Origin of the sequence: Luteibacter sp. 22Crub2.1 (genome assembly GCF_900167995.1) — a bacterium.
In the GTDB taxonomy this organism is placed as follows: domain Bacteria; phylum Pseudomonadota; class Gammaproteobacteria; order Xanthomonadales; family Rhodanobacteraceae; genus Luteibacter; species Luteibacter mycovicinus.
The window spans coordinates 1-85,891 of sequence record NZ_FUYT01000020.1; the positions used below are offsets into that span (position 1 = coordinate 1).

Below are 85,891 nucleotides of genomic sequence, written 5' to 3' on the forward strand. Positions count from 1 at the left end.
GGTCAGGGATGACCGGCCGTTTTCGGGGAGGCAGGGACAGCCGACTCGAAAACCCCCAGTCGGAGCCCGACCCGGCCGAAGGCCATTGAAATACGGCCGCGGTAGCGGCCCTTCCCTGAGGGGTCGCCGCAGGGGTGGCCTCGAGGGTCACCCCCGCCGGCTCTTCAACGCAACACCGCACGCCGCGACAAGGCCAACGCGATGGCGCAAGCCGAGCCGAGCCCGGCCATTGCCGCCAAGCCGGCCAGCCGACCAGCCGCCGCGGGATCGCCAGCAGGGCTGGCTCTCGCGATCGGCTGCCATCCGGAGCGCCATAAACGAAGAACCCGCCTTGCGGCGGGTTCGTTCAGAGGTCCTGGTGGTACTGGACGTAAGGCGTTCGCGAGGAGTCGGGCTCTGGACCCGCCGGACTCGCGGGGGCGTTGCCCGAGGACCAGACGTTCTGTGCACCGACCGAGAGCTCACCACGCCATGGCAGGCGGAAGGTGACGCCGAGGTCCACCGCGCTCCAGCGGCGATCCGGGTTCAGGCCATTCACGATGTTGGCTTCCGGCTGCATGGTGCGGCCGGTGATGGCGCCCGACACGGAGCCGCGGTCGACGCCGAAGCTCAGCGCTTTCTGGTCGACCGAGCCGATGCCCAGCAGATTGCCCGGCAGCAGGCGGATGCGGCCGACGCTGGCGCCGACGTCTATACCGCTGCGCGCACCGAGATCGACCCTGCCATGGGCATTGAGCTCGGTGCTGGACGAAAGGGCGCTGATGGGAAGGCCCGATGCGGTAGACAGGCCCGGCAGAACGCGCGGGAGCGCCGCGCCACCACCCGTCGGACGGCTCGAACCGACGCCCAGACCGAGGCTGTAACCCGTGCCACGGTAGGTCGCGCCGACTTCGCTGCCGACAATGCGCGGCGGCGCACCCGGCGTGTAGCAACGGTTGTCGAGCCCACCCGGCGCCGCGGCGGCGCAGGATTCGGCCGAATTCGCCCAGCCCTGCCCGCTGACACTGGCATGGGCCTGGAGCCGCGGGCCGAGATCGTACTGCAGGCCACTGGACAGGAAAGGGCCGGCATCGACCGCGTGGAGGGCCAACGGCTTGCTGGGATCGGCGCGATCGTCGGCCTGGATGGCGAGCATCCGGCCATCGGGGGCGCGCCACAGCGGCAAGGAACCCTGGCTCGTCTGCGCGTAGGCATCCGGCTGCTTGGCCAGCAGACGGGACGCCGTGGCGTCCGGACCCACCGACGCACTCTGACCTGCCGCGGCGAGCGGCATCAGAAGTAGCAACGTGAGTAAGGATCGGCGCATGTCGGGTCTGGTCGTAAGCGGCTGAAGGTTTCCTCCCCTTGCCCTCGCCTTCAGCCCGGCGAGAACGACCCGACTATACCCCGTTTTACTTTTTACTAACACCCCGGGAGGGTCGAGGTTCAGGAAAAAGATTACCTGCCGTTTAGTACGACGGGAGGAACCGGGGCGCGTGGGGCGCAACGGGTTAAGCAACCTGCGAGGGCCTTCGCACGGTTGCGTTAACACATATAGACTGGCCCGACCACGACCGGAATCTTCGTCAGGCGATGACCATAGCTCCATCCCAAAGCCCGACATCGCAAACGCCCGGCACCGGGGAGGTCGAGCCGCTGCATGACGCCGTCGAGCGCCTGCTGAGAGCGGCCGATGCCGATGGGGTCCGCGACGAGTGCGAGGCGTTCGCGCGCTGTTTGCTGCCCGATGCCCGGGTCGCATGGCTACGTGTCGACGATGCGCCGATGGCGGCCGGCACCACGCTGGACCTCGCTGTCGACCCGCAGTCCGGTCGCACGCTGGGCTTCGGCACCGACGACCGGGACGCTTCCGCCTGGACCGACATGGTGTCCTGGCTGGGCAGGCTTGCCTCGGCCCGACTGCGCCAGCTTGCGGAGACCGCCAATCTTTACGAGGCGATCTCACGCCTCGCGCAGGCCGAACGGCTGCAGCGCGCGCTCTACGCCATCGCCGAGCAGGCGGGTGCCGAGCACAACATGAAGGACATGATGAGTGCGCTGCACAGCATCGTGGGCAGCCTCATGTATGCCGAGAACTTCTTCATCGTCCTCTACGACGCGCAAAACCGGACCGTACGCTTTCCGTATTTCGTCGATACGGTCGACGACGACATGCCGGATCCCGAAGGCATCCGTCTGATCGATGCGATCGAGAATTCGCTGACCTGGCACGTACTGCAGAGCGGGCGTTCGATGATGGGCGCCAGCTCCGAACTGGAAAAGAGCCTCCCGGGTCCGCGCGTGGCCATCGGGCCGCCCAGCGACGACTGGCTCGGCGTACCGATGAAGCGCGGTGACGACGTGGTGGGTGCGCTGGTCGTGCAGAGTTATCGCGACGACACGCGCTACACCGAAAACGACCGCGAACTCCTCACCTATGTCGCGCAGCACGTGCAGACGGCGCTCGAACGGCGCCAGGCGCACGAGGAACTCGAGCGACGCGTGACCACGCGAACCGCCGCCCTGCGTGAGGCCAACCGCGTGCTGCGTCAGCAGGTCCTGCAGCGCCAGCGCGGCGAACGCCTGCAGGCGGCGCTGTTCCGTATCGCCGAGCTGGCCAATACGTCGGACAGTATCGAGAACTTCTACGCCGCCGTGCATCGCGTCATCGGCGGCCTGCTCTACGCGCGCAACTTCTACATCGCGCTGCTCTCGGAGGATCAGAACAAGCTGACCTTCCCCTACTCCGTCGACGAACTCGACGGCGTGCGCGAGCCGCGCGAACTGGGGCGTGGCCTCACCGAATTCGTGCTGCGTAACGGCAAGGCGCTGCTGGCCGATCGCGACGAGATCGACCGCCTCAATCGCGACCAGGTCCTTTCCACCAGCGGCGCGCGCTCACTGCACTGGCTGGGCGTTCCGCTGATCTGGAACGAGAAGTCGATGGGCGTGCTCGCGGTGCAGAGCTATTCGCCCGAACACACGTACAGCGCGCGCGACCAGGAATTGCTGACGTTCGTCAGCTACCACATCGCCAACGCGCTGCAGCGCAAGTACACGACCGAATCGCTGAAGCAGGCCTACGCCAGCCTCGAGCGACGCGTCACCGAGCGCACCCGTGCCCTGGCGCTGGCCAACCGTGACCTGCGCGAGCAGATCGCCGAGCGCGAACGCGTCGAACGCCGGCTGAAATACGAAACCCTGCACGACTCGCTTACCGGCCTGCCCAACCGCACGCTACTCCTGCAGCGACTCGAGCAGGCGCTCAACCATTACCGCGAGAACCCGGGCGAACTTTTTGCCGTGCTCTTCATCGACCTCGACCGCTTCAAGGTGATCAACGACTCGGTCGGTCACCTGGTCGGCGACGATCTCCTCTTTCAGGTCGGCGGGCGCGTGCGTGCCTGCCTGAAGACGCGCGACGTCGTCGCGCGCCTGGGCGGCGACGAGTTCGCCGTGCTGGTCGAGGGCATCACCGATCCGCAGGCGGCCACGCATATCGCGGAGCGCATCATCGCGCAGTTGCAGACGCCCTTCCGCCTGGGCGCGAAGGAGATCTTCACCTCCGCATCCATCGGTATCGCGCTGCCGACGCCCGAATACACGCGACCGGAAGAACTGCTGCGCGACGCCGATTCGGCCATGTATCGCGCGAAGGACGAGGGACGCCATCGCGCCGCCGTCTTCGATGATCGCCTGCGCCGTGAAGCGCTTTCGCTGCTCGAGCTCGAGGGCGACCTTCGGCGGGCGATCACCCGCAATGAATTCGTGCCGTTCTTCCAGCCGATCGTCGAACTGGCGACCTTGCGCGTCGTCGGCTACGAGGCGCTGCTGCGCTGGCGCCATCCCGAGCGCGGCTTGCTGCCGCCCGGCGAATTCCTCGCGGTTGCCGAGGACACCGGTTGTTCGGAAGCCATCGACTGGCAGATCTTCGAGCAGGTGGCGCGACAGGCCCGTGCGCTCACGCGCGACGAGGGCTTCATCAGCATCAACGTGTCGGGCAGTCATTTCCGCTCGGCCGATCTCGACCAGCGGTTGCTGGACCTGTTCGCGCAGCACGGCGTACCCGCGCGCTGCATTCGCGTCGAGGTGACCGAGCGCGCGCTGCTGGAGAATCCCGCGCAGGTCAAACGCATTCTCGAGCACCTGCGCGAGCACGGTGTCGGCATCGCGCTGGACGACTTCGGTACCGGGTACTCGTCACTGAGCTATCTGCATCAGTATCCGATCGAGACGCTGAAGATCGACCGGTCGTTTGTCATCGAGCTTCCGGCCGAAGACGATCAGGCGCATAGCACGGCAGTCGTCCGGGCCATCCAGGCGCTGGCGGACTCGCTGCGCATGCAGGTGATCGCCGAGGGCATCGAAACCGAATCGCAGATGCGGGTGCTGCAGCGTATCGGCTGCCGCTTCGGCCAGGGGTTTCTGTTCGCGCAGCCGCAGCCGGCGAGCAAGTGGCTGGGAGCGCCACTGTCGCTGGATGCCTGAGCGCGTTTTACTGCAGTGTCGAGGGAGCGGGAGGGGTCTCGGCCTGCGTGAGCAGACGCTCCGCATCCACGCGATCGAACACGTACCGCGTGGCGCAGAACTCGCAGATCACCTCGATCTCGCCGTCGCGATCCTCGAGGGTCGCCTCGACCTCGTCGCGTCCCAGCGCGCGCAGCATGCCTTCCACGCGTTCCTGTGAACACGTGCAGCCGAAGGCGAGCGGCTTGGGCTCGTACAGGCGCACGGTTTCCTCGTGGTAAAGGCGGAACAGCAGCTCCTCCGGACGCGTCGACAGCATCTCGCTGGCGCTCAGCGTGGCCGTCAGGTGACCGACACGCTCCCAGGCGTCGTCGTCCTGTTCGGCGGCGCTGTGTCCGCCCTCTCCCGCTACCGGTTGCAGGATGAGGCCAACCGCGTGCACGCCATCTGCCGCGAGAAGAATGCGCGCGGGCAGCTGCTCCGACCGCTGGAAGTAGTTTTCCAGCGCCTCGGCGAGGGACGACGTGTCGAGGTCGACCAGCCCCTGGTAGCGGCCGCGGTCGATCTGGCCGATGGTGATGGCGAGCGCGGCGTCGGGCAGCTCGCTCAGATCGAGCTTGCCGTCCGTCACCGGCATATCGCCCTCGTCGAATCGCGCCAGCCCGCGCAGGCGGCCCTTGTCGGTGCATTCCGCGAAGAGGAGGCGCAGCGCCCCCTGACTCTTGAACTCCAGGGACAGCGAGCCTTCGAATTTGACGTTGCCGGTCAGCAGCGCGGATGCCGCGACGGCCTGCCCCAGCGTGTCTCGAAGCTCCGCGGAGTAATCGACGCGGGAGGCGATGTCCTGCCAGCTGGCGCCGAGCCGCACGAGTACGCCGCGCACACCCGCCTTCTCGAGCAGGAAGCGGTGCAGCACGTCCTCGGACGCAAGGGTATCGACGATCGAATCGGTCACGGTGGCCTCCTGGTGATCCGACGGGAGATGGGGATGGGTCGGCCCGGCGACAAGCCTGCATGGGCACAGGCCCTTTATACTGCGCCATCCTCCTTCCGCGTGCCCTCATGAGCCCGACGTCCCGCTCGCTGCCCCGCCGCATCGTCCATCTCGCCGGCCTGCTCATCGTCTCGTGGGTCGCACTGTCGGTCCTGGTGGTGTTCGTGCTGCGCTTCGTGCAGCCGTGGACCAGCGCGATGATCATGGAGCGACGGGTGGCCGCGCTGGTCACCGGAGAAACCGGTTTCACCTATCGTCACCACTGGGTGCCATGGGAGCGCGTATCGCCCCAGGTGGGCCTGGCCATGGTCGCTGGCGAAGACCAGAAATTCCCCTATCACCACGGCTTCGACGTCGATGCCATCCAGGACGCGATCGATGCGGCCGACGAGGGCAAGCGCCTGCGCGGGGCCAGCACGATCAGCCAGCAGGTCGCCAAGAACCTGTTTCTGTGGAACGGCCGCAGTTTCGTGCGCAAGGGTGCCGAGGCCTATTTCACCGTGCTCATCGAGGCCTTGTGGCCGAAGCAGCGCATCCTCGAGGTGTACATGAACATCGTGGAGCTCGGTGACGGCATCTACGGCGTGGGCGCCGCGAGCGACACCTTCTTTCACACCACGCCCGATCGCCTGGGTGTGCCGCAGGCAGCCCGGCTTGCGGCCGTCCTGCCCAATCCCCGCCGCTTCCACGTCGAGGCGCCCAGCGCTTACGTCCAGCGTCGCGCGGCGTGGATCTCGCAGCAGATGAGCCAGCTCGGCGGCCCGGCCTATCTCACTCGCCCGGCCCCCGTCGCCGGTCGCGTACGCTGAGCGCCACCATGACGTATTCACTGGCCATCGTCGTCCCGGCATATAACGAAGCGCAGGTCATCGACGACTTCCACGCGCGTATCGCCGCGGTGCTCGACGGGCTCGACGCGGATGCGCGGGTGATCTACGTCGACGACGGCAGCCGCGACGAGACCTGGTCGCTGATCGAGCGCATCGCCCAGGCGGATGCGCGCGTCGTCGCCCTGCGCTTGTCGCGCAACTTCGGCAAGGAGGCCGCGATGACCGCCGGTCTCGATGCCGCGGACGCCGACGCGGTCGTCGTGATCGATGCGGACCTGCAGGATCCCCCCGAGTTGATCCCCACCCTCATCGCCCGCTGGCGCGAAGGCTTCGACGTCGTCTACGCGACCCGCGGCGAGCGCGACGGCGAGACGCGCTTCAAGAAGTTCACCTCGGCGGCGTTCTATCGCCTCATGGAGCGGGTGGCCGACACACCGCTTCCGCGCGACACGGGGGACTTCCGCCTGCTCTCGCGCCGCGCGGTCGAGGCACTGCACGGCCTGCGCGAGCGCCAGCGATTCATGAAGGGACTCTTCGCGTGGATCGGCTACCGGCAGACCTCCGTGGTGTATCACCGCGACGCGCGCCACGCCGGTACGACCAAGTGGAATTACTGGCGCCTGGGCAACCTCGCCGTCGAGGGCATCACCTCGTTCTCCACGGCACCCCTGCGTATCGCCACCTGGCTCGGGGTGTCCGCCGCGGGCCTGGCCTTTCTCTACGGCGTATGGGTGCTGCTCAAGGTATGCATCTGGGGCGACCCCGTCCGCGGCTACCCCACGCTGCTGGTCGTGATCCTGTTCCTGGGCGGCGCCCAGCTGCTGGCGCTGGGCGTTATCGGCGAGTACATCGGCCGCACCTACGCGGAATCCAAGCGACGGCCGATCTATTACGTCGAGTCGCGGCGCGGCGCGCCCTCTTCACCTGATCCTTACCCTCGCCCGCGCGCACCCGGCGTAGACTGATCTCCTCGCGGCGGCACGCCGCGCGGCAGCGGAGAGTCGAGCATGCAGCAGGTCAAGCATCTCCTGGAAGGCAAGGGCAAAGCCGTCTACGCCGTGGCGCCCGATGCCTCGGTCTACGAGGCGATCCGGCAAATGGCGGATAAGAACGTCGGCGCGCTGGTGGTCATCAAAGGCAGTGAACTGGTCGGCATCGTTTCCGAGCGCGACTATGCGCGCAAGGTCATCCTGAAGGACCGATCGTCGCGCGACACCCCGGTGGCCGAGATCATGACGGCCAGCGTCATCACGGTCGCCAGCGACGCCACGGTGGATGAATGCATGCGGCTGTGCACCGACGGGCGACTTCGCCACCTGCCCGTGCTCGACGGCACGAGGCTCGTGGGCGTCGTGTCCATCGGCGATCTGGTCAAAGCCGTGATCTCCGAACAGCGCGAGACCATCAATCAGCTCGAGAGCTACATCACGAGCTAGACCGGGTCGCGTCGTCGCGTTGCTCGGGTAGCAGGTCGGGCGATTTCGCCGCACGCCGGCCCATCTCGGCCGCCACGCAGGCGAGACCCGCGGCGGTCAGGCCGATCGCCGTGATGCCCACACCCGCGCCACGTATGGCGACGAGGCCCGACGTCACCACCAGGTCGCCGAAGCGCCAGACAGCGGTCTCGATGAAGTTCTTGCCCTTGTAGCGCACTTCGCGCGGCGTGCGGGTGTACAGCGCGTCGGACGCCGGCTTGGTCATGCCGTAGGTCATGCCGCGCGAGCCGACCAGCACGATCGCGATCACCGGCACCGTCCAGCCGAAGACATGCAGGTCGATCAGTCCGAGCACCGACAGGCCGAGCAGCAGCACCATATTGACCAGCGCCGGCAGAACCATGGCCCAGACCACGCCCAGCCCGCGCATGATCAGCGGGGTGAGCGTCAGCTGCAGCAACGCACCGAAGCAGTTGGTCCACAGATCGAGATCGGCATAGAAGGCCGTGCGTGCCGCGTTGTCGGCGAAATGTCCCTTGGTGTAATCCGCCATCAGCGTGTAGCCCATGGTGGCGATGCCGTCGCCAAGCAGCATCAGCACGAGCATGTACCGCAGGAACGGCTGCGAGAACGCCGCCTTCGCGCCTTGCAGGATCGAACCGCCGACCGGCGCGCCTTCGCTTTCATCGTTCAGGTCACGCCGTGCCGAAAGCGCGAGCAGCGCACCCAGCGCCAGCAGCAGGAACGCCGCGGAGACGACGAGCATCGCGGGCACCCCGAGGCGCTGGACGAGCAGCCGCGTCAGCAAGGGACCAAGCAGCGCGCCCGCCATGCCGCCTGCCGCGATGAACGGGAACATCAGCCGCGCCTGCTGGCTGCGGTAGACATCCGCCATGAAACTCCAGAAGAGCGACACGACGAAGAGATTGAACACACTGACCCAGACGAAGAAGATCCGCCCCAGCGCCACCGCACCGATGCGGTCCTGGGCGACGAAGGCCGGAATGAACGCGAGCATCGAGGCGGCAAAGAACACATAGCTGCTGCCGATCACCAGCTTGCGCGGAAATCGCGAGACCAGCCAGCCGAAGACCGGTGTCAGCGCCAGCATCACCACGAAGACGATCGCGTAGAACTGCGGCAACGACTGCGATCCGGCCGCTCCCGCGAGCTGATCGCGCACCGGACGGAGCACGTAGTACGACGTCATCACGAAGAAGAAGGCGATGACGGAGAGCGTGAGGGACCTCGCCTCGTCCCTGGCGAAGGGTCGACGTTCGTTCACGGTGGGTCCGGGGTCGGCGGGATGCGCGAGAAGCCTAGCATGGCTCGCCGGGAAGACCGGATCGTGAAGGGGAATCGGGTTGCCGTTTTCGTGAAGCCGCCCGTCCGTTGTAGACAGCGATGAAGTACACGACAATGACAGCGACGATGATCAGAAAAACGATCCATCCCATGACGTTTCCCTCCCTTCGGCGTGTCCGTCACGCCTCGCTTTCGCGAGAATAGCATGTCGTTTCGATCCGCCTCCCTGCTGGCCTGTGCGCTCGCCTGCGCCGCCACCGCCCCCTTCGCCCTCGCCGCTCCGACACCGCAGAAGCCGCCGCAGAAACCCCCGGTCGTTCATGTCGACCCCACGTCGGAAAAGCTGCCTGCGGAGCGCGTGAAGGAAACGATCGAGAACTACAACCGCTGGATGGACGCGGCCGAAGCCCGCGACGCCGCCCCCGCGATCGTCACCGCCGTGATCGTCGACGACAAGGTCGTGTACGAGCGCGCCATCGGCTACGCCAACGCGAAGACGAAGGAAGCCGCCACCCCGGAAACCGTGTTCCGCCTGGCGTCGCTGTCGAAGGCCTTCGCCACGGGCGTCACCGCCGTGCTCGTCCGTGAAGGTTTCCTCAGCTGGGACACCAAGCTGATCGACACCATTCCGTACTTCAAGCTCAAGGACATGGAGGCGGCACAGCAGGCGACCGTGCGCGACATCCTCGGTCAGCGCCTCGGTCTGCCGCGCAACACGTACGACAACATGCTCGAGGCCGACGCCCCCTACGAGGAGCTCGTCCGCAAGCTGGACGAGGTGGACCTCTCCTGCAAGGTGGGCGCGTGCTACGGCTATCAGAACGTCGCCTTCAGCATGATCGGCGACGTGATCTACGCCACCACCGGCGATTATTTCTTTCGGCAGGTCGAACGTCGAATCTTCGCCCCGCTGGGCATGACCACCGCCAGCTATGGCCGCGACGCGCTCGAAGCCAGCAAGAGCTGGGCACGCCCGCATCGCGGCGGTCCGCACAACTGGATTCCCTACGAGCCCAACGACAGTTACTACCGTGTCGCCCCCGCCGCCGGCGTCAACGCCAGCCTGCGCGACATGGAGCAGTGGCTGATGGCGCAAATGGGTGGACGTCCGGACGTCCTGCCCACGCCGTCGCTGGATGTCCTGCACGCGCCCGAGGTGGACACGCCGTCGGAAGTCCACTCGCTGCCCTGGCGACGCGCGCGCGTCACCGACGCGCACTACGCGCTGGGCTGGCGCGTATTCAAGTACGCCAATGAAGACCTGATCTTCCATGCGGGCGCGGTCTCGGGCTATCGCACGATGATCGGCTTCTTTCCCAAGTATCACGCCGGTGTCGTGACCATGTGGAACGGCGCGGGTCCGGTCCCGGCGGGTCTGATGCCGATGGTGTTCGACAGCCTGCTCGGGCTCAACCACGTCGACTGGGCGGGTGTCGAAGGGAGCGTGCGTGCGGCACCGGTGGCCAAGGCGGCACCCGCCACGAAAACCAAAGCGAAAGGCAAGGCGGCGCCCGTGAAGAAGACGGCACCGGCGAAGGCTTCTAAGAAAAAGAAGAAGCCGGAGTGAATGAGGTTCAGGCCTCCGGGCTATGGCGGCCGTGACGGTTTCATACGACCGATAGCCAAAAAAAGAAACGGCCCCGATGGGCCGTTTCTTTTTGGCGCGGCTGGTGATGATTTACCGGCCGAGGTTGAACTGCAGGCGACGGCGCAGGGTGACGGTCATCGGCTCGCCGTTGCGCGTGGCGGCCTTGTACTCCCAGCGGCTGACGGCGTCGATCGCGGAGCGGTCGAAGATATGCTTCGGCTGAGCGTCGACCACGTTGACGTTCGCAACGCGACCGTCGGGACCGACGGTCAGCTCGACATCGACCCAGCCTTCCTGGTTCGCACGCATCGCGGCGGTCGGATAGCGCGGGTTGACCTGACGGATAAGGACGGCATCGCTGATGGCCCCGCCCTCCGAGGCAGCCGGCGCGGCGGCCGGTCGTGCAACGGGCGTAGCGACGGGCACTGCCTGCTGCGCCTGAGCGACACGAGCCGCCTGCTCGCGTGCGGCCTGCGCGCGCTGCGCCTCGATGGCCGCGGCGGCCTGTTCGGCCTGCTGACGCTGCGTGGCGGCGGCATTCTGCTGCGCGACCTGCTGAGCCTTCTGCGCATCCACCGCCTGCTGCTGCTCGCGGTCCAGCGTCTTGCGCTGTGCGTCGAGCTTCGAACGCAGGATGGTCAGGGTGTAGTTCTCGGGGTCGGCCTTGGCGAGCAGGTCGATCTCGCGCTGCGCTTCATTGAAGTCGCGCTGGTTGATCGTCTGCTCCGTGGCAGCGGAGCCATAGGAGAACGTCTCGCGGAGCGCATCGGCGGCGACCGGGTTACCGGGCTGCTTCTGCAGCACCTTCATATAGAACTCGAAGGCATTGTTGCCCGCCGGAGCGACGAGGCGCTGCTCGTTCATGGCGGTGCGCGCTTCGGCCAGCAGCTGGTCGACGCTGAGTGCATCGACGTTGGCCGGCGGGGGCACGCCGGTAGCGGCAGCCTTCTGCGCCGCTACCGGCGCGGGCGTCTCCGCGGCGCGGGCGTCGCGGTAAGGCTTGACGATCAGGAACCAGGCCGCGACGGCGAGCGCGACGACAATGACGATGACGGCGAGCGTCACGGGACTGACCGCGCCACGCTGGCGGCGATCGATAAAGGGTGGACGGTTATCCATGGCGGTCGTACGACTCCGCAAGGCGCGCGCCCCCTGATGGCTTGACGCGGTGGACCCCCCGTCCCCCGCAGCGCGATGTGGCGACAAGGTAACCGTAATGGCCGCGTGAATCCAGCGCAACGCCCTAGGAGGTTTTCCGGGGTAGGTATTCTGCGAAGCCCATCAATGAATAACCCCGGCAAGCCGGGGTCAAGGTTTCGAAGTGTCTCCCCGCGCTGGGCACCGCGGGGAGATAATTCGGAAACGTACTTTCTTATTGGAAGGTAACGCTTACTTGGCCTTGGCGGCCCGGGGTGCCCTGGCGGTCTTAGTCGCGCGAACGACCTTCGCCGTGGCGACCTTCTTCGAGGCAGCCTTACGCGGGGCGGCAGCCTTACGCGGAGCAGCCTTGCGAGCGGTCTTCTTGACGGAGGCCTTCTTTACGGAAGCCTTCTTGACTGCCTTCTTGGCAGCGACCTTACGGGTGGACGCCTTGCGGGCGACCTTCTTGACCGCAGCCTTCTTGGCGGTGGCCTTCTTGGCCGGCGACTTGCGGGTCGCAGCCTTCTTGACCGCGACCTTACGGGTCGAAGCCTTCTTCGCCGGCGACTTGCGCGCGGCCGTCTTCTTTACGGTGGACTTCTTCGTCGCTTTCTTGGCGGCGGACTTCTTGGCAGTGGCTTTCTTGGCAGTGGCCATAGTTCTCTTCAGCTCCTCATCAGTTGGCAGTGGTTGCCCAGTAAAAGCGTGGAGGAACGCTTCGACCAGCAGGTCGCTGTTCGTAGCGTGCCTCAAATTGTTCACCTGGCGGCGAGTACGTTCATCGGATAGCAGGCGGAGAATGTGCAGCGGAATCGAGACGGTGATCTTGCGTACCGCACCCGCTTTCGAACCATGCTCCACATACGGCCTGACGAATTTTCCTGTTTCCATTTCCGGGTTCCCCGTCAATTGACGCAAAAGCTATTCCTGAACATTTCCGCTGTCAATAAATTTTGGCTCTAAATTGAAGACGTTGCGGACACATACCGGACGATCGGGAAGTCCACCGGGTTTATCCCCGACGCACCTTCGGCATTAGCAAGGCACTAATGGACTTCCATTCAAAACACACCGCATCTCTTATGCGGTTCAAAAAACACCTTAAATAAAGGCGTTTTTTTGTTCGTTCAAAAAAAACGCCGCAATCGCATCGCACCGCGACAGCGCACGTCGTCGCTCCTGTCACCATCCATCGGGAGGCGAATTCCGGGGATGAACGGAACACGACTGAGGCGAAAAAAAATTTTCGCCGAAGACCCCTCCCGGACAAAAAAATGCCGGTCGAAGACGACCGGCATCGGGGTGAAGCGTCAGCGAGTCGATCAGTGGTCGTCGTGCTCGGCGTGCTCGGCGTACTCGTCGGCGGTCATCAGCTCGTCGAGTTCGCTCTTGTCTTCGATCTTCAGTTTGAAGATCCAGCCACCCTCGTACGCATCTTCGTTGATCGTTTCCGGCTTGTCGGAAAGTACCGTGTTCACCTCGATCACTTCGCCCGACACCGGCGCGTAGATATCGGAGGCGGCCTTGACCGACTCGACGACCGCCGTGCCATGACCGGCCTGCACGCTGCTGCCCACTTCCGGCAACTCGACGTAGACCAGATCGCCCAGTGCGCTCTGCGCGTGGTCGGAGATGCCGACGGTGACCGTGCCGTCCTGTTCGACGCGGACCCACTCGTGGGTTTTTGCAAATTTCAGATCGCCGGGGATTTCGCTCATGGGGTGTTCCTCGTTGTCTCGGGACGGGGGGTGCGTTGGTGCGACGGCCAATTGTCGCCGGTCCGCGCGTTTCGCGAAAGCGTCTGGGAGAAACGCGGGCGCCATGCGCGGCTGCGGGCGTTCGCCTGCCCTCGGGCTACGAACTCCCCTACGTGAACCTAAGGCTTCGCTCGCAGCGCGAGCGAACACACGGGCATACGCTGACAGCCAGCTCGGCAAATCGAGCTGAACCACGAAGGCGACCTCCGACGTCGCCCGCCCCATTCCCCATGGAGAACCTTATGACACGGAAAACCAGGATGACCTGCCTCGCAGCCCTCATCGCCGTCGCGCTCTCGCCGTCGCTGATGGCGACGGACGTTTCCTCCCCCGGCGACGCGCGCGTCGCGCTGGCACGCGACCTCGCCTCGATCCTCCACCAGCCCGCCCTCGATACCGCCATCCGTGACCATCTGGGTAACGGCAAGGCCCCGTTGGCGGAAATTCTCAACGACTACGCCCAGACCGCGGTCGCCGATGGCAAGCAGGACGTCGTGGACGACATGCTCGACCTCGACCGACAGACTGTTCACCTCCGCGGCCTCGACGGCAAGCTCGGCCATATCGCCAGCGTGCGTGTCCACGGTCTGGGCGCACATCCGCGACCCACGAGTCTTCGCGGCTTCTGGACCGCCGCCGTGACCAGCGACGGTTCGACCGGCAAGAAACAGGTCGTCGCGTTCGATCCCGACGGTAAGCGACACAGCTTCGCGGTCGACCAGGCGCCCGACATCCCGATGCTCCTGGTGGAAACCGACGGTACCGCCGCTGTGCAGGCAGGCATGGCCGTACTCAATGAGGCGGTGCGTGGCGCTTCGTCAGGTCGTCGACTGACGACCTTCGCCCGGGCTGACGCTGGCGAAACGAAGGGCGAGTTGCTGACCATCCTCAAGGAAATCTATCTGGAGAAGGATCACGAGCCCAACATTCAGGGCGATGCCGAGGTGTTTGCTGTCGTGTCCGGCGTCGATGCCGCCGGTAAACCCGTCGTTGTCACCCAGGACATGCCCTGGCTCGACCACGACAAGCGCTGGTACACGCCGAGACAGGACCTGATCAACTGGACACAGTTCGGCACCAACTACGTCAACGTGCAGTTCTTTGAAGACGACGGCAACGTCAACTTCCAGAAGCTGGCGTCGGCCCTGACGGAGGCGGTGGGCGACACCGCGCTGGTCGTGTCGCCGGCGGCCCCACCCGCGCTCATCGTGGCGGGCATCTCCCGGATCGGCCAGAAGATACTCGGCGCGATGGAGAGTTCGTGGTTCGAAAACAGCACGGACTACATCGATTCCTTCTACGTGCTGGAACGTGGACACGATTACGGCAGCAAGAACGCTCCGCTGATCGGCGCCCGCGGCGAAGTGAAAATGGTCCTGGCGCCCTACGAGGTCCGCCAGCGTTGACGGGAAGGCCGGGGTGGCACGCCACCCCGGCCTCTCTTGCCATGGAGCAAAACGATGCACCTGCCACTACGCACGACGTTTCTTCTTTTCCTGCTGACCGTGGTCGCGAGCGTACCGTCGACCGCGCGTGCCGTGACGACCGGTCATTCGCCCACCCCGGAAGCCACCACGATGCTGCGGCGCCTTCTGCTTCGCGACGACAAGCGTCCCGATGCGTTCGGTGAGACGTCGATTTTCATCGTGGTCTCCGGGACCGGTGAAGACGGCAAGCCGCGGACCGAAGTCCATCCCCTGCCCTGGGTCAAGCGGGACCGGACCTGGTATGACAGGTCCTATCCGTTGGTGGACTGGCGCCGCTTCACCGGCGGCTACGTCACGCTGCACATCTATGACCGCACGTCCGGCGAGGACGTCGCGCATCTGGATACCTTCTACGTCATCCAGCCGCAGCGCAAATATCTGCTGCAGAACGGCGCAGCGGGCAACGCCGTCCTGTCACTGGAGCCGGGCGCGGCGTCCGCACGCTGACATATATATATGTGTGTACGTCAGTCGGCGATGCCGGGCATGGGCTGACCGTCACGGACGAACGGGAACCTGACCACGCGCACCGGGATCTCACGGCCGCGGATGTCCACGCGCACGTCGCCATGCTCGCCCACCGGAATACGGGCGAAGGCGACCGACTTGCCGAGCGTCGGCGCGAAACCGCCGGAAAGAATCTCGCCGTCGCCGATAGCCGTGAGAACTTTCTGGCCGTGACGGAGCACGCCCTTCTCGTCCATCACCAGACCGACCATGACGCGCGTCACTCCGTCAGCCTTCTGCGACTCCAATGCGGCACGGCCGATGAAGTCGCGGCCTTCGTCGAGCGAGATCGTCCAGGCCAGCGCGGCTTCCCACGGCGTGACCGTCTCGTCCATGTCCTGGCCGTAGAGATTCATGCCCGCTTCGAGGCGCAGGGTGTCGCGCGCACCCAGACCCGCCGGGGCGACGCCCGCCTCGCGCAGCAGATTCCACAGCTCGACGACGCGGCTGTTCGGTACGACGACTTCGAAGCCGTCTTCACCCGTGTAACCGGTGCGGGCGAGGAACAACGGCATGCCGTTGGGACCTTCGACCTCGATGGCGGCGAACTTGCCTAGCTTCGTCGCCTTCTCGCGGACGTCCTCGGGGAGCAGTCCGATCAGCTTCTGTCGGGCGTTCGGACCCTGCACCGCGATCATGCCGAACTCCGGGCGCTCACGGACGGTGACGTCGAAGGCCGACGCCTGCTTCGTGATCCACGCGAGATCCTTGACGCGCGTCGCCGCATTGACGACCAGACGGAAAAAATCCTCGCGCAGGAAGTAGACGATGAGGTCGTCGATGACACCGCCGTTCTCGTCGAGCATGCAGGTGTAGAGCGCCTTGCCCGATTTGGCCAGCTTGTCGACATTGTTGGCGACCAGCTTGCGAAGGAAGGGACGGACCTTTTCGCCGGTCAGGTCGACGACCGTCATGTGCGACACATCGAACATGCCGGCATCCTTGCGGACGGCGTGGTGTTCTTCGATCTGCGAGCCGTAGGCGATCGGCATGTCCCAGCCGCCGAAGTCGACCATGCGGGCACCGAGTTCACGGTGGGTGGCGTTGAGTTCGGTCTTGTCGGTCATCGGAGTACCTTGCGGGGGATGGCGGTGGGATACAGCCCCGCATTATCCGGTCCGGCGACAGATAAGGCCAATCGCAGCGCAACACGTCCGGACTAAGGTAGCCTTCCTTCCATGACGATGGCATCCGCCCCCGGCTCCGCCACCCTGACCCGCGACGCGGCGGGCGAACGGCTGTCGATCTCGGGCGACTGGACGCTCGCCCACTATCCCGCCCTGCAGCGTCGCGCCAACGAACTGGCCGGATCGATCGGGGCGGACGTCGCCGTCGACATCGCGCGACTCGGGGCGATGGACACCTCCGGCGCCTTCGTCATCGCCGAACTGCTCGGCAGTGCCCGCACCCAGCAACTGGCCCAGCATGAGGACCTGCCCGCTGCGCGGCGCGCGCTGCTGAAGACCGTGGGCGACGCCATCGACACCTACTGCAAGGGCGTGAAGCGCAAGCGCGACGCCGGCTTCGTCGAAGCACTGGAGCGGATCGGCAGGTCGCTCGAAGGTTTCTGGAAACAGACCGCGAAGCTGCTGGCTTTCATCGGGATCACCCTGCAGGGATTTCTCGCCACGGTCTGGCAACCGAAGCGCTGGCGGGTCACCTCACTGGTGTCGCACATCGAGCAGACCGGTCTGGACGCGGTACCGATCCTGGCGCTGCTCTCCTTCATGGTCGGTGCGGTGGTCGCCTTCCTCGGCTCGACCGCGCTGGCCAGCTACGGCGCCAGCATCTTCACCGTCGATCTGATCGGCTTCGCCTTCCTGCGCGAGTTCGGCGTCCTGCTGACCTCGATCCTGCTCGCCGGCCGGACAGCCAGCGCCTTCACCGCGCAGATCGGTTCGATGAAGGCGCGGGAAGAGATCGACGCCATCCGGACGCTGGGCCTGGACCCGGTCGAACTGCTCGTTCTGCCCCGCGTGCTCGCTCTGCTGATCGCCCTGCCCCTGCTCACCTTCATCGCCATGATCGCCGGCATCGTCGGTGGCGGCGTGGTCTGCATGGCGGTCCTGAAGATGTCGCCGTCGATGTTCCTGTCGATGTTCCAGGCCGACATCTCGCTGACCCAGTTTCTGGTCGGCATCGCCAAGGCGCCCGTCTTCGCTTTCATGATCGGGGTGATCGGCTGCATGGAAGGCTTCAAGGTATCGGGCAGTGCGCAGTCCGTCGGCGAACACACCACCTCGGCGGTGGTGCAGTCCATCTTCGTGGTGATCCTGCTCGATGCCCTCGCCGCCCTCTTCTATATGGAGATGGGCTGGTGAGCGCGCGCGAGACCGTCATCGAAGTACGTGGGCTGGTCAATCGCTTCGGCGCGCAGACCGTGCACGAGAACCTCGACCTCGATGTCTACCGGGGCGAGATCATCGGCGTCGTCGGCGGATCGGGTACCGGCAAGTCGGTCCTGCTGCGGACCATCGTCGGGCTCGTTCGACCGGTTGCCGGTGAAGTACGGGTCTTCGGGGAAGACCTGCTCTCGCTGCCGGCGGAAAAACGGTCGCTCGTGGAGCGTCGTTTCGGCGTGCTGTTCCAGAGTGGCGCGCTGTTCTCGTCGCTGACGGTCGCCGAGAACGTCGCGCTCCCGCTCGTCGAACACGCCGGCCTGGACCGACTGGACGCGCAGCGGCTGGCGGGCGTCAAGCTGGCCTTGTCCGGACTGCCGGTGGATGCGGGTCGCAAGTATCCGTCGCAACTGTCGGGCGGCATGATCAAGCGCGCGGCACTGGCCCGCGCGCTGGCGCTGGATCCCGAGATCCTGTTTCTCGACGAGCCGACCGCGGGACTCGACCCGATCAGCGCGGCGGCGTTCGACAGCCTCCTCGTCACCCTGCGCGACGCGCTGGGTCTCACCGTTTTTCTGGTCACCCACGACCTGGACACCTTGTATTCCACCTGCGACCGCGTCGCCGTGTTGTCGCAGCGGCGCGTGCTCGCCGCGGCGCCGATCGATGAGGTCGCCCGCACCGACGACGCCTGGGTCCAGGCCTATTTCAACGGACCGCGCGGTCGCGCGGCCACCCTCGCCGCCCACCGAGGCAAGGACTGAGTCATGGAAACACGTGCCCACCACGTCTTGATAGGACTGTTCGCGGTCCTCGTCGTCCTGTTCGGCCTGGCCTTCGGGGTCTGGCTGGCCAAGGCGCACTCCGATCAGGAGTGGAACTATTACGACATCGTATTCAACGAGGCGGTCACCGGCCTGTCGAAGGGCGGCGCGGTGCAGTACAACGGCATCCGCCTCGGCGATGTCACGCAGCTGCGTCTGGATCCTGAAGACCCGCGCCGCGTGCTGGCCCGTGTCCGCCTGACCGGCGACACACCGTTGCGCAAGGACACGCACGCCAAGCTGGCCGTCACGGGTGTGACCGGTGTGGCCATCATCCAGCTTTCCGGCGGTTCGCCCGGCAGCCCGCTGCTGGTGGGTCATGACGGCGAAGTGCCGGTCATCATGGCCGACCCGTCCCCGCTCGCGCGACTCCTCGCCGGCGGCGAGGACCTGATCACCAACATCAGTCAGGCCGCCGCGCAGGCCAAGGATCTGCTGTCCAGGGACAACGTGCAGCGCATCGAGCGCACGCTGGACCATCTGGACAAGACCACCGCGGTCATCGCCGACGAGCGCGAGGACATCCGCTCGCTCATCAGGCAGCTGAATACGACGACGCAGGAAGCGAGCGCCACCCTCGCCGAGAGCCGCACGCTGGTGCACAACGCCAACGGTCTGGTCGAAGGCCAGGGCAAGGCGACGCTGGAGAGCGCGCAGCGGGCGATGGCGTCACTGGAGCATTCGATGGCCTCGGTCGATCGCCTGCTCAATGACAACGCCGACGCGATCAATGGCGGCGCCGCCAGTCTGGGCGACCTCGCTCCGGCATTGCGTGAGCTGCGCGACACGCTGGGTTCGCTGCGCTCGATTACCCGCCGTCTCGACGAAAACCCCAGCGGCTACCTGTTCGGCCGCGAGAAGACCAAGGAGTTCACGCCATGAGCCGTGCCCGCTTCGCCGCTCCACTGCTCATCGCCCTGCTGGCCGGTTGCTCGATCCTGCCGAAGGCGGAAACGCCACGTATCTATACGTTACCCGCGGCGCCCGGCGCACGACCCGCCGTCTCGGCGGCGACGCCAGTCAGCTGGTCGCTACGTATCGCCTCACCCAATGCGCCGCGCGCGCTGGACAATGCGCGCATCGCGGTAGTGCCCGAAGCGAACACCATTACGGTGTACGCGGGAGCGCGCTGGGCGGACAGCGTGCCGCATCTGGTTCGCGATCGCTTTGCCGATGCGTTCCGGGACAGCGGGCGTGTTTCAGCCATCAGTACCGATGACAGCAATCTGGGCGCGGACGTCGAACTGGGCGGGTCGCTCGCCGCGTTTCAGACCGAGTATGTCGGTGGCGCGCCGGAAGTCGTGATTCGTTTCGATGCGGTTCTCGCCAGTACGCGGAAGCACCAGATCGTCGCGTCGCGACGGTTCGAGGTGCACGAGCCGGTCAGCGGGAAAGAAGTGCCGCAGGTGGTCGAGGCGTTCGGGCGGGCGATGGATAAGGTGTCACGGGATGTGGTGAGCTGGACGTTGGCCTCCCGGGAGCAGGAGCATCGCTAACCCGGCTGGCGACGCTCGCCAATGTCACGAAAGGTCAGATTGAGCCGAGCCTCCGCCACCCGCTTCCTGACCGGCAGCTCGTGCTTATAGAGCCGCTGGGTCTCTCCGCCCATCCGTAACAGGCTGCCATGCGGCAGCGCGATGGCGACTGGCTCGCCCCCTGTCTTCGCGCGGAAGCGAAACGTACGCTCCGCTCCCAGGCTGACCGAGGCGATCACCGGTGCCGCGCCAAGCTCCGGCTCGTCATCGCTGTGCCAGCCCATGCGGTCGGATCCATCGCGATAGAGATTCGCCAGCACGCTGTTGAACGGCGCATCGCACGCCGCCGCCACGCGATCGCGCAACGCGAGTAACGCCGGCGTCCAGGGCCGCGGCGCGAAGCGCGTCCCCGAGTAGCGGTACGTCGCCGCTTCGTCGCCGATCCAGGCACTGAGTCGCGGCGAGTCCACGACCCGCCCGAACATGCGGATACGGTGAACCTCCCAGGGCAGACGGTCACGCAGCTCATCGAGCAGCGCGTCGGCTTCCTCGCGCGGCAGCCAGGCCGGCGCAAACGTCACGTCGGCGCCGGGCAGATCGATACGCTGCCAGTCCGGAATCAGGCGGGCTCCACCGGGTACGTGGGCTCGGCATCCAGCGACGACGCGCAGACAGCGGCCAGTTCGAGCAGACGCAGGTCGGAACCGCGTGCACCGATCAGCTGCATGCCGATGGGCAGGCCGTTGGGCAACGTACCCATGGGGATACTGACAGCGGGGCAACCGGCCAGGCTGGCGAAGCCGCACAGATCCGCCTGCGACGCCGGGACCGGGCCATCCAGCGGGAACGCGCCCTGCGGCGTGGTCGGAAGCACCAGGACGTCGACCTGAGCGAACAGACGGCGCATCTTCAGCGTCGCCGCGTCCAGGACGAGATCGGCCGCCGCGTATTCAGCGGCGGATTTCTTCGTCGCAAAACCGACCATGTCGCGGAAAGCGTTCGAGACCGGGTAGGCCTCATCGGCCAGCTCGGCGGCGAAGGTGTTGATCATCTCCGCTTCCATCAGCAGCAGGCCGGCACGACGCGTCTTCGCGAAATCCCAGTCGGAGAAGTCGACACTGCGACGTTCGCCGAGCTCGCCCTGCAGGCGCGCCAGCGCGGCCTCGAACACGTCGATCACGTCACGCTCGACGCCCACCGCCGCCAGATCGGGCAGGAAACCGGCACGCAGGTTGCCCGGCTCCCAGTCCGGCGGCGAGAACGCGACACGACGGCGACGCGAGCGCGGATCGTCCGCGTCATAGCCGGCGAGCGTCTGCAGCAGGACCGTCAGGTCGTCGACGCCGCGCGCCAGCAGGCCCACCGCATCGAGCCGCCGCGCGGCCGGTACCAGGCCTCGCGCGGAAATTTCGCCGTGCGTCGGCTTGAGGGCGTAGATGCCGCAGTAGCTCGCAGGAACGCGGATCGAACCGAGGCTGTCCGAGCCGATGGCGGCTACGGCCATGCCGGAGGCCACCGCCGCGGCCGCGCCGCCGGACGAACCGCCCGCCGTGTAACCGAGCCGGTGCGGATTGTGCGTCGCGCCATGAAACGGGTTGTTCGTGGTAAGGCCGAGCGCGCCTTCATCCATATTGGTCTTGCCAAGCAGCACCGCGCCTGAGGCACGCAGGCGCGCCACGACATGCGCATCCTCCTCCGGTACGACGGTGCGGCGCCGCATACCCGCGCGCGTCGGCACGCCGGCGACGTCGAAATTGTCCTTGATCGCGATCGGCATGCCGTCGAGGCGACCGATCACACCGTCCCGGCGACGCCGGTCGGCGGCCAGCGACTGCTCCTGGATCAGGGAAACGCTGTAATCGGAAAAAGCATTCAGACGCGGGTTCAGACGCTCGATCGCGTCCTGGTAAACGTCGGACAGGGCCTGGGGCTGGACCCTTCCAATAGCCAGCCAGTGCAGAATCTGCAGTAGCGTGGCGCGGCGCATGTCGTTATCGGCGACCGGCGGCATCGTATTCATGAACTCTCCTTGCGCTGGGGACGATTATGAACGCGATATGTGAAAGTGATGCAAGGCTTAATGACGCGAATGTGTTTGAAACGCGCCATTTGCCCCTCTGGCGGCGAAAACGGACAATGCCAGGTCAACCCTCCCCAGCCAGCCGAGTTTGAGTGAGCCAGCCATGAGCGAACGCGAAACCATGGAATACGACCTCGTCGTCGTCGGGGCCGGCCCCGCCGGTCTCGCGTTCGCGATGCGTACGAAACAACTCAATCCGGAGATCACCGTCTGCGTGATCGAGAAGGCATCCACGATCGGCGCGCAGATTCTCTCTGGCGCGGTGATCGAGACGGCGCCCCTCGACCGCCTGCTACCGGAATGGCGCAAGGCGCCCCCGCCGGTTTGCGTGTCGGTGACGAAGGACGAGTTCTGGCTGCTGCGCGACCACGCCTCGGGCAGCAAGCTGCCGGTGACGCCGCCGCAGATGAACAACCACGGCAACGTCATCGTCAGCCTCGGCGCACTCTGCGCGTGGCTGGCGCCTCAGGCGGAAGCGCTGGGCGTTGACGTCTTTCCCGGCTATGCGGCCGCCGAGGCGCTGTTCGACGAGAGCGGCGCGGTGAACGGCGTGCGCATCGGCGACATGGGCGTGGCACGCGATGGCACGCACAAACCCGGCTATACCGAAGGCATCGACATCCGCGCGAAGGTCACGGTGCTGGCCGAAGGCTGTCGCGGACACATCAGCAAGGCGCTGATCAGGCACTTCGACCTCGATAAGGACAGCGACCCGCAGACCTACGGCATCGGCATCAAGGAGCTCTGGCAGCTGCAGCCCGGCCGCGGCGAAGCCGGCAAGGTGGTGCACACCGCCGGCTGGCCGCTCGCCAACGACACCTACGGCGGCAGCTTCCTCTATCACCTCGACAACGATCGCGTGGCCATCGGCTTTGTCGTCGGCCTCGATTATCCCGATCCCAAATTCTCGCCGTTCGAGGCGTTCCAGCAGTTCAAGCACCACCCGAACGTGAAGGGCCTGCTCGAGGGCGGCACGATCGTTTCCGCCGGCGCGCGTGCCATCGTCGAAGGCGGCGCGCAGTCCCTGCCGAAGGTGGAGATGCCGGGCGCGATCCTCATCGGCGACTCCGCCGGTCTGGTCAACGTGCCCAAGATCAAGGGCACGCATCAGGCGATCGCCTCGGGCATGCTGGCCGCGGAGCACCTCGTGGCATCGCAGCTCTCGCCCGCCGGCTGGGATGCGGCGTTGCGTGACTCGGCGGTCGTCGCAGAACTGAAGAAGGTGCGCAACATCCGCCCGGGCTTCAACAAGGGTCTGTGGTTCGGCCTGATCAACGCCGCGTGGGAAACCGTGACCGGCGGCCGCTCGCCGTGGACGCTGAAGAACCACGCGGACTGGTCGTCGCTGGGCAAGCTCGGCCAGTACGAGACCCCGAAGAAGGACTACGTCGACCGCACACTGGCACCGCGAGACCGGCTCGCCAGCGTGTACTTCGCCGCGACCGAGCACGATGAGGACCAGCCGGTGCACCTGAAGGTGGCCGACACTTCGATCTGCATCGACCGGTGCACGACCGAGTATGGGAATCCGTGCGAGAAGTTCTGCCCGGCGGGCGTTTACGAGATGGTGCAGGATGAGGGCGGCAGGCGGCTGCAGATCAATTCGGCGAACTGCGTGCATTGCAAGACGTGCGATATCAAGGACCCGTATCAGATCATTACCTGGGTGACGCCTGAGGGCGGGTCCGGGCCGAATTATCAGAATCTTTGACGATCAGAGGCGACCGAGCAACGCGGCCAGCACGAGGCCCGCGTTGCCGATGGCGGTCTGGCGATAGAGCCCCGCACGGGCGAAGTTCCAAGCGCGTGGCAGCAGCCAACCCGACCGACCGGCAACGAAGCGATCGAAGCGCTGGCGATTTTCGTCGCTGAGATCGTCGCGCATTCCTGCCAGCAGTTCGACATTGAAGTCGTTCCACTCGCGATGGCGGCCACCGACCATGTCGGCCATGCGGCGGAGGCGTGCGCCGAAGCCCGCGTTGGAACCGATGATGTTTTCGGCGTGCTGGCGATAGCCGATGGTCGGCTCGCGGTCGTAGACGACCAGGCCACCCGCGCCTGAGACGACCAGATACGCCCACCAGTCGTGCGAGACGACCTTCGCTGTCTCCGGCGCGCGGCACATGAGCGCACGGGCACGCCGGTTGATCAGCATGGTGTTGCCACCGGCCAGACTCTGTACCAGCGCATTGGCGAAGGATGGACGCCGGGCGAACAGCGGCGACATGCCGAAGGGCTTGCCCGCCTCATCGACGAGGCGGGACCTGCCGCCGTAGAGAGCCGCCTGCTCCTGCCCTGCCGCGACGATCGCGGCGAGCGCTTTTTCGAGCTTGTCCGTATCCCAGATGTCGTCCTGGTCGCTGAAGGCCACGTAGTCGCCATCGATACCTTCGCGGTGAAGCATCGACATGAAATTACGCGAGTAGCCAGCGCGCGGGCCTTGCCACAGAACCATGCGGTCGGCGCCGAGGCGTTCGCGATAGGTCAGCAGGATGGCCAGCGTGTCGTCGGTCGAGCCGTCATCGGAGACGTGGATCGTCCAGTCGGTGTGGGTCTGGGCGATGATGGAGTCGAGTTGTTCGGGGAGGTGGTGGGCGCCGTTGTAGGTGGCCAGGAGGATGGCGATGTGGGGGGTGGTGGCGGGCATCAGCCGACTCTCAGGAGATCGCGCAGGGCGGAGCGGATACCGGTGCCGAAGCGGGTGTAGCGGCCGGTGGACCACTCTTGGATGACACTGGGGACGCGGTGCCAGAGGGATTGAGTGCCGATAACGAGGCGCCGACGCAGATGGTCGCGCATGGAGCGAACACTGTCGATATGCTCATTCGAGGCATCCACCTCCTCGAAGCGTGCGATGAGGACACCCAGCCGATCTGCGGTATTTGTGATGGTCTCATTACGCGCTCTGAATAGGTCGCTTACCCGCTGTTTCACGCTGCGCCGTGCCACCCCAATCTGGTTTTTCGGGTGCTGCCGATAGTCAATAAGGCAATCGGCGACAATGGATACTCGCCCGGTAGCTGCAGCAACTACGACCAACCAAGCATCATGAACCCACTCTTGGGGAAGCGGCTGCGCCATCGTCAGAAGCGAGCGGCGAAATGCTGACGCGGCGCCTGTCGCGAGGTTGCGGCGCAGATAGACCTCAAACGCTCCTCCGGAATCGATACCATCGAGTTCACGTTTTGTCACTTCCAGCGCATAAAACAAACAATGTCCCAGATAGCCCCCTCCCTGATCTACCAGCCTTGCGTCTGAGTGCGCAAACAGCAACGCCGGATCGTGCTCGAACGACGCCGTCATGACGGCGACTTTGTCGGCGTGCCAAACATCATCCTGATCGCAAAGGAAGATCACATCTCCCACCGCCGAGCGCAACGTTCGCGAAAAATTCTCTACGTAACCGACCCGGCGTGCGTTCCGAAACGCAATAGCTGTGATACCGCGACCTTCCGCCCGAGCAACAAAGTCGCAGACGAGCGACCAGGTCTCATCATCAGACGCGTCGTCCCCGATTACAATCTCATCAGGAGTGCGACTCTGAGCGAGAAGGCTATTCAGCTGCTCGGCAACATAGGCCTGACCGTTGTAAGTGCAAACGACGACGCTGGTTTTCAGCGGACGTCCCTTTGGGGCAGCGGAATGACTCATCGACCGTTAACGCCTTAACAGGATACCTTTGAATCATCTCAGATTTCGACCGACTTCCGGACATGGTGCGCCTGCGCAATCTGCGTCAAGCCCAGCTACAATTCAGAACTGGTCCGACCGAGTCGTCTCAAGCCGGTCGCCGCTACCTCTTAAGTGACACATGGAAAAATCCAAGTTGGTCAGGACCGTCATTTTCCGAAGCTTACGTGCAATCTTCCGCGCGATCCCCCTGAATGAATCGACACGCATTCGCATGCGCGCATGGTTCATACGCACGCTGGGCATTCTTGCGCCGTCACACCAAGGTCTCGCTCCCCACGATGAAGGGCATGCGACTACCCGCCGACCATTTGATCAGGCGGCCCATCGCGCAGTGACGTTTCAGAGCCGCAACGTCGAGCCACTGCCACCGACCCTGCCCGCAACGATAGTTGCGTTTTATTTGCCTCAGTTTCATCCCATTCCTGAGAACGATCACTGGTGGGGTGCCGGGTTCACGGAATGGCGGAACGTTGGCCGAGCTCTCCCACAATTTGAAGGGCAACTGCAGCCGCGAGTTCCTGCGGATCTCGGGTATTACGACTTGCGAGTGCCCGATGTCATGCGCAAGCAGATGCAGTTCGCTCGAGAGTACGGCGTGGCGGCCTTCTGCATGTACTTTTACTGGTTTGCAGGTAAGACATTGCTCGAGCGGCCACTCCGCCAGTGGCTGGACGACCCTACGCTCGACCTGCCGCTATGTCTCTGCTGGGCTAATGAGAACTGGTCGCGACGCTGGGATGGGCTCGAGGACGACATCCTCATCGGCCAGGAGCACAGCGATGAGGACGATCTGGCATTTATCGAGTACATATCGGTCTACCTGAAAGATCCTCGCTATCTTCGAGTGGACGGGAAGCCAATACTTCTCGTCTACCGCCCGGGCCTTTTCGCAGATGCGGCCGCTACCGCGAAGCGCTGGCGCGAATGGTGCCGCAACAATGGCGTCGGTGAGATTCATCTCGCATATGCCCAGAGCTTTGACCGGATGCCTCCAGAGGCTATCGGCTTTGACGCTGCAGTAGCATTTCCTCCGAACCAGGCAAATCTCACGCCCGTGACAGGGCAGTTTCGTCTGATCAATGCCGATTATCAGGGACATATATTCGACTGGCGTGATCTCGCGACCAAGGCCATGGAGGCTCCCGACCCGTCGTACCGACTGTATCCCTGCATCAATCCAGGCTGGGACAACGAGGCCCGGAAGAGCGGCAAGGGCTTCAGCTTCGTTCGTGCGACGCCCCGCGCTTTCTCAGACTGGGCGCGCTCCGCGATAAGTACTGCGCGCCGGCGTTCTCCCACAGCCCCCCTTGTCTTTGTCAATGCATGGAACGAGTGGGCCGAGGGCGCCATTCTGGAACCCGATGCGAGGTTCGGATTTGCATGGCTTGAAGCGCTGCGCCGGGCCATGTCTCCACCAATGCCCCGGACGAGCCGTCCTTGTGCAGTGATTCACGTCTGGTACCAGGAGCTTCTCGAGGAGATCATCACGGTTCTTCGCGAGACCGGGCTTTCCTTTCGGATCATCTTGACTGTTCCTACGGAACGGGAGAGCGCTGTACGGCGCGAGGCGACGAGGCTCGGGCTGGACGCAGAATTTGTCGTCTCCCCGAACCGGGGGCGAGACATTCTGCCCTTCCTGCGGCTAGCCACGCGACTGCTTGACGAAGGCGAAGATGTTGTACTCAAACTGCACACTAAGCGGTCGACCCACCGGCAGGACGGGAGTGCGTGGCGCTCGGAACTGCTGGAACGCCTTGCATCGCCGAGTCGGGCACATGCCGTTGTCCGCGCATTCGCCGATGACAAAATGCTAGGCGTCGTCGCTCCCGAAGGACACGTTCAGCCATTGAGTTTCTATTGGGGCATGAATGCAGCCAACGTGGCTTACCTTTGCGCACTCATGGGCATAAATCAGCCGAAAACCGAAGAGGACTCCTTCGTGGCAGGCAGCATGTTCTGGTGCCGCCTCTCTGCCCTGACTAGTCTCATTGACGCGCCCCTTTCGGAGGCAGAATTCGAATCTGAAAGCGGGCAAGTGGACGGCACCATGGCTCACGCTGTCGAACGCGTCGTTTCCCTGTCCGCACTGCAATCTGGCTATAGGCAAACGACAGTCGCGTCGCTTATTGGCGAGCCGGAACCGGAAGGGCCGTATGCCTACGCCAAAAAAGCGTAGGCGCAAACTCCTGCGGTATATCTCTCCCCGGACTAGAATGTGCATCCAACCCACGCCTGGAACCAGCCTTCCAGGCGATTTCACAGGAACCCCGAATGAAGATTCTTGTCGGCTACAAGCGCGTCGTGGACTACAACGTCCGCATTCAGGTTAAGCCCGACGGCACCGGTGTGGTCACGGACGGCGTCAAGCTCTCCGCCAACCCGTTCGACGATATCGCCCTGGAAGAGGCCCTGCGCCTTCGCGAGAAGGGCGTGGCCGAGGAGGTCATCGTCGTGGGCATCGGTCCCGCCGACCTGACGGCCCACCTGCGTAACGGCCTGGCCATGGGCGCCAACCGGGCGATCCACGTTCAGACCTCGGACGCGGTGTCCCCGCTTACCGCCGCCCGTACCTTCCTGAAGCTGATCGAAAAAGAACAGCCGGGTCTGGTGATCCTCGGCAAGCAGGCCATCGACGACGATGCCAATCAGACCGGCCAGATGCTGGCGGCCCTGTGGGATCGACCCCAAGCGACCTTCGCTGGCAAGGTTGAGATCGCTGACGGCAAGGCCACGGTCACCCGCGAGGTGGATGCCGGCCTCGAGACGATCGAAGCCGACCTGCCCGCCGTGATCACGACGGACCTGCGTCTCAACGAACCGCGCTTCATCAAGCTGCCGGACATCATGAAGGCCAAGTCCAAGCCGATCGATGTGATCGAACTGGGCTCCCTGGGCGTCGACGCAGCAGACCACATCAAGACCACTCACTACGCCGCCCCGCCCAAGCGCAGCAAGGGTGTGATGGTGAAGGATGCCGCCGAGCTCGTCGCGGCCCTCAAGCAGAAGGGCCTGCTGTAAAGCAGCCGACCGGAGAATCGATATGTCCAAGATCCTCGTTATCGCTGAACACCTCGACGGCAAGCTCAACGGTGCCACTGCACGTGCGGTCAGCGCCGCCTCGGCCGTCAAGCCGGAAGCCATCGACGTCATCGTCCTGTCTGACGCTCCGGATGCCATCGCCGCGGAAGCCGCGAAGATCGACGGTGTCAGCAAAGTACTGACGGTCGCCCGCTCTGAAAACGCCCATGCCCTCGCAGCCATCCTGGCTCCGCAGATTGCCAAGGCGGCGGCAGGCTACAGCCATGTGTTCGTCCCCTCGACCACCTTCGGTAAGGACCTCGCCCCCCGCGTGGCGGCTCTGCTGGGCGTCTCGCAGGTCAGCGACGTCATGACTGTGGAAGGCCCGCACAGCTTCAAGCGCCCGATCTACGCCGGCAACGCCATCGTCACCGTCGAAGTGGACGCGGCCTCGACTGTCGTCGCAACGATCCGCACGGCCTCGTGGCCGGCCGCCGCCTCCAACGGCTCGGCTTCCGTCGAGGCCCTGACGATCGATGCTGCCCTGCCCTCGCACACCCGCTTCGTGAACCTGCAGCAGGGCAAGAGCGACCGTCCAGACCTCCAGGGTGCGCCGAAGGTCGTTTCGGGCGGACGCGGCGTGGGTTCGAAGGAAAACTTCGACATCATCTATAAGTTCGCCGACAAGATCGGTGCGGGCGTGGGTGCGTCGCGTGCGGCGGTTGACGCCGGCTACGTTCCGAACGAAATGCAGGTCGGCCAGACCGGGAAGATCATCGCTCCGGAGCTTTACATCGCCATTGGTATCTCGGGTGCCATCCAGCATCTGACGGGGATCAAGGACGCAGGCACGATCGTCGCCATCAATAAGGACGGTGAGGCGCCGATCTTTGAGATCGCGGATATCGGCCTTGTCGGGGATCTATTCAAGATCCTGCCGGAACTCGAGGCTGCTCTTTAGTAGGCCTTATGGGTTGAAGGTCGGACGAATCACCGTTGCGGCCGCCGACATTCGCACGGACATCGCGTCGTGCGTCGTCCGATTATAGATAGACAGATCGCCTGTATTCTCCCTGCGCTCGTGGGCTGAACGCTCACGAGCGACTCCTTGGCCGCGACCGTAGCCGTACAGCCACGTAGCTCCCACATCGGGATCTCGCCTCATAGACCGCTCGCCTTGGCGCCGTGGCGGATTCCAAATGCAGCGCTGTGCTATGTTCCCGTGAAAATCATTAGGCATCGCCTTTGATTCTTACAGGGAGTTATTTATGTCGTCGATTGGCGAAACGCTGCGATCACACGAAGGTTACTGCCCATGCTGTCGCTCCGCGACCAACTTTACGGTGCACGGTACATGGTTGCGCGAGGATTACAGATGTGACCGATGCGGTTCAATTCCGCGGCAGCGGCATTTAATCACCGTACTCGATCTCCTCTATCCTCGCTGGCGAAAGCAGCGTCTGCACGAGTCATCGCCTGCCCCTCCCATGCTGGTGCACCACAGCAAACGTTACGAGTCCTCTCAATATCTGCCCGGCGTGCCCCTAGGGTCGGTAAAGGACGGTGTCAGGTGCGAGAACATCGAAAAGCTTACGCTGAAGGACCGCAGTCTTGATCTTTTTGTCACACAGGATGTTCTTGAGCACGTATTCCGACCCGATTTGGCACTTCGAGAAATTCAACGAACCCTCAAGCCCGGTGGGGCGCACATATTCACTGCACCCAAACATCCCGATCTTGCAAAGTCGCGCTGCCGCGCCGTATTGCGCCCGTCCGGCGACATCGAGCACTTTCTTCCGGAGGAATACCACGGCAGCCCAGTAGGTGACGGAAGGGCTTTAGTTACCTGGGATTACGGCTTCGACTTTGAGCGCGTCGCAAGCAACTGGGTAAATTCTCCCGTCGTAACGTACAACACGATCGACCGCGACAAGGGCATAGAAGCCGAGTTCAACGAGGTCTTCGTGATCATGAAACGATGAACGTATTTAGTTTCGTCGAACTCGCTTATGAATAGCCCGGCGGGGAACCGTTGAAATATCGTACCCAATGAAAGCCAGTAGAAGCTGAAGCCCCCAGATGAGACTGACTGCCGTGATCATAATGGTGCCAACAGGGGTCGCTCGACCGCCAGATGCGGACGAAACCCAATGGCCACCACCAAAAATCGCCGCAAAAGCGAGCAGGATCATGGAAAGAACCAGCTCGACCGAAGCAAGTGACACGTCACGAAGAAAATAGTTATAAAAAATACGCTTAAAGAAATTCTTCGCGTGTTTAAACAAGAATTCGCCCAAGATACGGCGAATATGCAGATTGCTGACCTCGTCGCCATATTTCGCATCCATCGGAATATCGACTACAGCCGCCCGCAATGTATTCAGGCGAAACATGAGATCCGTTTCAAAAAAATACCGTTGGCTTATACGATCATAGGGCAGCTGGCGCGCGACGTCGGAATGTATGGCCGTATAGCCGTTCGTCGGATCAAAGATATCCCAATATCCCGTCGATAGCTTCGCCATAAACGAGAGTGCGGCGTTCCCGAATATCCGCATTGGCGGCATCGCGCCAATGTTCTTCAAATCGAAGAAACGGTTTCCCTTCGTGTAGTCAGCCTCGCCTCGCGCAATCGGCAAGGCAAACTCGGGAAGAAGTGAGGCATCCATCTGCCCATCACCATCGACTTTTACGATGACGTCGACTCCTGCAGCCACGGCGGCGCGGTACCCGTTCATAACGGCACCACCCACGCCCGCGTTCTGCTCGTTAAAAAGCACCACGACACGGGGATCCACGAAAGTTGACTCAACGAGTTTCCCGGAGCCCTCCGGACAACAATCATCGATCACGAACACGTGATCGCAGTATGGAAGCACTGATCTCACCACATCAACGATGTGCCGCGAAACCTTATAGGCAGGGATTACGACCGCTACTCGGATATCTTCGAGGCCAGCAGCCTTCGCGATTGGCACAACATGGGTCGCTGTCATCGATAAATCCAATATTTGGAGATCAGGTAACTCGCTACAGCCAGTACGGCTTCAATCGCGGGTTTAACCAACCACGAAGCCTCAAGACCATAGTGCCATCTAGCAGCTTCGAGGATCGCGGTACTGAAGAAGGTCGCGACGACCCAAAATGCTGAAAAACGCAAGAAATGACTTCGCCCAACACGACCATCAGCGCCCGGAAATGTTACTTTTCGATTCAACCAGAAGCCCAGGGATGCGCCACTCATGCGCGCGATTATGTTCGCGACGGCCACAGGCAACGTTCCGTAGGAAAGTACAACGTAGACAATCCAGTCGAGCGTGAGCTGCGCCCCCCCGACCGCCAAAAAAAGGACAACCTCAACGAGCCACATTGGTCTTCTGCGCAAGAAACGCCTGAGCGCACGAGGGCACCGCTCAACGATCCAATGCCCATGCGTCGGCTCTTCTTCAGAGGACATGGCGGCGCCCGTCCCAGTCACCGCCCTCGCTGGTAAGGAAGCTATCTTCACGGCCAACTCCGTGGCGGAAGATGCCCACGGCATACCGGACTGGCGACCTAGAAGTCACAGGTAAGGACAAACGATAGTGAACGTCGCCGCTGGGGGACAACAGCGAATCTTTATAGGACACGTACGCCTGCTCAATTTCACCTGCATCATCCATCGCATGCACGAACACCGTCCAGCCCGAACCGGGCTCTGGCAACGCTTTTTGTTGATGAATGTAAATGTCAAACAACCTTGTGCCGTCCGTGTTCGCACTTACCAGAACAGCGTCCATCAAAGCCACCACCTGCCCGTCCCAGCGCAGCTCGAGGGGCGCAGCTAGCCTGTTCCCAGACAACCCTTGCGCTTCGGCCGGAGAGAGGAAGCTACGCTCGGTAAATCCATCGAGGAACACTTGTCGGAAAATGTGATGCGGAAGCAGATCACGAGAAGCTGCCGTCGCCACCTTCATCGGATCCACGATCTCCAAGACCCGAACACCGTCGTCGGAAATAATCCGAACACCCGACGCCTCATTCAACGAAGATAACCATGCGCGGACGACTACCTGCTCCTTGTCGAAGTCATCCGCCACCGGCAGGCTGGCAGAGGCCTGATCTGGGTGTTCGTAGGGCTCGAAGACAACGTATTTCGCCCGTATCACCTCATCTAGACGATAAGCGTGCTCGCGCACCCAGTCGATCGGCAGCGCGGGGTTAGAGTTTCCGCCCTTCAAACCCAGGACGCGATTCCAATCCATCACCGCCTCGAATGCCTTCACCTTCGGAGCAACGCCGCAGTAATACACGATACTACTATGCGAAGGATCTGCCGCAAGAATGGATGCAAGTGCCCGCCCCTGCGCGACCTCAGCGGCATGGAGATTTGTTGAAAGATTTGTGCCGACGATTCTTTCGAGGCGCGGTGACGGATTCGCGCTGAGCAGAAGCCAAGCAATGATAACGGTTGGTACCAGAAGAAGTGCACTGCCTGCAGTGACCAGCCTTGGAAACGTAGCGGAAGAATGCGTCAATGCTGGTAGCGCCGCCGTAAGCGCCATGATCGGAAAGGGGAAAAAGTATCGGACGTGCTCTATATTGGTTTGGCCCAACCACAGCCAGAACCCTCCAGCCAGGCAAACGAGCGCAACGCCTAGCCGCTCCCATTGGCGCTGCCAGACGGTAAATCCTACGGCCGCGATCAGAATGATCGTCAACGGTACGCCGAATGCGAGATGGAGCTTCGCAAAGATCTGGCTCACCGTGGGAGAGGTGACCTGTGCAGCATGCAGCAGCTTCATGCTACTGAGACCGTAAAGGTAGTTCTCCTTTGAGAAATACGCGGAGTGATACAAAACCAGCGCTGTGGACCCGTAAATAACGAGGTATACCGATATGCCCTTAAGCAGGGCCGCGCGCGCCAAGTTACGCCTCAGCGTGGCGCCCAATCCCATAAGCCCCCAGGAGCCAGCTATCAGCAACATAAGAGTTAGCCCAGCGGGCTTAACGAGAATGGTCAGAACGGCCAACGACGCGGAAACAAACGTGTCGCGCATCCAGGAACTCGGCTTCGCACGAGTCGCAAATGCCATCGCGAGAGCGCCGAGTGCACCAAATAGCGTGTCGACGAAGCCCCACGTACCCATGATGGGCACGCCTTCGGCCGACGCGAACTGATAATACGATGGGAGGCTTCCTGCGACGATCAAAACTATGCCAACGAACCACGTCTCGCGTGCATTACGCCATGCGTTGCGCCCGGCCACGATAGCCAGCGAGAGTACGAGAATCACTCCCGGCAGAAATTCCGAAAGAAAATAGAACGGTCTGAAGTCTTCCGTAAATCCGTACGGATGCGTGAAGAAAACTGTGCCGAACGGACGGATAGGTGGTTCGAGATTGAATGGATTAAAAAGATGGCCGGAGCCGACTGCGGCCCAGAACGCTTGCGCCTTCTGAACGTACGACAATGCATCAAAAACCGGAGGCTCGGTTTCACGGCTGGCATATGCCCAGATGCCGTACGCCGAAATCGCAAACCAGGCGAACAGGATCGCAGTAATGAATCGACGGACGCGAGGCTGCGATGAGTCGAAGCCTTGGCTTGAAGTGATGTTCATGTGAGGTCAGAAGCCGAGCAAAGATGATGCGGTAGTAACTCTTCACCTGAAGGCACTGTTCCAGGGTGAAAGTCGATGCGAAATTCCTTCATGCGGCGGACGCCTTCGGCGATTGCTGATTTCTGAATCGCGCATACAGCCGCCTGCCCACCTTGATGGAAGGCTCTTCGACCAATCGATAAGTAACGTAGGAAATAAGACTAGCGACCGCCAGAGTCAATGCGAGACAAGCAGCGAGAGCAAGCGACGCCCTCGGTACGTGCGAGTAGATATTACGGTACGCAGGGGTTAAGAAGTAGATGACCGTGGGATGAATAAGGTAAAGCGAGTAGCTGATCTTTCCCAAAAACATAGTCAACCTGTTCACAAGCAGTGACCATGGCCAGAGACAAAGTCCACATACGGCCAAACCGTAAACAACGCCCTGCCAGTAGTATTGAGCGCCGAATATATTCGGTAGCCAGGATGAAAGAAGCGCCATGTATAGAAACATAGCAAGCAACACAAGCATGGCACCTAAGGAGGCTTGAGATTGAGAACGTGAACCTGACTTCAAATGCGTTTGGAGGGCATAGAAGCAGATGCCTCCGATGGCAAATATCGGGAGATGGCGCAATACGAACCACTGAAGGACCGAGGCGCGCTGCACGTCGCTAAGGGGGACCATTGGCAGAAAAACAATAAGGACGTTCCAGGCGATGAGAGTCACCAGGAAGAAGGCGATCGCCCCGTAGATGGTTCGCACGCGCGCGTAAATCGCAGGAAACGCTGCGTAGAACAGCATTTCGACGCCGATCGTCCATCCTGCCCACACAAAGCTCTCCTGATGTCCAGGGATAAGATTAAAGATGAAGGTGACCATTCCGGCAACTTCCCAGCCTGAATGAGAGACGCCGAACACGAGATAGTCTCGCAGCATTGAAGCCAAAACCACTGCGTAGAAAAGCGGCGCTATTCGAAACAGCCTGTGCAAGTAAAAGCTGATGCGGGGCGTTGGCTCCTTCAACCGCGACGGCATGGTGTAGAACAGTGAGAAAGTGCTCGCAACAAAAAACAACGTCACGCCGGAGCCGCCATTTCCGGCAAACGCCGCCAGCCAAGGTGGGACTGGGAGGTTCGGCATCGGCAGCAACACCATGTGGTACAGCACGACGTAACTGGCAGCCAGCCCGCGCAGGGCGTCCATAAAGTCAAGACGGGGACGCGATGTGACAACGCGCTCTTCCACGCTGTCCAACTCGATCCTTTGTGCCTCTGCCACGGACAGCCGATTCATTTCTTCACCTGTTCTTCCCCCAAGAAAACCTGCGCGTACGCACGGCCGCCCCACTCGTAGCGCGTGCCTACTCCGGCGCGCGACTTTGCTTCAGCCACTTCCAGGCCAACTGAATTCCATCTGACAGGGTCGTGCGCGGCGTCCAGCCAAATACGTCGCGGGCACGAGACACGTCCAGTACAACTCTTTTTACGTCAAAGCTTCGCGCCTCCATGCGAACGATCTCGGGCATGAAGCCCGTCGCCGAGGCTATCGCGGCGACGATATCGTTTACCGACTGTCCTTGACCGCTCCCAACGTTGAAGATCCCCGTTTCACAGCGCAGGACCGCGAGGCAAAGCATGTCGATGAGATCGTCTATGTAGAGATAGTCTCTGACTATCTCGCCATCTCCCCAGATGGGAAGGGTCTCGCCCGCCAAGATTTTACCAAGAAAGGAAGCAATAAGGCCTTGGACTCCTGTGGATAGCTGACCCGGGCCATACGGATTGGACGGCCTGAGAATGACTGATTGGATCCCATACAAGGAGCGATACATCGACAGATACTTCTCGATAGCAACCTTGACGACGCCATAAGATGAGATCGGATTTAGCTCGTGGCTTTCTGGAATCGGCTCCTCTATGGGATCGCCGTAGACCGTGCCCCCAGATGAAAGGTAAACGATGCGGCCGACGCCAACTTGGCGCATGGCCTCCAGAACATTGATGGCCCCGACAAGATTTTGTTGGACATCGCCAACAGGATCGAGATTTGAAGTACTGGGCACGGTACTGCTGGCACAGTGCACCACCACATTCACACCATTTAGCGACTCAAGAATCGCCCCGCGCTCCGCTAGTGATCCCCTGCGATAGTCGATTCCCTGCCAGTCAAAATCAGGTCGAGGGATGCCCGCATCCAAAATGCGAACATCCACTCCCCGCCCACGCAGCCGCTCGGTCAGGCGCGACCCGATAAACCCGTTTCCACCAATAACCAATACAACCACGTGCGCGACTCCAAATAACTTCTTGCGAAGTATACCCATGACTACCCGCCACCCTAGTACTAGCCTAGGGTAGCGAGCATCCCGCCACTCAGGGACGGAAGTGCGCCAAGTCAGGTCGAGCCCCTAAGGTAGGGCTGGCTGGAGATGCCATGCCAAACTGCTGATACAGCCCCTCTGCGTACTGCCATGCACGCTCGGCTTGCCCAACGGGAACATCGAAACGGCTTCGGGCTATCTCTTGCACCCTGAGAATTTCTTGGAGGTGCGGCAGTTGATCCGACCCGAGCGTTATGCTTGCGGCATGCCGTCGATGGTGGTTCAGAGCCTTCGCCGTGAACGCGACGCGTCCTCCAGAGGCGACCAGCATGTAGGTGAGCCAATCCCCAGCGATCCTGAAAGACGCAATGTCTTCAATCTCCTGCTCGAGCACCTGCCGCACCGCTGTCGTACGGAAAACCACGGCGCTTACGTTTGGAATGGTGTTCTTGATTGACAGCGCAGTGGCAATTTCATCCGCCCCATCATTGACATAATCGGCTCGCCATCGATGACCGTCGACGTCGTTCGTATACCCAAGGTAGTCGTCCGCTATCACATGACCTCCATCATCAATCTGCCGGGACTGAGAAAAGGAGAGGACGACGCCCGGGTCACTGATCATCACCGGCAGGACTTCCTGAAGGAATCTCGGCTCGCACGCATCATCTGCCTCCGCGATCCAGAGATACTCACCCTGCGCGAGCTGGGCGCCACGCATCCACTGGCGAAAGACGGAGCCGCTATTAATCGTATTGGCAACGACAACAAATTCGGTGTCCAGGGTCGGACGCAGTCGGTCCAGAGCATCTATGCTGCCGTCCGTCGAACCATCGTCGAGCACGATCAACTCATAGACAGGTAGCGTCTGGGCGTCGATCGAACGAAGCCGCTCGCCTAGAAGATGCGCGTAGTTATAGTTCGGAACGACCGCACTAACCTTTGGAACCGGCAATCCGCATGCGTCCAGCAAGGTAAATACGTACCGTCGAAACGAGAATTCGGTTGCGACCAAATGCATTCCAACGTCACCGAGGCGCTTAAGAAGCTTACCGTCCAGGAGCACATTCGCTACAGTGGAAGCCAATGAGCCCGATGTCTGCTCGTGGACCAACAATCCGCATCCACGACTCAGAATGTCTCTTGCTCCTCCCGAGGAAGCGAACGCCACCACCGGAAGTCCTACAGAAAGCGCCTCAAGCACGACGGAAGGAAACGGATCCTCTCGAGATGCAAGGACGTAGAGATCAGCTCCGGCGTAATAGTCCGCCGTATTAAAGTCCATCCCCACAAAATGAAAGTTATGTGAGAAGCCAGCGTCCGAGATCTTCGGTGTCAGCGATGCCAGGAGATTGTCATCGGCGTGTCCCACCCAAACGAATTGAACGTCATTCCGGGACGCTAGAATCTGCAACGCCGCCTCGACGAAGAGATCGGCGCCCTTGCGTAGATCGGCATAGCCAACAGACAGAACAACCTGATCACTGGAAGCAATACCGAGTTTCTCTCGTAAGTTCGCCCGAGGAATAGCCCGGTCCCGCATTCCGCGCCAGGGGCTTCGCGTAAAAAGGCCTTGCGGACGAATCTCCGAGGCCGTGTCTGGAACCTGAGCGAACTGAAGAAAGCCGTCGCGGACAACCTCGGAAGGAAACAGAACACGACGCGAAACAGCCGCGATGACTCTCGCATGCTCTTCCACATGGTATTGCCTGATGACGCCCGGCATTTCATGAACCAGGGTCGCGATTTCAATTCCAGCATCCGCCATAGCGCCGGCGAAGAGACCGGAAACGGTCGAATTTACTACGGCATGACTGGCCTTCGCCGCCAATCGATCAACAAGTTCCTTTGCCTCCGCACCATCCTGCGGCAGACCGGCCAGAAGATGCACGTCCCCGAATCTACAGAATTTCTCTATAAGAGGACCTTCTCCTAAACAAACGATGTCTAGCTGGACGTGAAAAACCTCGCGTAATTCTCGAGCGATATTTAATGTGAGGTACTGTGCGCCGTGCGGATGGGCGTCGTGCGTTACAAGAATCAGCCGCCTGGAAGGTCCTAAATCGCCATGCGCGCTTACCAATGCATCACGGGTAGCTTGCAGAAACGCGTAACCATAACGACGATCTGGTTCAAGGTGAGCACCTTCGGCCCACTCGTTCCAGGCATTAACGAAAACGATCTTTTCGCCTTCGACAGGATGCCTGCGCGCAAAGTCGAGCCCTTGGCGCAACCAACGTCCATAGCGCTCGGGCGTGGCTCCGTGAAAAAGATATCCGCGGCCGGGCTTCCGTGCTTCGTTATCCCACGAGGGAAAGACACCGCGGAACAGATTAAACCCTTCGTCTTCGACCTCTGCGGCTCTGTCGCAGATCGCTTCGTAGTCAATGACGGTACCCGCAAAATCCGAAGCCAACCCATCGATCTCGTCGTTGATCGCGGGGAGATTTCTTGCCAGTTTATGAGGTGGGAATTCAATCGCCGCATCGAAGCCGTACGTGCGAGGGTCGTCTACATCGAACTGGACCATACCCATGAAAATCTCGCCCACGCCAGCCTCGCGGCAATATTTGCGCCAACGCCCTACTGTCGCTGCCGCATCAGGCAGCACAGAGGGACGGTAGACCACAATTAGCGGCTTCCCATTTACGTGGATATAGCGCTTGTCACGAAGCAGGGGAATCAAGGCTTCGATAAAGGCAAGGTCGTCGGCTTCAGAATGAGCCTGGCCAATGAGAATCTCACCGTCCATACCATCCCAGCGTCGCGTCCAGTTTTCATTTGCCCAGCAGATGCAGAAAGGGAAATCGATATCACTTTCCAGAAACTGATTAACCGGCCGCTCGAGAAGACGACGCCCCCCGAACCAATAGTAGTGAAAGCAGAATCCGGCTATACCGTAGAGCTTGGCGAGATCAACCTGCTGACGCATCACGTCGATCAAACGCAGATCGTAGAACCCCAGCTCCCCCGGAAGCTGGGGCTGATGATGTCCCGGGTACTGAGGCCGGGCCTTGGTGACATTGGTCCATTCAGTGAAGCCACGCCCCCACCACGCGTCATTCTCAGCGATGGGATGAAACTGGGGTAGGTAGAACGCGATCAGGCGGACATCGATCTCCCACGGCCGAACCGGGGACGCAGCGATCGAAACGTACTCGTCGGCCGCAGGAGTCGAGACAACTCGTGCCTGTACAGACTCTGGGGGGAGGCTGCTGGTAGCTTCTTCAGCTTCAGGCTCTCCGACGCGTGATCGACCACTACGGAAGTGCTCGATGATATTAAGGATTGACTCCTTCAGGCGGCGCTTTCCCTCATGATTTCCAGGCATGGCGCGGAAGGCGGCACGGGCGGCACGCCCTGCCTCAATGCGAAGTCCACCGGGCTTCAGGGAGCGTCTCGCAATGCGAAGCGGAGCCATCAAGCGCCAGCTCTTTGACGATAAGACGGAAGCCAAATGCGACTGAAGCTCAACATACGAGTGCTGTGTCGCGGCATGCGCGTGATGCACGAACGCTATGTCGTGCCGTAAGGCGTCAATCTCATCAGAAAGCTCACAGCTCCGCCGCTGTTGCGCGTCTCGCTCGCAGGTTGCGGTTGCAAGCTCGGCGCGCAGAGAGCCCAGCTCGGCAGCAAGCTCCGCGTTTTCACGCTCTCGCAGCAGAACCAGACTTTCAAGTGCGCTCTCCTCCACGACTCGGCCAGCCTCGGTGAGATCGCTAAAGGCGCTGGCACGAGCCTCACTTGCGGCATCTATCACGAGCGAGGTCACATCGGGCATCACCGCCACTTCGAACGCACCGAAGTCACGCGATGTAAAGTCGGCGCTCACGCCGAAGGCTAGTTTCCTAAGGACGCCATCGAGCTCAACATAGCGCTCGATGTCAGCGGACGATATGCTCATACCCCGCGCAGCCAGGACGTCGAGCATCACCTCACGAATAAATCGGTGGCGCTTCAGTGCGGGGGCGGCAATCGCCGTTAGCGATGCCATCGCAACCGTGATAGCTCGATAGGCAAGGTAACCGTACTCGACCCCTGCCTTCCACTCCCATTCAAGATCAATGAAGTGCCAAGCACCTGACGCACTCCGCATCAGATTGCGCGGAAGGGCGTCGATCGCCCAATCCGGGAGCATCGAATGCACGTGGTGCGGGCCCCGCACCCCATGTGTCAGCAGCAGCTCATCGAGTGCCTCTTGCCACTCGCCGAGCCACTCAGCGACCTCCGCAATCCCCCAACCCTGCGCCGATACGATTCGCTCAAAGCGATCGCAATGATTGGCGCCCGGAATATATGGCTCATCGGCGATAACGAGCGATATTGGACGCATTTGCTCACTATGACTATCCGGCGCAAGCCTCGTTTTCTTGACATTAATGCCAGCTTCAGTCGGGACGAAATCGACCTGCTTGCAGTAGGGAGGCAAGCGCTCAGTTGAAAAGTGGTGCGCGATAGCACCCGATGTAGCCCACGCCGCCGGGACTGTTCCTTTTCGCGCAACAAAGAGGAACGAATTTGCGAGATCAGGAAGCAAGTGATTTCGACCAACCACACCCCATGCCTGCCCAAGCGAAAACAAGGGCGCATGGATCAACTGTGCGTCGGCTGCCACGCTCTGTCTGGCGAAAGCGGATGCGTCAAACGATGGGTAGGTGGAATCGTACGACCGGGGAAGCAATACCGATGTTGGGAGCTTATAATCGGGAAACGGCAGGGCCACTTCCACAGAACCGAACCCGGCCTCGGCTAGCAATCCTGATAGCTCGACGCGGCCGTACGTCGTCGCCGTGCCTTCGCCGTAGAGATCATTGATACCGAACATCGCCTTCGCGAGGTGATCTTCAGGCATGCCCGCGAGGTATTTAAGACCCAGCTGGTTCTCGATCGCAATGACAAGATGCCCGCCGTCGTTGAGGCTTTCGTACGCCTTCTTGAGCCACGTAAGCGCTGGGTTGGTACCTTTACCGAAAATCGAGGAGTACTCAAGCACGCCGATCAAGGTAACCGCGTCGAATTTCTCATCGACCACAAGGTCATCAAAGACTTCGTTGACGATGTTCACGTTTGGAAGATCCCTGCATCGCGACGCGGCGATGGCAGCCCGACGCGGACTCCCCTCAATACCAACGACATCGCCACCGAGCTCGCCAAGAAAGCGTGAAATAGCTCCACAACCCGAACCAATCTCCATCGTGGAGCCGGACAAAATGGAAGCCAGGGGCCTGAGCAGGTTGGCGCGCGTGGCACTCAGATGATATCGGGATGCCCAGTCCGTCTGAGCGGCTTTCAGTTCGTAAGAAAAAAGCGAAACATCGCCCGCCGCCGCAATAATGTCGTGAATCCGATTTTCGGTCTCATCACCATCAGAGTAGGCAAAAGCCTCCGGCTCGCCCTTTCGGAGCCAGAGATTCGAATGAAGATCATAACGCGCCGCCAACGATGCTCTCATTGTTTCTTTCATAATATTTTCTTCAGTTGGCCGACGGACGCATCTGGAGTTCCAGATTGCTGAATCCAACAAATGTGGATCCAAGCACATGCATATGGATCGCGTCATAGCGTCGATCGTGGGGAATTACTTCCGAACCGTCACGACTCGCTACACCAAGGGATATGAAGTAATCGCCCGCACCCATTGCGCAAGTGAAGTTGATATCGATGCGAACTGAAGTTCCGGATTCGCCAAGTAGAGGAATCTCATTCGAATCGAGCATCTCGGAGTTAGTGGCGTACACTGTCACCCCCTCTTTGTTTTTGATGGCGACACCGAGAATGGGGCGATGCACTGTCTGTTCAAACTCGATGGCAATTGCCAGGCTCGCGTGATCGCCTGTCGATACCGACGATGGGTTTTGAACGCCACCTACGTTCAACGAAAAATCGCGAATAAGTGCGCGTCGATCACCCCAACGGTATTCGTGCGCGTTGTAGTTGGGACGGGTAGAGAACGGATCAGAGTGCTCGTCGCCTTCGGAACTCATAAAGCCATCATGAGCACCATCTCCCTCGTCCGTCATGGACAAGGCGTCCGCTTCGACAGCAGGTTTATCCACTCCGAAAAGAAGATCGAGGTACTGATTTACAACGATCTTCGGTTCGCCATCAGACAAAACCACGCCGCCGTCGAGCAAGACGGCGCGGTCGCAATGAGTCACGATCTGCTCGGTCGAATGCGAAACGAAAAGAATTGTAGTACCTGCGTCGCGGAGGTTCTTCAGGCGCGCGAAACACTTCGCCTGAAACTTCGCGTCGCCCACGGCAAGTGCTTCGTCGACGATAAGTATGTCAGGTGTGACATTGCTCGCGACGGCAAACGCAAGGCGAACGTACATGCCGCTGGAATAGGTTTTGACCGGCTGGTCGATGAACTCTCCGATACCGGCGAATGACAGAATGTCTTCAAAGCGGTCATCGATCTCCACCTTCGACAGCCCGAGCAGGCTTCCGTTGAGGTACACATTTTCGCGACCGGTAAAATCCGGATTGAATCCTGCGCCGAGCTCGAGCAGTGCCGCAACACGGCCTTTAACTTCAAGTGAGCCCGTCGACGGAGCAAGGGTCCCACAGATAATTTGAAGTAACGTGGACTTACCGGATCCGTTGCGACCGATAATGCCCACGGTCTCGCCACGACCTACGTCGAAGGAGACGCCGCGGAGCGCATGAAACTGCCTGAACCAGCGATGCTTACGCGATGCGGGACTGAGCATCTGCATCAAGCGATGATGTGGCTTGTCGTAGATCGGAAAGGCCTTGGTGACCTGCTCGACAGAGATCGCCTTATCAGAGGACATCAGCGAATCCTCTTTGTGTCGAAGCAAACCACCCATAGCCTGCGTACATCACCGCAAGCGCGATGACTGCGTAGATTCCCAACCCTTGCCAATCCGGCATATGTTGCCAGAGGCAGACTTCACGGGCCTGATCGATGATAAACGTCAACGGATTGAGCTCGAACCAGCCGCGGTACGAGGCCGGCACCGAGGAAAGTGGGATCATCGCCGAAGACATGAAAAGGAGCGCGGTCGACATAACACCCGTGATCTGGCCGATATCGCGCAGGTACACCCCTAAGGCTGCAAGGGCCCACGCCACACCGAGCGAGAGCATCGCCAGCGGAAGGATCACAACGGGGAAGAAGATAATGGTCCATGCGATTGTGCCTTCCATGAATAGGCGAAGCAGCATGAAGACCATAAGATTCATGAACGCGTGGAAGAGTGCGGAAAGCAACATCGGCCACGGAAGAATCTGAAGGGGAAAGATTACTTTCTTCACGAAGTTGGGCTGTGAGACGACCAACGAGGGAGAACGCGTGAGGCACTCGGAAAAGAGCCCATGAACGATCAGCGCGACGAAAAGGATAATCGAGAAGTGAGTCTGTCCTCCCTCGACCTGCGGCCACTTGTTCTTCATGACAAAGCCGAAGGCGAAGGTATACACGCCAAGCACCAGGAAGGGGCTGATAAGAGCCCAAAGCAAGCCAAAGCTCGCACCGCGATAGCGGCCGAGAACGTCGCGTTTACTCAGTTCCCACACCAGTGATCGATGCCACAGCAAAGCTGAGAAGGGATTGAGGAGCGCGCGAAGTCGGGGTGACTTCTTTGCGTCTATTTGTGTTGAAAAGGCAGTCATGTTCACCATCGAAATCAAGAAGTGTCGGTCAACGCAGCGCCAGGCTGAGCTCGTGGCGAAGGTCTTCAACGTCTTCGACGCCGACAGAAAGGCGGATCAGGCTATCCGAGATGCCCAGGCGCTTCCGATTAGCGGGCGGAATGGAAGCATGGGTCATGATCGCGGGATGTTCGATCAGACTCTCGACGCCGCCGAGAGATTCAGCCAAAGCGAACAGTTGGCAACGCTCGAGCACGCGGCGAGCTTTGCTAAGACCGCCCTTTACCTCGACGGAAATAATTCCTCCGAATCCGTCCATCTGGCGACGCGCCAGTCCGTGCTGGGCATGGCTTTTCAGGCCTGGATAGATCACACGGCTTACCTGCGCATGCGCCTCGAGCCACTTCGCCAGATCCAGTGCGCTTTCGCAGTGCTGCCGCATGCGCAGATGTAGTGTTTTGAGACCACGCATGGCAAGAAAGGCGTCGAAGGGACCGGCGATCGCTCCAACCGAGTTCTGCAGGAAGGCCATCTGCTCCGCGAGTTCCGGGTTCGCGGCGACGACGATTCCACCCACGATATCGGAATGGCCGTTCAGATATTTGGTGGCGGAATGCAGGACGAGATCGGCTCCCCATTCGACAGGCCTTTGCAGCATGGGGGAGCAGAACGTGTTGTCCACAACGACGATCAGCCCATGCTTTTTCGCGAACGCATTGATCGCGCGAAGGTCGACGAGCTTCAGCATCGGGTTCGTGGGCGTTTCAACCCAGATCATCCGGGTGTTCGGCTTGACTGCAGCCTTCAGGGCGGCTGTGTCATTTAGGTCGACGAATGTGAAGTCCAGACCGGCACTCCGGCGCCGGACGCGCTCGAACAGCCTGTACGAGCCACCGTATAGGTCATCCATCGCGATGACGTGGCTACCGGAGTCGAGCAAGTCCAGCACGGTCGCGGCCGCGGCGAGGCCGGACGCAAATGCAAAACCGGCGACACCACCTTCCAGATCGGCGACACATCGCTCATATGCCATACGCGTCGGATTTTGGGTGCGTGAGTACTCGAAGCCCTGATGCTTGCCCGGGCTGGACTGAACATAGGTCGAGGTGGCGTAGATCGGAGTCATGATCGCGCCGGTACTGGGATCGGGGCTCTGGCCAGCATGGATGGCACGCGTGCCGAGGCCCAATTCCACCACTTTCTTGGAAGGCATTGATTTTCCTTGATTTATAAACCGGCATTCAGGTCAAAGTTACATTCGATCTGCTCCTGCCAGTGGGACATATTACACTTGGCAACCCGCTACGCCGGAAGACGAATTTACGGCGAACGGCTGGCGGCACAGTTTGAAACGGGCGCGATGCTGACCGGGTTCGCTTTTAGGTGACTCGAAATGAAAAGGACGGTATGAAAACTCTTCTTGTTACGGGCGGCGCCGGCTTTATCGGCGCCAATTTCGTGCTCCAGGCCGTGGCCGCAGGCGACCGCGTCATCAATCTCGACAAGCTGACGTATGCCGGGAATCTCCGAACACTCACCTCCCTGGAGGGAGACGAACGCCACGTCTTCGTTCACGGCGACATCGGCGACCGCGACCTGATCGCCCGCCTGCTGGCTGAACACCGCCCCGATGCGGTCGTCAACTTCGCCGCTGAAAGCCACGTCGACCGCTCCATCGACGGCCCGGCCGCCTTCATCGAAACCAACGTGGTCGGTACTCTGGGCCTGCTCGAATCCACCCGCGACTATTGGCGCGGACTGGACGAAGCCGCCGGCAAGGCATTCCGCTTCCTCCACGTGTCGACCGATGAGGTCTACGGCTCGCTCGGCGCGGAAGGGTTCTTCACGGAAACCACGCCATACGCACCGAATTCGCCCTACTCCGCCTCGAAGGCCGCGTCCGACCACCTGGTCCGCGCCTTCCACCACACGTACGGCCTGCCGGTCTTGACGACCAACTGCTCCAACAACTACGGCCCCTACCAGTTCCCGGAGAAGCTCATTCCGCTGGTCATTCAGAAGGCGCTGGCCGGTGAGGCCCTGCCTGTCTACGGCGATGGCCTCAACGTTCGCGACTGGCTTTACGTAGAAGATCACTGCAGCGCCATCCGTCGTGTCCTCGACGCGGGCCGCATAGGTGAGACATACAACGTCGGCGGCAACTCCGAGCGCGCGAACATCGCGGTCGTGAAGACCATCTGCGCGATCCTTGACGAGGTCGCCCCGCTGGCCGACGGCAAGCCGCATGAGGGCCTCATCACCTTTGTCCGGGACCGCCCGGGCCACGACCGTCGCTACGCGATTGATGCGAGCAAGCTGAAGGACGAACTCGGCTGGACGCCGGAACACACGTTCGAATCGGGCATCCGCGCCACGGTGCAGTGGTATCTCGATAACCGGCCGTGGGTCCAGGGCATCCTCGACGGCAGCTACCAGCTGGAGCGACTCGGCTCATGACGACCAAGGGCATCATTCTCGCCGGCGGTTCCGGCACCCGGCTCTATCCGATCACCAAAGCGGTCAGCAAGCAGCTGCTGCCGGTGTATGACAAGCCGATGATCTATTACCCGCTGGCGACCCTGATGCTGGCCGGCATCCGGGATGTCCTGGTGATCAACACCCCGCATGAGCAGGAGCTGTTCCAGCGCCTGCTAGGCGACGGAAGCCAGTGGGGCATCAACATCACCTACGCCGTGCAGCCCTCTCCGGATGGCCTCGCCCAGGCGTTCATCATCGGCAAGGACTTCATCGGCAACGATCCCAGCTGCCTGGTTCTGGGCGACAACATCTTCTACGGTGTCGGCCTGACCGAGCGCATGAAGCGTGCGGCCTCCCGCGAAAGCGGTGCCACCGTGTTCGGTTACTTTGTGAAGGACCCGGAACGCTATGGCGTGGCCGAATTCGATGCGAACGGCAAGGTCATTGGCCTGGAAGAGAAGCCGGTCAAGCCCAAGTCGAGCTATGCCGTCACCGGTCTGTATTTCTACGACAACCGGGCGGTCGACTATGCAGCCAATCTCAGGCCTTCGCCGCGCGGCGAGCTGGAGATCACCGACCTCAATCGTTGCTACCTCGACGACCAGTCGCTGCACCTCGAGCAGCTCGGACGTGGCTATGCGTGGCTGGACACGGGCACGCACGAGTCGTTGATGGAGGCTGGCGAATACATCCAGACGATCGAAAACCGCCAGGGCCTCAAGGTCTGCTGCCCGGAAGAGATCGCCTACGTCAACAAGTGGATCGACGCCGAGCAACTGCTCAGGCTCGCCGAGCCCCTCGCCAAGACCGGCTACGGCCAGTACCTCCAGAATCTGATCAAGCAAGGCTACGTCGGATGAAGTTCACCGAAACCTCCCTGCCCGGCTGCATCGTGATCGAACCTCAGGTCTTCGGTGACAGCCGTGGGTTCTTCTACGAAAGCTATAACGAAGCGAAGTACCGCGAAGCCGGCATCGACCGCCGCTTCGTTCAGTCCAATGTGTCGCGGTCGGCCCGTGGCGTGCTTCGCGGGCTTCACTATCAGTGGCCGAATCCCCAGGGCAAGCTGGTCAGCGTGCTTGAGGGCGAAGTCTATGACGTGGCCGTCGACATCCGTCGCGGCTCGCCCACGTTCGGCAAGTGGGCCGGTGTCATGCTCACGGCGGAGAACCATCGTCACTTCTGGATCCCGGAGGGCTTCGCGCACGGCTTTTGCGTCGTTTCCGAGCACGCCACCTTCTCCTATCAGTGCACCGACCTTTATAACGCGCAAGCCGACGGCGGCGTCCGCTGGGACGATCCCGCCATTGGCGTGGACTGGCCGATCTCGGAGCCGCTCCTTTCCGACAAGGACAGGAAGGCGCCGTTGCTGGCGGATATCGCCGAGGACCGCCTGCCGGAGTTCCGGCCGTGAAGATCCTGTTGCTCGGCGCCAACGGCCAGCTTGGCCAGACCTTCCTGAGTCAGGGCGGCCTCGCGAAGCGCGGCGAGCTCGCGGCCGCCTCGCGTGACGGCGTACTGACCGTCGCCGCGGCTCGCGGTGTCGTGGGTGACCTGGGTGACCTCAGCGCACTCGAAGCTCTGCTCGATGCGGAACGCCCCGATATCGTCGTCAATACCGCCGCCTATACGGCAGTGGACAAAGCGGAGAGCGACGAAGCCAACGCGACGCGCGTCAACGGTGAAGCGCTCGGCGTCATCGGTCACTGGGCCGCCCGTCAGGGCGCTCTGGTTGTCCACTATTCGACCGATTACGTGTTCCCCGGCGACGCGTCGACACCTTACGCCCCGGACGCGACCACAAGTCCGCAGGGCGCCTATGGCCGGAGCAAGCTTGCGGGGGAAGAAGCGCTCCGTAACAGCGACGCGGCTCACCTCATCCTGCGCACGGCGTGGGTCTACTCGGCCGTGGGTAACAATTTCCTCCGCACCATGCTCCGACTTGGCGCGGACCGGGACGAACTGCGGGTTGTCGCCGACCAGAGCGGCACGCCGACGACGACCACGCTGATCGTCGAGGGCACGCTGGCCGCCATCGACCGGTATCTGGCGGCATCGGAGACCGGGCGCAGGGCGTTGACGGGCACGTACCACTTGACCGCGTCGGGCCAGACCACATGGCACGGGTTCGCCGACGCCATTTTCGAGGGCGCCGCTGCCAGGGGCCTGCTCGCCAAACGGCCGACCGTTCACGCGATCCCCAGTAGCGAGTTCCCGACGCCTGCCAAACGCCCGGCCTATTCGGTGCTGGCCAACGCCAGTTTCGCCACCACCTTCGGATATCCCCTGGCCGACTGGCGCGATGGGCTTAACGCGACGCTCGATCAGCTTTCGAACCAGTGAGGCAAGTATGTTGATTCCTCTTATCCTCAGCGGTGGTAGCGGCACGCGCCTGTGGCCGATCTCGCGCCGTAACCTGCCCAAGCAGTTCTTATCGCTGGCAGGCAAGGAAACGCTGTTTCAACAGACACTCCTGCGTGCGGCTGCGCTCCCGGATGCGGCCGCCCCGATTGTGGTCGCCAGCGACGAGCAGCGTTTCCTCGCCGCGGAGCAGCTGCAGGAACTGCACATCGTCGATGCAAACATCCTGCTCGAGCCCGTGGCCCGCAACACGGCGCCCGCGATCGCGGTCGGCGCCCTCCAGGCCATCGAACGCGATGCGGACGCTCTTATCCTGGTCCTGCCCGCCGACCATCTGATCGGTGACACCGACGCCTTCACGAATTCGGTGGCCCGTGCCCGGTCTCTTGCCGAACAGGGCTGGCTGGTAACCTTCGGGATCCGGCCGGACCGCGCGGAAACCGGCTTCGGCTACATCCGTCGTGGCGACGGACTCGAAGGCGATACCTTCCGCGTCGCCGAGTTCGTCGAGAAGCCAAAGCTCGAAGTGGCCGAGGGCTATCTGGCCAGCGGAGAATACGACTGGAACTCGGGCATGTTCCTGTTTCAGGCGTCGCGCTATCTCGACGAGTTGCAACAGCATGCTCCCGCCATGCTCGACGCAGCGAAGGCCGCCTTCGCCAGGGCCAACACCGACCTCGACTTCATTCGCCTGGATACAGGGGCATTCGCCGCCGCCCCCAGCGATTCCATCGACTATGCCGTCATGGAAAAGACCGCACGAGCGGCCGTCGTGCCCGTCGGCTGTGGGTGGAGCGATATCGGCTCATGGGACGCATTGTGGATGGCCGCCGAGAAAGATGCCGACGGCAATCACTTCGAAGGCGACGTCATTGCGCTCGACACGAAGGGATCGCTCATTCGGTCGCATGATCGCCACCTGGTGGCGACGATCGGGCTCGAGGACGTCGTGGTCGTGACGACGCCGGATGCGACGCTCGTCGCGCGACGGGATGCTTCCCAGGACGTGAAGAAGATCGTCGAGCAACTGAAGGCTGCCGGCCGCAGCGAGCATGATCTTCACCGCGTGGTGCGTCGCCCCTGGGGAAGCTACGACTCACTGGAGTCGGGCGACCGTTTTCAGGTCAAACGCATTGTGGTCAAACCCGGTGCCGCGCTCAGCCTGCAGATGCACCACCACCGTGCCGAGCACTGGATCGTGGTCAAGGGCGTTGCGGAAGTAACTTGCGACGATAAGGTATTCCTGCTGGCGGAGAACCAGAGTACCTATCTGCCGCTGGGCAGCCGCCACCGTCTGCGCAACCCGGGCAAAGTGCCGGTTGAGTTGATCGAAGTACAGTCGGGCGCCTATCTGGGCGAAGACGATATCGTCAGGTTCGACGACGTTTACGGTCGCGCCTGATACCGTCTCAATCGCAGTAAAGAACGAGGGGCCGCGGGGCCCCTTTTTCATTGCCCGATCAACGACGAAATTTCCGCGGTGCGCGACCGCATAAGTGCAGCGTCGCCACGCGCCTCCACGTTCAGACGGAGCAACGGCTCGGTATTCGACGACCGCAGATTGAACCGCCAGTCGCCAAAGTCGGCGCTGATGCCATCCACGCGATCGATGGCCGGCTGCATGTCGTCATAAAACGCCATGACCCGCGCGACCGTCTCGGCGGCATTCGCGACAACAAAGTTGACCTCGCCGCTGCAGGGATAGGCCGCCATGCGTTTTGCCAACATCTGGGCGAGACTCACGCCACTCCGGGACACCCGCTCCGCGACGAGCAACCACGGAATCATCCCCGAGTCGCAATAGGCGAACTCGCGAAAATAGTGATGGGCACTCATCTCACCGCCGTAGATTGCATCCTCGGCGCGCATACGCTCCTTGATGAAGGCATGGCCCGTCTTGCTCTCGATCGGTACGCCCCCCGCTTGCGTCACCATGTCGATGGTGTTCCAGGTCAAGCGGGGATCGTGGATGATCTTTGCTCCGGGATGCTTCTCCAGAAGCTGTGCGGCGAGCAGGCCGACGACGTAATAGCCCTCTATGAAGGTGCCGCGGGCATCGAACAGGAAGCACCGATCGAAGTCGCCGTCCCATGCGATACCGAAATCCGCTCCGTGAGTCACCACCGCGTGCGCCGTCGCATCACGATTCTCCGGAAGCAGAGGATTGGGAATACCGTTCGGGAAGGTGCCGTCCGGTTCGTGGTTCACCCGGATGAACTCAAAAGGCAGGTGCGCATCGAGCAAGTCGATGATGCCTCCCGCTCCGCCATTCCCGGCATTTACGACGATCTTCAACGGCGCCAAAGCCGCCACGTCGATATAGCCGAGCAAATGAGCGATGTATGCGGACTTATCGTGGTCATGAACCACGGCACCGCGAGATGTCGCACCCTCGCCGAAAGTATTTTCCTCGACCATCCGCTCGATATCGCGCAGGCCAGTATCTCCGCTGATGGGACGAGCACCCTCGCGAACCAGCTTCATCCCGTTGTAGTCGATCGGATTATGGCTCGCCGTCACCATGATCCCGCCGGCGACGTTGCGATGAAAGGTCTGGAAGTAGACCTCTTCCGTGCCACACAAGCCGATATCGATCGCGTCGCGCCCCTCGTCGTTCAGGCCACGAACAACGGCGGCGGCAAGCGTCGGGCTGTCCAGCCGGATGTCGTAACCGACCACAACCTGTCCGGGGCCCACGGTCCGGGCGAACGCGCGGCCAACCCGGTAGGCGACGTCCTCATTCAGCTCGTCGGGAACCCGACCGCGAATGTCGTAGGCTTTGAAGCACTTCATGGGGCATGTCCGGGAAGGATCGAGCCCCATTTTCACCGAGGACGCCGCTGGCCTCAAGGAATCGGGAATTAAGCGGGGGCGCGACCGTCGTGGAGCATCCACTCCAGCGTCGAGCGCAGAGGGATAATGCCGAGCGGGCCAATTAGCTCACGCAACAAACGGTTGTCCCCGGTCAGCCGCGCCACTTCATTCCCGCGTACGAAGGCGGGATTGACCTTGATCTCGATCTCGTACCCTGCCAGTTCCTGCATCATGTCGATCACCTCCAGCAGGGAGACCGATACGCCGGAACACAGGTTCACTGTCCCGCCCGCCGCGTCAGCAGAGAGCAGGCGAACGTACGCATCGGCGACGAAGCGGACGTCCTGGAAATCGCGCGCGACGTCGATATTGCCTAGCTCGATCAGTCGCTCACCGCGCCGGAAGTGATCGACGATTTTGGGAAGGAGGAAATTTTCCGACTGGCCCACACCCGTGTAATTGAATGGTCGCGCCAGGACGATAGGCAGTCGGTTCGTCCAGAGTTTCGCCATGTATTCCATAGCGAGCTTGCTGACCGCATAGTCATTGGCCGGCGCAGGCTCTACGGATTCGTCGAGCAACTCGACCGGATTGTTGCCATACACATTCGCACTACTGGCCAGCAGAACCGAGCGAGGTCGTTCCGGTAAGTACGCCAACGCCTCAAGCAGATGACGCGTACCGACCACGTTCGTGCGATAGATCGCATCGACATCACCGTGCGCGACAAAGGCGATCGCCGCCAGGTGGATCACGGCGTCCGGGCGAGCGAGTGCAACGGCGTTCTCGACACCGGCACGATCGAGCAGATCGACAGGTGACGATGAAAGCTGGTCCGGCGTCTCAGTCAGGACCACGACTTCATGCCCCGCCTGGGTCAGGGCCGCCGTTACGTAGCGGCCGGTGAAGCCGGCATGACCGGTGACCAGTACCCGGAGCGGCTGGAGGTCAGTACGAGGCGTCACGTTCGTTCCGACGCAGGTCGGCCTCAACCATCATGCGACACAGATCCTCGAGGGTCGTCTCGGCCTTCCAGCCAAGCTTATCGAATGCCTTGCCGGCATCACCGATCAGCATGTCGACCTCCGCCGGACGGTAGAACTTCGGATTGACCCGAACCAGCGTCTTTCCCGTCGCATGACAGGTGCCCGTCTCGCCCTCGTCCTTGCCGCTCCAGTCGATCTGGATACCGACGGCCGTGAATGCCAGGGTGACGAAGTCACGCACCGTCACCGTGCGATTGGTGGAGAGCACGAAGGTGTCCGGTTCGTCGGCCTGCAGCATGCGCCACATGCCCTCGACGTATTCTTTCGCGAAGCCCCAATCGCGCTGGGCATCGAGGTTACCCAGTTCCAGGACATCCAACTTGCCGAGTTTGATTTTCGCGACGGCGTCGGTGATCTTGCGCGTCACGAACTCACGCCCGCGCAACGGCGACTCGTGGTTGAACAGGATGCCGCTGGAACCAAAAATGCCGTACGACTCGCGGTAGTTCACCGTCATCCAGTGCGCGTAAAGCTTGGCCACGCCGTAGGGACTGCGCGGGTAAAACGGCGTGTCCTCGCGTTGCGGTACGGCCTGCACCTTGCCGAACATCTCCGATGTCGACGCCTGATAGAAGCGGATCTTCGGGTTGATGATGCGAATGGCTTCCAGCATGTGCAACGCACCGATGCCTGTGATCGCCGCCGTGGTGGCGGGTTGATCGAACGAAACACCCACGTAGCTCTGAGCTGCCAGGTTGTACACCTCCGTGGCACCGGTCTGCTGAAGCAGACGGATCGCGGAGCCCCCATCGGTCAGGTCGAACTCGACCAGATGGAGGTTCGGGTGATTCTGGATACCCAGTTCTTCAATACGCCAGAAATTGACCGAACTGGTGCGCCGGTAGGTGCCGTAGACGCGGTAGCCCTTGGCGAGCAGCAGCTCAGCCAGATAGGCGCCATCTTGTCCGGAGATACCGGTGATCAGTGCAGTCTTCATCGAGTCCAAAGCGTCACTCATTCCACGGTCACCGACTTGGCCAGGTTACGCGGCTGGTCCACATCCGTCCCGCGCATCACGGCCACGTGGTACGCAAGCAGCTGCATCGGAATCGTAAACACAGCCGGCGCGATCAGATCGCCACCGCCGTCGACGCGCACCGTCGCGATGTTCTCCTGAGAATCCTCGTCCAGCTCCGCACGCTCGTCGGCGAAGACGATCAGCTCACCACCACGTGCGCGAACTTCCTGCAGGTTGGACTTCAGCTTGTCCAACAGCGGACCATTCGGGGCCACGGCCACGATCGGCATATTTTCGTCGACCAGCGCCAACGGGCCGTGCTTCAGTTCGCCCGCCGGATAAGCCTCGGCGTGGATGTACGAGATTTCCTTCAGCTTGAGCGAGCCTTCGAGTGCCACCGGGAACTGCGCACCACGCCCCAGGAACAGCGCATGCTGCTTGGCCACGAAGTGGTCGGCGATCGTGACGATCTCCGGCTCACTTTTCAGCGCATTCTCAATATAGCGCGGCAGCGACTGCAATTCCTTGCAGTGCTCGAGGTACTTTGCGTTGTCGAGTCCACGACGACGACCGAGATCCAGCGCCAGCAGCGCGAACGCGGTGAGCTGGGTGGTAAAAGCCTTGGTGGAGGCTACGCCGATCTCCGGGCCCGCTCGCGTCATCAGACGCAGATCGGACTCACGCACGACGGACGACTCGGGCACGTTGCAGATGGCGAACGTAGCGAGATAACCGCGACGACGCGATTCACGCATGGCCGCCAGGGTATCGGCGGTTTCGCCCGACTGGGAGACGGCGACGAACAGCGTGTTCTCGGGCACGACGACATCGCGGTAGCGGTATTCGCTGGCCACTTCGACGACGACCGGGATACGGGCGAATTCCTCGATCCAGTACTTGGCGACCATACCGGCGTGGTAGCTCGTACCGCAGGCCACGATATGGATGGCGCGCGTCTTGTCGAGGATCGGATCGGCGTCGATGCCGAAGATATTGGGCAACACGCCGTGCGGACCGATGCGCCCTTCGAGAGTATCGGCCACGGCACGCGGCTGCTCGAAGATCTCCTTCTGCATGTAGTGGCGGTATTCGCCACGCTCGACCGAGTCGGCGCTGATCTCGCTCTCGTGCGCGGTACGGTCGACACGCTTGCCGTCGAGATCGAACACCTCGACGGTTTCACGGGTGATCTCGACGACGTCGTCTTCCTCGAGGTACATCATCCGGTTAGTGACCTTGATCAGCGCCTGCGCGTCCGACCCGAGGAAGTGCTCGCCGATGCCGATGCCAACCAGCAGCGGGCAGCCGCGACGGGCACCGACGATACGCTCGGGCTCGTCCAGGCTCATCACCGCGATGGCGTACGCACCTTCGAGTTCGCGCACGGCGGCGGTAACCGCTTCGCGCAGCGGCTTACCGGCCTGCACGTGCTCGTCGATCACCGCGCCCATCACTTCCGTATCGGTCTCGGAGTGGAAGGTACGACCCTTCGCTTTCAGACCCTCACGCAGCGACGCGTAGTTCTCGATGATGCCGTTGTGCACGATGGCGATCCGGCCCTGTACGTGCGGATGCGCGTTCTTTTCGCTGGGCACGCCGTGCGTGGCCCAGCGGGTATGCGCGATGCCGGTGCCGCCGGGGACCGGATCGGCCTCGTACAGCGCTTCCATCTCGCGAACCTTGCCCTTCGCACGCACCCGGCGAATCTCGCCGGCGTCCGCGATGGCCATGCCCGCGGAATCGTAGCCGCGATACTCGAGGGCTTTGAGGCCCGCGATCAGAATGGGTGCGATATCACGCTGGGCGACAGCGGCGACGATTCCACACATGGTTCAGAATCCTTATCAGTTAACTTTGCGGCGCAGGTAGTTGAGCAGGTCGATCCGGGTGATCAGACCGAGGAACTGGTCGCCGTCGACGACGATGGCCACGTGACCCTTCTCGAACACGGGCAAGAGTGCCTCGATCGGCTCCCGGACCTGGAGCATTTCCGGCGAAGCGATCATCGCGGTGGACACGGGGTCGCGGAACTTCGCCTCGTCGGCATGCACGTGAAGCAGCACGTCCGATTCGTCGAGGATGCCGACAATACGGTCGCCTTCCATCACGGGAAGCTGCGAGACGTCGTATAGCTTCATGCGGTTATAGGCGGTCACGAGCATGTCGTCCGGCTTGATCACGACCGTGTCGCGCTGGGCATACGGACGCAGGATCAGGTCGCGCAGGTCGTTGTACCGCTCGCGTTCCAGGAAGCCGTTGTCCAGCATCCAGTAGTCGTTGTACATCTTCGAGAGGTACTTGTTGCCGGTATCGCAGACCAGCGTGACCACGCGTTTGGGCGTGGTCTGTTCGCGGCAGTATTTCAGCGCGGCGGCGAGCAGCGTGCCGGTGGAGGAGCCGCCGAGGACACCCTCCTTCGCCAGCAGTTCGCGCGCGGCCAGGAAGCTTTCCTTGTCGGTGATGGCGAATGCCTTCTCGACGAGCGAGAAGTCGCTGATCGATGGCAGGAAATCTTCACCGATGCCTTCGACCATCCAGCTGCCGGACTTCTCCGACAGGGTACCCTCGTTGATGTACTCGGCAAGGATGGAGCCCACCGGATCCGCGAGGATGATCCGCGTGTTCGGCGAGTGCTCTTTCAGGTAGGCGGTCAGGCCGCTCATGGTGCCGGACGAGCCACAGCCGACCACGATGGCATCGACCTTGCCGTCCATCTGCGCGAGGATTTCCGGCCCCGTCGTCTGCACGTGCGCGAGCGGGTTGTCCGGGTTGCCGAACTGGTTGATGAAGTACGCGCCCGGGGTTTCGCGCGCGATGCGCTCCGCCATGTCCTGGTAGTACTCCGGATGTCCCTTGGCGACATCCGAACGGGTCAGCACCACTTCCGCACCCATCGCCTTGAGGTTGAAGATCTTTTCCCGGCTCATCTTGTCCGGCACGACCAGCACCAGCCGGTAGCCCTTCTGTTGGGCGACCAGCGCCAGGCCGAGACCAGTATTGCCGGCGGTACCTTCCACGAGGGTGTCGCCCGGCTTGATCTTGCCGGCGCGCTCGGCGCCTTCGATCATCGACATGCCGATACGGTCCTTGACGGATCCGCCCGGGTTGGCGCTCTCAAGCTTGAGAAAGAGCTCGCACGGGCCCGCGTCCAGGCGCTGGGCGCGCACCATCGGGGTATGACCGATCAGGTCGAGGACGCTGTCATGAACACTCATTGAAACTCCAATCGTCTGGAACGGCGCGGCCCCTGCGACCTCGCCCTATGGGCGCACATCATAAAGGGTGTGCCGGTGAACGGATGCCCGGCTGATTGGCGGAGGCGAAAGGGCGTAGGGGAGGGTCGCGCGCAGGGCGCGCTCCTACAGATGCAAAACGGGCACCTTTCGGCGCCCGTCGGTCAATTAATGAACTGATTGTGGGTGGTCAGTGTGGCGACTGTTGCCAGCTATCCCACATTCGTTGGAGCTTTTCCTTCGCCTGCAGCTTTTCCCTCTTGAGGCCCACAAGGCTTGCGTCGTCGATAGGCAGACAGCCGATATTGGCGTCATGCAACTTGGTATCGAGTTCCTGGTGGCGATAGAAGAGACGACGGGTTTCCGCACTGGCGTGGATGAACTTCTCGACGTCGTCGCGCTGCTGGTTTTCGAACATTGCAAACTCCTCGCGGTGGGATCGGCCCGATGCGCGGGCCGGTCGTGAGGGGAGCCATGCGGGCTAGCTCTTCGCATGCTCCGGCAGGACCGGCACCCTGAATTTTTCGGGTGCCGGGAGACCGAAGCTACTCCGCTAGCCATACGCCTGCAAGAGCGATATTTCTCAGTTGCCGTCGGTTTTCTTGCTCTTTTTCGGTGCAGGCGTGGAGGCTGGCGCCCCACCGTCGGACGAGTTCATATCGCGCATGGCACGCGCGGCGGCCTCGGCCAGCGCGGCCTGCTTCTTGGCGGCGTTAGCCACCTTGGCCTGTGCCGCGGCGACCTGTTTGGCCTTGTCGCCTTCGGCCTTGGCCTGCTCCAGCGCCTGGGCGTAGTCGACGCCCTGCTGCTGCAGGCGGGCGGCCTCTTCCTGGATCATCTGGTTCTGGGCGCGCTGCTGCTCGAGCTGGCGACGGGCCATCTCGGCGTCGAGCCGACTGGCCTCCAGCAGGATGGCGTCATGCTCGCGGTCCAGCTGAGCGCTCTTGGCCTGGGCATCCTGGTACTGGGCCATCGCCTTGGCGATGTCCACCCGGCGCTCGGCGACATACAGCAGATGGCCGTGCTCCTTGTCCTTGGGACGGAACTGGGCCATCTGGCTGATCGCTTCGCGGGCGCGAGCCTGTTCAGCCTGCGCGTAATTGCCCAGCACGGGGTCCGACGACAGCTGGTCCAGGCTCGAATTGAGACGGCGGATGTCCAGGTCGTCCGTGGCGGCCATGGCACTGCCCGCGGCAAGCGCGAGGGCCAGCGCGGAGGTAAGGAGGGTCGAACGCTTCATCACTGGCCTCCCTGGTTGGTGGACGGCTGGATCTGGTTGCCCGAATTGTCATTCAGGGGCTGGGTCTGACCACCGACCGGCGGCTGCGTGCTGTCCGTCGGCTCGGGCAGGACCGATTCGGTTTCCTGCACGTTGGTCGGGATGGGCACCGTGTCGTTGGCATGGTTGTCGATCATCTCGACGCGCATGCGGGAGTTTTCCTGGCTCTTGGCGGTGTTCTGGGCGCGGGCGGCTCCCAGACGGGCCTTGGCCCGGGCCAGTTCGCTGTCGGCACGCGACTCGTCGGCGAGCACCGCCGCCTCGTCGTACTTGCGGCTGGCCATCGCGGCCTGCGCCTGACGGAATTTTCCCTGCGCATAATCGAGATCGACCGGCGCATAATCGGCCGCTCCGGCGTCTCTGGCAGCCTGCAGCTGGGCCAGTGCCTGGTTCATCGAGCCGTCGGGTGGGGGGGCGCTGGCACAGCCGGCGAGCGTAGCGATACCAAGGCCCAGGGCGGCCTGAGCAATGAGCCGGCGGCCCTTGGAAAGGGCTTTCGACGGCAAGTTGTGCACCATCACTCGTTCCTCGTACAGGTTTGCGAGATATTGTCGATATATATAACGGTCAGGCTATGACCTCGACTCGATTGTAATGAACGTCCGGGGGTTTAGGTGGATATCGGTTATTTCCTTAAGCTGATGGTGGACAAGGGCGCGTCGGATATGTTCCTGACGACCGGCGCCCCTGTGAACATCAAGGTGGAAGGCAAGCTGTACCCGTTGGGAAATACCGGCCTGCCGAGCGGCATGGTCAAGAAGATCGCCTATTCGCTCATGGACGAGGGTCAGGTACCGCAGTTCGAGCGCGATCTCGAGCTGAACATGGCCCTGGCCGTGAAGGAAGCCGGCCGCTTCCGTATCAACGTGTTCAAGCAGCGCGGCGAGATCGGCATGGTCATCCGTGCCATCAAGAGCGAGATCCCCTCGCTGGAAGAACTGCAGCTGCCGACGATTTTCCGCGATCTGATCATGGAGCCACGCGGCCTGATCCTGGTCGTAGGCGCCACCGGCTCGGGCAAGTCCACCACCCTGGCGGCCATGCTCGACCACCGCAACAGCAACAGTTCGGGCCATATCCTCACCATCGAGGACCCGATCGAGTACCTGCACCGGCACAAGCGCTCCATCGTCAACCAGCGTGAGGTGGGACTGGATACCCACAGCTATCACGAGGCGCTGAAGAACGCGATGCGCGAGGCCCCGGACGTCATCATGATCGGTGAGATCCGCGACACCGAGACGATGGAGGCGGCCATCTCGTTCTCCGAGACCGGTCACCTGTGCCTGGCCACCCTGCACTCGAACAACGCCGACCAGACCCTGGAGCGCATCCTCAACTTCTTCGGCGAATCGGCGCACAAGAACGTGCTGATGAACCTCGCCCTCAACCTGCGCGCGGTGATCAGCCAGCGCCTGGTGATCGGCAAGGACGGCCGCCGCATGCCGGCGACCGAGGTGCTGCTCAACACCCCGCTGATCCGCGACATGATCCGCCGCGGCCAGATCCACGAGGTGAAGGACGCCATGGACCGCAGCCTGCAGGAAGGCATGCAGACCTTCGACCAGTCGCTCTACCGCCTGTACAAGGACGGCAAGATCACGCTCGAGGAGTGCCTGAACAAGGCGGATTCGCGCGATGGCCTGGCGCTGAAGATTCGTCTGTCGGAAGGTGCGACGGGCAATGAGTTTGCTTCGAGCGATCCCTACGGAATCGGGGTCTGACACCACCCACTAATGTAGGAGCGCGCCCCGCGCGCGACAGCCGCGAGACAGGGGTCGCAGAGTCACCGCTTCTTCGCTTCGTTGGTTTTTCGCGCGCGGGGCGCGCTCCTACACGGTTTGGGGTCAGGCTGGAGCGTCTGGCTGAACTTCCGGGGCCGCCCGCTGGAACGCCTCGAGCGCCTGGCATGCCTCCACCACTCGCCGGATCGTCGGATACGGCGCCAGATCCACCCCCCAGCGCACCGCGTTGTAGAACTGCGGGACGAGACAGCAATCGGCCAGCGTCGGCGTATCGCCATAGCTGAACGTTCCTGCCGCACCCTCGGCGAGCAGGGCCTCAATGCCGTCGAAACCGTGCTGGATCCAGCGCCGCGACCACCCCTCTTTCGCCGCCTGATCGGCCCCGAATTCCGTCTCGATCGCTTGCAGGACACGCAGATTACCCAGCGGGTGGATATCCGTGCCCACCGCCTGCATCAGCTCGCGGACTTTCGCCCTGCCCTGCGCATCCGCGGGCATCAGGGCCGGATCCGGCCGGGTCTCGTCGAGGTATTCCAGGATCGCCATCGACTGGCGAATGACGCGGTCGCCGTCGACCAGCGTGGGTAGCTGGGCCTGCGGTGAGAGCTCGCGGTAGTCGGCCTTCAGGTGCTCGCCGCCCTCGTTGACCAGGTGCACGGGGCGCGCTTCGTAGTCGAGGCGTTTGAGGTTGAGGGCGATACGGACGCGGTAGGCGGCGCTGGAGCGCCAATACGTGTAAAGGGTGAGGGACATGAGGGACTTCCTTGGCGGGGACTTCGCGATTCTAGCGCTGAGCCCGGCGCAGGCCTTGCCGCGCTGCCGCGCGGGTCGCCAGCGGGGCTGGCTCCTACAGGGCTACAGCAGCCTGTAGGAGCCAGCCCTGCTGGCGACACGGATTTGCGCCACCCCATCAAGGACGCGGACAATGGCGAATTCTCCTTCCCCTAGCTGGAGCCTCACCGTGCCCGTCATTCGCATGCAAGACCTCGACCTCAAAGGCAAGCGAGTCCTGATCCGTGAAGATCTGAACGTGCCTGTCGAGAACGGCAAGATCACGTCCACCCAGCGCCTCGATGCCTCCCTGCCCACCATCGTTGCAGCGCGCGACGCTGGCGCGAAGGTGATGGTCATCTCGCACCTTGGCCGGCCGAAGGAAGGCGAATTCGACGAAGCTTCCTCGCTGAAGCCGGTGGCTGAGTGGCTCGGCGAAAAGCTCGGCAAAGACGTACGCCTGGTACGCGACTACCTCGACGGCGTCGACGTGGCCGACGGCGAAGTCGTCGTGCTCGAGAACTGCCGCATGAATGTCGGCGAAGGCAAGGACGATGAGGCCCTGTCGAAGAAGTACGCCGCCCTGTGCGATGTCTTCGTCATGGATGCCTTCGGCACCGCGCATCGCGCGCAGGCGTCGACCCACGGCGTGATTCGCTTCGCTCCCGTCGCGGCCGCTGGCCCGCTGCTGGCGAAGGAACTGGACGCGCTGGGCAAGGCGCTGGAAAACCCACAGAAACCGCTGCTCGCCATCGTCGCCGGATCCAAGGTGTCGACCAAGCTCGAGTTGCTGCAGAACCTCGTCGGTCGCGTCGAGCAGCTGATCGTCGGCGGCGGCATCGCCAACACGTTCATCCTCGCCTCCGGCCACAAGGTCGGCAAGTCGCTGGTCGAAGCGGACCTGCTCGACACCGCGAAAAAGATCATGGCGGATGCCAGGGCACGTGGCGCCGACGTGCCGGTGCCGACCGACGTGGTGGTCGCCACCGAGTTCTCGGCCACGGCGAAGGCCACGGTCAAGGCGGTGGATCAGGTCGCCGACGACGAGATGATCCTCGACATCGGTCCGGATACCGCAAAGCGCTATGCCGACCTGATCGCCAAGGCAGGTACGGTCGTCTGGAACGGCCCGGTCGGCGTGTTCGAGTTCGACGCGTTCGGCAAGGGCACGGAAACGCTGGCGCGTGCCATCGCTTCGTCGAAGGCCTTCTCGATCGCCGGTGGCGGCGACACCCTGGCGGCCGTCGACAAGTACGGCATCGAAGACGGCGTGTCGTACATCTCGACGGGCGGCGGCGCCTTCCTCGAATTCCTCGAAGGCAAGGAGCTTCCGGCCGTGGCCGCGCTCAAGGCTCGTGCGGATTCGAAGTAATGCTCATTCTCTTCGACCTGGACGGCACCCTCATCAACTCGGAGATCGGCATCTTCGCCGGCGTTCGCCATTCGCTGGCGACCGTCGGCGCGGACGTGCCTGACGACACCGTGCTGCGCTCATGGATCGGTCCACCACTTCGGGTCAGCTTCGGCGAACTCCTGAATGGTGACAGCGAACGCGTCGAGCAGGCCGTCGCGGCTTACTCGCAGCGGTTCCACGATGTCGGCTGGTCCGAGCACACCGTGTACCCGGGCATCGCCGACCTGATCTCCGCACTGGCGGGCGCAGGTCACAAGCTGGCGGTCGTCACCAGCAAGGTGCGGCCGCATGCGGAGCCGATCATCGCCCACCTACCCTTCGGCGACGCGTTCGATGCGCTCTATGCGCCCGATCCGTCGACGTCGAAGAGCGAGAAAGCCGAGATGATCGCCGCGGCGATCGCGGACTTCGGGCACATCGTGGACGACGTGATCATGATCGGCGATCGCCACTTCGACATCGACGGCGCGGTCGCCAACGGTGTTCGTGGCATCGGCGTCCTCTGGGGCTTCGGCGATCGCGAGGAACTGGAGAAGGCCGGGGCCTGGAAGGTGGTTGAAACACCGGCTGAAATCGCAACACTGGTGGGTGCCACCGTTCCCGGCTGAGGCCTGAATGGACGACCGGGCGGCCATGCCGATGGTCACTGGGTGCCCCGCGACGATGCGCTTATCGTGGGGGCACCCAGCTGGCACCACTCCCTCCCGCCAAGGTATCGCACCGCATGCGCGTCGTTGCTTCCGCCGTCGTTCTGTCCTTCTTCTTCGCTCAGGCAAGCCTCGCTTCCGAAGGCCCGCAGCCGGCACCCCTTCCCCCGCCGATTCCTGTCGCACGCGACGTGCCTTTCAACGGGCAGATAACGCTGGATGTCGACGCCTCCAACCTGAGCCAGCGCATCTACCGCGTCCGGGAGTCGATCCCGGTACAGGCAGCGGGACCCATGGTCCTCCTGTACCCGCAATGGGAAACCGCAAGCCATGCCCCGACGGCGTCGGTAGCGGGCCTCACAGGCTTGACCGTCGTATCGAACGGCCGGCCCCTGAAATGGGAACGCGATACCGTCAACATGTTCGCCTTCCATGTGGACGTTCCGGCCGACGCGAAAGCGCTCGACGTGTCGTTCCAGTACCTGTCGCCCTTCAGTCTTCGCCAGGGCGCCGTTGTCATGACCGCGTCCACGGTCACGGTACCCTGGCAAAACGTTGTGCTTTACCCGGCAGGGTGGTTCACGCGCAATATCCCTGTAAGCGCACGAGTTACCTTGCCAAATGGCTTCGCCTCCGCCACGGCGCTGGAGAGCAACCCGGGCGATGCCTCAGGGTTTCGCACGACGTCATTGGAGACACTGGTCGACTCGCCCGTCTATGCGTCGCGCCACGTCGGGCGTTATGCGCTAGCGCGCAAAGGCGAAGCGCCGGTCACCCTGAATGTGTTTGCCGATGACGAGCGCAGGATCGCCATCAAATCGGCCCAACTCGACGCGCTTCGGGCGATGGTGCAGCAGGCAGGCAAGGTGTTCCCGAAGCGGCATTACCGACACTACGATTTCCTGCTGGCGCTGGACAACGCGCTACCCGGTCCCGGCGGCAGCGAGCAGGCACAGTCCAGCACCGACACCTTGCCGCCGGACTATTTTGCCGGGGACGAGCGCGACCTCATCAACGCGGACCTTCTGGCGCATGAGTTCGTCCATTCGTGGAACGGGCGTTATCGCCAGCCTGCCGATCTTTGGACAGCTGACTTCAACACGCCCGCACGGGGCAGCCTACTGTGGGTGTACGAGGGCCAGACCGAGTTCTGGGGGCGCGTGCTGGCGGCGCGTTCCGGACTGCGGACGAAACAGGAAACGCTGGATGCGCTGGCGGTGGGTGCGGCGCAGGTGCTCGCTCAGAAGGGACGCACCTGGAAGTCGCTGCAGGACAGTACCAACGATGCGATCATTACCGCCGGCGGCCGCTCCACGTCGTGGCGTGATTGGCAACGGCGTGAGGATTACTACGGTGAGGGTGTATTCCTCTGGCTGGCCGTCGATGCGGAGATTCGTGAGCAGACCCATGAGGTGAAAGGTATCGATGACTTTGCGCGGGACTTCTTTGCCGGTGGAGCCGAAGGCGATCTGTCAACGAGAACCTACGCGTTTGCCGATGTGTGCGCTGCGCTCAACCGTGTAGCACCCTTGGACTGGGCAGGCTTCCTGCGCAAGCGGCTGGATACCCACGACCCCACCATTGTCCTCAATGGCATCGAGCGTGAGGGCTATCGACTCGTCTTCGATGGAACGCCAAGCGACTACAGCCGCGCAAACGAGTTGGACAGCGGCGCCAGCGATTTCTCCAGCGCCATCGGATTTACTATCGGCAAGGGCGGCGTGATTCGCAGCGTGGCGTGGGAAGGTCCTGCGTTCAAGGCGGGACTGGCCCCCGGCATCAAAATCGATGCAATCAATGGCAAACCGTATTCCTTTGAATCGTTAGCAGCGCTCTTGCGAAATAGGTCGCCAGCTCCTCTCAAACTGACGTGGAGTGTCGACGGCGAAACGATGAGCACCACGCTCCACGCATCGGGACCGCTGCAATATGCTCACTTGGCACGTCTGGGCAGCGCCCCTGATCGTCTTGGCGAACTTCTGGCACCGAGGTAGTCCCCCCGGGCACGGGAGTGCGGTGCGGCACGCTATGATGGCTGCCGACTCGGTCGCCCAGGGGCACATGCGAGTCGCTGGCCCCATTTCGCCACATTGACAAGGGTCTCGACGCAACGACATGGACAACAAGCCTCTAACAGTGGCCATCTACCTCTGTCTGGGAGCCGCTCTCCTGGGCTTGATGGCGACCTCCCTGCCTTTGGTCCCCCGAAAGTGCGTTTCAGGTCAGCGCGGTATGATGGCCTTATTATGTCTGGGCTCGCTGCGTCGGCGCCGAGAAGAAAGACCGCCTGCGCAGTTTCGTGTGGGCGAATGTCACGCTGGGAAGCTGGCTCCTGGTGGCCTGCATTGGCTTTATAGGCGCGTATCGCCTTGGCTACGGAATCTTTCCAACCGCCGACGCCTACTTTGCGTACGTCTTATATCCTCCGGGACCGGTGCCGGTGCGCCCGTTCGGCATCATCTGGTTCTTCGCCCTGGCCGGGACACTGGGAGCGATGGCGCTGTACGAAAGACTGCGTCGCGCGCCGGACGACGCGCAGACCCATCGCATCGTGATTCTCCTTCTTGCCGCCTTCGGCGTCACGTCGTACTTCCTCGGTCGGAGTCACGACAACAACCTGCTCAATGTCTGTGCCTTTTTCGTTCTGCTCCTGATCACGCTTCGGCATGAAAACCACGCCCCTATGGTGAGAGTCACGACGAACGGTCTCCTCGCGGCCATCCTCGTATACCCAATGTTGGCTAACTGGCATAACTGGGCAAGCGTGACGGCGGATGGAAATCTTCTGGACTTCCATCCGAAACGCGCCATACAGGCTTTCAGCTACATGAATCCGGCGGGCGCGGCAAGCAACCAGACCATGGCGGGACCCAATCCGCCGGCTACTGCCGGCAGTGACGCGGCGCACGGAATGCGAACCATCTGGGCGGCAAGCCACGAATTTGTGACCGTCCTTGACCCATCACTGAACCTTGAAGGCGCTACCCCAGGGTTGCCCTGGAGCGCCTACCATGGGCCGGAAAACTACCTCTATCTTCCGGCGGACTTGCGACGTAAGTTCCTCGACCGCGTCGCGCGCAGACTGAATGCGCCGGGATGGGTACTCATCCGCAAAGGCGACGATGCACAGGCATGGCTAACGGACTACGATGCCGTATATCGCCGCGACGGGACACTGGATTTCGGTAGCTACGACGCTATCCGCTACGCTCCGCGCCCCGCACTATCGAAAGTACCGTAACCCCAGCTTCATATCCTTAAGCCATCCAGACAGTGACGCAGGCCATGCAGACAGAGGCATTCAAACCCATTTCGGTAAAGAAGCCCTCATCAAATCCCTTCATGTTCAGGGTCAGGTGCATGGTCGACCTGCAACTGCTGACGATTGTGCGGCCGCTGCGCCCGGCGATGGCCCGACTGGACGGCAATGTGCTGGACGTCGGCGCGGGTGAATCACCCTGGCGCGAATGGCTGCCGCCCACCGCTCGTTACCAGGGCATAGATATCGGGAATGCCGAGGAATTCGGCATGAAACAGGGACGCGAGGGGATCACGTATTACGATGGACGAACTATCCCCTTTCCTGACGCGTCTTTCGACAGCGCCATTTGCATCGAAGTCCTCGAACACGTCGAGGATCCCGATGTCGTCGTTCGCGAAGTCGCACGATGCCTCAGGCACGACGCGACGCTACTCGTCACCGTTCCCTGGTCAGCGCGCCGCCATCATGTTCCCTACGATTTCCACCGTTTCACGCGTGAGCGCCTGACCAGGCTTTTCGAGGCGAATGGCTTCCACGCCGTGGAGATCGCAGAGCGAGGCACCGACATCACCGCCATTGCGAGCAAGCTGGTCGTGCTCTCGCTCAGACTCGCCCCGACGCGATCGATCGCAAGATCGCTATGGACACTCCCCCTGTTCATCGTGACGCTGCCGCTTACCGCTGGCTTCGTCGTGGCCGCCCATGTGGCCGAACTCTTCGGACTAGGTGCCAAGGAAGATCCCTTGGGGTACTTCGTGAAGGCAACTCGTCGCTGACTGCCTGGCCGCGGCATAAATTCAGCGTGATCCTCTAGCGGCGTCCCGAGAACGGTAGACCTCATGAGCCGGGTTGACCGAATACCCCTCGAGGCGCTCGAAGTTGTCTTTGATGTACTGATCCATCAGCGGATGGGTATTTTTGTACCTAAGCTCTTCACGCCCGTCCAGGGGAAGGTCATACACGACCACGAATGCCGGCCTGGCCTGTTTGAGCCTGGCGATTTCATCCTGCTGGAACGCATCACTGCGATTCCACGCCGTGTATATTTCCCAGGTCGGTGAGCGCGCACCCAGCAATGCATATGCGCCGGGCAACAGGGGCGCGACAAAGAAAGGCCGCCCCGTGGAGCCGAAGTCACGCTTCAGTTTTTGCAGAAGCAAGACATCCTTCTCGGCGACGGCATCAACCCGAAGGCTGTCTCCGTCAATATTCATCAGTGCGCAATGTCTCGCACCCATGCACTGCCACCCTGGATGCAGCGGCAGCATGGCGAAGATGCTCGCTACACACAGCGGAACCGCTATGAAATAACGCGACAGCGCGGATCTGGTGCCAGCCAACGTCAGGATGCCGATCAGCGTCGGAAAGATCCCTTGTGCGAGATGGCCCGCATCGGCGCGCGAGAATGCGTAATGGGCGTATGGGATGGCGGCAAATGCGCATGCCACCAGCAGCGGAGACACGGCCCGATGCCTCCAGCGACAAAAGAGCACATAGATGATGGCCGACGCACCGAAGGCCAGCGTCGAAAGGAAAAACATCCCCAGCGTCAAGTCGCGGAATGCATCCACCAGCCCGACGGTGCCGAACCGCGCTAGCCAAGGCCATGGGATAGGAAGGGGGAGATTGGTCGATTTGACGTCGAACAGGAACTTGATGCTTTCAATAAGCGCCGACGTGAATCCCGGTGCGAGAAGCATGGTGACGAACATCGGCAGATAGCCGACAAACCCACCCACAACGAACGATGCGATGCCTCTCCACCAGGCATGCCAGTCTTCGCATCGAACCGCCAGGTACACCAGGATCCCGATGCTGGCGAGGGCACCATAGATGCCGTGATTACGCCCGAAGTACGCCACGAAGCCCACGAAGGCGCCCGCTCCAAAATAGCGACGCGTCGTCGGACGAAGGGTCCAGGCAGCGAGGACGCAAACCAGACCTATCGAGATACTAATGTCGAAGAGCTTGTGGCGAGGCACCATCCAGACCATGAGCGTCAATGCGCAAATGAAGAGATAGGTTCCGGCCCCCCGCTTATTGCTGCTCGCACCGAGCCAGGCCAATACCGGCACGAGCGCGGCAGCCTGAAGGATCACAAGGGTATAGCGCACCGCTGAGATACCACTGCTACCGCTCACCCACATAATCAGGGCGCTCCAGTAGTAGCGTCCAGGGTCGTAAGCCTGGAAGTCACGGATCGGCACCTCTCCGTGCATGACGCGCTGGATGCCATACCACAGGTAACCTTCGTCCCAGAGACTGAAGCCCTGCCGACCCTCCCATGCAAAAAACACGAACACAAAGAGTAGCCCGACGACGAGCGCCCTTTTGGCTTCGGATGAAATATTCAGGGAAAGTGGCATCGCATATTCCGGAAGCGGGCGAACGATAGCTTTATGGCTGATCTGAGCGGAAAACGTATCGGGACATCAGAACATAGGACACGACCGCCATGAAGGGCGTCAACACGACCTGACTTTCGATGGGACCCAGATGTAGCCAAGCGAATCCCGCGAGCGCGAGGTAGTTGATGGCGTAGCACGCCAGATACGCCACGACGAAACGTGGCGCCCTGGAGACGGCGACCGTCGAAAAGATGAGGTGCCCCGTCGTGAAGAAGTTGAAAACAATTCCGGCGACATTACCGCCAATCAAAGCACCCCAGATGGGCACTCCGGCGCGAATCAGCAGTGCATAGATACCCAGGCCGAACAGCGTGTTCAGTGCCCCAACCATCAGAAACTTGATGAAACGGACGTCCAGCCTCACGAGTCGTGCCGAACGGCGTCCACTTGTCGGTAGCCGACCGCCACCATATTCCCTACGTTGATCGAAACCTTATTACTGGCCAAACCGAGACTCGCGAGCAGTCGTGAAGTCACGCGCTTCAGCGTCGCGCCGAGGGGCATAAGACGCACCCAGTACGAGAGCGCGTAGCGGTTCGCAAACGGACGCGCCACCACCTGCTGGTAACCCGAACGCTGGAACAACTCCACGATGCTCTGCGGGGAAAACAGCTGCATGTGTTCGACATCGATGATCGGGGACCGACGTCCGAGCAAGCGATTGACGGCACTTCGGTAATCGTGGGTCACGGTGACAAACGCGCCGCCCGGCTTTAGCAGCCGATGAACGGATTCCGCGATCTCGCGCGGCTCTTTGACGTGCTCGAGTGTCATGAAGCAACAAATGAGATCGAACGATTCCGGCTGATAGTCGTCTTCCTGAAAGATCCCTTCGCGGATCCAGGGCCGTCGGTGGGCGGGCGCCGCCTTGATAGCCGCCGTCGAAGGCTCGACGCCCGCTACCTGCGAGAAGCCGCGCGTCGCCAGCCCCTCGAGCAGGATACCGGTGCCTGTACCGATTTCCAGCGCGGCTCCCAAGTCGATCCGCTGGAGGATGGGCTCCAGTTCGCGAAGGTAAGCAGCCGCTGCGTCCTCGGCTTCTTCCGAGCTGTCGTACTCCGCGACGTGATAGGCCTGATGAAGCGCTTGCTGCGATGGCGGCCGGTCCACGAACACGACGTCGCACGTCACGCACTGGACCATACGATAGTTAAAGAATTCCGGCTCTTTGCGCGACGCGAAACTGTATTCGTTGAGCCGCGATGGATCGATCCGCTCGTCAAGAAAGCGTCGCGCACTGGCGGAAGGACTGCCGCATACCGGGCATACGCGCTCGACACGGTCGCCAGGTCCCTGCGAATTTTCTGTCGTCTGGCTCTGCATGAATTTATCCGGAGCTTCTTTCATCGAAGGATCGCGTGCGGGAGGGCCTCGCAACCTGTGGCGTTATGACGCCATGGCGGATCAGCGCAGCCCGGATAAGCCGAGGCCGTTGCTTGACCTCCAGCATGATCTTACCGATGTACTCACCGACCAGGCCGATCCCGAACAGATTCAGGGAACCGAACATCAGTACCGCGATGAGCATAGTCGTCGCACCACGAGGCGCGATATCCGGCCAGACGATACGCAAGGTTGCAACGACGATTGCCGCCACGACTGACAGCGCAAGCAGGCCAAGTCCGGCGGTCGTCAGGAGCGTGAGTGGCACGTTGCTGAACGAAAAAATGCCTTTCTTCGCCCAGTCGATGTTCTTGGTAAGCGTGTTGGTCGTATGGCCGAACATCCGCTCTGGTCGAACATAGTCGACACCGGTCTGCCGAAAGCCGACATAAGCCCTCAAACCTCGCATGAACAAGTCACGCTCCGGGCAATCGAGCAGCCATTGCATGACCTTGCGATCGATCAGCGAGAAGTCGCCCGCATCGAGAGGGATCTGAACGTAACTGAATGCCGCGAACACACGATAGAAGGCCTTGTACAACAGCCCCCAATGCCAGGGCATCTCGCGTTGCACGCGACGACCGTAAACGACGTCGAAGCCTTCTTCCCACTTCGCGTAGAAGGCCTCGATCAGTTCGGGCGGGTCCTGAAGGTCGCCGTCAAGCAACACAACCGCATCCTTCGATGCCAGCTCCATCCCGCTGCGGAAGGCCATCTGCGAGCCGAAATTGCGGGAATGCGTGATACCGATAACGCACGGGTCACTAGCTGAAATGGCTTGAATGACCGCAGCGCTATCGTCCGGACTGCAGTCGTTGACGAAAATAATCTCGTGATCGATGCCAAGACGCGAGAACGTGTCTTTCAGGCGCCGGTACATGACTGGAATGGCCGGCTCATCCTTGTAACAGGCGATGATGGCCGAAACACTGCGACGCTTTCGGTTAGTCGACTTCTTCGACCGCTGCGCAAGTTCATCCTCGCTCAGCGTAGCAACCCACCCGGAAGTTGACCGAAGGCCATCCTCGAGAGATATCTGAGCCTGCCAACCCAGCATGTCGTGAGCTTTCGTCGGATCGGAGAACCAGTCGGCGAGATCCCACGATCGCCCCTCCATGGCACCAAAGCGAGGCTCCTCCGTCACACCGAAGACGTCACGCGTGATGGCGGCGAGCGATTCGATCGTCGTACAACGTCCCGACCCGATATTGAGGCTCTCGCCGTAGAGATCGGGATTCATCTTCGCCGCAGCGTAAATGAAAGCCGCACAAACGTCGTCAACGTGAACGAAATCCCGTGAAGTCGCCGGGTCAACGAAGGGCGGAAGCGAACCCTGCAACGCCTTGTAGATGAGATTCGGGATGAGCCGCGAACCGTCTTCGAGAGGCCCGTAAACCGAGTAGAGACGAAGATTGACGCAGGGAAACGCGCGCTCCTTCCCCAGGTAGGAGAGATACTCGGCCGCAGCGACTTTTGATACGGCATAGTGGCTATTGGGCTCGCACCGCGCGTCTTCCTGCGGGGCTGCGCTGTTACTGCCGTATTCCGATGAACTGCCAGCATGGATATACGCACTGATGGAACGATCCGCCAGCATCGTCGTCAAGCTGACGATGGACTGGAAATTCGTTTCGTAAATCAGTCGCGGATCTTGCTCGAACGAATAGGCGCCATAAGCCACGCAGTCAAACACCGTTCGTGGGCAAATCTCCTCGACCAGGTGTCTCAACGCTGCGGCATCATTCACGTTGGCCTCGACCAGATTCGCTTCGCCGACGCCCTCAAGGCGCCAGTTGGTCGAGCTCTGAACGACAGCGTAAACGTCCGGACGAAGGGCAAGAATCTTTCGAAAAAGATTGGCGCCCACGAAGCCTGCGCTGCCCGTCACGAGGATGGGGCCGTGAAGCGCGCGGATATGTTGATTAAGGTCGTTCATGGTCAGCCGGCACCCACGGCGCCAAGTAAGGTCTGCGGATCAAGTCCCGATTGCGCCCTCAGGTAGGCCTGGGATCCGTAACGGGAATAGTGGTGTGCTTTTGCATGGAGATGGACGAGCGCAACGCCCTTCCCCCGACCTAGCAAATACATGGAAAGGTCCGAGGCAAAGCCGCCATGAGCGACGTGCTCTTCGGCAACGACTACTTTCTTGGCCGCGATCATTTTATCGAGAAGGTCTTGCGGAAGCGGGTTCAACGCCAACGGCAGTTCGGAAACTGCCCACAAGCTCGGCCTCGTTTCAAAGGGAAGACGCTGCAGGCTATCGATATACGTCCCGGCAAGCGGGCCAACCACGATCACCGGCATCGCCGCACCGCTCACCAGTTCACGCCACGGCGCGTATGCGGGCACCTCGAAGCCGACGGGCGGCTCGCCCCGGCCCAGACGAATATAGGCGGCCCTGATATCGCCCGCCGCCTTGTCGATCACCGCGGCAACGTCCTGATCGAAGACCGGCGCATACACTCGCATATTCGGCAAAGTGAGGAGGACGCCGTAGTCCTCGATGGCGTGGTGCGTCGGACCCATCACGCCGTAGCCGTAGCCGCCACCGTTGCCAATGAGACGGACGGGAAGCCCATGAAAGGCGACATCGTTGCGAATCTGTTCGAAAGGCCGGGCATAGCAAAAAGGAGCGATGCTGTAGACCCAGGCGCTCATACCCTGCCGGGCCATCGCGGCCGCCACGGAAATCATATTCTGCTCAGCGACGCCCGCATTGATAAATCGATCGCCCATGGCGGTCTGCAGCGCTTCGAGCGCCATAAAGCCCAGATCACCCGTCAGGAACACCATGCGGGGATCTTTCGCGCGCGCCACAAGCGCATCGCAGAGTTGCGTCCTCATGCCTGGCCCAATTCGACGAGAGCCTGCTGGTAATCCGGCTCCTTCAGCGGCAGGTAGTGCCATTCCATGCGATTTTCCATGAAAGAGACGCCTTTGCCTTTGATGGTCTCGAGAACAATGACCTTCAGGCGATCGGTAGCCGCATCGATAGCACCGCGCATCTGGTCCAGGTCATGGCCGGAAACCAGATGCAGATCGACATCGAAGCCCTTAAGCCGCTCGGACAGCGGGAACATGGACGCCACGTCGTGCGTGCGGCCGAACCCCTGCAGACCGTTGTGATCGACGAGCACGGTAAGGCCACTCATGCGCCGATGGGCGGCGAAAATCAACGCTTCCCAGGTCGATCCCTCCTGCCATTCGCCATCGGACATGAGGCAATACGTGTGGCCGGGAAGCCCCTGGAGTTTCAGTGCCAGCGCCGTCCCCGAGGCCAGTGACAACCCGTGACCGAGGCTGCCCGTCGCGAACAGAATGTCGGCGATACCACTTGCCGGCGGATGGCCCGCGAGGAGGGTCTCGTCACGATGAAATGTGCGCAGGTCCTCATCCGAGAGTTTTGCGGCGCTCCATAATGCAACGTACAGGGCACCGGCGGAGTGGCCCTTCGAAAGCAGGAAGCGATCATGCTCGCCCATGCGCTCATTAAAGAGCAAGGCCAAGGCATCGACGGCCGAAAGGTTGCCACCGATGTGTCCAACGCCGCTTTCGAAATGCATCCTGAGGAGGCGGGCACGGATGACCGCGAGGCGTTGTTCGTCCAGTGCCTGCTTCATAAACCATCCTCAGGCATGCGATCAGTCTCAATCAGTGGTGATTGCCCCAGGATGACGTCCCGTTGGCGACATTCGTGTTTGCACTCACGCAAGTGAATCCAATTGCGGACGCTGGCGTCACCTCGCCGCCTGCGACCGCGAGGCAGCACATCCCTTGACATGCCAGCGTGGCGCGTCATGCATGGTAAGGGGAGACCCCGGAGAAGGCAAAAAAAATGAAGGTGCCGCATTGGTGGGCGCGCCCTTCAGCCCGTCCGGCGTGGGCATTCCGCCCCGGTGAACGTCCCATCGTGCCTGCCCCCCGCTGAACGGAGTTCGTCCCAATGGAAGCCGCCCACCCCTCGTCGCGGTCCTGATCCCCTGCTTCAACGAGGCCTTGGCGATCCCTGCCGTCGCCTAGGGTTTCCGCAAGAGCCTTCCGCAGGCTCAGATCACCATATTTCGACAACAACTCGACGGACGGCACGGCCGAGGTCGCCCATCGGACAGCGACAGAGGTGTTCCACAAGCGCTAGCAAGGCAAGGGAAACGGCGTGCGCCGCATGTTCGCCCTTATCGATGCGGACGTTTACATCATGATGGACAGCGATCCGACTTACGACGCGGATGCCGCCTGGGAGCTTGTCCGTCGTCTCCGCGCTCAGTGGCTCGACCTGGTGGCCGGCGCACGTGTCACCGACGAAAACGCTCGCACCGCAGCGGGCATCGCTTCGGCAACTGGGCACCCACAAACCTCACCAGCTGGATCGTCGACCGTACCTTCAACGACATGCTCTCCCGGTGCCAGGTGAGAGCTTGATGGCCAGAGAAAGTATGCACTCTAAAGACGGGCGCTATGTCGCCATCATGCAGAGTGACGGAAATTTCGTCGTTTACTGAACAGACGGCGCGTGGCGAGCAATCTGGTCTACAAACACGCATGGCCGTGGCGCAGTACAGGCGATCATGCAACGCGATGGCAACTTCGTCCTTTACGACGCGGCGGGCCGAGCGGTGTGATGGACTGCTAGCAACGGGCGCGATCGCACCTTCATCGTCACCGAACACGGGCAAGCGATAGTTGTTGCACCAGAAAAAGTCCCGTCCAGAACAAGAGGGCCGGGCACCAGCCATTGGCGGCAGCATCACGTAAAGCCAGTGTGGGCTGCCCGGGAATACGACCGCGCAACCCGACGCGGCGGAAATGGTCCGCATTGCATTGGCGATCCCCATACTTGCGGGGCAAAGCTGCACGAACCACTTCATCAAGGCCGATAAACGAGAAAGGCCCCATTGGGGCCTTTTTTAACAGCGTTGCCGGCTCTGTCGCGTGAAGCTTAACGAAGCTTGTCACCGCGTGGCGACAGGACTGCGGCTGCAGGATCACCGGGCGCGAAAGCGCCCGATCCCCAACCTCAATTATCGCCAAACAAATCGCGCGTATAGACCTTATCCGCCACATCGGAAAGCGCCTCAGCCATCCGGTTACTGATGATCACATCAGCTTCCTTCTTGAACTTCGGCAAATCGTTGACGACTCGGGAATGGAAGAACTCTTCCGACTCGAGTACGGGCTCATACACGATGACTTCCACGCCCTTGGCCTTGATGCGCTTCATGATCCCCTGGATGCTCGACGAGCGGAAATTATCCGATCCGCTCTTCATGATCAGGCGATAGATACCCACCACCTTCGGCTTTCGCCGCAGAATATCGTCAGCGATAAAGTCCTTACGCGTCGTGTTCGACTCGACGATGGCCTTGATCAGTGTCTGCGGCACGCTCTGATAGTTGGCCAGCAGCTGCTTGGTATCCTTGGGCAGGCAGTAGCCGCCATAGCCGAACGATGGATTGTTATAGCCGGCGCCGATGCGAGGATCCAGGCAGATGCCTTCAATGATGTGTCGGCTGTCCAGGCCGTGCGTCACCGCGTACGTATCGAGTTCGTTGAAGTACGAAACGCGCATGGCGAGATAGGTATTGGCGAACAGCTTGATCGCCTCAGCCTCGGTCGAATCGGTAAAGAGAACGGGGATGTCCTTTTTCTCCGCGCCACGCTGCAGAAGCTCGGCAAAGGCCTTCGCCTCCTGCGAGTGATCACCCACAATGATTCGCGATGGGTGCAGGTTGTCGTACAACGCCTTGCCTTCGCGCAGGAACTCCGGCGAGAAGATGATGTTCTCGACGCCGAAACGTTCGCGCAGCTTGCGCGTATAACCCACCGGAATGGTCGACTTGATGATCATCGTCGCCTTCGGGTTGATCTCCAGAATCTGCCCGATCACCGTCTCGATGGAGCCGGTATTGAAATAGTTGGTCTGGGGGTCGTAGTCGGTCGGTGTCGCGATGATGACGAACGAGGCATTTTCGTAGGCATCCCGTGGATCCAGCGTTGCACGGAAATTCAGTCCGTCACTGGCCAGAGCCGAGACCAGTTCGGCGTCCACGATCGGCGAGCGGCGCTCGTTGAGCATCTTCACCTTGCTCTCGACGATATCCAGCGCGACGACTTCGGCGATCTTCGAAAGCAGAACGCCATTCGACAGTCCGACATAACCTGTGCCGACAACAGCAATCTTCATAGTCATGTTTACTCTAGGGCCTCCTCAAACGAACGGGCCCGGGTCCGGTGCGATACCGGACCCGGGCCCCTGGGTCGCCAGCTTTACAGACAAGAACGCGACTTACTTGACGACACTCTTGACCGCATCGACCACAGCCGTGGTCGTGATGCCGAAGTGCTCATACAGCTTGTCGATCGGGCCCGAAGCGCCGAAGGTCGTCATGCCGACCGCCGTGCCGTCGAGGCCGACGTACTTGCTCCAGAAATCGACGCTGGCGGCTTCCACCGCCACGCGGGCGCGGCACCACGACGGCAGGACGCCTTCGCGGTATTCGGCCGGCTGCGCGTCGAATTCCTCGGTGCAGGGCATGGAGACGACGCGGACCGGGATGCCCTGGTCGCCGAGTGCCTGTGCGGCTTCGACGGCCATACCGACTTCGGAGCCCGTGGCGATGATGATCGCCTTGAACTTCTCGGCCGATTCCCAGAGGACGTAGCCGCCCTTGGCGATGTTGGCGACCTGCTCTTCCGTGCGCGGATTATGCTTGAGGTTCTGACGCGAGAAGATCAGGCACGACGGGTTGCCCGTGCGCTCGATCGCCTTCTGCCAGGACACGGCCGACTCGACCGCATCGGCCGGGCGCCACACGCGGTTGTTCGGGATCAGGCGCAGCGAACCGAGGTGTTCCACCGGCTGATGGGTCGGACCATCTTCGCCCAGACCGATCGAGTCATGCGTGTACACGTGGATCGCGTGAGCCGGGATCAGGCAGGACATGCGCACCGCGTTGCGGGCGTAGTCGGAGAAGACCAGGAACGTCGCGTCGTACGGCACGAAACCACCGTGCAGCGCGATGCCGTTGGAGATCGCCGACATGCCGAACTCGCGCACGCCATAGTGGATGTAGTTGCCTTCGGCACCGCCGTCGGCGATGTTCTTGGAACCCTTCCAGATGGTGAGATTCGACGGAGCCAGATCCGCGGAGCCACCGATCAGCTCGGGAAGAAGCGGACCGAACGCGTCGAGCGCCATCTGCGATGCCTTGCGCGAAGCCACGACCGGGCCTTCGGCCTGAAGCTTGGCGATGTAGGCGTCGGAATCCTTCTTCCAGTTACCCGGCAGCTCGCCCGAGGTACGACGCTTGAACTCGGCGGCGAGTTCCGGGAAAGCCTTCGCATACGCGTCGAACTTTTCGTTCCAGGCCTGCTCGCTCTGTGCGCCCTTTTCCTTCGCCGACCACGAATCGTAGATGGTCTGCGGGATTTCGAAAGGACCGTAGTTCCAGCCCAGGCGCTCGCGCGTGAGCTTGATTTCGTCCGCACCCAGAGCGGCGCCGTGTGAGGATTCCTTGCCTTCCTTATTCGGCGAACCGAAGCCGATGATCGTCTTGCAGATGATCAGCGAGGGCTTTTCGCTCTGGCCGGTGGCCGAGGCGATGGCTTTCTTGATGGCTTCGCCATCGTGGCCGTCGACCGGCTTGTCGTCGTCACCGACCACGACGTTCCAGCCGTAGGCGCGGAAGCGCTCGGCTGTGTTGTCGGTGAACCAGTCATGGACTTCGCCGTCGATCGAGATGCCGTTGTCGTCGTAGATCGCGACGAGCTTGCCGAGCTTGAGCGTACCGGCGAGCGAGGACACTTCGTGCGAGATGCCTTCCATCAGGCAACCGTCGCCGACGAACACGAAGGTGTGGTGATCGACGATGTCGTGGCCCGGGCGGTTGAAGCGCGCGGCGAGGACTTCCTCGGCGATCGCGAAACCGACAGCGTTAGCCAGACCCTGGCCGAGTGGACCGGTGGTGGTCTCGACGCCCGGGGTGTGGTGGTACTCAGGGTGGCCGGCCGTGCGATAGCCCAGTTGGCGGAAGTGCTTGAGGTCTTCGATGCCGAGGTCATAGCCCGTCAGGTGCAGCAGGGCGTACTGGAGCATCGAGCCGTGACCGTTCGACAGAACGAAGCGGTCGCGATTGGGCCAGTGCGGGTTCGTCGGGTTGTGATGAAGGAAATCTCCCCACAGAACCTCGGCGATGTCGGCCATGCCCATGGGCATGCCCGGATGACCGGAATTGGCGGCTTGGACACCATCCATGGCCAGGGCGCGGATCGCGTTTGCGCGTTCGCGGCGTGTCGTCATCGGCATTCTCCAGTTAACAGGCGGCGGAAAAACCACGATTGTCGCGCATCCGGCATGAGCTTGTCGTGGATGTTCATGCCGCGGCAGGGAAGTTAACCAAGCCTTAATCTTTTAGTTCTGCTTTTTGAATCTCTTCAGGTACGAAGGCCTCTAATCGTACAAGGCCAGCATCACTCCCCCTTCCCCCTGGGTGTTGGCCGCCCCGAAAATAAGAGGAACAGTCCCATGAAAAAGGCAGCCCTTGCCCTTGCAGTCTCTTGCGCCTCGTTTGCGGCCATTCCGGCCTTCGCACAGGATTCCAACCCGGCAGTGACCGGCAACTATCAGCCCAGCCAGGCCGTCGGTAGCGGTAACTGGTTCATCGGCGCCCAGGTCGGCCGCACCAATGGCAGCGACAATGGCGGCTTCGGTGACGGCAACAACGGCGGTTTCAATTTCCTCAAGGGAAACAAGGACCGTCGCACCGGCTACGGCCTGCTCGGCGGCTATCGCTGGAAGGTCGGCCCGGATCTCGGCCTGGGCCTTGAAGCCGGCTATGCGGATCTCGGCAACTACCGCGTCAAGAACGTCTTCGAAGACGGCCAGGACGTCGATCAGAAGGGCACGCGCAACGCGCTGCGCGGCTGGATGGTCGGTGTGAACGGTAAGGTCAACCTGGTTCAGGGCTGGTACCTCAGCGCGCATGGCGGCTACTTCCGCGCCAACGACAACAACCAGAACTACAACAACAGCGTTAGCCAGGATCTGGGCTTCTCCAACGGCGGCAAGGCCGACCGTGGCAGCTGGTACGGCGGAGTCGGCACCGGTTGGGATATCAACGAGCACTTCAGCGTTGGCGCCAACTACGACTACTTCCACGCTGACGCGGGCAAGGTCAAGAACAACGCTACCGGCGAAATCTCGCGCGGCATCAAGCGCTCGACCGGTATCGTCTCGCTGGCGGGTGAATACCGCTTCTAAGCGACACGTTCGCCACGTAACAACGTTTTACGCTCAAACCTTTAAGCCGCGACGCCACCCCGTCGCGGCTTAAATTTTTATTAATACTGCACTGACCGGTATTGAATCTCAAAGGCCTGGCCTTATCTAATTTTTCACGCGAGGCACCCCGGCCCCGCGCCGTTGTCGGTGGCATTCCCCCATGGCCGTCGCAGCGAACAAGAAGAAAAGCAGGAGAGATCCACCATGAAGAAGACCCTCATCGCGCTCGCCCTCGTCGCCGCCGGTTCCGTTGCGGCTCCGGCCTTTGCGCAAGACGCCAACGGCGCTGGCTGGTTCGTCAACGGCAACGTCGGTCGCACCTCCGTGGACAAGGGCCGTTATGACGGCCACGACACCGGTTACGCGGTCAACGGCGGCTACCGCTGGGCAGTGAGCCCGTGGGCTGCCCTGGGCGTCGAGGCCGGTTACAACGACCTGGGCAACATCCACGCTAAGAATGTCTTCAACAGCGATCGCGTCGTTGATCGTCGCAAGTCCGAGCTGCACGGCTGGACCGCCGGCGTGAATGGCCACTTCAATATTGATCCGAAGTGGTACATCAGTGGCCGTGCCGGTATCTACTCGTGGAAGGGCCACGGCACCAGCAACGACGACATCAACCGCCACGATCTGGACAAGACCAGCTGGTATGCGGGTGCGGGCGTAGGCTATGACTTCAACAGGAACTGGAGCATGGGCATCAACTACGACCACTACGATGCCAAGAAGGACGGTCTGGATCTGTCGACCAACATGACGTCGGTGTCGGCGGAATATCGCTTCTAAGCACGCCGCGAAACGGGAAATAAAAAAAGGCGCCGGTTACCCGGCGCCTTTTTCATGTTCCGAAGCAGTCAAGACTCAGCGCTTCTTCCACTGCCCGAGCGCAGCCTCGCCGTTTTCCTTGGCGCGCTCGTGCACCACGGCCTGGGCCTTGGCGACGTTGCCCTTCAGATCCTTCGACCAGACGTTCAGCGCCTCGGCGACGAGGGCGCGACCGTAGGAGAAGCTGACCGGCCACGGATGCGGGCCCAGCTTGTTGATCAGGTCCAGGTGCTCGGTCGCCTGCGCGTCGGACTGGCCGCCGGACAGGAACACGATGCCCGGCAGCGACGCCGGCACGGTGGCCTTCAACACACGGACGGTAGCTTCGGCGACTTCCTCGGGCGAGGCCTGTTCCGGCGAATGCTTGCCGGCGATGACCATGCTGACCTTGAGGATCGTGCCTTCGAGCATGACGTTCTGCTCGTACAGCGCGTTGAACAGGCTGCGCAGGACGGCCTCGTGCACGTCGTAGCTGACGTCGATGTCGTGCGTGCTGTCCGGGCTGTCCATGACGACTTCGGGCTCGACCATCGGCACCAGGCCGGCTTCCTGGCAGAGCGCGGCGTAGCGGGCCAGCGCGTGCATATTGGCCTCGATGGCGGTCGAGCTCGGGTTGTCCTCGGTGATGTTGATCACCGCACGCCACTTGGCGAACTGGGCACCGAGCTGGGCGTATTCCTTGAGACGGTCGCGCAGGCCGTCGAGGCCTTCGGTCACGACGTCGCCCGGGAAGCCGGCCAGCGGCACCGGGCCCTTGTCCACCTTGATGCCCGGGATAATGCCGGCCTTTTTCATCGCGTCCACGAGCGGGGTGCCGTCGCCGGTCTTCTGACGGATGGTCTCGTCGAAGAGGATCGCGCCGGAGATGTGGTCGCCCAGGCCCGGTGCGGTGAGGAGCAGCTCGCGGTAGGCCCGACGGTTTTCCTCGGTGTTCTCGACGCCGGCGGCTTCGAAACGCTTCCGGATGGTGTTGGTCGACTCGTCGACGGCAATGATGCCCTTGCCGGTGGCGACCATCGCCTGCGCGATTTCTTCGAGGTTTTCGATGCTCATGAGGACTCCATGGATTTAGTGGTATGCAAAGCCGACGGAGTATAAACGGCTACCCCGCGAATCATGTTGTGCGATGCGATCAAGTGGTCTGGTCGTAGCCGGGCAGTTTGCACTTATCGAGGAGGGCCGTCTTGGCGGCGGGGTCCTCGGGCAGGTTGAAGCCCGTGACGTAGTAGGTCTGCACGGGAACGGCGGTGCCGTTCTGGTTGCCCTTCACGTAGACCAGCTGGTTGACGATGCTCACGCCGACCTGACCGAGATCGCCGGCGGGGACCACTTTCTCGATCTTCGCGTTCTGGGTGCGACCGTCCGAGCCGATCATGTAGCTGACGGCGACGCAGGTCGGCTGATTGAGGTTCTTGCCGGTGTTCGGCACGTCCGGGCTGACGGACTTGTTGGTGAGGTACCAGTAGCCGGTCAGACGCTCGGGGGCGACACGGCGGAGGTTCTGCGCCTGCGCGGAACCCGCGGCAAGGAGGAGGACGGCGGCGGCGATGGCGCCGGTGCGGGAAGAAATGCGGATCATGACGCCCTCGGTGGTTTACCAGGGCGTTGAGTTTAACCCTGTGGGCGTTTGCGTTGCGTGTGAAATCACACCCTGACGTGGGGGCGCGCGCAAGGCACGCCCCCACACCGTCTTACAGGTCGCGCAGGCTGTCCGCGATACCGTCGTCCCCGATCACCAGCAACTTCAGGGTGTTGGTACCGCCGCCACGGCCGATGTGGTCACCGTGGGTCAGGATGACGCGATCGCCCTTGGTCAGCTTGCCCAGCGAGAACAGGTGCTGGAGCGCGGCGCGCGCGGTGTGCGCCGGATCGAGGTTGCCCTGGGCGAAGTCGACCGGCTGCACGTCGCGGAGCATCAGCATGCGGCGGCGGGCCATGTCGGACGGCGACATCGCATAGATGGGCACCGCGAAGCGATAGCGCGACAGCCACTGGGCGGTTGCACCCGACTCGGTCAGCGCCACGATGGCGCGCACGCCGACCTGAGCGGCCAGCGACATGGCGGCGAGCGCGATGGCCTGGTCGCTGCGGTCGAGCGACTGCACGTCCGGGCGCAGGTCGCCGCGCGGCTCGAACTGACGCTCGGCGCCGAGGCAGATGCGGCGCATGGCGGCCACGGCCTTGTCCGGGTGCGCACCGGCCGCGGTCTCTTCCGAAAGCATGACGGCGTCGGTGCCGTCGATCACGGCGTTGGCCACGTCGAGCACTTCGGCGCGGGTCGGAATCGGCGCGCGGACCATCGACTGCAGCATCTGCGTCGCGGTGATCACCGAGCGGTTGCGCTGCACGGACTCGCGAATGATCTTCTTCTGCAGGCCCGGGAGCTCGGCGTCACCGATTTCCACGCCCAGATCGCCACGGGCGACCATGACGACGTCGGACGCGTCGATGATTTCGCCGAGCACGGGGATGGCGTCGGCGCGCTCGATCTTGGAAACGATGGCGGCGTCGCCACCGGCCTCGCGGATCAGGCGGCGGGCTTCGTGCAGGTCTTCGGCGCAACGGACGAAGGAGACGGCGAGAAAGTCGGCGCCCATCTCGGCGGCCAGCTTGATGTCGTTACGGTCCTTGTCGGACAGCGCGGACACGCTGAGGCCACCGCCCTGGCGGTTGAGACCCTTACGCGCCGACAGGCGGCCACCGATGATGACGCGGGTGCGGATTTCGGTACCCGAAATTTCCAGCACCGACAGCGCGATGAGGCCGTCGTCCAGCAGCAGCACGTCGCCCGGGACGACGTCCTTGGGCAGGTCGTAGTAGCTGACGCCCACGTGGGTCTGGGTGCCGGCCGGTGCGTCCGGACGGCAGTCGAGGGTGAAGTTGTCACCGGCCATCAGGTCGATCGGACCGTCGGCGAACTTCTCGATGCGGATCTTCGGACCCTGCAGATCGGCCAGGATGCCGACTTCGCGACCGACCTTCAGCGCGGCGGCGCGCACGGCGTTGGCGCGGGCGCGGTGGTCGTCAGGCACGCCATGCGAGAGGTTGAGGCGAACGATATCCACGCCCTCCTCCAGAATTTTCTCAAGCATGCCCGGCACGTCGGTGGCGGGTCCGAGGGTGGCGACGATCTTGGTACGGCGAACCTGGATATCGGTCATCTGTGTCTACCTTGTCTTCGAATACGAATTCGGGGCGCGGATCAGTCCAGCGTCTTGTTGAGCAGGTCGGCGAGACGCTTGCCCGCTTCACGCAGGCGGGTCTCGGCGACCGGGAGGTTTCTGGCGACGTAGGCGTCGTCGACCTTGTGCGAGTCCGGATAGAAGCCGTCCTTCGCCACGATCTCGCAGGATTCCTCGGCCCACTGGGCGTAGGGGTTATCCAGCGGCGCCTGGGGCTTCGGGAGCGTGACCGGGCCTTCGGCGGCCAGGCGGTCGGCGTAGGCCTGCCACTTGAGGTCGCGGGTGTAGAGCATTTTCGAGTCCCACACGCTGTGCAGGTTGGTGCCCTTGCCGTCGAACTGGACCTGGTAGTCGTTGCCGCCCTTGTCGTCGCGGTTGCCGGCATGCAGCGGCTGGTGCACGTCGCCCACGAAGTGGACCACGAACTTCAGCGCTTCGGCCCGCTCGGCGTTGGACTTGTGGCGGTCGCCCAGGATGGCGACGTACTTCTCGAGGCCGCCGACCACGCACTTGCCACCGGCGCACTGCCGGGCGGGCACGTAGTGGCACTTACCGTCGACGAAGTCCATGTAATGCAGGGGGCCGGTGGCCTTCCCCAGTTCCTTCGTCTCCGGGTTGTCGCGCAGGCGGTCCGGCCAGCTGGCGACGTCGGGCAGGGAATCGTCCCCGTCGGCCTTGAGCAGGCGCTCCACCTCGGCTTTGGCCGAGGGGTCCAGCTGGCGGAAGGCCAGCTCGGCGACGATACGGTGGCCGATGTCGCCCCAGGCCTGAACGGTGGTGGCGAAGGCGGGTACGGCGAGGGCCAGCAGGGCGGCAATGGTGCGGCGCTTGAGAACGGCGTTCATGAGCCTGTAAACGATTCCGGACGGGGCGAACGGGCAAGTGTGCCACAGCCGGACTGAGACTCGGATGACAGATCGCGGCGGTGCAGCAAGCAGGCCCCTGCGACGTTCCGCTACCATGGAGGTTTACGCACCTGCCCTTACCTCGTTAGCAAATCCCACCCGGAGGCTGCACATGACCATCAAGGTCGCCATCAACGGTTACGGTCGCATCGGTCGCAACATCCTGCGCTCGCTCTATGAGTCGAAGAAGAACGGCCAGGACATCCAGATCGTCGCGATCAACGATCTCGGCAACGCGGAAACCAACGCCCACCTCACCCAGTACGACACGGCTCACGGCCGTTTCCCGGGTGAGGTCTCGGTCGACAACGGCGACCTGATCGTCAACGGCGACCGCATCAAGGTCTTTGCCGAGCGCGATCCGGCCAAGCTCCCCTGGGGCGAGCACGGCGTGGACGTGGTCCTGGAGTCCACCGGCTTCTTCACCTCCAAGGCCAAGGCCAGCGCCCATATCGCCGGCGGCGCCAAGAAGGTCATCATCTCGGCCCCGGGCGACAAGGACGTGGACGGCACCTTCGTCATGGGCGTCAACGACGACAAGCTCACCTCGAAGCTCGAGGTCATCTCCAACGCGTCCTGCACCACCAACTGCCTCGCGCCGCTGGCCAAGGTGCTGCACTCGAAGATCGGCATCGTGCACGGCCTGATGACCACGATCCATGCGTACACCAACGATCAGGTGCTGACCGACGTCTACCACTCGGACCTGCGCCGCGCCCGTAGCGCCACCCACAGCCAGATTCCGACCAAGACCGGCGCCGCCGCCGCGGTCGGCCTGGTCCTGCCGGAGCTCAACGGCAAGCTCGACGGTTTCGCCATGCGCGTGCCGACGATCAACGTGTCCGTGGTCGACCTCACCTTCACCGCCGCCCGCGCGACGACCAAGGAAGAGATCGACGCCGCCATCAACGAAGCCGCCAACGGCGCTCTCAAGGGCATCCTGGCCGTCAACACCGCGCCGCTGGTGTCGATCGACTTCAACCACAACCCGCACTCGTCGATCTACGATTCGACGCAGACGCGCGTGATGGAAGGCACCCTGGTCAAGGTCCTCTCGTGGTACGACAACGAGTGGGGCTTCTCGAACCGCATGCTCGATATGACCAAGGCCTTGATGGCTGCAAAATAAAAGCACCCGCGCAAGCGCGCTCCCCCTGTAGGAGCGCGGCTGTAGTGGCCGGGTTTTTCAGGACCACCAAGTAGGAGCAAAATCTCCTGCGAGGTGAATCATGGCTCATAGAAAAATTCCGGCAGCGGTCAAAGCCGAGGCAATACGACTGGTGGTCGAGGTGGGATATACCCCGCCTCAAGCCGCTCAGATGATGGGTCTGGGGCCGACGGCCCTGAGGCGATGGGTGGAGGAATGGCGCGAACGGCAAGCGGCGATACCGGACGATCCGGTGGAGCAGCGACGCCTCATCGCGCAGCTTCAGGGACAGTTGAAAGCCTCTGAAGACGCTC

General features: G+C 62.1%; 72 protein-coding genes. 31 read left to right on the forward strand and 41 right to left on the reverse strand.

The window, feature by feature from the left end; genetic code table 11:
- Window positions 1-346: 346 nt before the first annotated feature.
- Window positions 347-1,306, reverse strand: a complete 960-nt coding sequence (locus B5X73_RS18240; protein ID WP_079522821.1) for a hypothetical protein — start codon at window positions 1,304-1,306, stop codon at window positions 347-349.
- 266 nt (window positions 1,307-1,572) lie between these two features.
- Between B5X73_RS18240 and B5X73_RS18245 the strand changes: the two genes are divergently transcribed.
- Entirely contained in the window at window positions 1,573-4,467 is a 2,895-nt protein-coding gene (locus B5X73_RS18245) for a bifunctional diguanylate cyclase/phosphodiesterase (RefSeq protein ID WP_079522822.1), read from the forward strand.
- 7 nt (window positions 4,468-4,474) lie between these two features.
- Here B5X73_RS18245 and B5X73_RS18250 read toward each other — a convergent pair whose 3' ends face one another.
- Complete coding sequence (locus tag B5X73_RS18250) at window positions 4,475-5,401, reverse strand: Hsp33 family molecular chaperone HslO (protein ID WP_254857332.1); 927 nt, start codon at window positions 5,399-5,401, stop codon at window positions 4,475-4,477.
- 107 nt (window positions 5,402-5,508) lie between these two features.
- Here B5X73_RS18250 and mtgA point away from each other — a divergent pair, with 107 nt between their 5' ends.
- From mtgA to B5X73_RS18265, 3 genes are read left to right on the forward strand one after another with little or no spacing between them, the layout of a single operon-like run.
- On the forward strand, window positions 5,509-6,249 hold the full coding sequence (gene mtgA / locus B5X73_RS18255; protein ID WP_079522823.1) for a monofunctional biosynthetic peptidoglycan transglycosylase: 741 nt from the start codon (window positions 5,509-5,511) through the stop codon (window positions 6,247-6,249).
- An 8-nt stretch (window positions 6,250-6,257) separates the two neighbouring features.
- Window positions 6,258-7,235, forward strand: coding sequence for a glycosyltransferase family 2 protein (locus B5X73_RS18260; RefSeq protein ID WP_079522824.1), 978 nt, complete (start codon window positions 6,258-6,260; stop codon window positions 7,233-7,235).
- Window positions 7,236-7,277: 42 nt separating this feature from the next.
- Window positions 7,278-7,706, forward strand: a complete 429-nt coding sequence (locus B5X73_RS18265; protein ID WP_079522825.1) for a CBS domain-containing protein — start codon at window positions 7,278-7,280, stop codon at window positions 7,704-7,706.
- On the opposite strand, the gene B5X73_RS18270 is transcribed toward B5X73_RS18265, so the two are convergent.
- Window positions 7,696-8,991 carry an NTP/NDP exchange transporter gene (locus tag B5X73_RS18270; protein ID WP_079522826.1) on the reverse strand — a complete coding sequence of 432 codons (1,296 nt, stop codon included), beginning with the start codon at window positions 8,989-8,991 and terminating at the stop codon, window positions 7,696-7,698. The two genes, B5X73_RS18265 and B5X73_RS18270, sit on opposite strands and share 11 nt — an antisense overlap.
- A gap of 225 nt (window positions 8,992-9,216) precedes the next feature.
- Between B5X73_RS18270 and B5X73_RS18275 the strand changes: the two genes are divergently transcribed.
- A complete protein-coding gene (locus tag B5X73_RS18275; RefSeq protein WP_079522827.1) occupies window positions 9,217-10,578 on the forward strand; it encodes a serine hydrolase domain-containing protein in 1,362 nt (453 codons plus the stop codon).
- Window positions 10,579-10,689: 111 nt separating this feature from the next.
- On the opposite strand, the gene B5X73_RS18280 is transcribed toward B5X73_RS18275, so the two are convergent.
- The 3 genes from B5X73_RS18280 to gcvH all read right to left on the reverse strand — a co-directional run bounded on the left by B5X73_RS18280 (window position 10,690) and on the right by gcvH (window position 13,457).
- Window positions 10,690-11,718, reverse strand: a complete 1,029-nt coding sequence (locus tag B5X73_RS18280; protein WP_079522828.1) for an energy transducer TonB — start codon at window positions 11,716-11,718, stop codon at window positions 10,690-10,692.
- 270 nt (window positions 11,719-11,988) lie between these two features.
- The gene (gene metJ, locus B5X73_RS21560; protein WP_043692504.1) at window positions 11,989-12,630 is read right to left on the reverse strand and encodes a met regulon transcriptional regulator MetJ; all 642 of its coding nucleotides are present in this window, start codon (window positions 12,628-12,630) and stop codon (window positions 11,989-11,991) included.
- A 431-nt stretch (window positions 12,631-13,061) separates the two neighbouring features.
- Window positions 13,062-13,457 carry a glycine cleavage system protein GcvH gene (gene gcvH / locus B5X73_RS18290; RefSeq protein WP_079522829.1) on the reverse strand — a complete coding sequence of 132 codons (396 nt, stop codon included), beginning with the start codon at window positions 13,455-13,457 and terminating at the stop codon, window positions 13,062-13,064.
- Window positions 13,458-13,756: 299 nt separating this feature from the next.
- Between gcvH and B5X73_RS18295 the strand changes: the two genes are divergently transcribed.
- On the forward strand, window positions 13,757-14,902 hold the full coding sequence (locus tag B5X73_RS18295) for a DUF3103 family protein (RefSeq protein ID WP_176167889.1): 1,146 nt from the start codon (window positions 13,757-13,759) through the stop codon (window positions 14,900-14,902).
- Between the two features lie 54 nt (window positions 14,903-14,956).
- On the forward strand, window positions 14,957-15,430 hold the full coding sequence (locus tag B5X73_RS18300; protein ID WP_079522831.1) for a hypothetical protein: 474 nt from the start codon (window positions 14,957-14,959) through the stop codon (window positions 15,428-15,430).
- A gap of 20 nt (window positions 15,431-15,450) precedes the next feature.
- Here the strand turns inward: B5X73_RS18300 and gcvT are convergent, their stop codons facing one another.
- Window positions 15,451-16,557, reverse strand: coding sequence for a glycine cleavage system aminomethyltransferase GcvT (gene gcvT / locus B5X73_RS18305; protein ID WP_079522832.1), 1,107 nt, complete (start codon window positions 16,555-16,557; stop codon window positions 15,451-15,453).
- A gap of 111 nt (window positions 16,558-16,668) precedes the next feature.
- On the opposite strand from gcvT, the gene B5X73_RS18310 reads away from it, so the two are divergent.
- Genes B5X73_RS18310 through B5X73_RS18325 form a run of 4 tightly spaced genes read left to right on the forward strand, consistent with a single transcriptional unit; the run spans window position 16,669 to window position 20,149 of the window.
- Entirely contained in the window at window positions 16,669-17,811 is a 1,143-nt protein-coding gene (locus B5X73_RS18310; protein ID WP_079522833.1) for an ABC transporter permease, read from the forward strand.
- Window positions 17,808-18,593, forward strand: a complete 786-nt coding sequence (locus tag B5X73_RS18315; RefSeq protein ID WP_176167890.1) for an ABC transporter ATP-binding protein — start codon at window positions 17,808-17,810, stop codon at window positions 18,591-18,593. The genes B5X73_RS18310 and B5X73_RS18315 overlap by 4 nt, the downstream gene beginning before the upstream one ends.
- 3 nt (window positions 18,594-18,596) lie before the next feature.
- Window positions 18,597-19,535 carry an MlaD family protein gene (locus B5X73_RS18320; RefSeq protein WP_079522835.1) on the forward strand — a complete coding sequence of 313 codons (939 nt, stop codon included), beginning with the start codon at window positions 18,597-18,599 and terminating at the stop codon, window positions 19,533-19,535.
- Entirely contained in the window at window positions 19,532-20,149 is a 618-nt protein-coding gene (locus tag B5X73_RS18325) for an ABC-type transport auxiliary lipoprotein family protein (protein WP_079522836.1), read from the forward strand. Before B5X73_RS18320 ends, B5X73_RS18325 begins: the two co-directional genes overlap by 4 nt.
- Here the strand turns inward: B5X73_RS18325 and B5X73_RS18330 are convergent.
- Both B5X73_RS18330 and B5X73_RS18335 read right to left on the reverse strand, forming a co-directional pair.
- Window positions 20,146-20,709, reverse strand: coding sequence for an alpha-ketoglutarate-dependent dioxygenase AlkB family protein (locus B5X73_RS18330; RefSeq protein WP_254857333.1), 564 nt, complete (start codon window positions 20,707-20,709; stop codon window positions 20,146-20,148). The two genes, B5X73_RS18325 and B5X73_RS18330, sit on opposite strands and share 4 nt — an antisense overlap.
- 38 nt (window positions 20,710-20,747) lie before the next feature.
- The gene (locus tag B5X73_RS18335) at window positions 20,748-22,148 is read right to left on the reverse strand and encodes an amidase (RefSeq protein ID WP_043692484.1); all 1,401 of its coding nucleotides are present in this window, start codon (window positions 22,146-22,148) and stop codon (window positions 20,748-20,750) included.
- Window positions 22,149-22,311: 163 nt separating this feature from the next.
- Between B5X73_RS18335 and B5X73_RS18340 the strand changes: the two genes are divergently transcribed.
- Window positions 22,312-23,919 (forward strand): electron transfer flavoprotein-ubiquinone oxidoreductase, encoded by a 1,608-nt coding sequence (locus tag B5X73_RS18340; RefSeq protein ID WP_079522837.1) that lies wholly within the window; start codon window positions 22,312-22,314, stop codon window positions 23,917-23,919.
- 3 nt (window positions 23,920-23,922) lie between these two features.
- Here the strand turns inward: B5X73_RS18340 and B5X73_RS18345 are convergent, their stop codons facing one another.
- Both B5X73_RS18345 and B5X73_RS18350 read right to left on the reverse strand, forming a co-directional pair.
- Window positions 23,923-24,855 carry a glycosyltransferase family 2 protein gene (locus B5X73_RS18345; RefSeq protein ID WP_079522838.1) on the reverse strand — a complete coding sequence of 311 codons (933 nt, stop codon included), beginning with the start codon at window positions 24,853-24,855 and terminating at the stop codon, window positions 23,923-23,925.
- Window positions 24,855-25,859 (reverse strand): glycosyltransferase family 2 protein, encoded by a 1,005-nt coding sequence (locus B5X73_RS18350; protein WP_079522839.1) that lies wholly within the window; start codon window positions 25,857-25,859, stop codon window positions 24,855-24,857. The genes B5X73_RS18345 and B5X73_RS18350 overlap by 1 nt, the downstream gene beginning before the upstream one ends.
- Window positions 25,860-26,019: 160 nt before the next feature.
- Here B5X73_RS18350 and B5X73_RS18355 point away from each other — a divergent pair, with 160 nt between their 5' ends.
- The 4 genes from B5X73_RS18355 to B5X73_RS18370 all read left to right on the forward strand — a co-directional run bounded on the left by B5X73_RS18355 (window position 26,020) and on the right by B5X73_RS18370 (window position 30,901).
- Window positions 26,020-28,077: a glycoside hydrolase family 99-like domain-containing protein gene (locus tag B5X73_RS18355; RefSeq protein ID WP_036115732.1), complete on the forward strand. Its 2,058-nt coding sequence runs from the start codon at window positions 26,020-26,022 to the stop codon at window positions 28,075-28,077.
- Window positions 28,078-28,172: 95 nt separating this feature from the next.
- A complete protein-coding gene (locus tag B5X73_RS18360) occupies window positions 28,173-28,919 on the forward strand; it encodes an electron transfer flavoprotein subunit beta/FixA family protein (RefSeq protein ID WP_036115734.1) in 747 nt (248 codons plus the stop codon).
- Between the two features lie 22 nt (window positions 28,920-28,941).
- Window positions 28,942-29,880: an electron transfer flavoprotein subunit alpha/FixB family protein gene (locus B5X73_RS18365; protein ID WP_036115736.1), complete on the forward strand. Its 939-nt coding sequence runs from the start codon at window positions 28,942-28,944 to the stop codon at window positions 29,878-29,880.
- A 526-nt stretch (window positions 29,881-30,406) separates the two neighbouring features.
- A complete protein-coding gene (locus B5X73_RS18370; protein WP_176167891.1) occupies window positions 30,407-30,901 on the forward strand; it encodes a methyltransferase domain-containing protein in 495 nt (164 codons plus the stop codon).
- Between the two features lie 6 nt (window positions 30,902-30,907).
- Here the strand turns inward: B5X73_RS18370 and B5X73_RS18375 are convergent, their stop codons facing one another.
- From B5X73_RS18375 to B5X73_RS18415, 9 genes are all read right to left on the reverse strand, one after another.
- On the reverse strand, window positions 30,908-31,915 hold the full coding sequence (locus B5X73_RS18375) for a glycosyltransferase family 2 protein (protein WP_051943943.1): 1,008 nt from the start codon (window positions 31,913-31,915) through the stop codon (window positions 30,908-30,910).
- Window positions 31,912-32,376, reverse strand: a complete 465-nt coding sequence (locus B5X73_RS18380) for a GtrA family protein (protein ID WP_176167892.1) — start codon at window positions 32,374-32,376, stop codon at window positions 31,912-31,914. The genes B5X73_RS18375 and B5X73_RS18380 overlap by 4 nt, the downstream gene beginning before the upstream one ends.
- Window positions 32,366-34,522 (reverse strand): hypothetical protein, encoded by a 2,157-nt coding sequence (locus B5X73_RS18385; RefSeq protein ID WP_036115743.1) that lies wholly within the window; start codon window positions 34,520-34,522, stop codon window positions 32,366-32,368. The genes B5X73_RS18380 and B5X73_RS18385 overlap by 11 nt, the downstream gene beginning before the upstream one ends.
- Window positions 34,523-34,610: 88 nt before the next feature.
- Entirely contained in the window at window positions 34,611-35,798 is a 1,188-nt protein-coding gene (locus B5X73_RS18390; protein ID WP_051943946.1) for an acyltransferase family protein, read from the reverse strand.
- A 67-nt stretch (window positions 35,799-35,865) separates the two neighbouring features.
- Entirely contained in the window at window positions 35,866-36,828 is a 963-nt protein-coding gene (locus tag B5X73_RS18395) for an NAD-dependent epimerase/dehydratase family protein (protein WP_254857334.1), read from the reverse strand.
- A gap of 49 nt (window positions 36,829-36,877) precedes the next feature.
- Window positions 36,878-42,289 carry a glycoside hydrolase family 99-like domain-containing protein gene (locus B5X73_RS18400; protein WP_176167893.1) on the reverse strand — a complete coding sequence of 1,804 codons (5,412 nt, stop codon included), beginning with the start codon at window positions 42,287-42,289 and terminating at the stop codon, window positions 36,878-36,880.
- A 10-nt stretch (window positions 42,290-42,299) separates the two neighbouring features.
- Window positions 42,300-43,622, reverse strand: coding sequence for an ABC transporter ATP-binding protein (locus tag B5X73_RS18405; protein ID WP_036115744.1), 1,323 nt, complete (start codon window positions 43,620-43,622; stop codon window positions 42,300-42,302).
- A complete protein-coding gene (locus tag B5X73_RS18410) occupies window positions 43,612-44,463 on the reverse strand; it encodes an ABC transporter permease (protein WP_079522856.1) in 852 nt (283 codons plus the stop codon). The genes B5X73_RS18405 and B5X73_RS18410 overlap by 11 nt, the downstream gene beginning before the upstream one ends.
- 28 nt (window positions 44,464-44,491) lie before the next feature.
- Window positions 44,492-45,655, reverse strand: coding sequence for a trans-sulfuration enzyme family protein (locus B5X73_RS18415; protein ID WP_036115747.1), 1,164 nt, complete (start codon window positions 45,653-45,655; stop codon window positions 44,492-44,494).
- Window positions 45,656-45,849: 194 nt separating this feature from the next.
- On the opposite strand from B5X73_RS18415, the gene rfbB reads away from it, so the two are divergent.
- The 5 genes from rfbB to B5X73_RS18440 are packed head-to-tail and all read left to right on the forward strand — an operon-like array spanning window position 45,850 to window position 50,683.
- Entirely contained in the window at window positions 45,850-46,899 is a 1,050-nt protein-coding gene (gene rfbB / locus B5X73_RS18420; protein WP_036115750.1) for a dTDP-glucose 4,6-dehydratase, read from the forward strand.
- Complete coding sequence (rfbA, locus tag B5X73_RS18425; protein ID WP_036115752.1) at window positions 46,896-47,780, forward strand: glucose-1-phosphate thymidylyltransferase RfbA; 885 nt, start codon at window positions 46,896-46,898, stop codon at window positions 47,778-47,780. Before rfbB ends, rfbA begins: the two co-directional genes overlap by 4 nt.
- Entirely contained in the window at window positions 47,777-48,334 is a 558-nt protein-coding gene (rfbC, locus tag B5X73_RS18430) for a dTDP-4-dehydrorhamnose 3,5-epimerase (RefSeq protein ID WP_036115755.1), read from the forward strand. The genes rfbA and rfbC overlap by 4 nt, the downstream gene beginning before the upstream one ends.
- Window positions 48,331-49,263, forward strand: coding sequence for a dTDP-4-dehydrorhamnose reductase (gene rfbD / locus B5X73_RS18435; protein WP_036115758.1), 933 nt, complete (start codon window positions 48,331-48,333; stop codon window positions 49,261-49,263). Before rfbC ends, rfbD begins: the two co-directional genes overlap by 4 nt.
- 7 nt (window positions 49,264-49,270) lie before the next feature.
- The gene (locus tag B5X73_RS18440) at window positions 49,271-50,683 is read left to right on the forward strand and encodes a mannose-1-phosphate guanylyltransferase/mannose-6-phosphate isomerase (RefSeq protein WP_079522842.1); all 1,413 of its coding nucleotides are present in this window, start codon (window positions 49,271-49,273) and stop codon (window positions 50,681-50,683) included.
- Between the two features lie 47 nt (window positions 50,684-50,730).
- Here B5X73_RS18440 and B5X73_RS18445 read toward each other — a convergent pair whose 3' ends face one another.
- The 8 genes from B5X73_RS18445 to B5X73_RS18480 form a co-directional block, all read right to left on the reverse strand.
- Complete coding sequence (locus B5X73_RS18445) at window positions 50,731-52,074, reverse strand: phosphohexomutase domain-containing protein (RefSeq protein ID WP_079522843.1); 1,344 nt, start codon at window positions 52,072-52,074, stop codon at window positions 50,731-50,733.
- 68 nt (window positions 52,075-52,142) lie between these two features.
- The gene (locus B5X73_RS18450) at window positions 52,143-53,060 is read right to left on the reverse strand and encodes an NAD-dependent epimerase/dehydratase family protein (RefSeq protein WP_079522844.1); all 918 of its coding nucleotides are present in this window, start codon (window positions 53,058-53,060) and stop codon (window positions 52,143-52,145) included.
- Window positions 53,044-54,078: a GDP-mannose 4,6-dehydratase gene (gene gmd, locus B5X73_RS18455; RefSeq protein ID WP_079522845.1), complete on the reverse strand. Its 1,035-nt coding sequence runs from the start codon at window positions 54,076-54,078 to the stop codon at window positions 53,044-53,046. The genes B5X73_RS18450 and gmd overlap by 17 nt, the downstream gene beginning before the upstream one ends.
- Window positions 54,079-54,095: 17 nt before the next feature.
- Window positions 54,096-55,928: a glutamine--fructose-6-phosphate transaminase (isomerizing) gene (gene glmS, locus B5X73_RS18460; protein WP_079522846.1), complete on the reverse strand. Its 1,833-nt coding sequence runs from the start codon at window positions 55,926-55,928 to the stop codon at window positions 54,096-54,098.
- A gap of 15 nt (window positions 55,929-55,943) precedes the next feature.
- Window positions 55,944-57,314 carry a pyridoxal-phosphate dependent enzyme gene (locus tag B5X73_RS18465; RefSeq protein WP_036115776.1) on the reverse strand — a complete coding sequence of 457 codons (1,371 nt, stop codon included), beginning with the start codon at window positions 57,312-57,314 and terminating at the stop codon, window positions 55,944-55,946.
- Window positions 57,315-57,522: 208 nt separating this feature from the next.
- Window positions 57,523-57,750 (reverse strand): HP1242/YdcH family protein, encoded by a 228-nt coding sequence (locus tag B5X73_RS18470; protein ID WP_079522847.1) that lies wholly within the window; start codon window positions 57,748-57,750, stop codon window positions 57,523-57,525.
- Between the two features lie 165 nt (window positions 57,751-57,915).
- The gene (locus B5X73_RS18475) at window positions 57,916-58,572 is read right to left on the reverse strand and encodes a DUF4398 domain-containing protein (protein ID WP_043692412.1); all 657 of its coding nucleotides are present in this window, start codon (window positions 58,570-58,572) and stop codon (window positions 57,916-57,918) included.
- Window positions 58,572-59,129: a DUF4398 domain-containing protein gene (locus B5X73_RS18480; RefSeq protein WP_036115784.1), complete on the reverse strand. Its 558-nt coding sequence runs from the start codon at window positions 59,127-59,129 to the stop codon at window positions 58,572-58,574. Before B5X73_RS18480 ends, B5X73_RS18475 begins: the two co-directional genes overlap by 1 nt.
- Window positions 59,130-59,225: 96 nt before the next feature.
- On the opposite strand from B5X73_RS18480, the gene B5X73_RS18485 reads away from it, so the two are divergent.
- The gene (locus B5X73_RS18485) at window positions 59,226-60,335 is read left to right on the forward strand and encodes a PilT/PilU family type 4a pilus ATPase (protein WP_036115787.1); all 1,110 of its coding nucleotides are present in this window, start codon (window positions 59,226-59,228) and stop codon (window positions 60,333-60,335) included.
- Window positions 60,336-60,458: 123 nt separating this feature from the next.
- On the opposite strand, the gene maiA is transcribed toward B5X73_RS18485, so the two are convergent.
- Window positions 60,459-61,109 (reverse strand): maleylacetoacetate isomerase, encoded by a 651-nt coding sequence (maiA, locus tag B5X73_RS18490; protein WP_036115790.1) that lies wholly within the window; start codon window positions 61,107-61,109, stop codon window positions 60,459-60,461.
- Between the two features lie 208 nt (window positions 61,110-61,317).
- Between maiA and B5X73_RS18495 the strand changes: the two genes are divergently transcribed.
- The 5 genes from B5X73_RS18495 to B5X73_RS18515 all read left to right on the forward strand — a co-directional run bounded on the left by B5X73_RS18495 (window position 61,318) and on the right by B5X73_RS18515 (window position 67,226).
- Complete coding sequence (locus B5X73_RS18495) at window positions 61,318-62,499, forward strand: phosphoglycerate kinase (protein WP_036115794.1); 1,182 nt, start codon at window positions 61,318-61,320, stop codon at window positions 62,497-62,499.
- On the forward strand, window positions 62,499-63,149 hold the full coding sequence (locus B5X73_RS18500) for an HAD hydrolase-like protein (protein ID WP_036115797.1): 651 nt from the start codon (window positions 62,499-62,501) through the stop codon (window positions 63,147-63,149). The genes B5X73_RS18495 and B5X73_RS18500 overlap by 1 nt, the downstream gene beginning before the upstream one ends.
- Before the next feature lie 116 nt (window positions 63,150-63,265).
- Window positions 63,266-65,182: a M61 family metallopeptidase gene (locus B5X73_RS18505; RefSeq protein WP_079522848.1), complete on the forward strand. Its 1,917-nt coding sequence runs from the start codon at window positions 63,266-63,268 to the stop codon at window positions 65,180-65,182.
- Window positions 65,183-65,487: 305 nt separating this feature from the next.
- Window positions 65,488-66,429 carry a hypothetical protein gene (locus B5X73_RS18510; protein ID WP_139382840.1) on the forward strand — a complete coding sequence of 314 codons (942 nt, stop codon included), beginning with the start codon at window positions 65,488-65,490 and terminating at the stop codon, window positions 66,427-66,429.
- Between the two features lie 119 nt (window positions 66,430-66,548).
- Complete coding sequence (locus B5X73_RS18515) at window positions 66,549-67,226, forward strand: class I SAM-dependent methyltransferase (protein ID WP_051943952.1); 678 nt, start codon at window positions 66,549-66,551, stop codon at window positions 67,224-67,226.
- 21 nt (window positions 67,227-67,247) lie between these two features.
- Here B5X73_RS18515 and B5X73_RS18520 read toward each other — a convergent pair whose 3' ends face one another.
- The 8 genes from B5X73_RS18520 to tkt all read right to left on the reverse strand — a co-directional run bounded on the left by B5X73_RS18520 (window position 67,248) and on the right by tkt (window position 78,537).
- On the reverse strand, window positions 67,248-68,816 hold the full coding sequence (locus B5X73_RS18520; RefSeq protein WP_079522850.1) for a hypothetical protein: 1,569 nt from the start codon (window positions 68,814-68,816) through the stop codon (window positions 67,248-67,250).
- Between the two features lie 31 nt (window positions 68,817-68,847).
- Entirely contained in the window at window positions 68,848-69,222 is a 375-nt protein-coding gene (locus B5X73_RS18525) for a GtrA family protein (protein WP_036115804.1), read from the reverse strand.
- The gene (locus tag B5X73_RS18530) at window positions 69,219-70,205 is read right to left on the reverse strand and encodes a class I SAM-dependent methyltransferase (RefSeq protein WP_254857335.1); all 987 of its coding nucleotides are present in this window, start codon (window positions 70,203-70,205) and stop codon (window positions 69,219-69,221) included. The genes B5X73_RS18525 and B5X73_RS18530 overlap by 4 nt, the downstream gene beginning before the upstream one ends.
- Window positions 70,186-72,177, reverse strand: a complete 1,992-nt coding sequence (locus tag B5X73_RS18535) for an NAD-dependent epimerase/dehydratase family protein (protein ID WP_036115807.1) — start codon at window positions 72,175-72,177, stop codon at window positions 70,186-70,188. Before B5X73_RS18535 ends, B5X73_RS18530 begins: the two co-directional genes overlap by 20 nt.
- Before the next feature lie 2 nt (window positions 72,178-72,179).
- Window positions 72,180-73,148 (reverse strand): transketolase family protein, encoded by a 969-nt coding sequence (locus B5X73_RS18540; protein WP_343122858.1) that lies wholly within the window; start codon window positions 73,146-73,148, stop codon window positions 72,180-72,182.
- Window positions 73,082-73,861 (reverse strand): transketolase, encoded by a 780-nt coding sequence (locus tag B5X73_RS18545; protein WP_079522851.1) that lies wholly within the window; start codon window positions 73,859-73,861, stop codon window positions 73,082-73,084. Before B5X73_RS18545 ends, B5X73_RS18540 begins: the two co-directional genes overlap by 67 nt.
- 1,394 nt (window positions 73,862-75,255) lie before the next feature.
- Window positions 75,256-76,422, reverse strand: a complete 1,167-nt coding sequence (locus B5X73_RS18550; RefSeq protein WP_036115814.1) for a nucleotide sugar dehydrogenase — start codon at window positions 76,420-76,422, stop codon at window positions 75,256-75,258.
- 102 nt (window positions 76,423-76,524) lie between these two features.
- Complete coding sequence (gene tkt / locus B5X73_RS18555) at window positions 76,525-78,537, reverse strand: transketolase (protein WP_036115817.1); 2,013 nt, start codon at window positions 78,535-78,537, stop codon at window positions 76,525-76,527.
- A 225-nt stretch (window positions 78,538-78,762) separates the two neighbouring features.
- Here tkt and B5X73_RS18560 point away from each other — a divergent pair, with 225 nt between their 5' ends.
- Together B5X73_RS18560 and B5X73_RS18565 are read left to right on the forward strand one after the other, a co-directional pair.
- A complete protein-coding gene (locus tag B5X73_RS18560; protein ID WP_036115820.1) occupies window positions 78,763-79,497 on the forward strand; it encodes an outer membrane protein in 735 nt (244 codons plus the stop codon).
- 225 nt (window positions 79,498-79,722) lie between these two features.
- Window positions 79,723-80,304, forward strand: a complete 582-nt coding sequence (locus B5X73_RS18565; protein ID WP_036115822.1) for a porin family protein — start codon at window positions 79,723-79,725, stop codon at window positions 80,302-80,304.
- A 75-nt stretch (window positions 80,305-80,379) separates the two neighbouring features.
- Here the strand turns inward: B5X73_RS18565 and B5X73_RS18570 are convergent, their stop codons facing one another.
- From B5X73_RS18570 to B5X73_RS18585, 4 genes are all read right to left on the reverse strand, one after another.
- Complete coding sequence (locus B5X73_RS18570) at window positions 80,380-81,396, reverse strand: class I fructose-bisphosphate aldolase (RefSeq protein ID WP_043692393.1); 1,017 nt, start codon at window positions 81,394-81,396, stop codon at window positions 80,380-80,382.
- A 79-nt stretch (window positions 81,397-81,475) separates the two neighbouring features.
- Window positions 81,476-81,922 carry an energy transducer TonB gene (locus B5X73_RS18575; protein ID WP_036115826.1) on the reverse strand — a complete coding sequence of 149 codons (447 nt, stop codon included), beginning with the start codon at window positions 81,920-81,922 and terminating at the stop codon, window positions 81,476-81,478.
- 112 nt (window positions 81,923-82,034) lie between these two features.
- Window positions 82,035-83,504, reverse strand: a complete 1,470-nt coding sequence (gene pyk, locus B5X73_RS18580) for a pyruvate kinase (RefSeq protein ID WP_036115828.1) — start codon at window positions 83,502-83,504, stop codon at window positions 82,035-82,037.
- 41 nt (window positions 83,505-83,545) lie between these two features.
- Window positions 83,546-84,370 carry a S1/P1 nuclease gene (locus B5X73_RS18585; RefSeq protein ID WP_079522852.1) on the reverse strand — a complete coding sequence of 275 codons (825 nt, stop codon included), beginning with the start codon at window positions 84,368-84,370 and terminating at the stop codon, window positions 83,546-83,548.
- Window positions 84,371-84,542: 172 nt separating this feature from the next.
- On the opposite strand from B5X73_RS18585, the gene gap reads away from it, so the two are divergent.
- Together gap and B5X73_RS18595 are read left to right on the forward strand one after the other, a co-directional pair.
- Complete coding sequence (gene gap / locus B5X73_RS18590; protein WP_043692388.1) at window positions 84,543-85,559, forward strand: type I glyceraldehyde-3-phosphate dehydrogenase; 1,017 nt, start codon at window positions 84,543-84,545, stop codon at window positions 85,557-85,559.
- 100 nt (window positions 85,560-85,659) lie between these two features.
- Window positions 85,660-85,891 (forward strand): transposase (locus tag B5X73_RS18595; RefSeq protein ID WP_079522857.1); only part of this gene is annotated, 232 nt, incomplete at its 3' end.

Excerpts from the sequence above, each read along its gene's own strand:
- B5X73_RS18240 (WP_079522821.1), bottom strand. The coding sequence starts at position 1,306 with ATGCGCCGATCCTTACTCACGTTGCTACTTCTGATGCCGCTCGCCGCG.
- B5X73_RS18245 (WP_079522822.1), top strand. The coding sequence starts at position 1,573 with ATGACCATAGCTCCATCCCAAAGCCCGACATCGCAAACGCCCGGCACC.
- mtgA (WP_079522823.1), top strand. The coding sequence starts at position 5,509 with ATGAGCCCGACGTCCCGCTCGCTGCCCCGCCGCATCGTCCATCTCGCC.
- B5X73_RS18260 (WP_079522824.1), top strand. The coding sequence starts at position 6,258 with ATGACGTATTCACTGGCCATCGTCGTCCCGGCATATAACGAAGCGCAG.
- B5X73_RS18265 (WP_079522825.1), top strand. The coding sequence starts at position 7,278 with ATGCAGCAGGTCAAGCATCTCCTGGAAGGCAAGGGCAAAGCCGTCTAC.
- B5X73_RS18275 (WP_079522827.1), top strand. The coding sequence starts at position 9,217 with ATGTCGTTTCGATCCGCCTCCCTGCTGGCCTGTGCGCTCGCCTGCGCC.
- B5X73_RS18280 (WP_079522828.1), bottom strand. The coding sequence starts at position 11,718 with ATGGATAACCGTCCACCCTTTATCGATCGCCGCCAGCGTGGCGCGGTC.
- metJ (WP_043692504.1), bottom strand. The coding sequence starts at position 12,630 with ATGGAAACAGGAAAATTCGTCAGGCCGTATGTGGAGCATGGTTCGAAA.
- gcvH (WP_079522829.1), bottom strand. The coding sequence starts at position 13,457 with ATGAGCGAAATCCCCGGCGATCTGAAATTTGCAAAAACCCACGAGTGG.
- B5X73_RS18295 (WP_176167889.1), top strand. The coding sequence starts at position 13,757 with ATGACCTGCCTCGCAGCCCTCATCGCCGTCGCGCTCTCGCCGTCGCTG.
- B5X73_RS18300 (WP_079522831.1), top strand. The coding sequence starts at position 14,957 with ATGCACCTGCCACTACGCACGACGTTTCTTCTTTTCCTGCTGACCGTG.
- gcvT (WP_079522832.1), bottom strand. The coding sequence starts at position 16,557 with ATGACCGACAAGACCGAACTCAACGCCACCCACCGTGAACTCGGTGCC.
- B5X73_RS18310 (WP_079522833.1), top strand. The coding sequence starts at position 16,669 with ATGACGATGGCATCCGCCCCCGGCTCCGCCACCCTGACCCGCGACGCG.
- B5X73_RS18320 (WP_079522835.1), top strand. The coding sequence starts at position 18,597 with ATGGAAACACGTGCCCACCACGTCTTGATAGGACTGTTCGCGGTCCTC.
- B5X73_RS18325 (WP_079522836.1), top strand. The coding sequence starts at position 19,532 with ATGAGCCGTGCCCGCTTCGCCGCTCCACTGCTCATCGCCCTGCTGGCC.
- B5X73_RS18335 (WP_043692484.1), bottom strand. The coding sequence starts at position 22,148 with ATGAATACGATGCCGCCGGTCGCCGATAACGACATGCGCCGCGCCACG.
- B5X73_RS18340 (WP_079522837.1), top strand. The coding sequence starts at position 22,312 with ATGAGCGAACGCGAAACCATGGAATACGACCTCGTCGTCGTCGGGGCC.
- B5X73_RS18345 (WP_079522838.1), bottom strand. The coding sequence starts at position 24,855 with ATGCCCGCCACCACCCCCCACATCGCCATCCTCCTGGCCACCTACAAC.
- B5X73_RS18350 (WP_079522839.1), bottom strand. The coding sequence starts at position 25,859 with ATGAGTCATTCCGCTGCCCCAAAGGGACGTCCGCTGAAAACCAGCGTC.
- B5X73_RS18355 (WP_036115732.1), top strand. The coding sequence starts at position 26,020 with ATGGAAAAATCCAAGTTGGTCAGGACCGTCATTTTCCGAAGCTTACGT.
- B5X73_RS18360 (WP_036115734.1), top strand. The coding sequence starts at position 28,173 with ATGAAGATTCTTGTCGGCTACAAGCGCGTCGTGGACTACAACGTCCGC.
- B5X73_RS18365 (WP_036115736.1), top strand. The coding sequence starts at position 28,942 with ATGTCCAAGATCCTCGTTATCGCTGAACACCTCGACGGCAAGCTCAAC.
- B5X73_RS18370 (WP_176167891.1), top strand. The coding sequence starts at position 30,407 with ATGCTGGTGCACCACAGCAAACGTTACGAGTCCTCTCAATATCTGCCC.
- B5X73_RS18375 (WP_051943943.1), bottom strand. The coding sequence starts at position 31,915 with ATGACAGCGACCCATGTTGTGCCAATCGCGAAGGCTGCTGGCCTCGAA.
- B5X73_RS18380 (WP_176167892.1), bottom strand. The coding sequence starts at position 32,376 with ATGTCCTCTGAAGAAGAGCCGACGCATGGGCATTGGATCGTTGAGCGG.
- B5X73_RS18385 (WP_036115743.1), bottom strand. The coding sequence starts at position 34,522 with ATGAACATCACTTCAAGCCAAGGCTTCGACTCATCGCAGCCTCGCGTC.
- B5X73_RS18390 (WP_051943946.1), bottom strand. The coding sequence starts at position 35,798 with ATGAATCGGCTGTCCGTGGCAGAGGCACAAAGGATCGAGTTGGACAGC.
- B5X73_RS18395 (WP_254857334.1), bottom strand. The coding sequence starts at position 36,828 with ATGGGTATACTTCGCAAGAAGTTATTTGGAGTCGCGCACGTGGTTGTA.
- B5X73_RS18400 (WP_176167893.1), bottom strand. The coding sequence starts at position 42,289 with ATGAAAGAAACAATGAGAGCATCGTTGGCGGCGCGTTATGATCTTCAT.
- B5X73_RS18405 (WP_036115744.1), bottom strand. The coding sequence starts at position 43,622 with ATGTCCTCTGATAAGGCGATCTCTGTCGAGCAGGTCACCAAGGCCTTT.
- B5X73_RS18410 (WP_079522856.1), bottom strand. The coding sequence starts at position 44,463 with ATGACTGCCTTTTCAACACAAATAGACGCAAAGAAGTCACCCCGACTT.
- B5X73_RS18415 (WP_036115747.1), bottom strand. The coding sequence starts at position 45,655 with ATGCCTTCCAAGAAAGTGGTGGAATTGGGCCTCGGCACGCGTGCCATC.
- rfbB (WP_036115750.1), top strand. The coding sequence starts at position 45,850 with ATGAAAACTCTTCTTGTTACGGGCGGCGCCGGCTTTATCGGCGCCAAT.
- rfbA (WP_036115752.1), top strand. The coding sequence starts at position 46,896 with ATGACGACCAAGGGCATCATTCTCGCCGGCGGTTCCGGCACCCGGCTC.
- rfbC (WP_036115755.1), top strand. The coding sequence starts at position 47,777 with ATGAAGTTCACCGAAACCTCCCTGCCCGGCTGCATCGTGATCGAACCT.
- B5X73_RS18440 (WP_079522842.1), top strand. The coding sequence starts at position 49,271 with ATGTTGATTCCTCTTATCCTCAGCGGTGGTAGCGGCACGCGCCTGTGG.
- B5X73_RS18445 (WP_079522843.1), bottom strand. The coding sequence starts at position 52,074 with ATGAAGTGCTTCAAAGCCTACGACATTCGCGGTCGGGTTCCCGACGAG.
- gmd (WP_079522845.1), bottom strand. The coding sequence starts at position 54,078 with ATGAAGACTGCACTGATCACCGGTATCTCCGGACAAGATGGCGCCTAT.
- glmS (WP_079522846.1), bottom strand. The coding sequence starts at position 55,928 with ATGTGTGGAATCGTCGCCGCTGTCGCCCAGCGTGATATCGCACCCATT.
- B5X73_RS18465 (WP_036115776.1), bottom strand. The coding sequence starts at position 57,314 with ATGAGTGTTCATGACAGCGTCCTCGACCTGATCGGTCATACCCCGATG.
- B5X73_RS18470 (WP_079522847.1), bottom strand. The coding sequence starts at position 57,750 with ATGTTCGAAAACCAGCAGCGCGACGACGTCGAGAAGTTCATCCACGCC.
- B5X73_RS18475 (WP_043692412.1), bottom strand. The coding sequence starts at position 58,572 with ATGAAGCGTTCGACCCTCCTTACCTCCGCGCTGGCCCTCGCGCTTGCC.
- B5X73_RS18480 (WP_036115784.1), bottom strand. The coding sequence starts at position 59,129 with ATGGTGCACAACTTGCCGTCGAAAGCCCTTTCCAAGGGCCGCCGGCTC.
- maiA (WP_036115790.1), bottom strand. The coding sequence starts at position 61,109 with ATGTCCCTCACCCTTTACACGTATTGGCGCTCCAGCGCCGCCTACCGC.
- B5X73_RS18500 (WP_036115797.1), top strand. The coding sequence starts at position 62,499 with ATGCTCATTCTCTTCGACCTGGACGGCACCCTCATCAACTCGGAGATC.
- B5X73_RS18505 (WP_079522848.1), top strand. The coding sequence starts at position 63,266 with ATGCGCGTCGTTGCTTCCGCCGTCGTTCTGTCCTTCTTCTTCGCTCAG.
- B5X73_RS18515 (WP_051943952.1), top strand. The coding sequence starts at position 66,549 with ATGGTCGACCTGCAACTGCTGACGATTGTGCGGCCGCTGCGCCCGGCG.
- B5X73_RS18520 (WP_079522850.1), bottom strand. The coding sequence starts at position 68,816 with ATGCCACTTTCCCTGAATATTTCATCCGAAGCCAAAAGGGCGCTCGTC.
- B5X73_RS18530 (WP_254857335.1), bottom strand. The coding sequence starts at position 70,205 with ATGAAAGAAGCTCCGGATAAATTCATGCAGAGCCAGACGACAGAAAAT.
- B5X73_RS18535 (WP_036115807.1), bottom strand. The coding sequence starts at position 72,177 with ATGAACGACCTTAATCAACATATCCGCGCGCTTCACGGCCCCATCCTC.
- B5X73_RS18540 (WP_343122858.1), bottom strand. The coding sequence starts at position 73,148 with ATGGCACTACCTGCCGCTGAAGGAGCCGGATTACCAGCAGGCTCTCGT.
- B5X73_RS18545 (WP_079522851.1), bottom strand. The coding sequence starts at position 73,861 with ATGAAGCAGGCACTGGACGAACAACGCCTCGCGGTCATCCGTGCCCGC.
- B5X73_RS18550 (WP_036115814.1), bottom strand. The coding sequence starts at position 76,422 with ATGAAGATTGCTGTTGTCGGCACAGGTTATGTCGGACTGTCGAATGGC.
- tkt (WP_036115817.1), bottom strand. The coding sequence starts at position 78,537 with ATGACGACACGCCGCGAACGCGCAAACGCGATCCGCGCCCTGGCCATG.
- B5X73_RS18560 (WP_036115820.1), top strand. The coding sequence starts at position 78,763 with ATGAAAAAGGCAGCCCTTGCCCTTGCAGTCTCTTGCGCCTCGTTTGCG.
- B5X73_RS18565 (WP_036115822.1), top strand. The coding sequence starts at position 79,723 with ATGAAGAAGACCCTCATCGCGCTCGCCCTCGTCGCCGCCGGTTCCGTT.
- B5X73_RS18570 (WP_043692393.1), bottom strand. The coding sequence starts at position 81,396 with ATGAGCATCGAAAACCTCGAAGAAATCGCGCAGGCGATGGTCGCCACC.
- B5X73_RS18575 (WP_036115826.1), bottom strand. The coding sequence starts at position 81,922 with ATGATCCGCATTTCTTCCCGCACCGGCGCCATCGCCGCCGCCGTCCTC.
- pyk (WP_036115828.1), bottom strand. The coding sequence starts at position 83,504 with ATGACCGATATCCAGGTTCGCCGTACCAAGATCGTCGCCACCCTCGGA.
- B5X73_RS18585 (WP_079522852.1), bottom strand. The coding sequence starts at position 84,370 with ATGAACGCCGTTCTCAAGCGCCGCACCATTGCCGCCCTGCTGGCCCTC.
- gap (WP_043692388.1), top strand. The coding sequence starts at position 84,543 with ATGACCATCAAGGTCGCCATCAACGGTTACGGTCGCATCGGTCGCAAC.